This is a genomic window from Xanthomonas sp. WHRI 7064, from assembly GCF_040202355.2.
GTDB classification, from domain to species: Bacteria; Pseudomonadota; Gammaproteobacteria; order Xanthomonadales; family Xanthomonadaceae; genus Xanthomonas; species Xanthomonas arboricola.
Window position 1 is genome coordinate 1,546,256 of sequence record NZ_CP167821.1, and the last position, 112,829, is coordinate 1,659,084.

A 112,829-nucleotide genomic window follows, 5' to 3' on the forward strand; every position below is an offset into this window, starting at 1 on the left:
CGCTGCAGCACCGAGCTGGTGGCGACGGTCTCGTCGGCCAGTTCCACATGCCCGGCTTCGATCTTGGACAGGTCGAGAATGTCGTTGATCAACGCCAGCAGATCGTTGTTGGACGACAGAATCGCCTGCGCGTATTTCACCTGCTCGGGGCTGAGCGTGCCGTCCTTGTTGTCCGACAGCAGCTTGGCCAGGATCAACGCGCTGTTGAGCGGCGTGCGCAGCTCGTGCGACATGTTGGCCAGGAACTCGGATTTGTAGCGCGAGGCGGTGGACAGCTCGTTGCTGTTGCGCACCAGCTGATTCTGCGCGATCAGCAAGGCCTGCTTCTGCGCTTCCAGCGCCTGGGTGCGCTCTTCCAGCTGCACGTTGGTCTGTTCCAGCTCGGCTTGCTGCAGTTCCAGATCGCTCTGCGATTGCTGCAGGCTGCGGCTTTGTTCCTCCAGCTCCTCGTTGGCCACGCGCAGCTCTTCCTGCTGGGTCTGCAGTTCCTCGCTTTGGCGCTGGGTTTCTTCCAGCAGGGCCACCAGCTGCGCGCGCAGCAATGCCGTGCGCAAGGCCAGGCCGATGTTCTCGCCGCAGCGCGTGAGGAGTTCTTCCTCGCGCGTGCGGGCCGTGCCCGGCGCAGCGGCGCGGCCCAGCTCGAGGATGCCGATCACCCGCCCATCGGCGATGACCGGTGCCAGCAGCAGTTCCTGGCAGGCGCTGCGCCCCAGGCCCGAGGCGATCTGCAGATGTCCGGCTTCCACACCGCGCACACGGCGCACCGTGCCGCTACGCAAGGCCTCGCCGAGTTGGCCGGCATCGGTCGGCAATGTCTTGGACGCATCGGCCGGCAGCGCGGCGCCGCCGGTCAGACGCAGGCGCTCGCCCTCGATGCGATACAGCGCGCCGACCTGCGCATCCAGCGTGTCGCACAGCGCGCGCACGGCGGCATTGGCCAGATCGTCCGGGCTGTGATCGCCGCGCAAACTGGCTTCAACGGTGTTTTCGGCCTGCTGCAGCCACAGCGCCAGTTCGGCCTGGCGGCGTGCGCGGATCGCCTGCATCACCACCAGCGCCATCGCCAGGAACGATACCCCGCCGATGCTGCGGTTGATCGAGGAAAAACTCGAACTGGTACTGGACGGCGCCAGCTGAAAACCGACGGCCAGCAGCACGCACGATAGCGCGGCGACCACCAGAGGCACCTGCACGCGATTCTGGAAAACCGTCACGCCCACCGCGACGAAATAGGTCAGCCACACCGCATAGCCGAGCGGCGTGACCAATTCCACGCCGAGCGTTCCCGCCATCAGGGCCCCCGCGATCACCCACACCCAGCGGTCGCGTGTGGTCGAGATGTTCTGCATAAAGGCGCGGACCTTACGGGGAGGGCGGTCATGGTAGCCGATAACTTTCACGCGCAAATCGCCGGGATTTTGACGCTCTGCAGCCGGGTCGGCTTGCACGCAGCCTTCACGCACTCGTCACTATGGTCGCGCGCTTTCTCGGGGGAAAGTTGCGTGATGGATGCGGAAACGGCCGTCGACAGTGCGGGGCCGCTTTCTCACGACAGCCGGCAGTGCCAGCTGTTGGTGCAGAGCGTGTCCGATTATGCGATCTACATGCTCGATACGGGCGGCCACGTGTGCAGCTGGAATCCCGGCGGCGAGCGCATCAAGGGTTACACCGCCGCCGAGATCATTGGCTCGCACTTTTCGCGTTTCTATCTGCCTGAGGATGCGCAGGGTGGCGAGCCGGCCCGCAATCTGGACACCGCCAGACGCGAGGGGCGCTTTGCCACCGAACGCTGGCGGGTGCGCAAGGACGGCAGCCGCTTCTGGGCAAGCGTGGCAATCGAGCCGGTGCTGGAATTCGGCGTGCTGGTCGGCTTTGCCAAGGTCACCTGCGACATCGACCAGCGGCACCAGGCGCAGCAGCTGTTGCAGCACGCGCAGCACGCCCTGATGCAGTCGCAGAAGGTGGATGCGCTGGGCCGCCTCACGCTCGGCATGGCGCACGATTTCAATAATCTGCTGACCGTGATGGTGACCAGCCTGGACCTGATCGCGCTGCGTGCCGGCGACGATGCGCGCACGCGCATGCTGGTGGAAGCGGCGCAGACGGCAGTCGACCGTGGCACCTTGCTGACGCGCCAGCTGCTCGCCTTTGCACGCGGGCAGCGGCTGATTCCCGAGCGCCATGGCGCCAACGCGGTGGTGACGCGCTCGCTGGAACTGCTGCGGCGTGCCTGCCCGGCCGGCCTTGCCTTGTCGCTCAAGTTTGCCGAGCAACTGCCCGATATTCGCGTGGACCCCGGCCAACTGGAAGCGGCCTTGCTCAATCTGGTGTTCAACAGCTGCGATGCCATGCCTGGCGGCGGCAACATCGTGCTGGAAACGGCCGTGCAGCAGCGTGTTGCGCCGTCCGATCCGCATGGCCGGCCGCGCAACTACGTCAGCATTGCCGTGCGCGATGATGGCCCCGGCATGTCTGCACACGTGGCGCAATGCGCCAGTGAGCCGTTTTTCACCACCAAGGACGTGGGCAAGGGCTCGGGCCTGGGATTGAGCCAGGTATACGGCTTTGCGTCCCAATCCGGTGGTTTTGTCGAGCTGGATACCGCTCCTGGCCGCGGCACCACCGTTACCCTGTTTCTCCCGGCCATCGAGGAGGCTGAGCATGACTGAACCCCTGCGTCTGTTGATGGTGGAAGATCAGCAGGAATTGCGCGAACTGATCGGCGAGGCGCTGCGTGATGCAGGCATCACCGTCGAAACTGCCGACGACGGCCACAGTGCCTTGCGCATGCTGCGCGAGAACGGCCCCTATGACGTGGTCTTCAGCGACATCCGCATGCCCAACGGCATGTCGGGCATCGAACTGAGCGAACACGTGGCGCAGCTGCTGCCGCAGGCGCGGGTGATCCTGGCCTCGGGCTTTGCAAAGGCGCAATTGCCGCCGCTGCCGGCGCAGGTGGATTTCCTGCCCAAGCCGTATCGCCTGCGTCAGCTGATCGATGTGTTGAAAGGCGTGGCAACCAACGCCTGAGCGTTGGCTGTGTGTGTCCTGCGCTGCAGAAAGCTCTGCCTGCAATCGCGCGGGCCGTGACCGAGCGTCCTGCGCCTACGCCGCTCAACGGCTCTGGTAGTACACCTTGTCGATGGCGATCTCCACTGGCGTAGCCGGCGGATCGGCCACCAGCATGAACATCTGTTTGACCGCCTGCAGATCCAGGTCGTAGAACGCACTGAAGGGAATGCTCACCTCGTGCCAGGCGCCATCGCGCACCAGGCCGTACTGATTGCCGCCCGCGGCAAAATCCACCCAGCTGTCGCCAAAGCTGGTGTTGATGCCGATCTTGAAGGTCGACGGCGTGGTGGTTTTCAGATGCAGCTTCAGCGTGCCGCCGGCATAGGCGGCCATGTTGCGATAGTCGGTCTGGATGCCCAGGCCATACCAGGCACCGGCGTTGGCGCGGTAGGCCATCACGTTGCTGCCTTCGAACGGCGCCTGTGCAATCGGGGTGAGGTTGTTCCACAGATACAGCTCGGCATCCTGGCCGAAGTTGAGTCGCCCGCTGGTATCGGCCTGCTCGGTGAACACGCCGAACCGACCCGCAGGCGCTGCGTGTTGCGCGCCCACGTACAGTTGCGAACCGGCGTTTTGATACAGGCGGATGTAATCGATCTCCATCCTGCCCGGCAACGGCGCGGTCACCGCCGCAGGCGAGGTGATGCCGGTATAGGTGCCGCCCACGGCGAGATTGAGCAGCAGATACTGCTGCTGATGGAATTCGTGCAGCGAGGCGCCTTCGATATTGGAGATCGCAAACTCGAAGTATTGCTGGCCGTCGATCCACACGCGGATGAACTGCGGGTCCCAGGTCAGGCGGTACACATGGAAGTCGGCATGCAGATCCACCGGGCTGGTGTAGCTGGTGTCGTAGTCGGCCTGCTGGCCGTTGTAGTCCCAGTGCACCGCGGCGCCGATACGGCGATTGGCGGTGCCATTGGCGATCGCCGCGGCCATGCCGGCTTCCAGCAGGTCGATCTCGCCGCGACCTGGCCACACGCCGATGGTGCCCAGCATCCAGTACGCCGGCCACAGTCCATTGCCCACCACCGGCGTCTTGATGCGCGCTTCCAGCGTGCCGTACTTGAAATGCATGCGGCCTTCGGTCTTGAGACGCGCCGAGGTAAACGGCATGCCCTGGAACGCTTCGCGCCGTGCTTCGATCACCAGCCGACCGTTATCGATGCGCGCGTTTTCGGCGCGGCTGGTGTAGTACTGCATCTCTCCATTGCCCCAGCCGCACAGGCCGATCTGGCAGCCGTTGCCGACGTCATAGGTCCACTTGTTGCCATCGATGCCGGGGCCATTGAAGTTGTCTTCCCAGACCAGGGTTTGCGCGTGCGCGCCTGGTGTCATCGCCACTGCGCACAGCAGGGCGAACTGCACAGCGACACTGCGTAGCGTGTTCATTGCGTGCGTCTCCAAAAAGTGGACCGACGTCCATGGAGAAGTGACGCTGCGCAGCGGCTACTTCAGTGTCAAAGCAATTGTGTGGCGCGTTTCAGTTCCGTGGTGTTCATTCCGGAATAATCCATCATTGGCATGACGGCGGTCGCAGACTGCATGCGCCGGATGCTGCGTGGCAGCAGCTGGTTGCGGATGTTGCGTTGCGGGCGCGACTGCATCTGCGGCGTCCAGGTCAATGCGTTCAAGCCGACAGATGCTTCGAACGCCAACACATGCACGCGTTGGCAGGCTCTGGAGTGGCTACGGCGCTGGGAACGCCGTCGGAATGCCACCGTGGCCGGCAGGCCACGTGCTGCGGCACATCGATGGCCTTGCGGATGCATCGGCACGATTGCCCGCGGCAGCGTTTCGCGCATGCCGCATACGCCTGACTTAATGCCCGGCGTGCACCGTCCAGGCCACCAGCCGTATCACCAGCGGTCGCACCACCAGCACGCAGCAGAACGCGGTGGGCATCGCAATGCGGTAAGCGTCCAGTACGCGCCACAGGTAGCCGGGGGCAAGGCCGGTGTTGGCGCCGGTGATCACCAGGCACATCAGAAAGGCCATGATCGCGGCCATATAGAACGCGAACACAAACGGGGTGGTGCGCACGCCGAGTTTCCAGCGCGGGCGCAGCAATGAGGAGGAGGGGGGAGATGACGACATGCAGTGGCCTCGGTTGCCGCGGATCGGCGTGATGGGCAGCACTGTAGAGACGCCACCGCGGGCGGGGTAGATCGCGTAGCCTTGCGGCTTACGTAAGAAAAACTTACGAATCGTTTGGTAATACTTGCCTAGCCAATGAACATTCTTCAGTCCATCCGTAGCTTTGTCAGCACTGTCGATGCCGGCAGCATTGCCGGAGGCGCCAAGTTGCTGGGGATCAGTGCGGCTGCGGTCAGCCAGAACATCGCGCGACTGGAGCAGCACCTGGGCGTGCGTCTGCTGCACCGGACCACGCGCAGCCTGGCGCTGACCGAGCGCGGCACGCTGTACTTCGAGCAGGTGCGGCAGCTGGAGCGCGACCTGGAGCGCGCGCGCCAATCAGTGGCCGGGCCGCAGCAGGCGCCGGCGGGGCGCTTGCGGGTGGCCAGCACCGCAGCCTTTGCGCGGCACGTGCTCGCCCCGATGCTGCCGGCCCTGCGCCAGCAGTACCCGCAGCTGGAGATCGAGCTGTTGTGCACCGACCGGGCCGTGCAGCACGCGCAGGAAAGCGTTGATGTCAGCCTGCGCATCGAGGCGCAGCTGGAAGACGGCCTGGTCGCACGCTGCATCGCCCAGGTGCCGCTGGTGGTCTGCGCAGCGCCCGAGTATCTGGCGCGCTGCGGGACGCCACAGGGTGCGGACGACTTGAAGTATCACGATTGCCTGCTGCTGCGTTACCCGGTCGACGGGCGCTGCCTGCCGTGGAATTTCGTGCGCAATGGCGTGCGCTTCCAGCCGGAGCTGGGCAAGGCGATGGTCAGCGACGATATCGATGCGCTCGCCACCATGGCCGCGGCCGGCGGCGGCATCGCGCGGCTGGCCGCCTATGTCGTACAACCTTACCTGCAGCGCGGCGAGCTGCAGCCGCTGTTTGTCTCCGATCTCGCCAGCACCGCCCAGGCATTGCCGGAGCCGCTACGGATCTACCTCTGCGTCGCCGATCGCCGCGACTTCACCCCGAAGGTGCGCGCCTTCATGGAACACGTGCTCGAACGCCTGCCGGTGCAATGGCGTACTGCCGTACCTACGTTGATATCCACGCCAAATTGAGTACTCATCGCTGCGTGGTTGCTCATACGTCTGCGGAGAAGGTAATGCAGCTCCTGCGGGGGAGCGTGCGATATGTGGGCTTAAAAAGTTTCCGGACTACGGTGCATCGGCTAATGACGCAAATGCGTGGCTCAGCCGCCTCCTGGTTCACCGGGGTGGAAGGCTTGGCAGGTCGCCATCAGGTTGGAATTCCAAAAGGCTGCCTGGATATCTCTTGAATGATGGATCGTCCATTGGGGTTCCGTCAGTAGAGTGCCCGCTGCCAAAGCCCGCTGAACCACTCGCTGATGTAATGAATTTGTATGCCTGGTATGCATAAGTACTGACGCCTTGGCTTGGCTAAAAAATGTCTCAAGCAATCTGGGCCGTGGCCGATAAGAAGTGAGGCGCTGCTGACTGGGGGGCAATTCGCTTGTTTGGCGGCGCTTGGTGAATAGCACGCGTAAAATGGCAGAGCTCGTAGACAAGAAGTACCGCACGGGGACGGAATGACCCGATGGAACGGGCGCCTACATGTAGGGCCTTTTGATGTTTGACGGATCGGCCAAGCAACTTGCAAGGCAATCAGGGGATTTGTGATGTTAAAGAAGAGCGCGTTAGTTATTGCGTTGGTCGCATCTGCAGGTGGCGGATTTTTATTTTGGAATAAGCATTCGGAAACGCTGCAGCATGACGGCCAAGATAAGATGTCGGTTGCTGCTCGGCGAGGCACCGCCGGCGGTCAAGTGCCTGTAGCTGCAATTGGTATGCATGCCCTCGATAATAACTACTTCGATGGTCCTGATAATGGAACCCTTCTGAGTTATGAAAGTCAAAAGGCTACCCAGAAAGAAGGGCCTTTTGATCTCTATCCTGCACGGCTGAGCGAGTCTTATGCGCTGCGTGCCGTGCTCGAAGGAACAATGAGTATTGTTGCTCCGGACGGCACCGAGCTGAAGATGGAATATGTCCGTCATACGCAGGGTAAGAATGGTAACTGGACCTGGGTTGGGCGCCTTCCCGGTGCGCAGGTCGGTGAGGAATCTGTCATAACATTCGGTAAGAATGCGGTGTTTGGTTCTCTCGGATCAGCAGGTGGCAGCACCTATCAGATATCGACCGTGGACGGTCGTCCCTATGTGATGGCGGCCTCTGTGTCTGCGGCGCAGGCTGCCACACCAAGCCGGAAAGGCGACGCTCGCGAGCTGCTCGCGGCTTCGATGGCCAAGTTGCAGCCACAGGTGAAATCCACCGGCATCATCCAAGGCTACAATAATCTTGAGCAGGTCAATGCCACCGCAGGAACCACGGCAACCAATTCGATCGATGTTCTGCTGGGTTATACGACAGGCTACAAAGATTATCGCGGTGGAGAGTCCGTAGTCGAAACCGTGTTGACAAACATGGTGGAGCAGGCGAATCAGGCATTCGTCAATGCGGCAATCAATGCCCGCTACCGATTGGTGGGAATTATGGAGGTTGCTTACACCGACAATAATCTCAATGATCAGGTTCTGGACGAGTTGACATGGCTTACCAGCTATAACGATGCATTCCGCCCTATACGTCAGGCACGTGAAAATCTTGGTGCCGATATGGTTGCCTTAGTTAGGCGCTTTAATGTCGCTCAGGACAGCTGCGGAGTCGCCTGGCGGAACGGTACGACAGATTCGCGTTACGCCTATGCTGAAGTGTCCGATGGTATAGACGGTAATTTTTACTGCACGCCCACTACATTAGGGCATGAGCTAGGTCATCTGTTGGGATCTGGCCATACGCGTGATAGCAGTCAAGATTCCAGTTTAAATTATGGATATCGTAGTGACGTAGGCAGCTTTCATACGCTCATGGCTTACGGAATTAATGGTCAGCGCGAGGTTAATATATATTCTGCTCCATCTGTTTACGGTTGCTTTGGCCAGCCTTGCGGTGTGATGCTCGAGGCAGATAACAAGAGTTCCTTTGTCATCACTGTGCCCAGGGCTATTCAGTATCGCGCCCCGACGGTTCCGTATGACGACTTGAGCTCGCCTGGTCAGATTTCCGGACCTTCAGGGAAGTGTCTGGATATTACAAATGGCTCCAGCCAGAACGGAGCGGCGATTCAGGTTTGGGGGTGTAATGGATTTTCCCAGCAGAAATGGTCGCTGCAACGTGGTAGCAGTTCACTGCGGACTGCGGTTGCCAACAAGGTTCTCGACATTGCAGGTGTGAGCAGTGCTGATGGTGCTGGTTTGCAGCTGTTTGATTCATTGAATACCCGTAATCAGGCCTGGTTTTTCAATAACTCGGCGATTATTGCAACAGGCGGCAAGGTGCTTGATGTGGTCGGGGCATCTTCTGCAAACGGTGCGCGTTTGCAGCTTTACGATAACTTGAGTGGCGCAAATCAGATCTGGAAGTATTCGCCAACAACCGGTCAAATTCAGGTTTCGACAGGCCGTTGCCTGGACGTAGCTGCATCCGGTATCACGCCCGGAACCCCGGTACAGATCTGGGATTGTTCCTTGAGCAAAAACCAGACATGGACCCTTGGCAAGAATGGGTCTGTCCGCGGATTTGGTGGAGCCTGCTTGACCGTAAGCGGGAATCCAAACGTCAGTGGATCCTCCGTTGTGATGGCTACATGCGATGGAAGCTCAAGTCAAACTTGGAAAATTCGCGGTGAAATTCGCAGCGAGTTCAATAACAAGTGTCTTGATGATTCTGCGGGCGGTGGAACCAATGGCGCCCGAGTCCAAATGTGGCAGTGTCTTGGTAACGCCAATCAGAGGTGGGAACTACAGCCCAATTAAGGTCTGATTGATAGTTGTCCGTTTAGTGAGGGGCGCCTTGGGCGCCCTTCACTTTTTGTCGGAAGGGAGCGATTGGACGGTTGGGTCGAATCCGCCAAAGCAAGCTTGGCATCCGGGTTCTTGTTGGGTAGTGGATTGAGCTATTTCAGCTCCAGCATCACGATTGATCGCGCCGGCAGCGTGACGCGCAACGCCTTGTCCTGCACTCGCGCGGCCTTGAATGCTTTCGGTTCCACCGCATGTGGCTGGGCGAAAGTGTTGTGCGCAGTGATCGCCGGCCCGGTCAGAATCTGTCCGGTCACTCCGCGCGCCGTCAGGCCATCCACCTGCACACTGACGCTCGCGGCCGACGTCGCATCCAGATTGGTCAGGGCGATATAGACGTGCCCATCCCTGGCCTTGACCGCCGAGCCGTGCACTGCGGGCACGTGGACATCGCCATGGCGATACTCGGGTGTCTGCAGGCGCAACGGCAGCTGGGTGGCGTCCTGGTAGGGCTTGTACAGCGCGAACACATGGTAGGTGGGCGTCAGCACCATCTTGTCGCCGTCGGTGAGGATCATCGCCTGCAGCACATTGACCATCTGCGCGATATTGGCCATGCGCACGCGTTCGGCATGTGCGCTGAAGATGTCGATGTTCAAAGACGCCACCAGTGCATCGCGCAGCGTGTTCTGTTGATGCAGGAAGCCCGGGTTCGCATCCGGCAGCCCGGCGTACCAGGTGCCCCATTCGTCCACCACTAGCGCGACTTTCCTGCCCGGGTCGTAGCGGTCCATGATCGCGCTGTGTTTGCGGATCAGCTCGTCCATCACCAGCGTGCGCGACAGCGTGTCGATCCAGGCGGCTTCGTCGAAGTCGGTGGAGGAGGCGCGCGGTGGCCAGCCACCTGGCACGGTGTAGTAGTGCAGGCTCAGGCCGTCCATCAGCGTGCCGGCCTCGCGCATCATCACCTCGGTCCAGTGGTAATCGTCGTTGTTGGGGCCGGGCGCGATCTTGAGGATCTTCTGATTGGCCGGCGCCTTGACGAAGGTCTGGTAGCGCCGATAGACGTCGGCCGCGTATTCCACGCGCATGTTGCCGCCGCAGCCCCACAGCTCGTTGCCCACGCCGAAGTAGGGCACCTGCCACGGTGTGTCGCGGCCATTGGCGCGGCGCTCGTTGGCCAGGCTCGAGCGGGTCGGTGCCGTCATGTATTCGGCCCACTGCGCGATCTCGTCCGGCGCCGCATTGCCCACATTGCCGGCGATATAGGCCTGGGTGCCGAGCAGTTCGGTGAAGTCCATGAACTCGTGCGTGCCGAAGCGGTTGGACTCTTCCACGCCGCCCCAGTGCGTGTTGACGCTGACCGGGCGCTTGGCCGGCGCACCGACGCCATCGCGCCAGTGGTATTCGTCGGCAAAACAGCCGCCGGGCCAGCGGATGTTGGGCACCGCAATCGCCTTCAGCGCGGCCAGCACATCGTTGCGATAGCCGCGCGTATTGGCAATCGCCGAGTTCTCGCCGACCCACACCCCGCCGTAGATGCCGGTGCCCAGATGCTCGGCGAACTGGCCAAACAGTTGCCGCGACACCTGCGCACCGGGCTGGTCAACGCGCAGCGTGCCGGTCACCTTGACCTCGGCCGCAGGGGCGGCAAGCGCACTGGCGAGCAAGACCGCGCCAACGACAGCCTGCAACAGCCGTCCGGGTGAGATTCGCAAAGTGGGGGAAATCCACTGCATCGGCTTGGCGCTCCTGTGCTGATCGATCGAGGTGGTCACACGCCGCTGCGGGGCGGACGCGTCGCTAGCCTAGTGCCTGCGATGTCTGCTTGTCGCTGCATCGCGATCAATCAGCCAGACGCTGGCGCAGGTCTCGCCGACATCGCCACCGCATCGCACGCCAGGATGTGCGCAGGGGCATGGTCGGCGACCGCGCTCCCCCGCTATGCTCGCCAGCTTCCAGTATCGGCAGGACGATCCATGCAGCGAGTGTTCGGGCAGTTGCCAGACGGTGTCGAAGTCCACGCGCTCACGCTGCGCAGCACTGCCGGGCTGGAGGCGGAGGTGCTCACCTACGGCGGCATCCTGCATGCGCTGCGGCTGACCACCGAGCACGCGGTGGTGCCGTTGCTGCTGGCATTGCCGGATCTGCCGGCCTACGCCGCCGATGGCGACAGCCTCAATATCCTGGTCGGCCGCTTCGGCAACCGCATCGCCGGCGCGCGCTACACGCTGGATGGGGTCACCCACACGCTGGCGGCCAACGAAGGGCGCAACCAGTTGCACGGCGGCCTGCGCGGCTTCGGTCGGCGCGTGTGGAGCGTGCTGGAGCAGGCGCCGGACCAGGTGCTGCTCGGTTACGACTCGCCCGATGGCGAAGAAGGCTATCCCGGCAATCTGCAGGTGCGTGCGCGGCTGCACCTGCAAGGACGCAGCCTGCAGCTGGACTTCGAGGCGCACTGCGATGCCGCCACCGCGTTGAACCTCACCCATCACCCGTACTTCAATTTATCCGGCGACCCGCATCGGCGCGCCGCGCTGCAGGTGTTGCGGGTGCCGGCCGATCGCTATTTGCCGGTGGATGCCGAATCGATCCCGACCGGTGAAATCGCCTCCGTCGCCGGCACGCCGTTCGATTTCCGCCATGCTGCGGCGTTGGCAGACAAAATCGATCCGTTGCACCCGCAGGTGGTGCTCGACAAGGGCTACGACCAATGCCTGGTGCTGGCCGCCGGAGCCGATTGCGTTGCCGAGTTGTACTCGCCGCACAGTGGCGTGGCGCTGCGCATCAGCAGCGACGCACCGGCGGTGCAACTCTACGAAGGCCAGCATCTGGACGACCACCATCCCGGACTCGGCCGTGGCGTCTGCCTGGAGCCGCAGGACTACCCGGACGCGCCCAACCACCCCAACTTCCCGTCGACGATCCTGCGGCCCGGGCAGGTCTATCGCCGCCGCATCGCCTATCACTTCGCCAGCCCGGGGCCGGATCAGCCGTGGGCGGTGGTGAGCGCTGCGCTGGACGCCTGAGCGCGGGTATCGCAGCGACGGCGGGGCCGGGACGGGCCTGAATCCAACGCGATCAGCGCGGCCCCAACACCAGTTCGATCACGAACTTGCTGCCGAAGAACGACAACACCAGCAGTGCCATCGCGGTCAGCGTCCAGTGCACCGCCTTGGTGCCGCGCCAGCCGTTGCGCCAGCGCCCGATCAGCAGCGCACCGAACACGATCCACGACAGGATGCTGAGTACGGTCTTGTGCAGCAGCCGCTGCGCCAGGAAGTCCTGCACGAACAGCAGGCCGGTCAGCAGGGTCAGGCTCAACAGCACGAAGCCGACGGTGATCGTGCGGAACAGCAGCGTCTCCAGCTCGGTCAACGGCGGCAGCGCGCGCAGCCAGGTGTGGAAGTCGCGCCGGCGCAGGGCGCGCTCCTGCAGCCACAGCATGATCGCCAGCAACGCGGCGATGCCCAACGTGGCGTAGGCCAGCAGCGCCATCCACGCGTGCAGTTCCAGCCGCCAGCCCAGGTCCGAGCTCGGTTCGTGGCCGTAAGCGTGATAGCAGGCCAGCAGGATTGCCGACAGCGGGAACACCACCACGCCCACCGCCGCCATGCGCCCGCGCGCGCCGAACACCGCCGTCAGCGCCGCCATGCCCAGGCCGCATAGCGATAGCGCCGCGAAGAAATGCATGTCCGGCCCGCCGGCGGTGCGCAGTGCTACCAGCACGTGGTACCCGGCGTGCAGCGCCACGGCCGCCAGTGCCGGAATCAGCCAGCGGGCAGGCGCCTGGTTGCCATCGTGCAGCACCGAGCGGGTGAGCAGTGCCGTGGCCAGCAGATACAAGGCGAACGCGATGAGAACGATTGTCATCGTGGAAGTTTCGCATATTGGGGGCTGGGATTCGGGATTCGGGATTCGGGAATCGGGAATCGGGAATCGGGAATCGGGAATCGGGAATCGGGAATCGGGAATCGGGAAAAGCAATTGCGAGCTGCGTGGGCTGGAGGTGGGCTGGCGTGCTGGGTGCGGAGCGCGAGCGGGCAGGGGCTACCTGCTGGCACCGCAGTTGCCGGTCCTGTCCTGGCGCTGCTGCGCTGGTTGGCCGTGCGCGTTGGTGAGGCTGCTCGCTGATCTGGCTTTGCCGGTCGGGCGCTGGCGACCGCCGGGGCAGCCGGCTGGCCGGTGCCGCTATAATCGACGCCCGTTTCCCCTCACGCGGTCCCTTGCGCATGTTCGAGTCCCTTACCCAACGTCTCTCCGGCACCATGGAGCGCCTGCGCGGCCGCGGCCGCCTGACCGAGGAGAACATCCGCGAAGCCACCCGTGAAGTGCGCATCGCGTTGCTCGAAGCCGACGTGGCGCTGCCGGTGGTACAGGCGCTGATCGAGCGCATCAAGGTGCGCGCGGTCGGTCAGGAAGTGCTCAAGTCGCTGACCCCGGGCCAGGCGCTGATCAAGATCGTTCGCGACGAGCTGACCGCCGTGATGGGCGCGGCCGCCACCGACCTCAACCTCAACGTGCCGGCGCCGGCGATCATCCTGATGGCCGGCCTGCAGGGCGCGGGCAAGACCACCACGGTCGGCAAGCTCGCCAAGCACCTGAAGGAAAAGCGCAAGAAGAAGGTCATGGTGGTCTCGGCCGACGTCTACCGTCCGGCCGCGATCGAGCAGCTCAAGACCCTGGCCGAGCAGGTCGGCGTGCTGTTTTTCCCCTCCGACGCCTCGCAGAAGCCGGTCGACATCGTGCGCGCCGCCATCAGCGATGCGCGCAAGTCGTTCGCCGACGTGCTGCTGGTCGATACCGCCGGCCGCCTGGCCATCGATGCGGCGATGATGGAGGAGATCAAGGCGCTGCACGCCGCGGTCAACCCGACCGAAACCCTGTTCGTGGTCGATGCGATGACCGGCCAGGACGCGGCCAACACCGCCAAGGCCTTCGGCGAGGCGCTGCCGCTGACCGGCGTGGTGCTGACCAAGACCGACGGCGACGCCCGTGGCGGCGCCGCGCTGAGCGTGCGCTACATCACCGGCAAGCCGATCAAGTTCGTCGGTACAGGCGAAAAGACCGACGGCCTGGACGTGTTCCATCCCGACCGCGTCGCCAGCCGCATCCTGGACATGGGCGACGTGCTGTCGCTGGTGGAACAGGTCGAGCACAGCGTCGACCAGGAAAAGGCCGCCAAGCTCGCCGCCAAGGTCGCCAAAGGCAAGAAGTTCGACCTCAACGACATGAAGGAACAGCTCGAGCAGATGCAGAACATGGGCGGCATCCATGGGCTGATGGACAAGCTGCCGGGCATGGGCCAGATCCCGGACAACGTCAAGCAGCAGGTCACCGGCAAGGAAGTGCCGCGCATGATCGCGATCATCAATTCGATGACCAAGAAGGAGCGCCGCAACCCGGCCCTGCTCAACGGCTCGCGCCGCGCCCGCATCGCCCGCGGCTCCGGCATGCAGCCGGCCGACGTCAACAAGCTGATGAAGCAGTATCAGCAGATGGAAAAGATGATGGGCAAGCTGGCCGGTGGTGGCATGAAGGGCCTGATGCGCAACATGAAGGGCATGATGGGCGCCATGGGCGGCCGCGGCGGCATGCCGTTCCGTTGAGTTTCAATCGGCGACGCGCGCGGTAAGTCCTTCGACAGGCACGCGTGGCGTTGAACTCGCGCATGACGCGTCATCACTTCAGGCCGCGCACGATGGGTTCGTTTTCGCAGATCGACGCCTTCCAGCAGCGTTTTGGTTTAGGCCTTCCCATCCTGCTCAGCCCCATGGCCGGTGCCTGCCCGGTGCCGTTGTCGGCGGCGGTTGCTGAGGCCGGCGGCATGGGCGCGATGGGTGCGGTGTTGTCGCAACCGCAGGACATCGTGGCGTGGATGGCGGCGTTTCGCGGCGCGAGCGCCGGGCCCGCCCAGGTCAATCTGTGGATTCCCGATCCGGCCCCTGTGCGCGACGCCGCGGCAGAGGCGCGCGTGCGTGCATTTGTGTCGCAGTGGGGGCCGCCGGTTCCCGAGGATGCGGGTGATGCAACACCGGCCGACTTCGATGCCCAGTTCGACGCCTTGCTCGCCGCACGGCCTGCCGTCGCCTCATCGATCATGGGCGTGTTTCGGCCCGATCAAGTTGCGCGGCTGAAAGGCGCCGGCATCGCCTGGTTCGCCTGTGCCACCACGCTGGACGAAGCGCGTGCGGCCCAGGCGGCCGGTGCCGATGCGGTGGTTGCGCAGGGCGCCGAGGCCGGTGGGCATCGTGGTGCATTCGACGCTGCTCGCGCCGAGCGGCAGATGACCGGGTTGTTCGCCTTGTTGCCACGATTGGTCGATCACCTGGATCTTCCGGTGATCGCCGCAGGCGGCATCGCCGATGCGCGCGGCATTGCCGCGGCGCTGACGCTGGGCGCGAGCGCCGTGCAGATCGGTACCGGCCTGCTGCGCACGCCCGAGGCGGCGCTGCCCAGTGCCTGGGCCGACGCCCTGGCCCAGGCCGAGCCGGAACAGACCCAGCCGACCCGTGCATTTTCCGGCCGGCTGGGGCGTGCGCTCGCCACGCTCTATGTGCGTGCTGCCATTGCCGCCGAGGCGCCAGTGCCGGCGCCGTATCCGGTGCAGCGCGCGCTGACCGCACCGATGCGTCAGGCCGCCGCGCGCGACAACCGCCTGGACGCCATGCAGGCCTGGGCCGGCCAATCGGCCTGGATGGCACCTGCCCAGCCTGCCGCGCAATTGCTAACCCAGTGGTGGGCTGAAGCACAGGCGCTGTTGTGCCGCTGATCTTCTGCAACGGGGCAGTGGCGACAGCGCAGCAGTTGGGCGCGGCCGCATTGGTCAATTACGGCCACTTCACCACCCTGCAGGTGCGCGGCGGTGCGGTACGCGGGCTGGACCTGCATCTGCAACGACTGCAGCACGACGGCGCTGCCCTGTTCGGTGCATCAATCGATGAGGTATCCCTGCGCGCCCAGTTGCGCGCTGCGTTGTCGGCTGCGAACTGCGAAGACGCCAGCGTGCGCATCACCGTGTTTGCGCAGGATTTCGACCTGCGCGATCCATTGCGCCAGCTTGCGCTCGATGTGCTGATCTCCATTGCGCCCGCAGCCCGGATGCCAACCACTGCACTGCGCGTGCAGCCGGTCCGTCATGTGCGCGAGCAGCCTCAGCACAAGCATGTCGGGACCTTCGCGCTGCTGCATCTGCGTCGCCAGGCCATGGCGGCCGGCTACGACGATGCATTGCTGATCGACGCGCAGGCGCATCTGCTGGAGGGCGCCTTCTGGAATCTGGGCGTGTGGCAGCAGGGCAGGGTGGTGTGGCCGCAAGGGCCGGCGCTGCCCGGCACCCAGCAGCGTCTGCTGCAGGCCGGCCTGCAGACGCTCGGTATCCAACAGGAGTTTCGCCCGGTCGTGCTGAGCGAGCTGGGCGGCTTCGATGGCGCCTTCAGCTGCAACGCGCGCGGCCAGCAGGCGATCGTGCAAGCCGGCGCGTCGTCGTGGCCGCCGCAAGCCGCGCAGCTGCCACTGCTGGAGCAGGCCCTGCAGACTCAGGCCTGGCAGGGGATCTGAGCGATTCCAGGGTGACTTGGCTTCGCCGCCGGAGCCCGCTATAATCGCCGGCTTACCGCGCCATTCTGGCGACTGGGCAACTCAGGAAAACGACACCATGGTCAAGATTCGACTGACCCGCGGCGGCGCCAAGAAGCGTCCGTTCTACCACATCATCGTGACCGACGTGCGCAGCGCGCGCGACGGCCGCAACATCGAGCGTCTGGGTTACTACAACCCGGTTGCGCAGGGCGCAGAACCGCGCGTCGTGCTGGACGTTGCTCGCGTCGACCATTGGGTCGGCCAGGGCGCACAGTTGACCGACAAGGTGCGCAACCTGTATCGCGAAGCATCCAAGTCCCAGGCCGCTGCGGCCTGATCCTGGAGGGCCGGGCGCCAGCGCCTGGCCCAGAGTCGACGCAGATGAAGCCGACCGAGCGCCGCATCCTGTTAGGCAGGATTGTCGGCGCTTTTGGTGTCAAGGGCGAGCTCAAGCTCGAATCCTGGACCGAGCCGCGCAGTGCGATCTTCCGGTATCAGCCGTGGATCGTGCGGACGCCCTCGGGGCAGGAATCGATCGTGAGCAGCGTACGTGGGCGCGATCAGGGCAAGAATCTGATTGCGGTGTTCCCCGACGTCACTGACCGCGACACCGTTGAAGCCATGCACGGAACCGAGATTTACGTCGCGCGCAGCGTGCTGCCGCCGCCCAAGCCCGATGAATATTATTGGGTGGATCTGGAAGAGTTGCAGGTGGAAACCGTCGAGGGCGTCAAGCTCGGCACGGTGTCGCACCTGTTTTCCACCGGCTCCAACGACGTGATGGTGGTGCGCGGCGATCGCGAGCGGCTGGTGCCGTTCGTGCTGCCGGATTTCGTCAAGTCGGTCGACTTCGAAGCCAACCTGATCGTGGTGGACTGGGATCCGGATTTCTGACCGGAATGGCGCATCGCGCCGCTCCGCTCTTGCTTTACCCATTCTCCACTTCCGATTCCCGATTCCCGATTCCCCAGTGCGCATCGACGTCATCAGCCTGTTCCCCGAGTTCATCGCGCAATGCGCGGCGTTCGGCGTGGTCGGGCGGGCGCAGGAGCGTGGCTTGCTGGAATTGCAGGGCTGGAATCCGCGCGAGCATGCGCAGGGCAATTACCGCCGGGTGGACGATCGTCCGTTCGGTGGTGGGCCCGGCATGGTGATGTTGATCGAGCCGTTGCGGGCCTGTCTGGACGCGGTGCAAGCGGCAGATGCGCGTCCGGCGCCGGTGATCTATCTCAGCCCGCAGGGGCGGCCGCTCACCCAGCCGCTCGCTCGCGAGCTGGCGCAGTTGCCACGCATGGTGTTGCTGTGCGGGCGCTACGAAGGCGTGGACGAGCGCTTTCTGGCGCAGGCGGTGGATATGGAAATCTCCATCGGCGACTACGTGTTGTCCGGTGGCGAGCTTGGCGCGGCGGTGCTGGTGGATGTGGTGACGCGGTTGCAGGAGGGTGTGTTGAACGACGCCGAATCCGCAGCCCAGGACAGTTTCGAAGGCCCGCAAGGCCTGCTCGACTGCCCGCACTACAGCCATCCATCGACCCATGACTGGGGCGATGTGCCGGAGGTATTGCGCTCGGGCAATCACGCTGCAATTGCGCGCTGGCGTCGGCAGCAGTCGCTGGGCCGGACCTGGTTGCGTCGCCCGGACCTGCTCGATGAGGCCGGGTTGGACAAGAACGATCGCCGTCTGCTGGACGAGTTTCGCCGCGAACTCGCCCCGGGCGACGAGAAATAAGGGCTCACCCCTAGCTCTTGCACTATCGATTGGGGTACAATATGCGGCTTGCTGGCCAGCCTTGCGTCTGGCCCTCCTACGAACCTCGAGCAATCGCCGTGCGGCGACTGCCGGTCCAATATCACCAGACACGCGGTGCCCATCATGAGCAAACTCAACAAGACCATCCTGGCTGACTTCGAAGCCGCCCAGATTCAGCGCAAGCTTCCCGAGTTCAACCAGGGCGATACCGTCGTGGTGAACGTCAAGGTGAAGGAAGGCAACCGCGAGCGCGTGCAGGCCTATGAGGGCGTCGTGATCGGTACCAAGAACGCCGGCCTGAACTCCGCGTTCACCGTGCGCAAGATCTCGCACGGCTTCGGCGTCGAGCGCGTGTTCCAGACCCACAGCGCCATCATCGACTCGGTCGAAGTGAAGCGTCGCGGTAAGGTGCGCGCCGGCAAGCTGTACTACCTGCGTGGTCTGGAAGGCAAGGCTGCCCGCATCAAGGAAGATCTGGCCGCCGCTGCACAGGCCAAGGCCGCTCGCCAGGCTGCTGCCAAGGCTGAGTAAGTCACTGGCAGGCTGGTCCTGCTGTTGCCAGACGGCCGCCTTCGGGCGGCCGTTTGCGTTGTGGGAATCGGGAATCGGGATTGGGGAATCGAGATTAGGGATTGGGGATTCGCCGGTTGTGCGTACGCGATGCTCATAGGTTTGCCCGTGAGGGAAGCGGTTGCTGCGCAGTGGGGCGGGATGTCTTTTCGTCGCGACTCGGCGAGCGATGGCGTCGGTCGGCTGGGCCGATCACTCAAGAAATCCCTGCGCGCTGTATCGATCACTCAATGCAGCGTCCGGCTCCTGCTTTCGCGCGTGATGTCGGCCGGTGTGGCAGCGTGCCGCCTGGTGCCAGCCGACGTCAGCGCTGGCGGGGCTGCGGCGCGCCTGCGATGGGCGCGGTATCGGCGACTGGCGAGGCCGGATGCGCCGGCACTTCGGCAGCCGCGGCCAGTTCGGCAGGATCTGCCGGCGTGGTCAGCATGCGTGCCTTGCGCCAGCCGCCCCAGCGGTAATACGCCAGCGACAGCAGCATCGAACACAGCGAGCTGATCGGAAGACTCCACCAGATGCCGTCCGCTCCTAGATGCGGAATCAAGGCGTTTGCCAGCGGCACGCGCACGCCCCACAGACCGAAGGCCAGGATCAGCAGCGGCGGGATCACCGCACCGGTGGCCCGCACCACGCCGGAAACCACAAAGCTCACGCCGAACAGCAGGAACGACCAGATCCCGATGTGGTTGAGATGCCGCGCGACCTCCAGCGTCGGGCTGTCGGTCGGCAGGAACAGCGCCAGCGTCCAGCGATCGAACACGATCAGCAGCCCGATCAGCACGCCGGTCATCAGGAAGTTGGCAGCGATGCCGGTGCGTGCGGTTGCATCCACGCGCGTCCACAATCCCGCGCCCACGTTCTGCGCGGCCATCGTCGAACACGCTGCGCCCAGCGCCATCGCCGGCATCTGCACATAGGTCCACAGCTGCAACGCGGCGCCGTAGGCGGCTGCGGTGTCGGTACCGAAGCCGTTGACCAGCGTCATCATCGCGATCATGGCCAGCGAAATCAGCACCATTTGCAGGCCCATCGGCACGCCTTTGACGATGAGCGCGCGCAGGATCGTCGGCGCGATGCGGAACAGGTGCAGATCGGCGCGGCCCAGCCACAGCACATGGCGTTTGCTGCGCAGATACAGCAGCAAACCGCCCAGTGCCACCGCCTGCGCCAGCAACGTGGCCCAGGCCGCGCCGGCGATGCCCAGCGCCGGGAACGGACCCAGGCCGAAGATCAGCAGCGGGTTGAACACGATGTCCAGCACTACTGACACCAGCAAGAAGCGGAACGGCGTGCGGGCATCGCCGGTACCGCGCAGTGCCGCCGATAGGAACGCAAACACATAGATCAGCGGCATCGCCAGGAAGATCACCCGCAGGTACTCCTCGGCCAGTGTCTGCGACGCCGGTGGCGTGCCCATGGCGGTCAACAGATGCGGCGCCAGAAACCAGCCCAGCACCGCGATCAGTGCCGACAGCCCGCCAAAGAAACTGGCACTGGTGCCCATGACCTTGCGCGCCTGCGCGATGTCGCGCGCACCCATCGCCTGGCCGATCAGGATGGTCGAAGCCATGCCGATGCCGAACACCGAGCCGATCAGGAAGAACATGATGCTGTTGGCGTTGGCCGCCGCAGTCAGCGCCGCCTCGCCGAGGTAGCGGCCCACCCAGATCGCATTGATCGAGCCATTGAGCGATTGCGCGATGTTCCCGGCAAGGATCGGCATCGCAAACAGCAGCAGATTCTTGCCGATCGGGCCTTCGGTCAGGACAGCGGATTTGGGCATCGCAGGCGCGCCGTGGTGCGGAAGCTGCGAACACTAGCATTGGCAGGTATGAGGCGTGCTGTCGCCAGGCAAATACTAACTGCCGCAGGAGCGTGAAGCCGTCAGGCCGATGACACGGAGCACGCTGTGCGGACCAGTCTGTATGAGTCAGCCAGAGCGTGAAAGGAAGGCTGTACTTGGACGGCGGCGACGCTTGAGTTACAGCGGGCTTGCCCAGATATTTCCCGCTCAACGCAGCCCGTTGCGACGCGCCGATGCAGTGGCGATCACGGCAGCGGCCCGCAGCCCATTGGACCCGACGGCAAGCACAACGCGATGACTCAACTGGTGGAACAAGCGACGACGGTCAGGCTGGATGTCTGGCTGTGGGCGGCGCGCTTCTTCAAGACGCGCAGCCTGGCCAAGACGGCTGTGGACAACGGCAAGGTGGACGTCGCCGGCCAGCGGCCCAAGCCCTCGCGCACGCTGCGCAGCGGCGAGCAGTTGCGCATCGACCGTGGTGGCGAAATCTTCGAAGTCACCGTTGCCGCGCTGAGCGATGTGCGCGGCCCCGCTCCGGTCGCACAGACGCTGTACGTGGAAAGCGATGCCTCACGCGAGGCCCGTGCGCAATGGCGGCTGCAGCGCGCCGCCGAACGTACCGGCTATCGCGCACCCGAGGGCAAGCCGGACAAGCGTGCACGCCGGCTGATCAACGCGCTGGGCGATATCGACGCGTTGTAGCACTGCGCGGGTTATTCGCTGCGAATCGACTGACGGAAATAAGAAACGCCTTGGCATCCGTCATGTTGTTCAATCAATAAAAACGGCGCTTCTCCATCGCGGGGAAGCGCCATTTTCTGTTGTGGTGCGCGATGTAGCCGGTGCAGAACCATCGATCAGAAGCTTGAGAACGGCTCACAAGACCTGGCCGGCTGGCGAGCGGTCGAGTGGTGGCGGTGTTGGTGCAAGCCGCACAGTATCCAACCAGCGCACGTCATGCTCTGCTCTTAACAAGGCACACCGACCATCTCGACGGGTCCTTGCCCGCCCACCGTCGCGGGACCTTACGCGGCATGGATGCCGCGTAAGAGCCTACAGGGACGTACTTGCGGCGTGTCCCGCGAGGGTGAGCGGGCAAGGGCCTTGCAGCCAAACCGCAGACCCGCCGCTCCACTGACGTCTTCCGTGCCGAGTCGAGCTCTTGCGTGTATTTCAACACCGCTGCAGGCGCACGCACGATGGCGTGCGCCTTGCCACTTACGCCAGATCGAAACGATCCAGCTGCATCACCTTGGTCCAGGCGGCGACGAAGTCCTGTACGAACTTCTCCTGTGCATCGGCACTGGCATAGACCTCGGCCACCGCACGCAGGATCGAGTTGGAACCGAACACCAGATCCACGCGCGTGCCGGTCCACTTGGCTTCACCGGTGCTGCGGTCGCGGCCTTCGTAGACCTCCTTCGATTCGGAGGTGGCTTTCCACTCGGTGCGCATGTCGAGCAGGTTGGCGAAGAAGTCGTTGCTCAGCACGCCGGGGCGGGCGGTGAATACGCCATGGCTGGAGTCGCCGACATTGGCGCCGAGCACGCGCAGGCCGCCGACCAGCACGGTCAACTCGGGCGCGGTCAGCGTCAGCAGCTGTGCCTTGTCGATCAACAGCGCCTCCGCGGGCACCGCATAGCGCTGCTTGGCGTAGTTGCGGAAGCCATCGGCCACCGGTTCCAGCACCGCGAACGATTCGACATCGGTCTGCTCCTGCGAGGCATCGGTGCGGCCGGGTGCGAACGGCACGGTGACGCTGTGACCAGCGGCCTGTGCGGCATGTTCGACCGCGGCATTACCGGCCAGCACGATCAGGTCGGCCAGCGAGATCTGCTTGCCGCCCGACTGCGCGCCGTTGAAGTCGGCCCGGATGCGCTCCAGCGTGCCCAGCACCTGTGCAAGCTGTTCGGGCTGGTTGGCCTGCCAATCCTTCTGCGGTGCCAGACGGATGCGTGCGCCGTTGGCGCCGCCACGCTTGTCCGAGCCGCGGAAGGTCGATGCCGACGCCCACGCGGTGGACACCAACTGCGCCACGCTCAGACCGGAATCGAGGATGGTCTGCTTGAGGGCGGCGGCGTCCTGCGCATCGACCAGCGGGTGGTCGACGGCCGGCACCGGGTCCTGCCACAGCAATTCTTCGCTCGGCACTTCGGTTCCCAGGTAACGCGAGCGCGGGCCCATGTCGCGGTGGGTGAGCTTGAACCAGGCGCGGGCGAAGGCGTCGGCGAACTGGTCGGGGTGTTCTTGGAAGCGACGCGAGATGGCCTCATAGGCCGGGTCGAAACGCAGCGCCAGATCGGTGGTTAGCATGGTCGGCCGATGCTTCTTCGCAGCATCGTGGGCGTCGGGAATGATGGCGTCGGCATTCTTGGCCACCCACTGGTGCGCGCCGGCCGGGCTCTTGCTCAGTTCCCACTCGAACTTGAACAGATGGTCGAAGAAGTCGTTGCTCCACTGCGCCGGGGTGGTGGTCCAGGTGACTTCCAGGCCGCTGGTGATGGTGTCGGCACCCTTGCCGCTGCCGTAGCGGTTGTGCCAACCCAGGCCCTGGCTCTCCAACTCGCCGGCTTCCGGTTCGGCACCGACGTTGTCGGCCGGGCCGGCGCCGTGTGTCTTGCCGAAGGTGTGGCCGCCGGCGATCAGCGCCACGGTCTCTTCGTCGTTCATCGCCATGCGTGCGAAGGTGTCGCGGATGTCGCGCGCGGCGGCGACCGGGTCGGGCTTGCCGTCCGGGCCTTCCGGATTGACGTAGATCAGGCCCATCTGCACGGCGGCCAGCGGATTTTCCAGATCGCGGGTGTGCGGCACTTCGCTGTCGTCGTCCTTCACCAGCACGCCGTGCGCTTCGTCCACGCCGGGCGAACCACGCGAATAGCGCTCGTCGCCACCCAGCCACTTGGTTTCGCGGCCCCAGTACAGGTCCTGATCCGGTTCCCAGGTGTCTTCGCGGCCACCGGCAAAGCCGAAGGTCTTGAAGCCCATGCTTTCCAGCGCGACGTTGCCGGTGAGGATCATCAGGTCGGCCCAGGAGATCGCCTGGCCGTACTTCTGCTTGATCGGCCACAGCAGGCGGCGCGCCTTGTCCAGGCTGACATTGTCCGGCCAGCTGTTGAGCGGTGCGAAGCGCTGCTGGCCGCGACCGCCGCCGCCACGCCCGTCGCCGATGCGGTAGGTGCCGGCGCTATGCCAGGCCATGCGCACGAACAGCGGGCCGTAATGGCCGAAGTCGGCCGGCCACCAGTCCTGCGAGTCGGTCATCAGCGCACGCAGTTCCTGCTTGAGCGCGGCCAGATCGATGCGCTTGAACGCCTCGGCATAGTTGAAGGTCTGGCCCAGCGGGTTGGACTTGCTCGAATGCTGGCTGAGCAGGTCCACGCGCAACTGCTTGGGCCACCAATCGCGGTTGGTGGTTCCGGTGCCGACGACGGCGTGATTGAAAGGGCACTTTGCTTCGGTTGTCATGGCAATACCTGTGTGCGTGAGCACTTGGGGAGCTGTGTGCCGAAACTGCGGACACGTGCTGGTGGAATCAAAAAGGTGGGCAATGCGTCAGCGGTGGTCATCGATCGAAGGCGCAGATGCGGCCGTGGGGTTATCAATAATGGTCGCCGGGTGTGCCGATGCTAGCGCCTGCCTGCAGGCGCCGGTATAGGTCGATATGCAGACTGTGACTGGCAGACAGACGCATCAGGCGGACTCATCGTGGTGGCGTGCGCACACGATAAGCAGCATCGATCGGTTGGGGAATTCGAATTATTCAACCATATCGATAGTGAGACGCTATGGATGGCACGCCGGTGCCAAACCGACCTGTGCCTGCGATCTCAGCGCTTGCCGAACAGGCTGCCGCCGAGCTTCATGACATCGCCCAGTCCAAGCTTTCCGTCGCCGTCCTGATCCAGCACGCTGCCCAGCACGCCGTTGATCCCGGTGTTGCTGCTGGAGCGCTGCTGTTCCTGCGCCAGGGCCGGGCCGAGCTGGCTGCTGGCAGCGGCATTGCCGCCGAGGAAGCGCTTGGCCAGATACGCCATCACGATGGGCGCCAGCAACTGCAGCAGTTGATCGGCCTTGCCGGTTTCCAGGCCGGTGGCCTGGCCCAGACCGGCGGCAGCCTGCGGCGCCCTGTCGCCGAACAGATGCCCCACGATACCGGCGCCATTGCCTTGCGCGCCGGTGGCCGAGCCGCCCAGCAGCGCACCGAACAGGCTGCCGATGTCCGGGCTGCCGGCATGATCGCGCTGCAAGGCACCCAGCAACGCATCGGTACCGCCGGCCTGCTGGCTGTTACGGCCCAGGGCGCCCATCAACAGCGGCAGCGCGGTCTGCACCGCTGATTGCGCCTGCTCGGGCGCAATGCCGAGCCGGCTGGCGAGCTGCTGCAATTGCGGGCCTTGCAACTGTGCGGCGAGTTGATCGGTCAACGAGGCGGACGTGGTCATGGGTGTCTCCGGTTGGACAAAACGTTGCCGCAGCGTGCGCCCGTCGCGCCAGCAGAGCAACACGGCACGCGTCGCACTGCAGGGCGAGGGCAGCGATGCCGCACAGGGGCAGTCAAGCCACTTCATCCGACAACAACACGGCAAGGGGTTGACCAAGCCCGCAAAGCATTAGAGCCAGGCAACTACGCTCTTACGATTCCCGATTCCCGATTCCCGATTCCCGATTCCCGATTCCCCAATCCCCGCCCTCAAAGCAACGCCTTCAACCGATACAAGGCTTCCAGCGCCTGCTTGGGCGTGAGTTCGTCCGGGTCCAGCGCCTGCAGCGCTTCCTGCGCAGCGGACGAGGGCGCGGTGAACAGGCCGAACTGTTGCGGGGCGTCCAATGCGGCCGGCGCCATCTGTGCGACATGGCTTTCGCCGCCGCGTTGTTCCAGTTCGGCCAGGCGATGACGCGCCTGGGTCACCGCGGCCTTGGGCAAGCCGGCGAGCGCGGCGACCTGCAGGCCGAAGCTGCGATTGGCCGGGCCGTCCTTGACCGCATGCATGAACACCAGGCGCTCGCCGTGTTCGACTGCGTCCAGATGCACGTTGGCGATGCCGCTGGCACCGCCGGCATGCGACTCGTCGGCCAGTGCGGTGAGCTCGAAGTAATGCGTGGCGAACAGCGTGTAGCAGCGGTTGGTATGCGCCAGGTGGCGTGCGACGGCATCGGCCAGCGCCAGGCCATCGTAGGTGGAGGTGCCGCGGCCGATCTCGTCCATCAGCACCAGCGATTGCGGCGTGGCGTGATGCAGGATGTAGCTGGTTTCGGCCATTTCCACCATGAAGGTGGATTGCCCGCGCGCCAGGTCGTCGCCCGCGCCGATGCGGGTGAGGATGCGGTCGATCGGTCCGATTACCGCGCGGCTGGCCGGCACATAGCTGCCGATATGCGCCAGCAGCACGATCAGGGCGTTCTGGCGCATGTAGGTCGATTTACCGCCCATGTTCGGGCCGGTGATGACCAGCATGCGGCGGTCGGCGTGCAGCTCCAGATCGTTGGGTTCGAACGGCTGATCGCGCACCGCTTCCACCACCGGGTGGCGTCCGCGTTCGATGTGCAGGCAGGGGGCGCTGTCCAGTTCCGGCTGCGACCAATCCAGTGCCTGCGCGCGTTCTGCGAATCCGGCCAGCACGTCGAGTTCGCTCAATGCACTCGCGCAACGCTTGAGACCTTCCAGCTCGCTGCCGAGTGCATCGAGCAGGCCTTCATACAGCAGTTTTTCGCGCGACAACGAGCGCTCGCGCGCCGACAGCACCTTGTCCTCGAAGCTCTTAAGTTCTTCGGTGATGTAGCGCTCGGCGTTGGTCAGGGTCTGCCGGCGGCTGTAGTGCAGCGGGGCCTTCTCGGCCTGGCCCTTGCTGATCTCGATGTAATAGCCATGCACGCGGTTATAGCCGACCTTGAGCGTGGCGATGCCGCTGCTGGCGCGTTCGCGCTGTTCCAGGTCGATCAGGAATTGATCGGCATTGGTGGACAGGCGGCGCAACTCATCCAGATCGGCGTCGTAGCCGGTGGCGATCACGCCACCGTCGCTGAGCTTGAGTGGCGGTTGTTCCGCCACCGCGCTGATCAACAGATGCGCGGTGGCATCGTGCTCGCCGAGTTCGGCATGCAGCGTCTGCAGGCGCGGCGAATCCAGCGGTGCGAGGATCGCGCGCACCTTCGGCAGCAGCGCCAGGCCATCGCGCAAGGTGGAAAAATCGCGCGGGCGCGCCGAGCGCAGCGCCACGCGGGTGAGGATGCGTTCCAGATCGCCCAGCGCGCGGAAGGCCTCGCGCACGTCGGCATCGGCGCCGCTGTCGATCAGGGTGCCGACCGCGTGGTGGCGCTGCACCAGTACCTCGCGCAGGCGTAGCGGGCGGTGCAGCCAACGCCGCAGCAGGCGCCCGCCCATCGGCGTTACCGTGCTGTCCAGCACCCCGAGCAAGGTGTTGCGGGTGTCGCCATCGACGCGCGTGTCCAGCTCCAGATGCCGGCGTGTGGCCGCGTTCATCGAGATCGCCTCGCTGGCCACTTCCATCGCGATGGAGGTTAGATGCGGCAGCCGCTGTTTCTGGGTTTCCTCGACATAGCCCAGCAGCGCGCCAGCGGCGGCGGTAGCGCAGGGCTTGTCGTCGATGCCGAAGCCGGACAGATCGTGCAACTTGAAGAAGGCCAGCAACTGGCGCCGGCCGCTGTCGGCGTCGAACAACCACGGTGGCCGCCGCCGCACGCCGACGCGGCCGCGCAGGAACTCCGGCCAGTTGTCTTCGTCGGGCACCAGCAGCTCGGCCGGTTCCAGGCGTGCGATCTCCGCTTCCAGCGCGTCCACGCTGTCCACTTCGTTGACCAGAAAACGCCCGCCGGCCAGATCGGCCCAGGCCAGGCCGTAACCTTGCTTGCTGCGCGCGATCGCCATCAGCAAGGTGTCGCGGCGCTCGTCCAGCAGCGCCTCGTCGGTGACCGTGCCGGGGGTGACGATGCGCACCACCTTGCGCTCGACCAGGCCCTTGGCCAGCGCCGGGTCGCCGATCTGCTCGCAGATCGCCACCGACTCGCCCAACGCCACCAGCCGCGCCAGATAGCCCTCGTAAGCATGCACCGGCACGCCCGCCATCGGGATCGGCGCGCCGCCGGAGCTGCCGCGCTGGGTCAGGGTGATGTCGAGCAGCCGCGCAGCCTTGCGCGCATCGTCGTAGAACAGCTCGTAGAAATCGCCCATGCGGAAGAACAGCAGCAGGTCGGGGTAGTCCGACTTGGCGGCGAAGAATTGCTTCATCAGCGGGGTGTGCTCTGCAGCCCCACCGGTGTTCTTGGTTTTTTCTTTTGTGTCAGTGCTTTGCAAGAAATGTTCTTCCGGGATGTGGCGGTCAATCAGGGTCGCCAGCGGCGAGTAACGGTGATTTGTTGCGAGGCTGTTGCGACGACCCTTCCAAACGAGATCAATCGATGTTGCGACGAAACGGACGAAGCGCTGGAATGGCACAGGATGTTGCGACGGATCCAGGAGCCGCCTCACGTCGGCGCAGGCTCAAGTTTAAGCCCACCCACCGACAAATCCTTGCGCTGGCGGTCGAGAGGGTGCCGGCCCTGGGTCCCGGTGGGCGATTGGCCATCGGGCCGGGGCCTTCAAACGTCCATTGCCGGATCGCTCAACGCATACCGCCGCTGTAGAAGATGAATCCGCGACATCGTCGCTAGTGCGCATGGCTGCCGGCTGGGCGTTCTGATCCCTGAGCGTATGGCTCGGTCAGCCCGAGCACTTGCCGCTACGTCATGACCTGTGGACTTCCCGCAAGTCAGTACCAGCCAAGATGAGACCTCTACGGTCAATGTTGATGACAAAACTTGGCAGGTGTTGACGCGCCGACGCTGTCGTGCGGTCCTTGTCGGTTGTCGTCGGCCAGCCAGTGTTCGTTCTGTTCGCAGAACGCGTTTCGCGTACGCAAGATGCAGCCATGCGAGCACCAACAACGCAGCGTGCGGCGCGGACATCAGCCGTCAAACGACGCATGCCCGGCTTGCTTGGCACGCTGTTCGGCGCTCGCCGCGCAAAGGCCCGCGTGTGCGCGGTGCATTGCACAAACCGCCTGCTGTTTTGGGACTCTTTCGCCTTTGGAAAAGCTAAGATCGAAACTTGTGCAAAGTCGGAGGCGCTAATGATCGATCGTCGTACCTTTCTTGCCACGGGTGTGGTGGCCGCCGCCAGCTTCAGTGCCTCGGCAGCTCGCATCGCGCAAACGCCACGCGCCAGCAGCCCCGCGCCGTGGGGTGCGGTGCCCAGCGCGCGACAGCTGCGCTGGCATCGGTGGGAGCAATACGCCTTCGTGCATTTTGCGATGAACACCTTCACCGACAAGGAATGGGGCTACGGCGACGAGGATCCGCGCAAATTCGATCCCAGCGATTTTTCAGCCGATCAAATTGTTGCTGCTGCCAAGGCCGGCAATCTGAAAGGGCTCATTTTTACGGCCAAGCATCACGATGGGTTTTGTCTTTGGCCGACGCGCCTGACCGAGCATTGCATCCGGAACTCGCCCTACAAGAACGGCAAGGGTGACATCGTCGGCGAAATGGCAGCGGCGTGTCGTCGCGCTGGCCTGGCGTTCGGCATCTACCTGTCCCCCTGGGATCGCAATCATGCCGAGTATGGGCGTCCCGGCTATCTCGACTATTTCCGCAAGCAGATCGTCGAACTCTGCACAGGCTATGGCGACCTGTTCGAGTTCTGGTTCGACGGCGCCAATGGCGGCGACGGCTACTACGGTGGAGCGCGCGAATCGCGCAAGATCGATGCGCCCGCTTACTACAACTGGCCACGGATGATCGAGCTGGTGCATCGGCACCAGCCGATGGCCTGCACCTTCGACCCGCTCGGCGCCGATATCCGCTGGGGCGGCAACGAGGACGGTATCGCTGGCGATCCGAGCTGGCCAACCATGCCCAATGCCCCGTATACCCAGGAAAACGGCAATTCCGGTGTGCGCGGCGGGGCGCTGTGGTGGCCGGCCGAAACCAATACCTCGATCCGCCCTGGCTGGTTCTACCATGCCGATGAAGACGGCAAGGTGCGCAGCCCGGAGAATCTGGTGCGCTATTTCGACACCTCGGTCGCGCGTGGCACCAACATGAACCTCAATCTTCCGCCCGACCGACGCGGCCGCATCCCCGACCACGATGTGGCGGTGCTGCAGAGTTTTGGCGACGCCATCCGCGCCAGCTTCGCCATCGATCTGGCCAGGGGTGCCAGGGCCAGTGCCAGCGCATCGCGTGGCCCCGGGTTCGAGCCGGCGCGCGTCCTCGACCGCCAGCCGGACAGCTACTGGTCCACGCCGAACGAGGTCACCACGCCGACGCTGACGCTGGAGTTGTCGGCGGTGCACAGCTTCGATCTGATCCGGCTGCGCGAGTATCTGCCGCTGGGCGTGCGCGTCACCCGCTTCGTGGTCGAAGCCGAGGTCGATGGGCAATGGCGGCGGCTGGCCGAAGCGCAGTGCATCGGTGCACAGCGCATCGTGCGACTGGATCGCCCGATCGCCGCACGCCGGGTGCGCCTGGTCGTGCTGGAGGCGCCGGTGTGCCCGGCGATCAGCGAATTCGCGCTGTTCCGCGCCATTGCGCCATTGCCGGTCGCGCGGCCGATCGCGAACGCGCCAGACGTGCTGTCCACCGCCGGCTGGCGAATCGTCGAGGCCAGCGCGCCAGGGGCGGACACGTTGCTCGACGACGATGCCAGCACGATCTGGATCACGCCCGCTCCAACGCCGGGCCATCCCGTACAGGCGACCATCGACCTCGGTGCGCTGCGTCAGGTTGCCGGTTTCAGCCTCACACCCTCGCGCACGGTGATGAACGGTGCGGCGCCGCCTAAAGGCTATCGCGCTGAAACCAGCGAAGATGGGCAGCACTGGCAGCCGGCTGGCGCTGGCGAGCTGTCCAATATCGCCTATGCGCTCTCGACCCAGCGCCTGAATTTTCCCGATGTCCGCCAGATCCGCTACCTGCGGCTGTCGTTCGCAGAGACGGCGGTGCCCGCCGACCGGTTGGCGATCGCGGGTATCGGTGCGTTCTCGCGCTTGCGATGAGGCTTGTGCTCCCGCGCCGCCATGCGCCGCGCGGGAGCACATCGTTGCGGTGATGCAGTGTCGCGGGCATGAGATGGATCAGGCGAAGCGATGCAGAGCGAAATCACGTGTTCGTATCACGCGGTGACCTGAATCTCGAACCGTGCTTGCACACCGCCGTTCCGGATGGCGCGCTATGGTGCGCGGCGCACGAGGCAAGCGATTCGGTTGGGTATGGAACAGAAACAGCAAGAGTGGATGCAGGCCGTGACCGAGGCGCTCAGCGACCTGCTGGCCGCACGCGTGGCGCAGGCCACGCTGCTGGAAGCGATGATGGTCTCGCATCCCGATCCGGTGATGCTGCGCAAGGCGTGGGACGAGCTGTCGTCCCAGCGCATCGCGTATGTGGCACAGAAAAAGGCGGTCGCCACCGATCCGCGGCCGATGGATGCCTACACGCTTGAGCAGTTCCAGGCGTGGGAAGAAAAGCTCAGCCGCTACTTTCCGCGTGCGCCGGATGCAGGGAGCACGGATGCGTGAACCGGCCCGCCAGCAATCCAGTCGCGCGACCTAGCGGCGGTGGGCCGGGCGGGTGTCGCCACTGCATGTCGCCTGCGCACGCGGGCGCAGGCGACTGACTGTGCCGGGAGCCGGTCATGGCTCCCGGCCCTGCGGTGGGTTGGTGCTGACATGGTTCCTGATGATCACTGCAGCCGCTGCTACGGCCTGCGTCAGGCCACCGATGCGCGCGGTTTGGCCTTGTCGGCATCCAGGCGCAGGGTGGCAGCGGCGAGGCCGGGTGCGGTGGCCTGCAAGACGATGCTACCGGCGCTGCGCGTGCTCTGCAGCAGGGCCGCACACAGTCCATTGAAGGCCTTGCGTTGCGACGCCTTGTCGTCCTCATGGCTGGCGGGGTCGCCGTTGCCCACGCCGATCAACCGCGCAGGGCCGCGCAGCGCGAACTGCACCAGGTTGTCGGCGGTCGGCACCAGGCGGCCCTGCGCATCGACGATCTCCACCTTGACCACCGCCACGTCTTCGGCATCGGCGCGCACTGCATTGCGGTCGCAGCTCAGGCGGATCGCTGCCGGCTTGCCGGCCGTCTCGCGGCGTTCGCTGAGCACCAATTTGCCGCCGCGATAGCCGCGTGCCTCGATCACGCCCGGTGCGTAGGCCACGCGCCATTCGACATGGCCGTAGGCCGGCACCTGCTGCAGGCCCTGGCTGACGCCGTTGACCAGCAGTTCCACCGCTTCGAGATTGCTGTGGCACCAGACCTGGACGCGGCCCTTGTCATCGGGCTGCAGCAGGCCGTCCCAGTTCCAGTGCGGGAACAGATGCAGCACCGGTTCGCTGGTCCATTGCGCGCGGTAATACCAGTAGTTGTCCTTGGGAAACCCGCAGCTGTCGAGCACGCCGAACTGCGAGGCGACATTCGGCCAGCGGTTGTAGGGCGTGGGTTCGCCGCGGTAATCGAAGCCGGTCCAGATGAAGCCGCCAGCGATATACGGGCGCTGCGCGACATAGCTCCACCAGGCTTCGGCGGTGCTGGCCCACCATGGGTGGTCGGTGTCGTAGGCGCGGGTGTAGCCGCGCGCGTCGTCGCGCTGGTAGTTGCCGCGCACCGACACGGTGCTGCCGGTTTCGCTGCCGTAGATCGGAATGTGCGGGTATTGCGCGTGGAAGCCATCCATCTGGCTGGTGCGATAGTTGAAGCCGACCACATCGACGACCTGGCCAACCCCATCGCCAAAGCCCTTGTCCATGGCGAAGGTGGTGGGGCGGGTGGGATCGAGCTGGCGCACGCGTTGCTGCATGCGGCTGACGATGCGCGCGCCGCGCTCGGTGACCTGCTGCGGCTCTTCGTTGCCGAGCGACCACAGGATCACGCTGGGATGATTGCGCCCGCGCCGCACCATCGTCTCCAGCTCGCCCATCGCCTCGGGGTCGGTGGACATGCGGCGGGTTTCCTCGATCACGAACATGCCGAGCCGATCGCATAGCGCGAGCAGTTCGGGCGTGGCCGGATTGTGCGAGCTGCGGTACGCGTTGCAGCCCATCGACTTGAGCTGGCGCAGGCGCCACTCGTGCAGGCTGTCGGGGATGGCGGTGCCGACGCCGGCGTGGTCCTGGTGGTTGTTGGTGCCGTGCAGCTTGAGCGGCGTACCGTTCAACAGGAAGCCACGCTGTGCATCGAAGACGGCCGTGCGCACGCCGAACGGCGTGACCAGCGCATCGACTGCCTTGCCGTCGCTGTGCACGCTGGTGGTCAAACGGTAGAGCTGCGGGGTGTCGATCGACCATAGCGCCGCTTCGCCGAGCGGCAGGGTCTGTTCGACGAGGTGCACCTGGCCGGGTGCAACGGTGATCGCGGTGCTGGCTGCCTGTGCGACGACGCGTCCATCCGGCGCGGTCACGCGCGCCTGCACCGTGCACTGGCGCGGGGCGCTGCCGTCGTTGCGCACCTCGGTGGACAGCTGCGCGGTGGCGGTCGTGCCTTGCAGCGTGCTGCGCACGAATACGCCGTCCTGCGGCAGATGCAGCGGGTCGGTCTTGTGCAACCACAGATGGCGATAGATGCCGGCGCCTTCGTAGAACCAGCCTTCGCCCAGCGTGGCATCCACGCGCACCGCGATCAGGTTGGGCTTGCCGTAGTCGAGCACCTCGCTGAGGTCGACCTCGAAGCCGCAATAGCCGCTGGCGTTGCGCCCGACGATGTGGCCATTGCAGAACACGATGCAGTCGCGGAACACGCCGTCGAACACCAGGCTGATGCGCTTGCCCAGATCGTCTGCGGGAATCTGCAGCACGCGGCGATACCAGCCCACGCTGGTTTCCGGAAAGCTCGTGCCCAGCGGTTTGTAGCCGTGCGCGGCGGCCGGATCTTCCTCGGTGATGGTGGCCGAGATCGGTTCCTGCCGGAAGGGCAGGGTGACGGCCCAGTCGTGCGGCAGATCCAGCAGTTCCCAGCCACTGTCGTCGAAGCCGAGTTGCGCGGCGGTCGCGGTGTCCTTGCCGGCCTTGGCGAAGCTGCGCTGGAAGGTGCCGAACTCGAAGTCGCGCGATGGGTCGCTGGCATGGCCCAGATGGAAGCGCCAGCCAAAGTCGAACAGCAGTCGTTCGCGCGGTGCCAGGGCTGCATCGCCGAGCGCGGCAAGCGGCGTGGCGGTATTACCTGCAGCTGGTGCTGCAGCGGCGATGGCGGGCAGCAACGCACCGGCCGTACCGACCGGGAGTGCGGCACTCACGCCGCTGGCGAGCATGCCGCGCAGCAGTTCGCGGCGATTGATGACCGTCATGGCTGGGTCCTCTTGTCGGTATCCGCAGCGTTGCCTTGCGTGCCCGCAGCAGGCTTGCTTGTCGTTGCAGGCACGCCGGTATACGGGTGGCGCATGAAATCGATCGCCGGCAGCACTTCATTGGCGTGCTTGAAGTCGAAGAAGCTGGCGTTTTCCCACGAGGAGCCGGTGCCCCAGTGTGTCTTGCAGCTGCTGCTGGTCCAAGCCGGCTCCCAGTACACGACGCCGGCGCCGCCGGTGTCGATCACCAGCTGGGTGAGATCGACCATGTAGCGGAACTGACCCTGCGGCGTGGCCGGGTAGCCGGGAATGAGCGAGTCTTGGCCGAGCAGATTGTGCGAGGTGTCGCCGGAGTCCAGCGTCCACGGATAGGCGGTTTCCACCACCACCACATCGGCATCAAAGCGGCCGCGCAGGCGCTTGATGGTCTTGCCCAGCTCGGCCATCGATTGGGTCGACCACTTGCGGTAGTAGCTGATGCCGATCAGATCGTAGTCGGTGACGCCGGCCTTGGTCGCGTCGGCAAACCACGGTTCCACATTCTCCGGCTGGGCGATATGCAGCATCACCCGCGGCTTGATCGTAGAGCGTGCGCCGATGTCGCGTACCGCCTTGATGCCGGCGTTGAACAGCTTGGCGTTGCGCTGCCAGTCGATGGGGCGCTTTTTGTCCCACGGCTTGCTGTCCATCAGATCGGAATTGCTTTCGTTGCCGACCTGCACCAGCTCCGGCATCAGGCCGGCACGGTCGAGCGCGCTGAGCGTGTCATAGGTGAAGCCGTACAGCGTGCGTGCCAGTTCATCGGTATCGGTGATGCTGGCCCAGGCTTTGGGAATCAGCTGTTTTTCGCCGTCGGCCCAGTCGTCGGAATAGTGCAGGTCCAGCAGCACCTGCATACCTTGCGCGCGTGCGCGTGCGATGGTCTTCTTGACGTCGGACAGGTCGCTGTAGCGGGTCCAGCGGGCATCGTTCCACAACCGCACGCGCACCAGATTGGCACCGTGCGCATGGAACAGTTCGAACGGGTCCTTGACCACGCCGTTCTCGCGGTATTGCACACCGCATTCCTCCATCTCGTTGACGTAGGACAGGTCCGCGCCCAGATACAGCGTGGCGGGGGCCGGGGCGGCGTGTGCGAAGGTGGAGATGGCCAGCGCGAGCAGCGCGGGCGTCCAGAGGCGGCGTGTGGAGCGCATGCAATTCCTCGACAGATGAAACGTGGAGCGGGTGACAGCCTGCCGCATGCGGCGGTGCCGTCGTGCGGGCGGTGCGCGCAATCACAACGTCAGTAACGTAGGCGATTGCGCACACCGTGCGCAGTGGTGGAGCAGGCGTGCAGCAGCGGTGTCAGCGGTGCTTTAGAACTTGTAGGTCGCTTCCAGCGAGTAGCGACGGCCGAACACCTGATAGCCGCCGTCGTCCTGATTGGCCAGACGGTTGGGCTTGTTGTCGGTGTAGGCGCGCAGCGGTTCGTTGGTGAGGTTGCCGGCCTGGAAGCGGAAACCGAGCTGCTTGCTGTACTGCCAGTTCAGGCTCAGATCCACCGTGCCTTCGCTCTGCAACCGTGCCAGCCGCGCCGCATTCCAGCCGTACACCACGGTGTAGGGGCTGTGGTACTTGTAACCCACGCGCGCTTCGAAGCTGCCGTTGCTGTACCACAGGTCGAAGGTGCCGGTCTTGCGTGCCAGCCCGCTCAGCGGCAGCGGGTTGTCTTCCGGCGAGAATTCCTTGAGGTTGGAATCGACCAGCGAGAAGTTGGAGTAGACGCCGAAGTTTTCCATGTGCGGGATGAAGTAGAACGGCGTCTGGAAGGTGAGTTCCACACCGTTGATATGCCCGCCGCCGCCATTGAACGGCGCGCTGACCAGGTAATCCAGGCCATTGATCACCTCACGGTCGGTGCGGTAGCCGATGCTGGAATCCACTTCCTTGCGATACACCGCAATCGCCGCCAGCGCTTCCTTGTGGAAGTACCACTCGTAGGACAGGTCGACCTGGGTGGCCTTGAACGGATCCAGTTGCGGGTTGCCGCCGCTGCCGGTGAGCTGGCCGACGGTGACGTTGGGATCGTCCAGGCGCCGGCCGGTGCGCAACTCGTCCAGCGGCGGACGCGCGATGACCTTGGCCACCGCAAAGCGCAGGATGCGTTGATCGTCGATCAGGAAGTTGACGGTGGCACTGGGCAATACGTCGGTGTATTCCTTGCTGTCGCTGCTGGCCTGCACGGTGGTGCCGACCGAATCGAAGCCGTCGCTGGTGGTCTTGGTGTTGACCAGGCGCACGCCGATATTGCCGGTGACATCGGTGCCGAACAGCTGCGAGCTGAACACCGCCTTGGCGAAGGCTTCGCGCACGTCTTCCTTGACGTTCCAGTGGTCGAGCAACTGCTCGTCGAGCGTGGCCGGGTCGAATCCGCCGAAGCCGATCTCGGCGATGGCATCCATGTTGCCGCCGGTCAGCGTGGGCACGTTCAAGTCCGGCATGGTGACCGGATAGATCAGGCCCTGGTACGCCGAGATCGGCTGGTCGTAACCGGACTGGTTGCCGATGAAGCGGCGGTTCTGCTTCTCGCGGCGCGCGGCGCGTGCGCCGAATTCCAGCGAGGTGAACGCCGCGGCATCGACCGGGCGGCTGGCGTTGAGCGCCAGCGCGGCGATCTTGTCGCGCAGCCCCTGCGGTTCGGTCTGGCCGGCGATGCCCCACTCGGGCGTGTCCGAGCTGGTGCTGATGGTGGGGGTGACGCTGCGGCGGAAATCGAACGAGACGGTGTCCGGGTTGCTGCCGAAGCGCACCGCCTGCCAGGTGTTGTCGCGCTTGGCCTGCGAGAACGACAGGTCGCTGCCCAGCGTCCACACATCGCCGCTCCACTTGGCGTTGAGGCCGCCGGCAGTGAGCGTCTTGACCTCGTTGTAGTGGCTGACCACATGGTCGACCTGCAGGTTCGAGTTGGCCAGCGTGCCGGCCACCACGTCGCCATCGACGATGGTGTAGGACGAGCCCGGCGTGGTGTACGGATTAGCGCCGGTCGAGAAGGTGCTGTAGGCCAGGCCGTTGAACCAGTTCTGCAACTGGTCCTCGTCGATTTCGATACGCGAATACAGGCCGTCGAACTTCAACTCGAAGTTGCCCGAGCGCCATTGCACCGTGCCTATCGCACCGGTGCGGGTTTGCTCGGTGAGCTTGAGCTGGTCGGCCGCGCCGAACGGGGTTGGGTCCACGCGGCCGTCGCCATCCACATCGCGCGAGGTGGTGGCATCGGTATAGCCCCAGCTGCCGATCGAGGAGTTGGAGTTCTTCTGCTTCTGGTAGGTGGCGCCGAGCGCAACCGCGAGGTTGTCGTTGATGTGGTGCACCCAGCTGGCACCGAAGCGGCTGCCCCACGGGGAATAGCCGTCCACGTCCTTGGCGTGGTCGTAGAACACCGGGCCGGCGGTGCCGACAAAGCCCGGGCCGGTGTAGTCCAGCGGGCTGATGGTGGAGATGTCCACCGTCGCGGCAAGGCCGCCGGCGACCAGGTCCGCCGACTGGGTCTTGTAGACCTTGACGGTGGAGACGATCTCGGTGGGAAACACTTCCCAGCGCACTGCACGATTGGGCTCGGAGGAGGCGATTTCGCGCCCGTTGACGGTGCCCATGGTCATGCGCGGGCCAAGGCCACGCACGGTGGCCAGGCTCTCGTTGCCGCGGTCGCGGGTGCCGTTGACGCCGGGCAGGCGCACCAGCGCTTCGGCCACGGTGACGTTGGGCATCTGACCCATGTTGTCGGCGGAGATCACTTCCATGACGTGATCGGACATCTGCTTGGCCTGCACCGCCTGGTTCAGGCTGGCGCGCTGGCCGATCACGGTGATGTTGTCGAGCGTGACCGGCGGCGCAGCACTGGTGGTGGCGTCAGTGGCCGGCGGCGCGGCAGGCGCGCTGTCCTGTGCCTGCGCACTGAACGCGGTGGCCAGCACGCAGGCGATGGTGGTGCAGAGGACGTCGCGCACGGGCGTGCGGCGCAGGCGCCGGCTGGCCAGGTGGCCGGTGTGGTGAACGGGCATCGTTTGATCCCTCCCAGGACAAAGTTACCGAATGGACTAGTAGCCGCTGGTGCGGCGCTGTGGCGCGGCTGCGCGTTGGCGTGTCCAACGCGGGCATGGCGGTTGTTGCGGTGTGGAGCTGATCGATCGTTTGCGTGACGCTGCGACGATGGTCGATCGCCTTGACGTCCCCCTGTCCTGCATGTGTCCGCTTCAGGGTAGAAGCGCAAGCCATTCCATTCCAATGAAGCATTTTGCGTGAGCTATCTCGCGTTGGAATGCTGCAGTGCAGCGGTAGCGCCTGCCTGGTCACAGTTGCGGAGTGAGTTGCCTGTACCGGCAACCAAGGTTGCTTGGTCGACGCGACGGAACCGGGTCTCGGACTAACGCGCGTGGGCAGATAACCGGGGCAACGCCGGAAAGGCGCGCTGCACGCAGTCGTTGCGTTCGCAGGTCAGGCATCCGGGGCCGATCGGCACCGCATCGTCCACCGCGTCCAGATCCCAGCCGCGCGCATACACCAGTTGATCGGCATGGCGCAGGTCACAGCCCATCGCCAACGCAAAGGTCTTGCGCGGGCGGCCATAGCCCGGCGCGCCGCTGCTGACCTGGCGCGCCAGCCAGAAGTAGCGCCGGCCATCGGGCATGCGCGCGATCTGGGTCAGGATGCGGTCGGGCTGGTTGAAGGCCTCGTAGACAATCCACAGCGGGCAGGCGCCACCGACATGAGAGAAGTGGAAGTCGGTGGCCGAGTGGCGCTTGGACACGTTGCCGGCACGATCGACCCGCATGAAGAAGATCGGCAGCCCAGCCGCGCCGCGCCGCTGCAAGGTGCTGAGCCGGTGGCAGACCGCCTCGAAGCCGACGCCGAAGCGATCGGCCAGCCATTCGATGTCGTAGCGCGAGCGCTGGGCGCTGCGCAGGAATTGGCCATACGGCATCACCAGCGCGCCGGCAAAATAGTTCGACAGCCCGATCCGCGACAACGCGATACGCTCGGCATCTTCGAAGCCGGCATCGGCGATGCGTGCGTCGAGCAAGGGCGCGCATTCCAGCAACGCCAGTTGCGCGGCCATCTGGAAGGCCTGCTGGCCAGGGCGCAGATGCGCGGGCAGCCACAGCACGCGCGCCTGCGTGTCCACGCTGCGCTTGTCGCTGTGCAGCTCGGGCGCATCCTGCACCAGCAGGCCGTGGCGATCGGCCAGGCGTTGGCGCAGCCGCAGCGGCAGGTTGTCCGAGGTCAGGCCGAGTTCGGCATACAGCGCTTCGGCGCGCTCATCCAGTTCCGGCAGATAGTTGTGCGCGCGGTTGAAGTAATCGCGCACCTGCTCGCCCGGCGACAGCGAGGGCAGTGCGGCATGGTCGGCGCCGATCTGTATTTCCAGTGCGGCGGTGCGCTCGAGCAGGTGCTGGTGAGCGCGGTGCAGGTCCAGCAGCGCCTGGGCCACCTGCGGCAGGTTGCCGGTGAGCACGCGCAGCTCTGCGGCCGAGAGGCTGTGGCCCAGGCTGCGCAGTGATTCGTCCAGCGGCTCGACCAGCGCGGCCGGGTCGTCCAGGTCGAGCAGGCCGTCCAGGTCGCCCAGCGCGGCCTTGAGCCGCTGCTGGATTGCCAGGGTCAGGGGGCGCTGGTTGCGCTCGATCTGGTTGAGGTAGCTCGGCGACAGCCCGAGCCGGCGCGCCAGCTCCGCCTGGGTCAGGCCGTGGCGCTGACGCAGCCGCTGCAGGCGCAGGCCGAGCTGGTGGCGGAGCGGAAGGGGCGACTGGGGCATTTGCAAGATTCGCAAAATAGTGGCGGCAGCTTAGCGCGATTAAGCAGTCTCGGGCTGGGAATGCCAGGTCCTGGTGCGAACAATGCGAAGCATCCGTAGCGACCTTCTGCGAGCGACCCTGCAATGAGTGATTCCGTCCCGCGCGTTTCCCTGTTGATCGACGGCCAGTTCGTCACCTCCGCCAGCACCCATTGGCAGGACGTGGTCAACCCGGCCGATCAGTCGGTGCTGGCACAGGTGCCGTTCGCCACCACCGGCGAAGTGGCCGCGGCGGTGGCGGCGGCCAGCCAGGCCTTCGTGAGCTGGCGCAAGACCCCGATCGGCACGCGTGCGCGCATCTTCCTCAAATACCAGCAGCTGATCCGCGAGCACATGCCCGAGCTGGCCGCGCTGCTCAGCGCCGAGCAGGGCAAGACCCTGGCCGATGCCGAAGGCGATGTGTTCCGCGGGCTGGAAGTGGTGGAACACGCCGCGGCGATCGGCAACCTGCAGTTGGGCGAGCTGGCCAACAACGTCGCCAACGGCGTGGACACCTATAGCCTGCTGCAGCCGCTGGGCGTGTGCGCGGGCATCACCCCGTTCAACTTCCCGGCGATGATTCCGTTGTGGATGTTTCCGATGGCCATCGCCACCGGCAACACCTTCGTGCTCAAGCCGTCCGAGCAGGACCCGATGGTGACCATGCGGCTGGTGGAACTTGCGCTGGAGGCGGGCATTCCCAAGGGCGTGCTCAATGTCGTGCACGGCGGCGAAGACGTGGTCAACGCGTTGTGCGACCACCCGGACATCAAGGCGCTGTCGTTTGTCGGGTCGACCAGGGTCGGCACGCACGTCTATCGGCGCGCCTCGCTGGCCGGCAAGCGCGTGCAATGCATGATGGGTGCGAAAAATCATGCCGTGGTGCTGCCGGACGCCAATCAGGAACAGACGCTCAATGCGATGGTCGGCGCCGCCTTCGGTGCGGCCGGCCAGCGCTGCATGGCGGCATCCACGCTGGTGCTGGTGGGCGAGGCGCGGCAATGGATTCCGGCGCTGGTGGCCAAGGCCAGGGGCCTGACCCTTGGCGCGGGCAATGCGCCGGGCACCGAGGTCGGGCCGCTGATCTCCTGCGCGGCGCGCGAGCGTGTGGAAGGCTTGATCGCCTCCGGTGTCGAACAGGGCGCCACACTGGAACTGGATGGGCGCGCGCCCAGCGTGCCGGGCTTCGAGCAGGGCAACTTCGTCGGCCCGACGATCTTCTCCGGCGTGAGGCCGGGCATGCGCATCTACGACGAGGAAATCTTCGGTCCGGTGCTGGTGATCCTGGAGGCGGCCACGCTGGACGAGGCCATCGCCCTGGTCAATGCCAACCCCAATGGCAATGGCACCGCCTTGTTCACCCAGTCCGGCGCGGCGGCGCGGCGTTTTCAGGAAGACATCGACGTGGGCCAGGTCGGCATCAACGTGCCGATCCCGGTGCCGGTGCCGCTGTTCTCGTTTACCGGGTCGCGTGCCTCCAAGCTCGGCGACCTGGGCCCGTACGGCAAGCAGGTGGTGATGTTCTACACCCAGACCAAGACCGTGACCGCGCGCTGGTTCGACGACGAAACGCTGGGCCACGGCGTCAACACCACCATTTCCCTCAAGTGACACGATCGCCATGAATGCAGCCATCCAGCTACACGCCAATACGGCCGATTTGAATGACGAGCAGGAAGCCTTCCGCGCTGCCGCGCGCGACTTTGCCGACAAGGAACTCGCGCCGCACGCCGCGCAGTGGGATGCGGAAAGCCACTTCCCGCGCGAGGCGATTGCCAAGGCGGCCGAGCTGGGGTTTTGCGGCCTGTACACCGATGAGTGCGTGGGCGGCCTGGGCATGCGCCGGCTCGATGCCGCGGTGGTGTTCGAGGAACTGGCCACGGTCGATCCATCCACCTCGGCGTTCATCAGCATCCACAACATGGCCACCTGGTTGATCGCCAGCTACGGCAATGACGCAGTGCGCGCGCAGTGGGGCGAGGCGATGACCAGCGGCGCCAAGCTGGGTTCGTACTGCCTCACCGAGCCGGGTGCCGGCTCGGACGCGGCCTCGCTCAAGACGCGTGCACAGCGCGACGGCGACAGCTACGTGCTCAACGGCAGCAAGGCCTTCATTTCCGGCGCGGGCGCCACCGATGTGCTGGTGGTGATGGCCCGCACCGGCGACGACGGCGCGCGCGGCATCAGCGCCTTCGTGGTGCCCGCCGATGCGCCCGGCATCAGCTACGGCCGCAAGGAAGAGAAAATGGGCTGGAACAGCCAGCCCACCCGCGGGGTGAGCTTCGAGAACGTGCGTATTCCGGCCGGCAATCTGCTGGGCAAGGAAGGCGAAGGTTTCAAGATGGCGATGAGGGCGCTGGACGGCGGCCGCATCAATATCGCCGCCTGTTCGTTGGGAGCGGCGCAAGGCGCGCTGGACGCCGCCCGCCGCTACATGGGCGAGCGCCGTCAGTTCGGCAAGAAGCTGGCCGATTTCCAGGCGCTGCAGTTCAAACTGGCCGACATGGCCACGCAACTGGTGGCCGCGCGGCAGATGGTGCACACCGCTGCGCGCAAGCTCGATGCCGGCAGCCACGATGCCACCGTGTGGTGCGCGATGGCCAAGCGCTTCGCCACCGACGCCGGCTTTGCGATCTGCGACGATGCCTTGCAGATCCACGGCGGCTACGGCTATATCCGCGAATATCCGATCGAGCGCCTCCTGCGCGACAGCCGCGTGCACCGCATCCTGGAAGGCACCAACGAGGTGATGCGCATGATCATTGCGCGCCACCTGCTCAACGGCGAGGAGGAATTGCGATGAGCGATTGGGCAACACGCACGCATACCGGTTTACATGTCGAACGCGACGGCCATGTCGCCATCGTCACCTTGCGCAATCCGCCGGCCAACACCTGGACCGTGCACAGCCTTGCAGCCTTGCGCGATCTGGTCCGCGCGCTGGATGCGGACCGCAGCATCTACGCCCTCGTGATCACTGGCGACGGCGAGAAGTTCTTCAGTGCCGGCGCCGATCTCAAGCAGTTTGCCGATGGCGACAAGGCTGCTGCACGGGAGGCAGCGCGGCGCTTCGGCGAAGCCTTCGAGGCCTTGAGCGCGTTTCGCGGCGTGTCGATTGCTGCCATCAACGGCTATGCGATGGGCGGTGGCCTGGAGTGCGCGCTGGCCTGCGACCTGCGCATTGCTGAGCAACACGCACAGCTGGCCTTGCCGGAAGCCAGCGTCGGCTTGTTGCCGTGCGCCGGCGGCACCCAGAACCTGCCGCGCCTGGTCGGCGAGGGCTGGGCCAAGCGCATGATCCTGCTCGGTGAGCGTCTGGATGCCGCCACCGCGCACCGCATCGGCCTGGTGGAAGAGGTGGTGGGCACGGGCGAGTCGCGCGCGCTGGCCATCGCCTGGGCACAGCGCGCCGGCAAGCAGAGTCCGGCCAGCGTTGCGGCGTGCAAGCGCCTGGTGCAGTCCACCCGCCACGGCACGCATGCCGCCGCGCTGGTGGCAGAGCGCGAAGCCTTCGTCGACCTGTTCGAGCAGGCCGATCAGGCCGAGGGAGTGGCGGCCTTTCTCGAGAAGCGCGCGCCGCAATGGAGCAATGGCTGATGCTGGATGTGAGCCCACCCGACCAAGCCCCGGTGCTGTTCGAACAACGCGATTGCGCCGACAGGCATCGCATCGGCATCGCCACCTTGAATGCGCCCAGGACGCTCAACGGCCTGTCCCTGCAGATGACGCGCCTGCTGGATGCACAGCTGCGCGTCTGGGCCGACGATACGCGGATTGCCTGCGTGGTGCTGCGTGGTGCCGGCGAGAAGGCGTTCTGCGCGGGTGGCGATCTGCATGGTCTGTACCAGAGCATGCGCGCGCATCGCGAGGCGGTGCCGGATGCGCAGCAACGTCGCGCGCAACCGCAGGGCAATGCGCACGCCGCTGCGTTCTTCGAAGAGGAATATCGGCTCGACCATCGCATCCACACCTACCCGAAGCCGCTGCTGTGCTGGGGCCACGGCATCGTCATGGGCGGCGGTATCGGCTTGATGTCCGGCGCCAGCCATCGCGTGGTCACCGAGCGCTCGCGGCTGGCGATGCCGGAGATCAGTGTCGGCCTGTTTCCCGACGTGGGTGGCAGCTGGTTGTTGCGCCGCGTGCCGCAAGGCGCCGGATTGTTTCTGGCACTGACCGGCGCGCCGCTGGATGCCAGCGATGCCATCTATGCCGGGCTTGCGGATGTGCGCCTGGAGCATGCGCAATACGCGGCAGTGCTGGACGCCCTGGACGCGCATGCCTGGACAGGCGATGCCAGCGAGGATCGCGCCCAGCTCGGCGCGTTCCTGCACGGGATTGCGCAACCGCTGGAGCCGGGTCCGTTGCAGGTGCATGCGGCGCTGATCGCGCAATTGGTGGCAGGCCAGACGCTGCAGGAAGTGGTCGCCGCAATCCTGGCACTGCAAAGCGAAGATGCCTGGCTGCAGGCCGCGCGTGCAACGCTGGCGGCCGGCGCCCCCGGCTCGGCACGCTTGGCGTGGGAGCTGCAACGTCACCCGGGCACCGGCACGCTGGCCGACACCTTTCGCACCGAGTACGTGGTGGCGCTGCATGCCGCCGTGCATGGAGACTTCGCCGAAGGCATTCGCGCGCTGTTGATCGACAAGGACCGCACGCCGCAGTGGCAGCCTGCCGCGCTCGAGCAGGCCGATGCGCAATGGGCGGCGGCATTCCTGCAATCGCCCTGGCCGCCTGCACGGCATCCGCTTGCCGATCTTGGTGCAGGTTGAGTCGCTGACACGCCGCTGCGAACGGTCTTGGCGGATGCGGACAATGAGCCGCATCTGCAGTGCAGGACCGAGGGACGCCACTGCGCCCGTTTGCCGCACTGCGCTGCGGCCGGGCACACCATTCAACGGCCGCGCCAGTCGGTGATGGCCGCCCAACCCTGGAAAACCACACCATGAGCAAGATCGCTTTTATCGGCCTGGGCAATATGGGCGGGCCGATGGCCGCCAACCTGAGCAAGGCCGGGCACCAGCTGCGGGTGTTCGATCTGGTGCCGGCTGCGCTGGATGCGGCAGTCGCTGCCGGCGCGCATGCCGCCAGCTCCGCACACGACACCCTGGCCGACGCCGAGATCGTGATCTCGATGCTGCCGGCCAGCCGCCATGTCGAAGCGCTGTACCTGGGCGAGGCCGGGATTCTGGCGCAGATTCCCGAAGGCGCCCTGGTGATCGACTGCAGCACCATCGCACCCGCCAGCGCACGCAAGCTCGCCGCCGAGGCGCAGGCGCGTGGCCTGGCGGTGCTGGATGCGCCGGTCTCCGGCGGCACGGCGGGTGCGGCGGCAGGCAGCCTGACGTTTATCGTCGGCGGCGCCGCGCAGGTATTGGAGCGTGCGCGGCCGGTGTTGCAGGCAATGGGCAAGAACATCTTCCACGTCGGCGACAACGGCGCCGGCCAGGTCGCCAAACTGTGCAACAACATGGCGCTGGGCGTGATCATGGCCGCCACCGGCGAGGCGCTGGCGCTCGGTGTTGCGCAGGGGCTGGACCCGGCGGTGCTGTCGCAGATGATGGCGGTCAGCACCGGGCGCAGCTGGGCCACCGAAGTGTGCAATCCGTGGCCGGGCGTGTTACCCAACGCGCCGGCATCGCGCGATTACAGCGGCGGCTTCGGCAACGATCTGATGCTCAAGGACCTGGGGCTGGTCGCCGAATCCGCAGTGCAGGCGGGCGTGTCGATTCCGCTCGGCGAGCTGGCGCGCAATCTGTACGCGATGAACAGCCAGGCCGGCAACGGTGCGCTGGATTTCTCCAGTGTGATCAAGCTGGTGGCCAAGGTTTGAGAGCGGCTAGCAAAAGCGTCTGCGCCCACCGTCAAGTAGGTGCGGCTGGAGTGGTGATTCGTCTCCGTCTGGAGAGTTGATCGAACTGGGGGCATCGGCGGTAGAGTGAATGATCTGCGACTTGGCTGCAGGGCCCTTGCCCGCCCACCCTCGCAGGACACGCCGCAAGTACGTCCGTGTAGGCTCTTACGCGGCATCCATGCCGCGTAAGGTCCCGCGACGGTGGGCGGGCAAGGACCTGTCGAGTTGAGCGGTGTGCATGGTTTTCAGTAAGACAGCCAGCAAACTGTCTGGTGCGGGGTCCTCGCCGGTTGCGGGACCGTGTGGCGGCATGGATGCCGCCACCGAGCCCCCAGGGACGGGTTCACGGCGTGTCCCGCAAGCGGTGAGGGCATCGCGCACTCGACGCTGTGGTTTTGCTGCAGGGCCCTTGCCCGCCCACCATCGCAGGACATGCCGCAAGTACGTCCGTGTAGGCTCTTACGTGGCATCCATGCCGCGTAAGGTCCCGCGACGGTGGGTGGGCAAGGACCAGTCACGATGGTCGGTACGCATGGTTGCAAGCAGGGGGGTCAGGCAGTGCATGCAGCGCAGCCGTCCGACGAGGTGCGGTCTGATCAACTTCTTTCTATCCGAGCAACGTCACTGCCAATACGACATCACTCCACCCACTAACGAAAGCGCGGGTGGCCGACGCATTGCCGCCATCGCTGCGGCGTTTGAGAGGTTCTGTTGGCCGCTCCAAGTCGCTACCGGGCCTGGGCAACAAGGTGCAACGCCGCGCTCGCGTGATGTGATGTCATCACGCCCGGGTGTAATAGTCTCCGCCATCGCGTGCGCCTAAGGTGCGCGCATTGCACGAGGCCACCGCATCCATGGGACACGACCACAACCACGCACCCAGCGACATCCGCCACGAGACACCGCTATGGTGGGCGCTGGGACTGACCGCCACGTTCCTGTTGGCGGAAGTCATCGGTGCGTTCATCACCAACAGCCTGGCGCTGCTGTCCGACGCCGCACATATGGCCACCGACACCGTCGGCCTGATGATCGCCCTGCTTGCCGTGCGCCTGAGCCGTCGTCCTGCCGATGCGCGCCGCACGTATGGTTACGTGCGACTGGAAGCGCTCGGCGCGCTGGCGAACGGCGCGCTGTTGTTCGCAGTCGGCGCCTACATTCTCTGGGAGGCCGCGCAGCGCTTCCGCGCACCGCAGGATATTTCCTCCAGCGGCATGCTGCTGATCGCCGGTTTTGGCCTGGTGATCAATCTGATCGCCATGAAGCTGCTGCACGCCGGCAGCGGCGAGAGCCTCAACGTCAAGGGTGCCTATCTCGAGGTCTGGAGCGACATGCTTGGCTCGGTGGCGGTAATCATCGGCGCGTTGCTGATCCGCTGGACCGGCTGGCAGTGGATCGACCCGGTGCTGGCCGTGCTGATCGGCCTGTGGGTGCTGCCGCGCACCTGGGTGCTGCTGCGCGAGGCGATCAACGTGCTGCTGGAAGGCGTGCCCAAAGGCATCGATCTGCCGCAGGTGCAGCAGGCGCTGACCAGCTACCCCGGCGTCGAAGACGTGCACGACCTGCACGTCTGGGCACTGGCCTCCAGCACGCCCGCGCTCACCGCACACGTGGTGGTCAGTGAAACCACCGACCGCGACCGCCTGCGCGACGCCCTCGCCGAGCTGCTGCACGCGCGTTTCGAGATCACCCACGTTACCTTGCAGGTGGAGAGCGGCGACTGCGGCACCGAGCCGTGTGGTGCGGCGCCGGTCGGGCAAGGCTCCGCGCATGACGATCATCGTGGTCACGCGCATTCGCACGGCGGCCACTCGCACTGACGCGGACCACGCCGCCAGTGGGCTTGTTCCCCAACTGGCGGTGGCATGGCGTTGCCTGGAGCAGGACCCAGTCAGGCCAGCCTGTCCGATCGAGGGAAGAGCCGTCCTGCTTCCTCGCTGCCGCCCAGGTCGTATGATCGAGCCGGGGAAGACTGCGAGGCCGGCGGCGCGATGGCGGTACAGATCGAACAACGCAACGAACGCATCGCCGCGCTGATCGCCGAGGCGGGCGCGGCAGCATCGGCCGGGCAATGGCAACAGGCCGAGCAATTGTGGACACAGGTGCGCCAGTTGGCGCCGACGCACCCGCAGGCCTTGTACAGCCTGGGCGTGCATGCCTACCAGCGTGGCGATGCAACGGCGGCGCTGGAGTGCCTGGCAGGCGCACGCGCAAGCAGCCCGGGCGATCCGATGATTGTGCTGACCATTGCGGTGGTGAAACAGGCGCAAGGCGACGTGGAGGGCGAATGGCAGGCCATCAGCGCGGCGCTGGCGCTGGATGCGTACTTCCTGCCCGGGCTGCTGGCAAAGGCCGCATTTCTGCAGGCACGCGGGCGTCCGCGCGCCGCCGCCGGTGTCTATCGCGATGCGCTGAAGATCGCGCCGCCGGAGCCGCAGTGGCCGGCGGTGTTGCGTCGCAAGCTGGCCCTGGCCAGGCAGGCAGTGGAGCAGGACACGCTTGAGCTGGAAGCGCAATTGCGCGCCGTCCTGGATGCTCCTGGCATCGCGGTGGACGCCGCGCTCGCAGGACGCTGGGCGGAAGCGGCCGCGATCGCATGCGGGCGCAGTCGCCCGTTCCATTCCCAGTCCAACCGCTTGTACATCCCGCGACTGCCAGCCCTGCCGTTTCACCCGCCGGACGCGTTTCCCTGGATCGCTGCAGTACAGCGTCAGACCGCGGCGATCGCGCAGGAACTGCGCGCCGTCATGCACGAGGACAAGGGCGGCTTTGCGCCCTACATCGCCTACGCGCCGGACCAGCCGGTCAATCAGTGGAAGGAGCTCAACCATTCGCCGGCATGGAGTTCCTATCCGTTGTGGGCACATGGACAGCCGGTGGATGAACATCTGCGGCAGTGCCCGGCAACCGCCGCCGCGTTGGCATTGGTCGATGCGGCGCAGATCGACGGCGTGTGCCCCAACGCGATGTTTTCGGTGCTTGCGCCGCAGACGGTCATTCCGCCGCACCATGGTGAGACCAACGCACGTCTGGTGGCGCATCTTCCATTGATCGTGCCCGAGGGCTGCAGCTTCCGGGTCGGTTACGACTGGCGGCAGTGGGAGGTCGGCAAGGTGCTGGTGTTTGACGACTCGATCGAACATGAGGCGCGCAACGCGAGCGCGCAGCTGCGTGCGGTGCTGATCTTCGATGTCTGGAACCCGCTGCTGAGCCAGGATGAGCGGCAGATGGTCAATGCCATGGAGACGGCGATCGCGCGCCACCGTGCGGGATGAGGTGGTGCCGGTAGTCGGCCGGTTCAGTCCGCAGGTGTGATGCCGAACCGGGCAAGTGTGGCGCGCAGCGGAGCGAGCTGGGTCGCGTAGGGCTTCCAGCGTCCGGACGCATCGCCATGCAGGGGCTGGCGCACCTGCCAGTAGCTGGCTGTTCTGACGGCTCCAGGTGCCTTGTGGAAATCCAGGCAATCCGGTTCCCAGGGCAACTGCAAAAAGTCCAGCAGTGCACGCAGGCTGCGTTCCGGCGCGGCGACAAAGGCGTCATAGTCGAAGGTATGGATGCTGTCCGGGTACAGCGACAGCCAATGCGCCATCAGTCGCTGGTAGGCAGCATAGAAATGCCCGATGTCCTCCAGCCGGCCCGCATAGTCAAAGCGTTGTGGATTGAGCTGCTGCATGAAGATCGACAGCCCGTTGTCCAGCGGGTGACGACGTGTGTGCACGACCCTGGCCGCAGGAAACAGCTGCTTGATCAGCCCGATCAGTTGAAAGTTGTCGGGGCGCTTGTCGGTGATGTAGCGCAGTTGCGCATGCTGGGGAACGGCCGCAGACACGCGTTGACGATAGGCCGCGGCCAGCTGTGTCAACGTGTGCGAGGACAGATGCTGCGCGGCTTGCGGGAACGGCGACAGCGACTGTGCAACCAGTCGCGGCAATGCATCCAGTTCGCCCCCAGCGGCAATGCACGAGTGGCGCGACAAGGCCTGTTCGATCAAGGTGGAGCCGGAGCGGAACATGCCGCAGATAAACAGTGGCGGTACCGCGTCGTCGACAGCGGCCATGGGCGGTGGCTGGCGCGCGTCGCTTGCATCGGCAAATACCGCAGCGATGCCGTCGAAGTGCTGTTGTGTGCGGATCGGGTCGTAGCGCCGCGCCTGTGCATGGCCATGCCGGTTGGCGGCACTGGCCGCATCGAATGCCTGGCTGTGCAGGCCGAGGCGGTCGTAGGCATGGGCCAGTGCATGCAGCAGCGTGGCCGTCAACGCAGGATCCTGTCCCGCGACCGAGCCTGCCTGCGCAAGTGCGAGCAAGCGTATGTCCTGCGCATGCGTGGGAGGATCCAGGTGCAGCAGGCGTGCGGTGGCTTGCAGCTGCAACGCCCGTGTCTGGGCATCGACAGGAGGACTGGCGAGCAGCCGGCGATAGGCGGCGACCGCCTGGTCGCGTGCGCCCAGCTCCTCCTGCAGGTTGCCCAGATTGAGCAAGGCAGGGGCGTAGTCCGGCCGGCACTGCAGTGCCAGATCAAGTTCCTTCAGCGCTGCCGCCTCCTGATGTAGATGGTCGCTCAGCAACGCGGCGCGATTGAGATGGATTTGCTCCGGCAGCGCGGCACCGCACTGCAATGCCTGCGCATAAGCGTCCAGTGCGGCGGATGCCTCGCCGGTCTGGCGCAGCAGATATCCCAGGTTGTACCAGGCATCGGCGCAGCGGGGCTGCGTCTGCAGGATGTGGCGATAGGCGACAATTGCCTGCGCCAGATGGCCTTGTTGCAGTAAGCGTGCGGCGTGCTGCAAGGACGGGTCCAAGGCGTTATTCCAGGCATTCTTGCAGCGGGCGGGAGACCTGCAGCTTAGGCGGCGCCAGCGGTGCGTTCAATCGCCCCGCGGCCGGACGGTGATGAGCGGTCTTTCCTGCGTTCGCCGCTTGCCTTGTATGCTCTGCTGCAATCGACGAGTGAAGATGCGCGCATGCACAAGCGAGTGGTGTGGGGGCTGACGGTGTTGAGCTGCGCCTGGGCGGCATCGGCGCAGGACGTGCCGACGCATCGCTGCGCCGCAGTACTCGATCCCTTGTCGCGGCTGGCCTGCTATGACGCCAGCTTTCCGCCAACGCAGGCGGTGCGGGCGGCGGAGGCGGACAGGGGAGTCAGGGCATTCGGCCGCAGCAGCCAACAGGCCTCGGCAGCGACAGGTGCGCAGCAGTCAGCACCTGCGCAACTCACCGCGAAGGTGCTTGCAGTGGCGTATCAGCCAGACGGCACGCGTATCGTGTCGCTGGACAGTCGCCAGCGCTGGGCGCTGACAGAAGCGACCAGCCGCGGGCCGCTGGCCGAGGGCGAGGTCGTGGTGATCCGCAAGGCCGCAATGGGAAGCTACATGTTGGTGACCGCTGCCGGTGTGGCACTACGTGCCCGCCGCATCGACTAGCCAGGCCACCGACGGCATCGCAACAGACAGAAGAGAATGGATGACTGAGAGACCGCTACGCGCCCTGTTGCACAACGGGTATCAACTGCTGCGTCAGGAACGTTATGCCGAGGCAGCTGTGTTCGCCGACCGCGCCTGCGCAGAGCAGCCAGGCAATGCGCATCTGCTGGAGCTTGCCAGCGAAGCCCGGTTGGCCAACGGCGATCCGCAGGCCGCAGCCGACCGCATCGCACAGGCTGCGGCGGTTGCAACGTCACCGCTCCCGCTATTGATCAAACACGCCAGTTTGCTGCTGCAGCTGCGTCGTCGCCGCGAGGCCCGGCTCGTCGCCGGCCAGGCACAGGCGCTGGCCGCCGCCGACGGCGCTGCATGGTGGCGGATCGGCGCGCTGTACAGCGGCTGCCACGAGGTGGCGGCCGCCCGTGATGCGTATCGGCATGCGATGACATTGCTGGGAGAACAGCCCGGCTTGCTGTACGACCTCGCCACCATGCAGTTCTTTGGTGGCGAATTCGATGCGGCTGAGCGCACCCTGGAGCGGCTATTGCAACTGGCACCCGGCACGGGCGATGCCCTGTACCTGCGCGCCACGCTGCGGCGTCAGACCGGGCAGCACAACCACCTGGACGATCTGCGTCACCGCTTGACCACGCTATCGGAACCATCCGCCCGAGCGGCCGGCCTATACGCCCTGAGCAAGGAGCTGGAGGACCTGGGCCAGCATGCGGAGTCGTTCGAGACATTGACCGCAGCAGCGGTCTGCAAGCGCAAGACTCTGCAGTATGACGTTGCTGCCGAGTGTGCGCATATCGCCCAGGTGCGCGAGGCGTACGACCCGGCTGCCTTCGCACTGCAGCCCGGTCATGCGGGTGAGGGGGCGATCTTCATCGTCGGTTTGCCACGCTCCGGCACCACTTTGCTGGAGCGCCTGCTGATCCAGCGCGGCGGTGCACGCTCGGCCGGGGAGCTGATGGATTTCGGTGCGTTGCTCGGCAGTGCGACCTCCGGCGTACTGTCGACCAATCCCGAACTGACCGCCGCCCAGGCATCGCTGCAGATCGATTTCGCGGCGCTTGGGCAGGAGTATCTGCGCGGTGCCCGTGAGCTGGTGCACGACCATCCGGTGTTCATCGACAAGATGCCGGTCAATTACCTGTATTGCGGCATGATTGCCGCCGCGCTGCCACGCGCACGCATCATCCATCTGGTGCGCGATCCGCTGGACACCTGTTATGCGATGTACAAGACCTTGTTCTACAACGCCTATCCATTCTCGTATGCGCTCGATGAGCTCGCGGATTATTACCTGGCCTATCAGCAGACCATGCGGCACTGGCATGCGGTGCTGCCCGGTAGCATTCTCGACGTGCACTACGAAGAGTTGGTGCGCGACACCGACCAACAGATCACGCGGGTGCTGAGCTGGTGCGGGCTGGCGCGCAGTGACACCATCACCGAACTGGAGCATGTGCCGTTCGTGACTGCGAGCGCGGCGCAGGTGCGTGGCGATGTCCACCAACGCTCGGTGCATAGCTCTCGGCGTCATCTGGACGGACTGCTGCCAGTGTTGACGCGACTTCAGGCAGCTGGCGTGATCGTGCCCGGCGTCGAAGCGTTGTAAGAGTTTCTCGCTGGCCGACCAATAGTTCTTGCAACTGAGCGAGCGGTTGGCTCGCGACCGACGAACGAACGAACGAACAAGGCGGAATCGGGCTCCACGAGAGAAAAGAGCCCCAGAGGGCCGCTTTTTCCGTGACATCCGCACTCTTTTGGGGATTCGCCGCACCGATTCGGAGCATTTCTGAATGGCGCTTTAATTCTCGTCAACGTGGTCTTAACATCGGGTTGGCAACGTTTTTTCGGGCGCTCTTTCGTCCGGCCGTTAGCCAGTGTGGAAGCGCAGTTTGATGCGCTTGCCAACGACGTCGCAGCACGTGCCGGCATTGCCTCAGATGCCGATGCAGTGCGTTGCGCTTACCCGTTCGAACTTCTCGGAGAGAGAGATGAGATTGAAGACCACCAAGCTGCGCGACGCCATCCGGGTATCGCTCACGGTTGGCGCTGCGGCGTTAGCCCTGTCGGGAACCGTGAGCGCGCAGGAGCAGCCCTCGACGGAACTCAAGAGCCTGGACGCGATCAGTGTCACCGGTACGCGCATCAAGAGCCAGACGATGACTGCCTCCAGTCCGGTGGCAGAGATCAACAAGGAAGAATTCCAATACACCGGCTCGACCAAGGTCGAAGATCTGATCAACCAGTACCCGCAGCTCTCGGCGAGCTTCGACAACTTCGCCAACAATGGCTCGCAGGGGTATGCGACCGTCGATCTGCGTGGATTGGGCGCGCAGCGCACCTTGACCCTGGTCAACGGCAGGCGCATTCCCAAGGGTATCGGCGAGAGTCCGGACATCAGCATCATTCCGGCAGCGCTGGTGCGCCGCGTGGACATCCTGACCGGCGGCGCCTCGGCGGTGTACGGCTCCGATGCCGTCGCCGGCGTGGTCAATTTCGTGCTCGACGACGAGTTCGAAGGTGTCAGTGTCGACATGGGCTACAACGCCTACCAGCACGACAACGGCAACACCTTGATGCGCGGCCTGATGGACGACGCCGGTTACGATTATCCGACTGGAAACTCCGGTTTCGACGGCATCTCGCGCAATGTGGACCTGGCCATCGGCGGCAGCTTCGGTGAGGCGGGGCATGCCACCGCATGGGCCACCTGGCGCGAGAACGATCCACTGCTGCAGGGCCAGCGCGATTACTCCGCATGCGCATTGAGCAACCGCGGCACCGCGTGCGGCGGCTCTGCCACCGCAGATCCGGCCAACTTCTATGTCGTCGCTCCGTCGGCTGGCGCGTTCTACGTGCAGCCTTCAGCCGGCGGCACCTGGTCGCAGGTCGCATCCCCGAATCTCTACAACTTCGCGCCGTTGAATTACTACCAGCGTCCGGACACGCGCTACACTGCCGGCACCAACATCAAGTACGAGGTCAACGAGCACTTCAAGCCCTATCTCGAAACCTTGTTCGTCAACCGCAAGAGTTCGACCCAGATCGCGCCGTCGGGTGCGTTTTTCACCGACCTCAACGTCAACTGCGCCACCTCGGTGATCGGTAGCCTGTGCAACGATGTGGGCATCACCGACGATGAGTTCACCGTCTACGTGGCCAAGCGCAACGTCGAAGGCGGCCCGCGCATCACCGACTCGGATACCAACAGTTTCAGCATCACCACCGGCGCCCAGGGCGACATCAACGACAACTGGTCGTACGACGCCTCGTTCACCTACAACCGCAGCACCACCAAGTCGGAAAACAGGAACGACTTCGTGACCACGCGCGTACGCGATGCATTGCTGGGCTGCCAGCCTGGTTCGTTCGATGGCTGCGTGCCCTACAGCGTGTGGACCGACAGTGTCACCGCAGCAGAGGCAGAGGCGTTGCAGGGCGTGGGTATCGTCAACTACGAAACCTCAATGCGCGTGTTCAACGCCTATGTGACCGGCAATTTCGGCTACAGCCTGCCGTGGGCCGGCGATAACCCGATCAGTCTGGTCGGCGGTGTCGAGACCCGTACCGAAACCTTCAAGCGCGTGGCCGACAGCAACATGCAGACCGGCAACTTCACCGGCCTGGGTGGCCCGACCTCCAATGTGTCCGGCGACATCGGCGTCAAGGAACTGTTCCTCGAAGGCGCGGTGCCGCTGGTGGCGCAGGCCGGTAGTTTGGATCACCTCGACATGCAGCTTGGCTATCGCTATTCGGACTACGACACCTCCGGTGGCGTGAGTACCTACAAGGCCGGTCTGGGTGCAACATTCGTCGATGGCAAGTACCACCTGCGCGCGGGCTGGAACCGTGCGATCCGCGCTCCGAACGTGACCGAGCTGTATAACGAAAATACGATCGGACTGTGGAGCGGTAGCGATCCGTGTGCTGGTGCCAATCCGGTCTTCACCCAGGCCCAGTGCGCCAACACCGGTGTGACGGCAGCGCAATACGGCCGCGTTGCAGCCAACCCGGCCGGCCAGTACAACGAAATCGGCGGCGGCAATACGACATTGCAGCCGGAAACGGCCAACACCTGGACCGTCGGTTTTGCTGCCAGCCCGATCAAGGGGCTCGATCTGAGCGTGGATTACTACGACATCAAGATCGACGACGCGATCCGCAGCATCGGCTCGTCCAACATCCTCACCGCATGCGGCGTGACCGGTAATGCGGATATCTGCAGCCGCGTGCGCCGCAATGCCACGACGGGCGATCTGTTCCGCGGTAGCGATCCGGACGTATCCGGTCTGATCCTCAATTCCCAGGACAATTTTGGTTCGTTGCATTTCCAGGGCGTGGATCTGACCGCATCGTATGCCTGGAGCGTCGGCCCCGGGCGCCTGACCACCTCGATGATGGGCAGCTACGCCATCAAGCAGGAGTACGAGCCGGTTCCGGGTGTGCAGGAAGTGACCTACGACTGCGCGGGCGTGGTCAACGTGGCCTGCAACAGTGCCGAATGGCGGCATGTGCTGAGCACGCGCTACAGCTTCGATCGCTACACCGTCAGTCTGCGCTGGCGCTATATCGGTGAGCTGGATTACCAGAACACCGACGGCACCCGTGGCACAACCGACGTACGCCTGGTGAACCAGGACAACAAGGTGTCGGCATACAACTACTTCGACCTGTCCGGTTCGATGCAGTTGGGCGATTACGTCACCTGGACCTTGGGCATCAACAACATCGCCGACAAGGAGCCGCCGCTGGTGGGCGGCAGCCTGACCTTCAACGGCAACTCGCTCGCCGGTTACGACCAGGCGGGTCGTTACTTCTTTACCAGTGTGGGTCTGCGTTTCTGAGTCACGTTGCAAGCTGGTAAAAACAACGGCGAGCCTTGGCTCGCCGTTGTTCTTTGTTGCCTGCGAAAGCGTGGGTCGATGGCTTGCCGCGCTGCAACCTGCAGATCACCTCAGTCGCCGATCGCCCCTCGCTTGCGTGGCTGATCGACGTCGAAGACAGCGTCGACGGCTCACGCTACCGGTTCACGCAACAACGGCGACTCCCAGCCCGGGCGCGGTGCGAAACGCTCGCCATAGCGCGCCTGCAGTGCCTGCAGACGTGCCAGCAAGGCGTCGGCGCCGACACTGCGGATGTGCTGGATCGGGCCGCCGCGGAACGGGGCAAAGCCGGTGCCGAAGATCACGCCGGCGTCGAGCAGGTCCGCATCGGCTACCACGCCGTCGTGCAGGCAGGCGACCGCTTCGTTGAGCAGCGGCAGGATCAGGCGATCTTCCAGGTCTGCCGGCGCCTCGTAGCCGCTGGCGACCTCGGGCTTGACCGCGCGCCCGTTCTCCCACTTATACAGGCCCTGGCCGTCCTTCTTGCCGCGCTTGCCCGGCTCCACGGTGGCCAGCGCCGCCGGAATCGGCAGGTGCAGGAACGGGGCGAGCTCCGCGCCCACGCCGGCGGCAACGTCCAGCCCCACCGTGTCGATCAGTTCGATCGGCCCCATCGGCATGCCGAACTTCACCGCGGTCTTGTCCAGCACCGGGCCCGGTACGCCTTCGGCATAGGCGGTGGCCGCTTCGAGCAGGTACGGGAACAGCACGCGATTGACCAGGAAGCCCGGCGTGCCGGCCACCGGTACCGGGAACTTGTCCAGCGCCTTGCAGAATGCCGCCAGGCGCGCGACGTTGGCCGGATCCAGCCCGTCGTGCTGCACGATTTCCACCAGCGGCATCATCGATACCGGATTGAAGTAGTGCAGGCCGGCAAACTGCGCCGGGCGCTGGATATGCCCGCGGAGCTCGGTCAACGGAATCGACGAGGTGTTGGTGGTCAGCAAGGCATCAGGCTTGAGCTGCGGCTCGATGGACTGATACAGCTCGCGCTTGGCCTGCGGGTTCTCGATGATCGCTTCGATCACCAGGTCCGCCTGCGCCACGCCCGCGCCGGCCAGGTCGCCACGCAGGCGCGCCGCCACTGCCGGCCGCTTGGCCTCGTCCTTGACGCGCTTGGCGAACAACTCGCCGCCGCGGCCCAGCGCCGTATCGATGAAGCGCTGCTCGCGATCCTGCAGCGTCACCTCGAAGCCCTTGTACGCCGCCCAGGCCGCGATATCGCCGCCCATCACGCCGGCGCCGACCACATGCACATGGCGGATCGGAGCCGGCGCCGCAGCGCCGGCATCCTTGCCACCCAGCGCTTTCAGGCGCTCGGTGAGAAAGAAGATGCGGATCAGGTTGCGTGCGGTCGGGGTGCTGGCAAGCTTGACCACCGCCTTGCGCTCGGCCGCCAGGCGCGCCTGGATGCCGCTGCCGCCGGCCCGTTCCCACACGTTGATCAAGGCGTAGGGCGCCGGATAATGCTCCTTGCGCGCCTTGCGTGCGACCTGCTTGCGCATCTGTGGCGCCAGCAGCTTGCGCGCGAGCAAGGTATTGGTGGCCCACGCGGTGACGCGCTGCTTGAATGGGCGTTTGCTGCCGGTCAGCGCCAGCGCGGCGGCGACATCGACCAGCACCGCGGGCGCGGCGACCTTGTCGACCAGGCCCATTGCGCGGGCGGCCTTGGCCGCGACGGTGCGGCCGGTCAGCATCAGGTCCATCGCCGCCGGCGCACCGATCAGGCGCGGCAAGCGGGCGCTGCCGCCCCAGCCGGGAAAGATGCCGAGCTTGGTTTCCGGCAGGCCGATGCGCGTGCTGGCATCGTCGGAGGCCACGCGATACCGGCACGCCAGCGCGATCTCGGTGCCGCCGCCCATGCAGAAGCCATGGATCGCCGCGACCGTGGGGCAGGGCAGTTCGGCCAGCTTCTGAAAGACGCTCTGGCCGCGATGGATCGCATCGTTGACGGTGCCCTTGCGGTCGAACTCCTGAAATTCCTTCAGGTCAGCGCCGGCGATGAAGCCGTTGGGCTTGCCCGAGCGCAGCACCACGCCCCTGGGCGGGTCCAGCGCCAGACGTTCGACCAGCGCGCCCAGTTCGAGCAGCACCTCCTGCGAAAACGCGTTGACCGGTGCGCCTTGGCGATCAAGGCTGAGCACGACCACGCCGTCCTCGCGCAGGTCGGCCTGCCAATGGCTGAATCGGAGCCCGTCGAAACCTGGAAGCATGCGTCTGGCCGTCCGGAGATATAAGGAAAGGTCGTTATCATCCAGAGGTTGTTTCCTTCACGTCAAATACCCATACCTGTCGGCAGGGCGGCGCGCGCCTCGTGCGAGGCGTCGCCAGTGGCGCATCGGTGCAGCTAGTCTGATGCGTGACGATCGCACGGATCGGTATGAACTTTTCTTTTCAATGGTTGTCTCATTGCCCGACTTCGGTGGGCTGACAGGAGTGCGGCCCGACATGGCCGAAGTCGATACACCTCAGGAGCTGGACCTGGAACTGGTCCGGCGCGTGCAGCGCGGCGAGAGCGCAGCGTTCGATGTGCTGGTGCGCAAATACCAGCACCGCATCGTTGCGTTGATCGGGCGTTACATCGCCGACTGGAGCGAGTGCCAGGACGTGGCCCAGGATACGTTTGTGCGCGCCTACCGCGCGATCAACAGTTTCCGCGGCGACTCGCAGTTCTATACCTGGTTGCACCGCATTGCCGTCAACACTGCCAAGAACCATCTGGTTGCGCACAACCGCCGCCCGCCCACCGACGATATCGAGATCAGCGATGCCGAACAGTTCGATGGTGCCACCCGCCTGCGCGATACCGACACCCCGGAGCGCGAATTGATGCGACAGGAGCTGGAACAAACGGTGATGCGTGCGGTCCAAGCCCTGCCGGAAGAACTTCGGTCGGCCATCACCCTGCGCGAGGTGGAAGGGCTGAGCTACGACGAAATCGCGCGAAAGATGGATTGCCCGATCGGAACGGTGCGCTCGCGCATCTTCCGGGCGCGCGAGGCCATCGACATCGAGCTGCGGCCTCTGTTGGAGACCGAAAGCGCTACCCGTGAGCGACACCGTGTATGAGCCATAACCCTGCCATGTCCACCACCGACAAGTTCGAGCGTCACTACCGCCAGCAGCTGTCTGCGCTGGTGGATGGCGAATTGAGCGCCGACGAGTCGCGCTTCCTGCTGCGCCGTCTGGCCCACGACGAAGAACTGGCCGGCTGCCACGAGCGTTGGCAGCTATGTGGCGATGTGCTGCGCGGTGCGGCCAGCGCGCCGGCACCGCTGGATTTTGCCGTGCGCGTGCGCAGCGCCATTGCCGACGAGCCGGTGCCGCAGGCGCAGCCGGCCACGCGTTCGGCCACGCGCTGGCGCTGGGGTGGTGGCGCAGCGATTGCGGCATCGGTCGCGGCGATTGCCCTGTTCATGGCGCGCGAGCGCCTGCCCGAGACCGTACCGCCGGCCGAGCAGGTCCCGGTGTTCGCCACGACGGCGCAGCTGCCGGCGGCCACGCAGGCCCCAGCCACGCCCGCAGCACCGAAGGCTCCGGCCCAGCCCGGCCCGGCCACTCCCGACGAGGTGGCCGCGCTGGCCGCAGCGGTGCCGGCCGCCGCGCTGGCATCCACGCGCCGTGGCGCGGCCACACGCAACCAGCAGGTCGCCCGCAGCGTTGCCGCGCGCCAGCAGCAGGCGCCAACCCGCATGCTGGCGTCCGCTGCTCCCGCTGCGACGACGGCCACGGCCAGTGCGGCGGCGCCATCGAATCCGTTCACACATCCAGATACCACCTTGCAGGCACGCCCATGGCCGCGTGCGGCCCTGTCCGGTGCCGGTGAAAGTCCGCTCAATGCCAGCTTCCGCCAAGGCGGACAAGGCACCGCGTTCTATCCGTTTGAGCCTGCGCCGCAGGGTGTTGCCAGCCCCGCGCCCAGCCGGCCGCTGCCGGTGCAGCCGCCGCAGGATTGATGCCGCCGCCGATCTTCATCCGTTCGGCGCCCTCCCTCCCGTTATCGTGCCGGACCCCTGCAGTGGCAGGGGCTTTGGCCCCTGTCGCCCTGCCATCGGAGGCAACCTGATGAACCACCGCATTCGCACCCAGATGTTCGGCCTGATCGCCATGACCCTGCCGCTGGCCGCCTGCGCGCAGCAGTCCGCGCCCGCGGCCAAGGATGTTGCCCCGATTGCCGCCAACCGCAGCGCCACCCCGGCTCCGCAGCTGGTGGCCGGCTTGCCGGACTTCACCAATCTGGTCGAGCAGGTCGGCCCGGGTGTGGTCAATATCGAAACCACCATCACCCGCAAGGACGCCATGGCGCGCCAGCGGCGTGGTGGTCCGGGTGGGCAGGACGGCGGCGCGATGCCCGGCGACGAGCAGATGCCGGAATTCTTCCGCCGCTTCTTCGGGCCGGATTTCCAGATGCCGGGCGGGCCGCGGCAGGGGCCGGGCCAGGGCGGCGACGACGATGGCGGCATCGCCGGCAAGTCGATGGGCTCGGGCTTCATCATTTCCGCCGACGGCTATGTGCTGACCAATCACCATGTGGTCGATGGTGCCAGCGAGGTCACCGTCAAGCTGACCGACCGCCGCGAGTTCAAGGCCAAGGTGGTCGGCAGCGACGAGCAGTTCGACGTGGCGCTGCTCAAGATCGAGGCCAAGGGCCTGCCGACGGTACGCCTGGGCGATTCCAACACGCTCAAGCCGGGCCAGTGGGTGGTGGCGATCGGCTCGCCGTTCGGCCTGGACCACTCGGTCACCGCTGGCATCGTCAGTGCGACCGGGCGCAGCAATCCGTACGCGGACCAGCGCTACGTGCCCTTCATCCAGACCGACGTGGCGATCAACCAGGGCAACTCCGGCGGCCCCTTGCTCAACACGCGCGGCGAAGTGGTCGGCATCAATTCGCAGATCTTCTCCGCCTCGGGCGGCTATATGGGGATCAGTTTTGCGATCCCGATCGACCTGGCCTTCAGCGCTGCCGAGCAGATCAAGGCCACCGGCCATGTGAGCCGCGGCATGCTGGGCGTGGCGGTCGGCCCGATCGACTCGCTCAAGGCGCAGGGCCTGGGCCTGCCGGATACGCGCGGCGCGCTGGTCAACGACATTCCGCCCGGCAGCCCCGCCGCCAAGGCCGGAATCGAGGTGGGCGATGTGATCCGCGCCGTCAACGGCAAGCCGATCGATGTCGCCAGCGATCTGCCGCCGATGATCGGCCTGATGGCGCCGGGCACCAAGGTCAACCTGGACGTGTTGCGTGATGGCAAGCCGCGCAAGGTGGCCGTCACCCTCACGACGCTGGACAACCCCGCCGGCAACGCCGCCCCGCGTACCGCGGCCGAAGACGCCAAGCCCAGTGCTCCGGCCAGTGTGGAGCTGCTCGGCCTGCAGGTCGCCGATCTCACCGCTGCCGAGCGCAGCCGCCTGGGCCTGGAGGCCGGCGAGGGCGTGCGCATCGCAGCGGTGACCGGCGCGGCAGCACGCAGCACCCAACCGCCACTGTCGCCGGGCCTGGTCATCGCCCGCGTCGGCCGCACCAAGGTCGGCAGCGTCGCCGACCTCAACCGCGCCCTGTCCAGCTACAAGAAGGGCGACGTGGTCATGCTGCTGGTCACCGACGGCAAGGCGACCAGCTATGTGGCCCTGAAGGCCGGCGGCTAACGGAGGGAATGGAGAATCGGGAATCGGGAATGGCAAGAGCGGCTCTGCGAGGCGATAGCCCGCCTGGCTTTTGCGATTCCCGAATCCCGATTCCCCAATCCCCGGCCCCAAAGGGGCCGACCGTGCGATAATGCTGCGTTACCCTGACGACGGCACCGCCGGCGCCCACCTCAATGTCCTCTGATTCAATGCGGAATATCCGCAACTTCTCCATCATCGCCCACGTCGACCACGGTAAATCCACCCTGGCCGACCGGATCATCCAGCTGTGCGGCGGCCTGCAGGCGCGCGAGATGGAGGCCCAGGTCCTGGACTCCAACCCGATCGAGCGCGAACGCGGCATCACCATCAAGGCGCAGTCGGTGTCCTTGCCGTATACGGCCAAGGACGGGCAGGTCTACCACCTGAACTTCATCGACACCCCCGGGCATGTGGACTTCTCCTACGAAGTCAGCCGCTCGCTGGCCGCGTGCGAAGGCGCGCTGCTGGTGGTGGATGCGGCCCAGGGTGTGGAAGCGCAGTCGGTCGCCAATTGCTACACCGCGGTGGAGCAGGGCCTGGAAGTGGTGCCGGTGCTCAACAAGATCGACCTGCCGACCGCCGACATCGAGCGGGCCAAGGCCGAGATCGAGGCGGTGATCGGTATCGACGCCGAAGACGCGGTGGCGGTCAGCGCCAAGACCGGTCTGAACATCGATCTGGTGCTGGAAGCGATCGTGCAGCGGATTCCGCCGCCCAAGCCCCGCGACACCGACAAGCTGCAGGCGCTGATCATCGACTCCTGGTTCGACAACTACCTGGGCGTGGTCTCGCTGGTGCGCGTGATGCAGGGCGAGATCAAGCCAGGCAGCAAGATCCTGGTGATGTCCACCGGCCGCACCCATCTGGTCGACAAGGTCGGCGTGTTCACGCCCAAGCGCAAGGAGCTCGCCGCGCTGGGCGCCGGCGAAGTGGGCTGGATCAACGCCTCGATCAAGGACGTGCATGGCGCACCGGTCGGCGACACGCTGACCCTGGCGGCCGACCCGGCGCCGCACGCGCTGCCCGGTTTCCAGGAAATGCAGCCGCGCGTGTTCGCCGGCCTGTTTCCGGTCGATGCCGAGGATTACCCGGATCTGCGCGAGGCGCTGGACAAGCTGCGCCTGAACGACGCGGCGCTGCGCTTCGAGCCGGAAAGCTCCGAAGCGATGGGCTTCGGCTTCCGCTGCGGCTTCCTGGGCATGCTGCACATGGAGATCGTGCAGGAGCGGCTGGAGCGCGAGTACAACCTCAACCTGATCTCGACCGCGCCGACCGTGGTCTACGAAGTGCTCAAGACCGACGGCAGCATCATCCCGATGGACAATCCATCCAAGCTGCCGCCACTCAACAACGTGGAAGAGATCCGCGAGCCGATCATCCGCGCCAACATCCTCACCCCGCCCGATTACGTCGGCAACATCATCACCTTGTGCGAGGAAAAGCGCGGCACCCAGATCGGCATCAACTACCTGGGCAGCCAGGTGCAGATCAGCTACGAGTTGCCGATGGCCGAAGTGGTGCTGGATTTCTTCGACAAGCTCAAGTCGGTCTCGCGCGGTTACGCCTCGCTGGATTACCACTTCCTGCGTTTCGATGCCGGCCCGTTCGTGCGCGTGGATACGCTGATCAATGGCGACAAGGTCGATGCGCTGTCGATCATCGTGCACCGCAGCTACGCCGACCGGCGCGGCCGCGAACTGTGCGAAAAGATGAAGGATCTGATCCCGCGGCAGATGTTCGACGTGGCGATCCAGGCCGCCGTGGGCTCGCAAATCATCTCGCGCTCCACGGTCAAGGCGATGCGCAAGAACGTGTTGGCCAAGTGCTATGGTGGCGACGTTTCGCGCAAGAAGAAGCTGCTCGAAAAGCAGAAGGAAGGCAAGAAGCGCATGAAGCAGGTCGGCCGCGTGGAGATTCCGCAGGAAGCCTTCCTGGCTGTCTTGCAGATGGATAAGTAGCAGGGATTCGGGAGTCGTGATTGGGGATTGGCAACGACTTGCCAGCCCCGTGCTTTTGCGAATCCCCAATCTCCAATCCCAAATCCCGTTCCGAAGGAACATCAATGAAATGGTTTGAAATTGCCCTGGTTGTGTTGACGCTGGGCACCGGCTTCATCTGGCTGCTGGACAAGCTGTTCCTGGCCAAGCGCCGCGCGGCACGCGCCGGTCTGCTGGACAGCGAGCCGGCCATCATCGACTACTCGCGCGCCTTCTTTCCGGTGCTGGCGGTGGTGTTGATCCTGCGCAGCTTCGTGGCCGAGCCGTACAAGATTCCGTCCAGTTCGATGATGCCCAATCTGCTGATCGGCGATTTCATCCTGGTCAACAAGTTCGCTTACGGGTTCCGTCTGCCGATCACCAATACCAAGTTCATCCCGACCGGCGAGCCCAAGCGTGGCGACGTGGTGGTATTCAAGCCGCCGCATGCGCCGGACCAGAACTGGATCAAGCGCGTGGTGGGTCTGCCGGGCGACAAGATCGGCTTCCACGGCGATACGCTGTACATCAACGACAAGCCGATGCGCTACACGGTCAAGGGCGAATACATCGGCAAGGGCAAGGGCGCCGAGATGACCGGCACCACCTTGCTGGTCGAGGATTTGCCGGGCCGCACCCACACGGTGCTGGAGTGGGTCGATCGCAACATGCCGGCCGGGCAGGGCGACTGGACCGTGCCGGCGGACAGCTATTTCGTGATGGGGGATAATCGCGACAACAGCGAAGACAGCCGGTTCTGGACCCAGACGCACTTCCTGCCGGAAGCCAACCTGCGCGGCAAGGCGTTCCTGATCTGGCTCAATTGCGAAGGGTGGTTCTGCAAGGGGAGTTTCGATCCGTCGCGGATCGGGACCGGAATCCAGTAATGCACGCAGGGCGTGCCGGGGGAAGCACAATGAAGCGCAAGCAAAGCGGTATGACGTTGACGTCGTTCGTGGTGGTGCTGGCGGTAGTGGGGTTCGCGCTGTACATCGGAATGAAGCTGTTTCCGATGTACCAGGAATACTACGCAGTGCGTACGTCGATGAAGGGCCTGGCCAACGAAGGCGGCAGTGCCGACATGGATCCATCCAAGCTGCAGGACATGCTGTTCAAGCGTCTTGATATCAATGCATCCGAAAGCGTCAAGCGTGAGAACGTCAAGTTCGAACGCATCGAAGGTGGTTGGCGCATGAAGGTCAACTACGAAGTGCGTCGTGAGCTGGTCGGAAATCTCGACGTGGTCGGCAAGTTCGATACCACACAGGATCTGACGAGGCGTGGTGGCGAATAGGACTTTCCAGCGCGGCGATCCGATCGGGCATGCGTTTGCCGATCCGGGATTGCTCGCCCAGGCGCTGCGACACCGCAGCGCCGGGACACCGCATAACGAACGACTGGAATTTCTCGGCGACGGCATCGTCAACCTGCTGGTCGCCGAGGCGCTGTATCAGCGCTGGCCCAAGGCCGACGAAGGTGCATTGACCCGCGCGCGTGCCGAACTCGTACGCGAAGGGGCACTGGCAGTGATCGGCCGCACCCTCAATTTGGGCGAGCGGCTGACGCTGGGGCCGGGCGAGCTGAAATCCGGCGGTCATCGACGCGATTCGATCCTGGCAGACGCGGTCGAGGCGATCGTCGCGGCGATCTATCTGGACTGCGGCTTCGAACGCTGCCGCGCGGTGGTGCTGCCGTGGTTCGAGCCCTCGCTGGCGGCGCTGCCGGTGGGCAAGGCGGAAAAAGACCCCAAGACCCGGCTGCAGGAATGGCTGCAGGCACGGCAGCTGCCGTTGCCCACCTACGCGCTGATCAGCGAAAGCGGCGACGAACATGCCAAGCAGTTCCAGGTCGCCTGCATCCTGGAACAGCCCGTCGCCCGCGCCGAAGGCCAGGGCAGCTCGCGTCGCCTCGCCGAGCAACAGGCGGCCACCCTTGTCATCGCACAACTGGATTCCAACACGTGAGCGAAACCTCTTCCCCCCACCGTAGCGGCAGCGTTGCGGTGATCGGCCGGCCCAATGTCGGCAAGTCCACCCTGACCAATGCCCTGGTTGGCGCCAAGGTCAGCATCGTGTCCAACCGGCCACAGACCACGCGCCATCGGTTGCTGGGCATTGCCACCTTCCCCGAGGGGCAACTGGTGCTGGTCGACACGCCCGGACTGCATCGCGAGCAGAAGCGCGCCATGAACCGGGTGATGAACCGCGCCGCGCGCGGCTCGCTGGAAGGCGTGGACGCGGCGGTGCTGGTGATCGAAGCCGGCCGCTGGGACGACGAAGACACCCTGGCTTTCAAGGTCCTGAGCGACGCCGGAGTGCCGGTGGTGCTGGTGGTCAACAAGGTCGACCGGCTCAAGGACAAGACTGCGTTGTTTCCGTTCCTGGCCCAGGTCAGCGAAGGCCGCACCTTCGCTGCGGTGCATCCGGTGTCGGCGCTCAAGCGCAAGGGCCTGGAGGCGCTGGTCGGCGACCTGCTCAAGCTGGTGCCGGAGGCCGAAGCGATGTTCGGCGAGGACGAGATCACCGACCGCAGCCAGCGTTTTCTGGCCGGGGAACTGGTGCGTGAGCAGTTGATGCGTCAGCTCGGCGAAGAACTGCCGTATGCCACCACCGTGGAGATCGAACGCTTTGCCGAAGATGGCGCGCTGCTGCGCATCGGCGCGGTGATCTGGGTCGAGCGCGAAGGCCAGAAGGCGATCGTGATCGGCAAGGGCGGTACCCGTCTGAAGGACATCGGCGGCAAGGCGCGGCTGCAGATGGAGCGCTTGTTCGGTGCCAAGGTATTCCTGGAGACCTGGGTGCGCGTGCGCGAAGGCTGGTCGGACGACGAAGCGGCGTTGAAGGCGTTCGGATACGAGTGAGGCCCTGGCTGGCGCCGGAACCGGCGCAGCGCTGCTGGCGTGCTGACAGCCTGTCGATGCGATCGTCTAAACCGGTAACGGTGTGGAGCTGCGATGCAAGCGATGTCTCCATGGACTGGATTGCGCTTGGCCATCGCGGCCGCTGCCGTTGACGGCTGTGATCATGTGCGCTGCCGGCAGTGGTTCACGGCGGTCATCGCCGGTAACCGCTCTTGTGTCCTGCAATCGCGCCCCCTGCCGCATAACAGACCATGCTGATCGAACACGAACGCGGTTTCATCCTGCATGTGCGGGCCTGGCGCGAGACCAGCCTGCTGGTGGAAGTGTTGACCGAGCAGCATGGCCGGGTCGGGCTATTGGCGCGCGGGGTGCACGGGCCACGCAAGCAGGCCTTGCGGGCCGCGCTGCAGCCACTGCAGTTGATCCAGTTCACCGCGGTGCAACGCGGCGAACTGGCCCAGTTGCGTCAGGCCGAAGCGCTGGACACCGCCCCCCGCCTGGCGGGCGAATCGATGCTGGCCGGTTTCTATATCAGTGAACTGCTGCTGCGCCTGGCGCCGCGTAACGACCCGGTGCCCGAGTTGTTCGATTGCTATGCGCAGGCGCGTGCGCATCTGGCATCCGACCTGCCGCTGGCCTGGGGGCTGCGCCAGTTCGAGCGCGATGTGCTCGACGGTCTGGGTTTTGCGTTCGATCTGGAGCACGACCGCGATGGCCAGCCGATCGACCCGGCGGCGCGCTACCGGCTCGATCCGCAGGAAGGCGCGCTGCGCGTACTGAGCGAGGCGATGGCGCAGGACCGGCGCGACACCGTCACCGGTGCGGCGCTATTGGCGTTGGGCCAGGATGTCATGCCCGCAGCCGACGACATGCCGGGCCTGCGTCGCAGCATGCGGGGCGTGCTGCTGCATCATCTGAGTGGGCGCGGGTTGAAATCCTGGGAAATGCTTGAGGATCTGGCGCGGCGGCATTGAGGGTCGCAAGGCAGGTCCACCAGTCTTGCAGCAGTGGCCAGGTGCGCGTTGGACTCCATGCGGACCCATCGTCATGCGTGGCGCTCAATGTCGCCAGTTCAGATCGCCGACGCTGCACCGGGTCCAGGGACATCGCTGAAGTCCTCCTTCAGTGCAGCAGTGCAGCCACCGCCGCATGGAACTGGGTCTGCGCCGTGCTGGAATGCGGGTCGCCGCGCAGCAGGCGCACTGCGCCGGCAAGCCGCGCCGCGCCGACAAAACCGCAGCTGGCCTGCAGCCGATGCAGATGGCCGCGCAGTGCCTGATCGTCGCTGACCTGCAAGGCTGAATCCACCGCATCACGGGTGCCCGGCAACTCGGCCAGGAACAATTCGCGCAGCGCGTTGAGATGGTGTTGCTGGCCATTGAGCGCGCTGAGCGCGGCCGCTTCGTCCCAATCGCTGGCGGCAATGTCGACCACGCCCACCGGCGCCACGCTGTAGCGGCCGCGCGCCAGTCCGCGACGCACCGCCTGCAGCAGGCGCTCGGAGGTCAGCGGCTTGACCAGCATTTCCAGAAAGCCATCGGACTGCAGGCTGCGTTGCATCGCCATATTGGTGTCCGCGGTGTGGGCCAGTGCAGGCACGTCCGGGTGCAGCAGGCGCAATGCGCGTAGCAGGCCGCTGCCGGTGCCATCGGGAAGATTGACGTCGATCAGCCACAGGTCGTGGCGACGTGTGCGCGCGCGGTCCAGTGCCGAAGACAGCGAGTCTGCGCAATCCACATGGGCGGGAAGACCTTCCAGCACCGCCTGCAGAAAGCCACGGCTGATCGGGTCGTCCTCTACCAGCAAGAGGCGTGGTTGGGGTTCCTGGCGTGTCGCCATGTTCATGCTGCCTCCTTGTCAGCGATGCCGCGTCCTAGCAGCCGCGTGCAGCGGAAGTGTGCCTGTGTTTGCGGGGCGCGACAATTGTTCCATCGCGCGAAGCGGCCGCGATCGATCGCATCTGCGACAATACGCACCCTTTTTGCCCGCAGCTCGTCGCCACGTGGCCAGAACCCGAAACCGCTTCGACCGTACTCCGTTCCAGACCGCGATCACCGACCTCAGCCACGACGGGCGCGGCGTGGCCCGCCGCGACGGCGAGGGCGGCAAAGTCACCTTCATCAGTGGCGCCTTGCCCGGTGAGCTGGTGCGTGCCGAACCCACCGCGCGCAGCCGGCATTTCGACGAGGCCAGGACGGTGGAGGTGCTGGAGGCATCGCCGCAGCGGGTGATCCCGCGCTGCCCGCATTTTGGGGTCTGCGCCGGCTGCGTGCTGCAGCATCTGGACGAGTCGCAGCAGATCGTGGCCAAGCAGCGCGTGCTGATGGACAACCTGGAGCGCATCGGCCACGTCACACCGCAGGCGGTGCTGCCGGCCCTGGTCGGCGATAACTGGGGCTATCGGCGCAAGGGACGCTTTTCGGTCCGTCGCGTCGAAAAGAAGGACAAGACCCTGGTCGGCTTTCGCGAGCTGGATCCGCGCTTCGTGGCCGATCTGTCGGTCTGCTACACGGTGATCCCGCAGATCGGCGAGAAGATTCCGCAGCTGGCGGCGTTGGTCGAAGGCCTGGACGGCAAGCGCGATATCCCGCAGATCGAATTCATTGCCGGCGACGGCGCGGTGGTGTTGACCATTCGCCATCTGCAGCCGCTCAGCGAGCGCGACCTGCAGGCGCTGACCGCATTCGCCCAGGCGCACGGCTTTGCGATCTTCCTGCAGCCCGGTGGCGTGGAGAGCGTGCATCCGCTATGGCCGCAGGAGGTGCCGCTGTCGTTCCGCCTGCCGCAGTGGGATGTGGAGCTGGCGTTCCGGCCACTGGATTTCATCCAGGTCAACGCCTCGCTCAACCAGAAGATGATTGCGCATGCGCTGGCGCTGCTCGACGCCGGGCCGGACGACCGCGTGCTGGATCTGTTCTGCGGGCTGGGCAATTTCACCCTGCCGCTGGCGCGCGGTGTGCGCGAAGTGGTCGGCGTGGAGGGCGATGCCGGGCTGGTGGCGCGCGCCAGGGACAACGCGCAGCGCAATGGTCTGGCCAATGCGCAGTTCCATGCGGCCGACCTGACCCAGGACCAGCGCAACGCGGCGTGGATGCGGCAGGGCTTCGACAAGCTGCTGCTGGACCCGCCGCGCTCGGGCGCGCTGGAAGTGCTGCAGCAGTTGCCGCTGAAAAAATTCGAGCGCATCGTCTATGTGAGCTGCCACCCCGGCTCGCTGGCGCGCGACGCCGGCTACCTGGTCAACGAGCAGGGCTTCACGCTCAAGGCCGCCGGCGCGATGGATATGTTTCCGCATACTGCGCATGTGGAAAGTATCGCGGTGTTTGAGCGCTAGGCCTTTATGTTCCGGGCGTCGGTTACCCGTCGCCCGCTTCGCGATTGCGCAGTAATTTGTCAGCCGCTGTTAGTCTTTCTTTTCGACGGCGTTCTGCCACTGCCCGTCGACCAACGCGAAGGCCATCGGCCGCGTGCCGCGTTTGCCTTCGGCCTCAACGATGACGTCGCACTCGACCACTGGCGCCTCCCTGCCCAGTTTGCAGTGCTCGATACCGGAGACTTGCGCCGTACGCGCGGCGTCTTGAATGCGCGTGCGCATCGCCGCGTCGTTCTCCTGCACAAGCAACTGGCTGATGACATCGCGCAGGAGCACCTGCACGCGATCCTGCGGCGGTACCGGCGCGGCGACTTCCATTTCCTTCTCGCTGTGCTGCAACGCCCACGCGTTCCCTTTCGGGACAAACCGCAGCGTCATGTGTCTTTCGCTGGGCCCGGCCTGGCCGGTGACGATGCAATCGAGCGTCTCCGGTTTGGCGTCGACAGCCGGCAGGCAGCCGGTCAATGCGGTCAAGCGCGGACGAAACATGGCGGACATGAGCTCGTCGCCCTGCGTCTGCGGGTCGGCTGCCATGTCATCGGCGATGGCAGCATCCAGTGCCTGTTGCGCCTGGGCCAGCGAGACCGTGGCTGCAGCAGCGCCGGCTGTGGCAGTTGCGCACACCAATGCGGCAGTGAGCGCCGCAATATGCATGGTGGAGTAGCGGCTGCCTGTCATGGCGTTCTGTCCTTGAATGAGAGGGGGGCGGAGTGTAGAGGTCGCGAGGCTGCGTCGGCCAGCATTTTTCAGCAGGTCCCGCCATACTTGTGGACATGGGCATTGAAATCGAACGTAAATTTCTCGTGACTGGCGACGGCTGGCGTAGCGCCGCGCATGCGGTGATCCCGATGGCGCAGGGCTATATCAACGACCAGGCGGCGCTGCGCAGCGGTGCGCAGAACGCGTCGGTACGGGTGCGCATCCAGGGTGAGGGCGCGTTTCTCAATCTGAAATCGCGTGAGGTGGGGCATACCCGGCAGGAGTTCGAATACCCGATTCCGGTGGTCGAGGCGCGTGCGCTGCTGGCGCTGTGTGTCGGCGGTCTGATCGACAAGCGCCGGCACCTGGTCCAGTACCAGGGGCATGTGTGGGAAGTGGACGAATTCCTCGGCGACAACGCCGGGCTGGTGGTGGCCGAAATCGAACTCGGCGATGCCGACGAGGCCTTCGCCAAACCCGACTGGATCGGCGCCGAAGTCACCGACGATGTGCGCTACTACAACCTGGCGCTGGCGTCGCACCCGTTCAAGCACTGGAGCGGGGATTTGTAAGTCGGGATTCGGGATTGGGTATTCGGGATTCGTAAAAGCTAAAGCGACGCGTCGGACTTGGCTGATTGCGTTGCGCCCCCAGTCCCTGCGTTGGTATTGGGTTTATGCTTTGCGAATCCTCAATGATGAATTTCCAATCCCCGCCCATGCGCATCGATATCTGGTCTGACGTGGTTTGTCCCTGGTGCTGGATCGGCAAGCGCCGTTTCGAGCAGGCGGTGGCCGCGCTCGGTGCGCAGGCACCGGCGCTGGACATCCATTACCACGCGTTTCAGCTGGACCCCGACGCCGGTCTGGAACCGACACCGCTACGTGATGCGTTGGCGCAAAAGTTCGGCGGTGCCGCGCGCGTGGAGCAGATGCTGGCGCAGACCCAGGCCACTGCGCGCGCCGAAGGCCTGCCGTTCGATTTCGGGCGTGGGCAGGTGCAGGTCAGCACATTGCGCGCGCATCGGCTGATCTGGCTGGCCAGCCGCGAGGGCGATGTCCAGGCCGTGATCGAAGCGCTGTTCCATGCGCATTTTGCCGAAGGCCAAAACGTTGGTGCCACCGAGACGCTGGTGGCTGCCGGGGCCGCCGGCGGTCTGGACGAGTACCGCGTGCGCGCGCTGCTGGACTCCGACGAAGGCGTCGTTGCCGTGGAAGCGCAACTGGCGCAGGCCGCTGCGCTGGGAATCCGTGCGGTGCCCAGTTTCGTGATCGATGGACGCAGCCTGATCCAGGGCGCGCAGCCGCCGGAGAGCTTTGCGCAGGCACTGTTGCAGCTGGCCGCCGAATCGGCGCCGATCGGTGGTCCCGATGCCTGCGGGCCGGACGGCTGCGCGGTGTGAACGGCCGGCGGCGTGTTGCAACGGCCTGCCGCTGACGAGATGACGCGGCCCACCCCATCGAGGACGGTTGCGGTGATCGGCGCCGGGCTGGCCGGGCTTGCCTGCGCGCAACGGCTGCAGGCTTCGGGATGGACCGTGACGTTGTTCGAGCAGGGTGACCTGCCCGGCGGACGCATGCGCAGCTGTGGCGGCGCTGGCTGGCGGTGCGATCACGGCGCGCAGTATTTCACCGCCCGCGACCCGGCGTTTGCCGCAGTGGTGGAGGCATGGATCGCGCGCGGCGTTGCGGCGGTCTGGCCTGCGCGCGTCGCCAGTTGGGATGGCGCCGACATGCGTGCGTCGCAGGGCGGGTTGACGCGCTTTGTCGGGGTGCCGGACATGGGCGCACCGGCGCGTGCGCTGGCGGCGGCCCTGAATGTTCGGTTGGGCAGCTCTGTGCGATCGCTGCAGCGCAGTGGCGACACCTGGCAACTGCAGGTGGCAGAAGACGGAACGACACGCAACTGCTGCTTCGACACCGTATTGCTGGCGGTACCGGCACCGCTTGCAGCTGCATTGCTGGCGGACAGCGCGCCCACGCTGGCGACGACGGCCGCCAACGCACGGATGCAGCCGGCCTGGGCGGTGGTGCTGCGTTTCGACATGCCGGTCGACCCCGGGTACGACGCCTTGTTCGTCAACGCCGGTCCGTTGCGCTGGGTGGCACGCAACGCCAGCAAGCCGGGCAGGGATGGCGTGGAAACCTGGCTGCTGCATGCCACTGCCGACTGGAGTCGGGCGCATCTGGACGCAACGCCTGAAACGGTGATTGCCAGCGTGTTGCCCGCCTTGGCCGCGCTTGGCCTGCCCCTGCCGCAGTCCTGCGATGCCTATCGCTGGACGGTGGCCAGCACTGAGCCTGCCTTGCAGATCGGCTGTGCCTGGGATGCGCCGCTGAGCGTCGGCATCTGCGGCGACTGGTTGGCCGGTGGCAAGGTCGAAGGGGCCTGGCAGAGCGGTATGGCCTTGGCTGCGCGTGTGTGTGCAGGCGATGCCGCCTGCAGCGGGCAGGAGTGATGCGGTGGCATGCGCGGCGGGAGATGCGCTGGCGTGTCGATGCAGAACGCGTCTGCACGCCAGGCCGTTCGCCAACGCAAACGGGCCGCGCAGGCATGGCAGACCATCTGCCGCTATGCAGTGCGCGCGCGCGTGCGACCTCGATCGTTACGATGCTTTGTGTGCGTGCACGCGTCCGGCATAGATGAGCAATCCTGACGCGACCGCAGCCGAGCGTCACCCGCGGCCAGCCGCACACACGCTGCGCCTTGTCCTGGGCGATCAACTCAATCCGCAACACAGCTGGTTCGATGTCACCGATGCGGGCGTGGTCTACGTGCTGATGGAAGTGCGCGAGGAAACCGACTACGTGCTGCACCACGCGCAGAAGATCCTGGCGATCTTCGCAGCGATGCGCGCGTTTGCCGCGCGCCTGCGGCAGGCCGGTCATCGGGTGCGTTATGTGGCCATCGACAACCCCAGCAATCGGCAATCGATTCCCGCCAATCTTGACGCGCTAATGGCGCATTACCGCGCCAGCCAGCTGGAGTACCAGGCGCCGGACGAATGGCGGCTGGACGAAGCATTGCAGCACTGGTGCGCGCGGCAGCCGTTCGCCACGGGCATGGTCGACAGCGAACATTTCCTGACCGAACGCGATGAGGTGGCCAGGTGTTTTCGCGCGGGCAGTCAATGGCGCATGGAAGTGTTCTATCGAAAGATGCGTCGCCGCCACCGGATCCTGCTCGATGCCGCAGGCGAGCCGGAAGGCGGACGCTGGAATTTCGATCACGACAACCGTGCGCCATGGCCAGGCGATCCGCCCGCGCCGCAGGAGTGGCGCACCGCGCACGATCACCGCGCGCTGTGGAGTGTCATCGAGGCGGCCGGGGTGCGCAGCTTCGGTGCGCCGAATGCCGATGCGCTGCCGTGGCCGCTGGACCGCGACGAAGCCTTGCAGCACCTGGATGCCTTCATGACGCATGCGTTGCCGCACTTTGGTCGCTACGAAGATGCGATGAGCACGCGCAGCCCGCGGCTGTTCCATTCGCTGTTGTCGTTCGCGCTCAATATCAAGCTGCTGCATCCGCGCGAGGTGATCGCGCGAGCGGAGGCGGCCCTGCATGACGGGCATGCGCCGCTGGCATCGGTGGAAGGCTTCATCCGCCAGATCCTGGGCTGGCGCGAATACGTGCGCGGCGTGTATTGGTCGCAGATGCCCGGCTATGCGCAGTCCAATCGGCTCGACCAGCATGCGCCGCTGCCGCACTGGTTCTGGGACGGGCAGATCGGCATGCGCTGCCTGGCCGATGCGATCGGCAATTCGCTGGCCAACGCGCATGCGCACCATATCCAGCGGCTGATGGTGATCGGCAATTTCGCGCTGCTGGCAGGGCTGGATCCGCAGGCCCTGCATCGCTGGTATCTGGGCATCTACATCGATGCGTTCGAGTGGGTGGAGCTGCCCAATACGGTCGGCATGAGCCAGTTCGCCGACGGCGGCCTGCTCGGCAGCAAGCCGTACATCAGCGGCGCGGCCTATATCGACCGCATGAGCGATTACTGCGGTGGCTGCCGCTACCAGCGCAAGGTACGGGTGGGCCCGCAGGCCTGTCCGTACAACGCGCTGTACTGGGATTTCCTGGCGCGGCAGCGCACGCTGCTGGGCGCCAACGAGCGCCTGGCGCTGCCCTACCGGCAGCTCGACGCCATGGCACCGGAGGTACTGGAGCAGGTGCAGGCGCAGGCCGCGCACTGGCGGGCGAATCTGGAGGTGCTCTGAGCTGCAGTCGAAGGGCAGCGGCAGGGCCAAGACGGCCCGAAACATGGGCCTGCCTGAATGCGCGATCTGACGCTGCAACGCGCATCTGCGACAATGCCGCGCTGCGCCAACGTGGCGCCTGGCCCGGGAGTCCCCCAACATGCTTCTGATCGGCGTTGCCGGTACCGAACTCAGCGCACAGGAACGCGACTGGCTGCAGCACGACGCGGTCGCCGGCGTGGTGCTGTTCAAGCGCAACTTCGCCTCGCGCACGCAGGTGGCCGAGTTGTCTGCGTCCATCCGCGCGGCCGCACCGCGCCCGGTGCTGATCTGCGTGGACCAGGAAGGCGGGCGTGTACAGCGCTTTCGCGACGGCTACAGCGCCCTGGCGCCGCTGCAGAGCTTCGGCGCGCAATACGCGCAGGACCCCGAGGCCGCGCTCGCTGCGGCGCGCGCGCATGCGCAGCTGATGGCCAGCGAAGTGCGTGCCAGCGGCGTGGACCTGAGCTTCGCGCCGGTGGTGGATCTGGGCCGTGGCAACCGCGCCATCGGCGATCGTGCCTTCAGCGATGATCCGCAGATCGTGGCCAGCTTCACCCGCGCCTATGTGCAGGCGCTGCACGGTGCCGGCATGGCCGCCACGCTCAAGCATTTCCCCGGCCACGGCACCGTGCTGGAAGACACCCACGTCGACCATGCCAGCGACCCGCGTCCGCTGGAGGTCCTGCTGGCCGAAGATCTGCTGCCGTTTATGGCCGGCATCGAGGCCGGTGCCGACGCGGTGATGATGGCGCACGTGGTCTACCCGCAGGTCGCCCCGGAACCGGCCGGCTATTCGCCGCGCTGGATCGAGCAGATCCTGCGCGGGCAACTGGGCTTTCGCGGCGTGGTGTTCTCCGACGACATCGGCATGGCCGCCTCGTTCAGCGCCGGCGGGGTGGCCGGCCGGGTGCATGCGCACCTGGATGCCGGCTGCGACGTGGTGCTGGTCTGCCACCCGGAACTGGTCGACGAATCGCTGCAGGCCGTGCAGGGCCGCAGCCTCAACACCGCAGCATTGATCGGCCTGATCGGCCGCGGCGCGCTGGGCTGGGATGGCCTGCTCGCCGGCTCCGACGCCTCATTCACCACTCCCCTTTCCGCCTCTTTCGGAACAACTGCCTGATGTCCACGCTCACCATTTCCCAGGCCCTGGCCCAAGCCGATCTGCTGGTCGACCGCCCCGCCATCGATGCGGCGGTCGCCAGCATTGCCGACGCGATCGCGCGCGACTATGCCGGCGAAGTGCCGGTGTATCTCACCATCATGCACGGCGCGTTGCCGTTCTCCGGCCAGCTGGCGCTGGAGCTGGGCGCACGCGGCCAGGACCTGCAGTTCGATTACCTGCATGCCACCCGTTACCGCGGCGAAACCACCGGCGGCGAGCTGGTGTGGAAGCACCGTCCGGCCACTGCGTTGTTCGGTCGCCGGGTGATCCTGGTCGACGACATCCTCGACGAGGGCTACACGCTGCAGGGCGTGCGCCAGTGGTGCCTGGAGCAGGGCGCCACCGACGTGCGCGTGGCGGTGTTGACCGTCAAGCGTCACGACCGTTGCGTGCCTGGCGTGGCCGCCGACTACGTCGGCGTGGAAGTGGCCGACCGTTACGTGTTCGGCTTCGGCATGGACGTCAACGAGCAGCTGCGCGGCATTCCCGCCATCTACGCGATGAAGCAGTAACTGCCGCAGTTTGCCCGCGTCGCTGCGGGCAGCCCGGCGTGCAGGCCTGCGCGCCACCGTCCTGTCTTTCGTTGCAGAGGTTGCTTGTGTCCTCCACTTCCATCGCATTGGCCGTCATCGGCGGCACCGGCGTCTACAAGCTCGCACAGCTGGATCAGGTGCAGACGCACGACATCGAAACGCCGTATGGCGCGCCCTCCGGCCCGATCCGCGTGGGCATGTTGCTGGGCCACCGCGTGGCGTTCCTGGCGCGCCATGGCGAAGGCCATTCGCTGCCGCCGCACAAGGTGAATTACCGCGCAAACATCGCTGCGCTGCAGCAAATCGGTGCGGCGCGGGTGCTGGCGCTCAATACCGTCGGCGGCATCACCGAGCAGTTCGGCCCGCGCGTGCTGGCGTGCCCGGATCAGCTGATCGATTACACCTGGGGCCGCGTGTCCACCTTCTGCGAAGAGCCGGGCAGCGAGGTGCAGCACGTGGATTTCGGCCATCCGTATTCGCCGATGTTCCGCAGCAAGGTCATCGCCGCCGCCAAGGTGACCGGCGTCACGATGGTCGCCGGAGGATGCTACGGCGCAACCCAGGGACCACGACTGGAAACGATTGCAGAGATCGCCCGCATGCGTCGCGACGGCTGCGATCTGGTCGGCATGACCGGCATGCCCGAAGCGGCTCTTGCACGCGAAAAAGGCCTGGAATATGCATGTTTGGCGATCGTGGCCAACTGGGCAGCCGGCTGTGGCGACGCGCAGGAAATCACCATGGCCGAGGTGTTGGCCAACGTGGATGCCGCCTCGTCCGGATTGCCGGAGCTGATCGGCGAACTTGCACGCGGGTGATTGTCATCAGGGCATAAGCTTTGCATACTCGGCGCGTACGCATCGCCGTACACCACCCATTAATTATTGCAAAGGTCTCGCATCACCATGCCGAACGGTACCGTCAAGTGGTTCAACGACGCCAAGGGATTTGGCTTCATCTCACCGGAGGACGGCAGCGCCGATGTCTTCGCGCACTTCTCCGCGATCAACTCCAAGGGCTTCCGCAGCCTGCAGGAAGGCCAGCGCGTCAGTTATGACGTGACCCAGGGCCCCAAGGGTGCCCAGGCTTCGAACATCACGCCGGTCGAGTGATGTGACTCGATTGTGCGGTTGAAGAACCCCGCCACGGCGGGGTTTTTTTTGCATCGGCCCATGCGGGGTCGGTGCCGTCCAGGGAGCGAAGGACATGCAGCGAGCATTGCGCATTGCGGTAGTGGGTTATGGAACGGCGGGGCAGGCACTGGCCGTGCTGCTGGGCGCCGACGGGCACCGGCTGGACGTGTTCGAACGTGCCGCCACGCCCGGGCCGGTGGGAGCGGGCTTCCTGCTGCAGCCCAGCGGGTTGCAGGTGCTGTGGAAGATGGGCTTGCTGCCGCAGGCGCTCGCGCATGGCGCACCGGTGCGCCGGCTGTATGGCGAAACGCCGTGCGGACGCGCGGTGATGGACATGCAGTACAGCGATCTGGATGCGCGGCTGATGGGCCTGGGCATGCAGCGCGGCGCCTTGTTTACGCTGTTGCGCGAAGCCTGGCCAGATCACGCGCAGTTGCATGTGGATACCCAGATCACCGCGATCGATCACGACGGCGCGCGCGTGCAGGATCAGCGCGGGCACTGGCATGGCCCCTACGATCTGATCATTGCCGCCGATGGATCTGCATCGAGCTTGCGCGCGCAGGCGCAGGGCACGCGGCTGGATCGGGTGTATCCGTGGGGTGCGTTGTGGTGCCTGCTGCCACGCGACGACTGGCCGTTTGTCGATGAGTTGCGCCAGCGCTATATCGGCGCGCGCAAGATGATCGGCCTGCTGCCGGTGGGTACGCGCCCGGGCGACGCCACCCCGCGGCTGAGTTTTTTCTGGAGCCTGCCGTGCAGCGATTTTGCCGCCTGGGAACAGCGCGGCATTGCCGCATGGCGGCAGGAGATTGCGCAGATGTGGCCGGATGCACATGCGCGTCTGGAAACCGTGCAAGTACATGGCGCATTGGCGCGTGCGAGTTATCGCGACGCGGTGGTGACACGCTGGCATCGCGGCCGCTTCGTGCTGGCCGGCGATGCCGCGCATGCGATGAGTCCGCAGCTGGGGCAGGGCGTCAACATGGCGCTGCTGGATGCGTTGGCGATGCGCGATGCCTTGCGGGTCGGCGCCGATCTGGATGCGGCCTTGCAGCACTATCAGCGCGAGCGCCAGGCGCATGTGGCGATCTATCACCGCTGGAGCCGTTGGCTGACGCCGTTGTTCCAGTCCGAGCGCGATCTCTGGGCGCACGGGCGCGATCTGCTGCTGCGCCCGATGGGACGCGTGCCCGGCGGACGCGGGCATATGTTGCGTGTGCTCAGCGGCACCCAGCACGGCTGGTTCGGCAAGCTGGCACTGGCGCCGGACTTTGTGGACGCGTTGGCGCAACCGGTGCCGCGTGTTGCCGTTGACAAGGCCGAAGCTGCCGCTTAGAAGAAGCGCCGGCCCAGGTAGTGTTGCGCCCGCTAACGCACCGGCAATGCCAGCGCATCTTCTTCCACGCAGGCGACCAGGCGCTCACCTTCGACCAGCGTTGGCACGATGCCCGCAGTGAAATGCGAGAACGCCGGCAGGATGGTGACGCGCTCGCGCAACCAGAACGCCGGCCAGCGACGCGACATGCCGGGCAGCGCGGCCAGCGGATGCAGGTGCCCGCACAGCACGTGCCCGGTCGGATGCGGCAGCGGATCGTGGCGCAGCACGAAGGGGCCATCTTCGACCTGTTCGCCGGCCGCTTCGATGTGCAGGTCGGCGCCCACCAATGCGCGATCGTGATTGCCGCGGATGGCGATCACGCGCAACGCGCAATGGCGCTCGCGCCATGCACTCCAGCGGCGATGCCAGGCCGCGCGCGGTACGGGGCCGTGCAGCAGGTCGCCGAGGATCCATAACGCGTCCACCGTGCGCTGTTGCAGCAGCGCATCCAGCCGCTCCAGATCGTGCGCGGTGCCGCCAGCCGGCATTCCGATGCCGGCGCGACGGAACACATCGGCCTTGCCCAGATGCAGGTCGGCGATCAGCAAGGCGCGTTGCGCCGGTCGATACAGCGCGCGTTCGCCCAGCAGTTCCACTGTTTCGCCGGCCAGCTGCAGTTGCACGCTATCGCCCATGTTTACGCTCCAGTTGTTCGGCAGCGCGCAACACGCGGGCCTTCCAGTCTTCGGTACTTAGTTGGCCGCGCACGCGTTCGGCCCATAACGGAAACGACAATGGGGTGAGGCTGCGCGGTTTGCACAGGCGCAGTTCGCGCCGCGCGCAATCTTCCAGTGCATGCGCAAGCCGCGCCAGTTCGAGCTGGCCTTCGAACACTTCGCGCTCGGCCTGGGCAAGCAGCAGGTGATCGGGATCGAAACGTTGCAATACGTCGTACAGCAATCCGCTGGAGGCCTGCAGCTGCCGCAGGCTGCGTGGTGCACGGCCGGGCAGCGATGGCGACAGCAAGCCGGCCACGCGCGCGATCTCGCGGAACTGGCGGCGTGCCAGTTCGCCCAGGTTGAGGCTGTCGCGCAGATCGGCAAACAGGCCCTCCGGCGACAGCAGCGCCTGCAAGACGTTCGCATCGAGTTCCACATCCTGCGCAGGCGACAGTACGAATCCGTAATCGTTGGCAGCAAAACTGAAGGTATTGCGTTGACGCCGGCCCCAGCGCGCTGCCAGCAACGCGGCCAGTCCTTCGTTGACCTGGCGGCCGGCAAACGGATACACGAACACGTGCCGGCCATCGCGCGCCTTGATGCTTTCCACCACTAAATGGTCCGGGCCGGGCAGCGAGGACAGCGAGGCCTGCAGGCGCAACAACGGCGCCAGCGCCTGCATTTCCGGCGCGTCGCCGGGATCGGCAAACACCGCTTCGACCTCGCGCCCCAGGGCCGACGACAACGGCATGCGCCCGCCCATCCATTTGGGCACCACGCCGCTGCCACCCTTGGCCACGCGCACGTAGGCGGTCATGTCTTCCAGCCGCACCAGCTCCAGCAAACGGCCGGCAAACTGAAAACGATCGCCACGGCGCAGGCGGCCGACGAACTGCTCTTCCACCGCGCCCAGGCGGCCGCCGCGCAGGAACTGCACGCGCACGCTGCCGTCGCTGGTGATCGTGCCGATGGACAGGCGGTGCCGCAGCGCGACGCGCCGGTCGATGACCCGGTACACGCCTTCTTCGTCGCGCACGACCTTGTGGAAATCGGGGTAATGCGCCAGCGCGCTGCCGCCCTGCACGATGAAATCCAGCACCGCCTGCCAGGTGGCGTGGTCCAGTGCCGCAAACGCATCGGTGCCGCGCACCTGCTCGAACAAGGCATCGGCCTGAAAACCGCCGCCCAATGCCAGGGTCACGCAGTGCTGCGCCAACACGTCCAGCGACAGGCGCGGTGGCGGCCGCGCCTCGATCTGGCCATGCACGATGGCGCGCCGCGCGGCAGCGTATTCCACCAGTTCCAGCGCATGCGAGGGCACGCACACCACATGCCCGGATTCGCCCGGACGGTGGCGTGCGCGGCCGGCACGTTGCAGCAGGCGTGCAATGCCCTTGGGGCTGCCGACCTGCAGCACCTGATCGACGGCCGGGAAATCCACGCCCAGGTCCAGGCTGGAGGTGGCAACCACGCAACGCAGGCTGCCGTCGCGCAGGCCTTGTTCGGCCGCCGCGCGCAGGGACGGGTCCAGCGAGCCGTGATGCAACGCGAGCGTGACCAGATCGTCCGGCCACACCGCACTCAAGGCCTGATGCCACAACTCGGCCTGGGCGCGCGTATTGGTGAACACCAGGCTGGTGCGCTGCTGCATGATCTTCTGCAGCACGCGCGCCAGCTGCGCCAGGCCCAGATGCCCAGCCCACGGAAAGCGCTCGCCGCTGTCGGGCAGCAGCGTCTCCAGGGTCATCGCGCGGGGTTTGACGCCCGACACCAGCGCGGCATCGGGGCGATGCGGCAACAGCACGTCGCGCGCCTGCGCTAGGTTGCCCAGCGTTGCCGACAGGCCCCAGATGCGCAGCTCCGGCGCCCAGCCGCGCAGCCGCGCCAGGCACAGCTGCAGCAGCACGCCGCGCTTGTTGCCGAGCAGCTCATGCCATTCGTCGACGATCACGCAGCGCAGCGCCGACAGCTGCGGCGCGGTGTCGGGATACGACAACAGCAAGGCCAGCGATTCGGGCGTGGTGACCAGCACATCGAGCTTGCCGCTGCGCGCCAGCCGCTTGTCGCGCGCGCTGGCATCGCCGGTACGCAGGCCCACCTGCCAATCCAGCCCCAGGGCCTCCACCGGCTCGCGCAGCGCGCGTGCGGTATCGGCGGCGAGTGCGCGCAGGGGCGTGATCCACAGCACCTGCAGCGTGCGCTGCTGTTGGCGTCGCGCGGCCGTGGCGGGCTTGCTCGCCGGCTTGCGTCCACGCGTGGACAAGGCCTCCAGCAGCGGCCCACCAAAGGCTGCCAGCGTCTTGCCGCTGCCGGTGGGCGTATGCAGCAAGCCGGACTCGCCTGCGAGATAGCGCTTCCACACATCGCGTTGAAACGGCAACGGCGCCCAACCGCGCTGCGCGAACCAGGCACGCCATTGTTGCAAGGGCGTGCCGCGTGTCTGCGCCGCAGCACTCACCGTGCCAGCGCCTGCAGGCTGCTCAGGTGGTCGGCCTCGCTCATCGGCTTGTCCTGTCGCCAGCGCAGGATGCGCGGGAAGCGCACCGCAATGCCGGACTTGTGCCGCGCGCTGCGGTTGACCGCTTCGAACCCCAGTTCGAAGACATGGTGCGCGGTGACCGCACGCACCGGGCCGAAGCGTTCGGTGGTATTGGCGCGGATCCAGCGATCCAGTTGCAGGATCTCCTTGTCGTCCAGCCCCGAGTAGGCCTTTGCGATCGGCACTAGCTGGCCCTCGTGCCACAGCCCGAAGGTGTAGTCGGTATACAGCGTGCTGCGCCGGCCATGGCCGGCTTGTGCGTACAGCAGCACCGCATCGATGGTGAGCGGGTCGATCTTCCATTTCCACCAGTCGCCGCGCCGGCGGCCGGATTGGTAGCTGGAGCTGGCGCGCTTGAGCATCAACCCTTCCACGCCGCGCTCGCGCGCATCCAGGCGCAGCTGCGCGGCCGCCTGCCAGTCGCCGGCCTGCACCAGCGGCGAGGCGACGATGCGCGGGTCGGCGAGCGTGCTCAGCACGCCTTCCAGCAATGCGCGACGCTCCTGCAAGGGGCGCTCGCGCAAGTCCTCGCCATCGAGTTCGAGCAAGTCGTAAGCGACCACGCGCGCCGGCGCCGCCGCCAATGTCTTCGGCCCGGGCTTGAGCCGCTGGATGCGCGTCTGCAAGGCGGTGAACGGCATCGGCAAGGGCTGCTCCGGTTGCCAGGCCAGCAGCTCGCCATCGATGACCGTGCCGTCGGGCAACTGCAGCGCGGCCTGTTCGATCTCCGGGAAACGGCCATCCAGGCGTTCCTCGCCACGCGACCATAACGCCGCTTCGCCAGCGCGCCGGATCAGCTGCAGGCGAATGCCGTCCCACTTCCATTCCAGCAACCAGTCATCGACCGCGCCCAGTGTTGCCACATCCGCTTCGAGTGGCGAGGCGAGAAAGAACGGGTAGGGCTGCTGCCGATCGCCGGGCAATTCTTCGGCGGTCAGCAGGGTGGCCAGATAGCCCGGATGCGGCCGCCAGCTGCCGAGCATGCGCTGTGCAATGCGCGCGATCTCTATCCCGGACATCTCCGCCAGCGCCTGCTGCACCAGTCGCTGCGACACCCCCACGCGCAGGGCGCCGGTGAGCAGTTTGTTGAACACCAGGCGCTCGTCGAAGGCCAGGCTGCGCCACGCCTGCACGATGCAGGCCTTGCGCACCTCCACGTCCTGGTTGGCGATCGGCAGCAACCGCTGTTCGATCCACTCGGCCAGCGGCAGATCGGCCGCTTCGGTGATCGGGTCGTCCAGCAACAAGGCCAGGGTCTCGGCCAGATCGCCGACATGGTCGTAGCTGTCGGCCACCAGCCAGTCGGCGATGCCGGCGGTGTCGGTGATCCATTCGCGCAGTTCACCGCTGCTGGCGATGCGCATGCGCGTGCTGGCTACCTTGCCACCGGCCAGCAGGTACAGCGCCCACGCCGCATCGAACGGCGGCGCACTGCGGAAATACGCGACCAAGGCCGCACGCTTGTCGAGCGTGCCGGTGCTGCGATCCAGGGTGCGGTACAACGCGGCAAATCGCTTCACGCCGGGCCCTGCAGCTTGGTGCGGTTGTCGGCAGCACGCAGTTCCAGCGCGCGCCGCGTAAATGCGCCCAGGCAGCGCGGGCGCCGGTAGGGCCGTGGCGGCCCGATCACCGCCGCCGGCAATGCGCGGTGCACGCGAAACGCCAATGCGTGGCGACGGAACGCGAGTGCGCCGGTCAAGCGGATCCGTGGGCGCGCGCGCGCATAACGACGTGCAGGCAAGGGGTTCATTCCTCGGCTCCGAAATCGGTACGGAAGGCTTCGGCAGCCACGCCGCGTTCCAGCAGGTGCTGAATCAGGGCATCGGTGTTGCCGTGGGTGGCGATCACCCGCCGTGCGCCGGTGTCTTCGATGGTGCGCAGCAGGTCCGGCCAGTCGGCATGATCGGACACCACAAAACCGCGGTCGTAATTGCGTCGACGGCGATTGCCGCGAATGCGCATCCAGCCCGATGCGAAACCCTGTTGCGCGTGCCGGAAGCGACGGATCCAGGCGCTGCCGGCCGCCGATGGCGGCGCCAGAACCAATTGCCCCGCATAGTCGGCGCCACGCGCATGGTCGCTGACCGGTTGGGTGTCCAGCATCGGGATGCCGGCCTGGCGATACACCTCCACGCCCACCGCAATCGCGCCATGCAGCAAGGCCGGTTGCGTATCCCAGGCGCGCAATTCCGCCAATACGCGTTGCGCCTTGCCCAGGGCATAGCAATACAGAATGGCGGCCTCGCCGCGCTCGGCGCATTCATGTCGCCAGGCGACGATGTCGGCCGCGACATCGGCGGTATCCGGCCAGCGATACACCGGCAGCCCGAAGGTCGCCTCGGTGATGAAGGTGTCGCACGGCACCACTTCGAACGGTTTGCAGGTGGGATCGTGCTGGCGCTTGTAGTCGCCCGATGCAACCCAGACTTCGCCATCCACCTCGATGCGCACCTGGGCCGAGCCGAGCACATGCCCGGCCGGATGCAACGACACCCGCGCGCGTCCCAGGTCGAAGGCTTCGCCGTCGGCATGCGTGTGATAGACCTGCTCGCCCAGGCGCCACTGCAGGATCGGCAAGCTCTCATGCGTGCAGTGGTATTCGCCCATGCCGCTGCGTGCGTGGTCGCCATGCCCATGCGTGATCACCGCACGTGGCACCGGCCGCCAGGGATCGATATGGAAGTCGCCCTGCGGGCAATACAGGCCTTCAGGGCCAAGCACCACCAGATCGCCAAGTTGTCCGTTGCCGTTGCGCATGCGGCAACTCTGGCCAAGCCGGTGTGCAGATCCTGAGAATGGGAATGGCACGCATCGACGCACCACTGCGGCAAGGCCTGCAGATCGCAATCGCTAGTCGAGCCAGTGCGCGATCAAGGCAAGGCCATCGAATCGATCAAGCGCCTGGCGTGGCGTGAGCTGGCCGTCAATGCAGCACGCCCGCCGCCAGCTCGCACCGTTGCGCATCGAATAATCAGTCAGCACTCGGAAATCGAACACCACGCAGGCGCTGGCCCGCATCATCCACCCCGACTCCCGACTCCCGACTCCCGATTCACGATTCCCCGCCCCAACCGCTAATGCCGCGACCGCCGCCCAGGCGAACGCACCGCAGTCGCCTCCACCGCCAGCGTAAAGCCGCGCTCCTCGCCGCCCTGCATTGCGCCGACATCCACGACCTGGCGCCGAATCTCCTCGCCCTTGCCGTTACGCACCACCACCACCACGGTGTATTCCCATGGATCGCCATCGGCGGGATGGCGAATGGTGCCGTCGACCTTGAGCGGCACGATCGGTGCCGGCTGTGCGTGCTGCGCCGCCGCCGAGTCGAAGCGCAGGTGGTGCTTGCACGCAGGGCAGACACTGGCGCTTTCCAGGATCGTCGCCTTGCAGTGCGGGCAGCTGCGCGTGGCACCGGGCGTGCCCGGGCGGGGCGCACTCATGTGGCGTCGCTGTCTCCGCTGACGACCGGCTTGGCCGCAACGACCGGCTTGCCGGTGTCCTCGCCCCAGCCAAAATCGGCCTGGCCGCGCATGCGCGCACCCGAGGCCACGGTCAGGCTGCCGGCCTTGACGTCGCCGACCAGCACGCCGGAGGTCTGCAGCTCCACCTGCGCGGCCGATTCGATATTGCCCTCCAGCTCTCCGGCGATGATCACCTTGTTGGCGCGCACGCCGCCGTTGAGCTTGGCGCCGCGCTCGATGGTGAGATCGCCCTTGACGTTGACATCGCCCTTGAAGCGGCCGGCCAGACGCACGTGGCCGGCGCCCTCGATCTTGCCTTCGATGCTGATGTCGGCGGCAATCAGCGATTCCTTGGCCTCGCTCTGGCGCTGCGGTGTGGCCGCTGCGGGTGCGGCGCTTGGTGGCGCGGCGGCGGGCACCGGGGGTGCCGGGCTGGCCTCGGCAGTGAACAGCCGCCCATCGGCAGCCGGGACCTCAGGGGCTGCGGGAACGCCGTCTTTCTTGTTGGGACCTTGATCGCGCCACATCGACATCGGACTGCCTCGCTCGGGGTCAAAACCGACTATCGCCGCGCGGACCGATCTTTTGTGTGACGGGTTACGCAAACCAGCACCGATGGCGTGCGTGCTCAGTCCACTGCGGGCGTGGCGGCGCCATGCCGCTCGACCCGGTTACGACCGCCGTGCTTGGCGACATACAGGGCCGCATCGGCCTTCTGGATCAGGCTCGCTCCCAGCTCGCCATCGACCGGGAAGCTGGCCACGCCGATCGAGGCCGTCACCCGCGGCAACGAGCGCGGGCCGTCGCTGACTGCCAGGGCCGCGATATGGCCGCGGATGTCCTCGGCCACACGCAGTGCCTCGACGCCATCGGCCTCGGGAAGAATGACCGTGAACTCTTCGCCGCCGTAGCGGCAGGCGACGTCTTCGGCACGCAGCCGGGTCAGCAGCAACTCGCCCAGCGCCGCCAGCAGCAGATCGCCGCCGGCGTGGCCCTGGCTGTCGTTGAATTGCTTGAAGTGGTCCACGTCCAGCATCAGCACCGACAACGGCAGGCCGCGGCGTGCGCAGCGCGCCAGTTCGTGGCTGAGCGATTCTTCCAGATAGCGGCGGTTGTACAGCCCGGTCAGTGGGTCGCGAATCGACTGCCGGCGCAGCGATTCGCGCAGGCGCAGATTGCTCAGCGCCAGCGACAGCTGTTCGGCAGCCGCCTCGGCGATTTCCAGGCGGGGCATCGGCCCCGGACCCGGCGAAGACAGGAACAGGAAGCCGAGCTGGGTGCCTTGCGCGGACATCGGCAGGCAGGCGGTGGTGACGGCGCTGCCGTGCTCGGGCGCACCGATATGCGCGCACAGCGCATCCCGGCCCAGGTCGTCGACGATGTGCGGTTGACCACGGCGCAGCGCCCAGCATTCTTCGGGCAACAGATGCGGCGCGCTGTGCACCAGCGGCTCGCCCCAGTGACTGATCGCTTCGGCGCGATCCTGCGAGGCACGCAGCAGATACACGCTTCCGGCAACGCCCGGCAGCAGGCTGGCCAGGGTACGGCTGCTCACCATCAGCGCCTCTTCTGCGCTGATGCAGCTTTGCAGCAGGCCGGTATAGCGGCTGAGCAGATTGAGATCGGCGGTACTGCGTTGCAGCGCAACGACGCTGTCGCCCAACTCGCGATTGGCTTGCGCTGCGCGTTTCTCGGCCTGCGAGCGATGCCGCAGTTCGCGCATCAGCAAGGCATAGACGGTGCCGACCACCGCCAGCCCGAACGGGATGCCGGCCAGTGCCAGCACCAGCAGCAAGGCTGCACTCTGCCGGCTGCTTTCGGCCCGTTGCGTCAACAGCTCCTGTTCGCGTTGCACCATGGTCAGCGCCTGCCCGCGGATCGCGCTGGTGGTGCGGAAGGCGGTCTGCCGGATGCCGGCGCGGGCCGGCTCCAGGCCCTGCTGCGAATACACGTCGAGCACGTGCTGGATCTGCTGCAGGCGCGTTTCCACCAGCCGTTGCAAGGTGTCCAGGTGCTGCACTTGGCCGGGATTGTCGGCGATCAGGCGACGCAGGTTGTCGAGCAGGATCGGCAGACGCTCGACGCTGGTTTGATAGTCGAGCAGATAGGCATCGTTGCCGGTGAGCAGAAAGCCGCGCTGCGCCGATTCGGCGTCCAGCACGCGCGCCTGGATCTCGTCGACCCGGCCAATCACTTCATGCGTATGCGAGACGAGTGCGGCATCGGCCAACGAGCGGCGGGCACCGACAAAGATGCCGACACCAATGGCGATGAAGATCAGGGCAGAGAATGCCAGCGCCAGCTGGTTGCGGCGGCGCGCAGTAAAAGAGGAGGGCATGGACGAATGCTAGCCTGCCAGCCTCGACAACACGAGGTCGCTGTTGGCGGGAAACAAGCGCGCCGGCCCAATTTGGCCGGCGCGTTCGCAAACTGCTGATACGGTCACACGGTCAATCAATGCTGCGGATGTTCGGCATCGTGCTTGTCGGCGTTCTGCTCGGCCTTGTTGGCCATCTCGCGGGTCTTGTCGGCGGTGGCGTCTGCCGCATTGGCGGTTGCGCGGCTCGCATCGGCGGCCAGTTCGCGTGCAGCCACGCGTGCATCGGCGGTGGCGGCCTTGGCCTGCACGGCGGCGCGATCGGCAGCTTGTTCGGTCGCAGCCGCAGCGTGCTTGGCAGCGGAGGCGGCATCGCGTTGCGCCTGCTCGGCGTCAGGGCCCTGGCAAGCGGCGAGGGTGAGAGCGGCGATGGCGCTCAACGACAGCATGCGGATCGTCTTCATGGGTGGTCCTGTTCCTGTTCCGGTGTTGGAAGAGCGAGCTTATGCACGCGCCGATGCAGCCGGCGTCAATGCGCGGCCGGCCATTCAGCCAATGGGCGGTATGCACAGTGCACGTCGCGACAGGGAGCCGCTCCGGTGCAGGAAAGGCAACGCTGGCCAGGCGCCTATAAATCGCGGGCAAAGAAAAAGCCGCTGGAAACCAGCGGCTTTCTCCGAACTCGCTTGAAGCTAAGAAGTGATTACTTCTTGGCTTCTTCGGCGGTGTCCTTAGCAGCTTCGGCGGTGTTTTCAGCCGTCTTGGCAGCGTCGGCAGCCTGCTCAGCAGCAGCGTCGGTGGCGGCGCCGGAAGCAGCCTGGGCAGCGTCAGCAGCGGTGTCAGCCGAAGCAGCGGCGGTGTTGGCAGCAGCCTGAGCGGCGTCAGCCGACTGCGAGCCCGAGGCAGCAGCCTGGTCAGCAGCGGTCTGAGCGTCGGCAGCAGCTTCGTTAGCCGAAGCAGCAGCGTCCTGAGCCTGTTCCGGCTTCGAGCAAGCGGTCAGGGCCAGGCCCAGAGCCATTGCGATCAGCAGCTTGTTAATGGTCATTGTTTCAATCCTCGTCGTTAGATTAGGCAACGCGCTATTGCGCGCCCCCGACATGATGACGGTCCAAAGACCAGTGTCAAGCGTGCGCGCATTCAGTTTTGCAAAATCGCCGTTAAAAACAATTAAATCAATTCGATAGCGATGGCAGTCGCCTCGCCGCCGCCGATGCACAGGGTCGCGATTCCGCGCTTGCCACCGCGCGTGCGCAACGCATTCACCAATGTCACCACCAGGCGGGCACCGGATGCGCCGATTGGATGGCCCAAGGCGCAGGCACCGCCGTTGACGTTGACCTTGTCGTGCGAAATGCCCAGCTCGGCGATCGGCGTCATCGCCACCACCGCGAATGCTTCGTTGATTTCGAACAGATCCACCTCGTCCAGTTGCCAGCCGATCTTGCCGATCAACTTCTGGATGGCAGCGACCGGCGCGGTGGTGAACCACTCAGGTTCCTGCGAGTGGGTGACATGCCCCACGATGCGCGCCAACGGTGCGATGCCACGGCGCTGCGCCTCGTCTGCGCCCATCAGCACGGTGATCGCCGCGCCATCGGAGATGCTCGACGAGCTGGCGGCGGTGACGCTGCCGTCCTTCTTGAAGGCCGGCTTCAGGGTCGGGATCTTGGCGATGTCGGATTTGCCAGGTTGCTCGTCGCTGTCGACGACCACCTCGCCCTTGCGCGTGGCCACGGTGACCGGAACGATTTCATCGGCGAACGCACCGCTGCGCTGGGCAGCCTGCGCGCGTTCGACCGAGGCGATTGCAAACGCATCCTGATCGGCGCGGCTGAAACCGAACTTCTCGGCAGTGGCCTCGCCGAACACGCCCATCGCCTGGCCGTCGTAAGGGTTGGTCAGACCATCCCACGCCATGTGGTCGACCGCCTGGAAGTTGCCGTAGCGGTTGCCGGTGCGCGAATTAGGCAGCAGATGCGGCGCATTGCTCATCGACTCCATGCCGCCAGCGACCACGATGCTGGCCGAGCCTGCCTTGATCAGATCGTGTCCGAACATGATCGCCTTCATGCCCGAGCCGCACACCTTGTTGATGGTGGTGGCGCCGGTGGAGGTGGGGATGCCTGCGGCAATCGCCGCCTGACGTGCGGGCGCCTGGCCCAGGTTGGCCGGCAGGACGCAGCCAACGATGACTTCTGAAATGTCGGCCGGCGCGACGCCGGACTGCGCCAGCGCGCCACGGATCGCAGTGGCGGCGAGCGTCGGCGCCGGCACACCGTTGAATTGACCAAGGAACGAGCCGATGGCAGTGCGTTTGGCAGCAACGATGACGATGTCGGACATAAAGGAGATACCGTTTAAAGTGAAACGATTATCTGCCTCATGCTCGGTTCGCGCCAGCACGCTCCCGGCGCTGCGACATTCGCTACGCAATCAGCTGCGACAGCCGTGTGAGGATGCAGTATAAAGACGGCGTTCGGGCCCGGGATTGGGCCCTATCCATGGAATGGGTTCGGGGAGAACATCCAAATGAATAAGATAGACGTCGCCAGGACTGTCCTGGCTTCGGCGTTGGCCGTGGCATTGACCGCGTGTGGCGGCGGTGGTGGGGGCGGTGGTATTCGTCCGAGCACACCAACGGCACCACCACCGACGTCGCCACCGCCACCACCGCCGCCGACTTCACCGCCGCCGCCTCCGCCGCCGGTGGTCGCACCGCCGACGACGCCGGAACCTGCATTCGACGCGCATCTGGCGCTGACCAACGCACGCGCTGCGCAGGCATTGGGGTTCACCGGTGCGGGCTATCGCATCGGCGTGATCGATACCGGCATCAATACCAATCATCCGGCCTTGCAGGGACGAGTCAGCAACAGCTTCATCTATGTGGATCCGCGTACCAACAACGTCGCTGCGGGCGACGTGGTGGGCCACGGCACGGTGGTCGCGCAGCTGGCAGCCGGGCGCGCAGTGGGCCAATGGCCGGGCGGCATCGCCAGCGGCGCCGGCCTGGTGTCGGCACGCATCATCAGCGACGAAGCACCGGACGATGACGGCAGCGGCGAAGGCAACGAGGTCGACGGCCCGCTTGGTCTGGGTCCGGTGCATGCCGATCTGATCAGCGCCGGTGTGCGCATCATGAACAATTCCTGGGGCGGGCTGTATTGGAACGACCCGGCGGTCACCAACCAGATTGCGCAGGAATACCGGCCGTTCGTCATCGGCAACGATGGGTTGGTGGTGTTTGCGTCGGGTAACGAATCGCGATCGCAACCGTCCGATACCGCTGCGCTGCCCAGCCAACCGGGCCCGAATGGCACGCTGCCGGCCGCCGATCTGGAACGCGGCTGGCTGGTCGTCGCTGCGCTGGATACCGCCAATCCTACGCAGCTGGCCTCGTACTCCAATGCCTGTGGCGTGGCGATGCGCTATTGCCTGGTGGCGCCGGGCACCTCGATGTTCCTCGACCCCGATGCGACCGCCAGCAATATCCGCTACTTCTACGGTAGCGGCACCTCGTTTGCGGCGCCGTTGGTCTCCGGTGCGGCTGCGCTGGTGTGGCAGGCGTTTCCGTATTTCAGCAACGATCTGGTGCGGCAGACGCTATTGGGAACGGCCACCGATCTGGGCGCGGCCGGCGTCGACCCGACCTTCGGCTACGGCCTGCTCAATGTCGGCAAGGCGGTGCTAGGGCCCGCGCGCTTTGATTGGGGCACGGTGGATGTCACCGTCAACACATTGCGTTCCACCTGGGCCAACGACATCAGTGGCACGGGCGGCCTGACCAAACGCGGCACCGGTACGCTGGTGTTGAGCAGTGGCGCCAATACGTTCAACGGCGACACCCAGGTGCTGGGCGGCACCTTGCAGACGGCCAGTCTGCAGAGTGCGCGCGTTGGTATCGCCAATGGTGCGACGTTGATCGGTGCGGGCAGGATCGGCGGACGCGTCGATAACGCCGGCACCCTGCAGGTCAACAGTGCGACGCTGTCGATCGCGGGCAATTACACCCAGGCCAGCAACGGTCGCCTTGCCTTGAACGTGGGCGACCGGGTGAACGTGACCGGGACCGCGACGATTACAGGTGATCTGCAAGTGCTCGGCCGCCGCGATTACGTGGTCGACAACGCGACCTACACGCTGTTGCAGGCCAGCAGCGGGTTGCAGGGCACGTTCGATACGCTCAGCCGCGGCGCGGCGGTGACCTTCCTGGATGCCTCGCTGACGTACGACAGCAATGCGGCTTACCTTGCCTTGCGCAGCTTGAATGCCACCGCCGTCGCCGCCACGCTGGGCATGACCGGTACGGCAGCGATGGATTCGGCAATCCGCGTCGAGCAGGCGTTCCAGCAGGTGGATGCGCAGCAATTGCAGGGCACTGGCGGCATCAGCAGCGGGTTCATCCGCGCCGCAGCGGCGTTGCAGCAGTCGCCGGATGCCAAGGCTGCCGCCGATTCGCTGCGCAGTCTGTCCGGGCGTGCGCATGCCGAGTCGGCAGCGATGACCTTCGACACCATCGATCTGGGGCGGCGTGCGTTGGCCTCACATTTCGACGGCTTGTCGCAGCAGCCGCGCATGCTGGGCGTCTGGCAACGCGCGCTCGGTGGGCCGGGCGAGGGTGGCGTGACCACCGCAGGATTCGCCACCTCCGGCTGGATGATGGGCAACGACCTGCGCCTGGCGTCGGGCGCAGTCACCGGCTTTGCCTTCGGCGAAACGCGCTCCAACAGCCTGGGCGATCTGGACGGTGCACGCGGGCGCGATCGGCAGGTGCAGGGGCAGCTGTACTGGGGCACCACGCTCGGCTCGGCGTACACGCTGAGTCAGTTGGGTTTCGGCAACGTCAACCGGCAGATCGAGCGCAGCCTGCAGTTGGGCGAAGACCGCAGCAGTGCCTTCAGCGACTACAGCGGCAGTTACCTCAGCGGCAACCTGGAAACCGGGTATCGCCTGGGTGGCGCGCGCGCCAGCCTGACGCCCTACATGGGGCTGGATTACGTGCGTCTGCGCAGCGAGGGATTCCGCGAAAGCGGTGGCGACGGCTTCGGCTTGCGTGCCGATGCCAGCACCTCCGCGCGCACCCAGGTGCTGGCCGGCCTGCGTTCGTCCTATCGCTGGCGCGGCGTGCAGCTCGGCGGTTATGCCGAATGGCAGCAGGCGTTGAGCAGCGAAGGCCTGACGCTGGATGCCAGCTTCATCGGCGTGGACGCATGGGCGCCGTTGCGCGGCATGCAGCCGGCGCGCTCGGGTGGTCTGTTCGGCATCACCGCGGCCGCGCCGTTGGGGCCGCAGAGCCAGTTGCGCTTCGGCTACGACCAGCGGGTGGGCGAGCGCGGTGACGATCGTGCGCTGAGCCTGCGTTACAGCGCCGATTTCTGATCGGCGCGTCTGATCGGTGGTTCACCTGTCCAGGCAAGATGCCTGGACAGGTGGGTCACTCACCGCGCAGCTTGTGCAGGAAGCGCGGTGCGGTGCGGCCCAGCGGCAGTTTGAGCTTGCTGATGGCCTCGATACGCGCCTCGGCAATCTGGTCGGCCGCCTGCTGCGGCGCGACGCCCAACCGGGAGGACAGGTCGAAGACCTTTTCCAGGTTGTGATAGATGCTGCGGATCAGGCGCATCGCGCGTTCGCGGTTGTAGCCGTCGATCTCCAGCGACACGTTCATTACGCCACCGGCATTGACCACGTAATCGGGCGCATACAGGATGCCGCGCTTGTGCAGCTCTTCGCCGATGGCGGCGCTGGCGAGCTGGTTGTTGGCGGTGCCGCAGATGATCTTGGCCTTCAACCGCGGCAACGTGTCTTCGTTGATCGCGCCTTCCAGCGCGCAGGGTGCGAATACATCGGCCGGCACCTGGTAGATCTCCTCGATGCTGACCGCTTCGGCACCGTATTCGGCCACCGCGCGATCTACCAGCGCCGGGTTCAGATCGGCCACATAGAGTTTGGCGCCGCGTTCCTTGAGCAGCTTCACCAGCTCCATGCCGATGTGGCCCAGGCCCTGGATCGCAATGCTGGTTTTGCCGACTTCCTCGTGGCCGAGCCTGCGATTGAGCGAGGCCATCAACGCCTGCAACGCACCATAGGCGGTGAACGGGGCCGGGTCGCCGGAGCCGCGATGCACTTGGTGCACGCCGGTGACGTACTCGCTCTCCAGGTAGATCTGTTCCATGTCGTTGACGTCGGTGCCGACGTCTTCGGAGGTGATGTAGCGCCCGCCCAGGGTGTCGACAAAACGGCCGAATGCGCGGAACAGCGCCTCGCTCTTGTCACTCTTTGGGTCGCCGATGATCACCGCCTTGCCGCCACCGACATTCAATCCCGCCAGCGCGTTCTTGTAGGTCATGGTGCGGCTGAGCCGCAGCGCATCGTCCAGCGCCGCCTCGCTGTTGGGGTAGGGGCGCATGCGCACGCCACCCAGCGCGGGCCCGAGACGGGTGCTGTGCAACGCGATGATCGCTTTCAGGCCGGCGTCGCGGTTGTGACAGAAAATCACCTGCTCGTGGCCGGTGGTGTCGAGGGTTTCGAAAAGCATCGAAGGCTCCGCGGGGCTGCGTGATGTGCCTTCCCTGAGGCCGGGCCGGAACCCGTGCAATGGGAAACAAAAACGCGACGTCTGCAGACCCTGTCCGATCACGTCGCGCTGCAACATTTTAAACCACGTCGGCGGGGGCTAGTGTATGAATCTGTTCACCAATGCCGATAGCGCTGCTGCCGGAACCACAGCGTTCCCAGCCATTTGCTTCCTGCGCTGACCGGCAGGCCGGCGTGCAGCGAGTCGGGGTCGGGGCGGCCATCGGCATGCAAATTGTCGAAGCACACCACCGACCCGGCACGTGGACGCACGCGCACGCCCGCGACCGGGAAGTCGGTGTCGCCCCCTGCCTCGACATCGTTGAGGTAGACGCAGGCGGTGCGCAGGCGATTGCCGGCAGTGGGGCGGTCGGCGGCGATCGTGCCGGGCGGCAGGTAGTCGCGATGCGCGCGGTACTGCTCACCCGGCGCGTAGCACAGCACCGACAGCGCTTCGGCATGGGTCAGCGGCAGCTGCGCACAGGCCGCTACGCGCGCCTGCGCCGCACGCGCGGCAAAGTCTTCGAGGATGGGGTCCAGGGTGGCGCCGCGGCTGGTGCGGATCGGCGCGCGGCGCGTGCTCGCATCGTCGGGGTCGACCACTTCGGAGGCGCGCAGGTGCGGCCGCGCCAGCAACATCAACAGGCGGCACTCGTCGGCAGACAGCACCCCGCAGACTTCTTCGATCATGGGCGCATCGTGGCGGCGCGTTGCGACATGTCGGGCAGCGAAACGGATGCGCGGGTCGTCGCCGAGCGGATCCGGCGGTGTGATCTGCACGGCAGGCGCCGCGGCGATACCCAGCGGCTGCAATTGCCGCAGCAGCTGCGCCGCGGCGTCGGGTTGCGGCGGGACGCCTTCGCCACGCATCAGGCGCTCGGCCAGTAGCGCCGCAGCCAATGCGTCACCGGCTGCGGCGGCGCGCTCCAGCAAGGCAACGCAGCTGCGTTGCTGCGCGGGGTGATCGATCCGGCCGTGCTGGATGGCCAGCGCGCGCAGCGCAGGCGGGTAGTTGGCTGCGGCCGCTGCATGCAAGCGGGATTGCGCCTGCGTGTCGAGCATCAACGGGGCGTCGGTGATGGCCACGGTCGCCAACAGATAGCGCGCTGCCGCAACATCCTGGCGCTCGGCGTGTTGCCAATGCTCCTGCGCACGGGCCAGGTCCACCTCGCAACCCACACCGTAGGCCAGCATGCGGCCGGCTTCGATTTGCGCGCCGGCATCGCCTGCGGCCGCACTGCGCGTGTACCACGCCAGCGCCTGCTCGGGCTGCCCGGTACGCACCAATGCATGTGCCAGCGCCGTCATTGCTGCGGGGTGGGCGGTCTGTGCGGCCTGGGTGAGCTGCTGGAGGGACGGTGCCTGCATGGAGGCATTCTAGGAGAGGCCGGCAACCCTGTCGTGCCTGATCCCAGGCGGGCGCCGCTGCGGCTCGCGTAGGTCGATGGCGGGCTCGCCGAGATCAGTGCAGGTCGCGCGTCCCCGGCGGGCGACCGGTCGCCACGGACGAGTGGTCGCGGCGATGGGCTGCCTCGTCTAGTCGGTGCGCGATCAAGCGTCCGTGGACAGCGCCAGGTGGGTCAGATACAGGCGCAGGTCGAACTCCAGTTGGTGGTAGTCCGGGCTCATGTGGTTGCACAGCTGGTAGAAGGCCTTGTTGTGATCGGCCTCTTTCAGATGCGCCAGTTCGTGGGCGACGATCATCTGCAGGAACGGTTCGGGCGCATCGCGGAAGATCGAGGCGATGCGGATCTCGCGGCTGGCCTTGAGCCGGCTGCCGTGGACGCGCGAGATCGCCGTATGCGTGCCCAGCGCATGCTTCACCACCTGCAGATGGTTGTCGTAGAGCGCCTTGTGCAGGGTGGGCGAGGAGCGCATGTAGCGCTCCTTCATGGCCTTGACGTAGTCGTACAACTGCCGGTCGGTGCGGATGCTGTGGCGATCCGGGTAGCGGCGTGCCAGCACCAGGGCAAGTTTGTCCTGCGCGATCAGCTCGCGCACCTGATCCAGGACTGCGGGCGGGTAACCGGCGAGATAGCGAAGAGTGTCCATGCCAATCGATTGCTGCGAGCTGCGCATGATCGCCGATGCAGGCGCTGCTGGCGAATCTGCACGCGCGATTGTGGCGTCATGTGTCAGGCGTATTCACGAATGCGGCACATCCGGATGCGTAGCGTGCAGCGCATGTTTTGCGGCACGACTGCGCAAGCACACGACTGAACACGGCACCGTGCCGGATGAGGAGACAACAAACATGATCAAGTGGGCCATTATTTTCGCCATCATCGGACTGATTGCCGGTGCGCTCGGGTTTGGCGGCATGGCGGGCGCTGCAATGGGGATTGCCAAGTTCCTGTTCTGGGCCGGCATCATCATCGCCATCGTGCTGTTCGTGCTCGGCATGACGATCGCCAAAAAGGTGACCTGATGCCCGAGGCGTGCGTCGGTATGCGGTTCGCATGCCGGCTACATCGCCCCGAGTGCAAAGGAGCGGCCAGCGGCCGCTCCTTTTTTTATTCCTGCAAGCTAATCAACCAACAAAACGACAAGCCGGCCGCGAGCGAGGTCTAGCGCAGGACACTCGCTGCGTTCTTGCGCGGATCAGACGCCGGTGTCGTCGGCAGTGGTGTGCAAGGCGATATTGAGTTGATCGATGGTCACGATCCAGTCGGCATCGTCGAGGCGCTCTTCACGCAGCAGCTGCGCCTGCGCCGGTGTCCAGAAGGGCGCTTCCTCCAGGCGCATGTCGCCCGGCAGCGGAGAGTGTTCGTCGATGAAGCTGCGGATGCTGACCTCATCCGACGGCAGGCCCAACTGGGCGAATAATTCGGAGAACGGGTGGACGTGTTGTTCCATTGCGACTTCCTCGAAGAGTGCGAATGGGCGGATGCTAAAGCACCTGATTTGAGCGCGCTGTGCACGTCCGGCTTGGATTTGCCTGGGCGCATGCCCATATTTGAGTTCTGAGCAGACAAGCCGAGGCGAACATGGCGACCGGATGGGCAGGTGATGGGGCGGTGCAGGACCAGATCGATGCGACCGTCGAGGACGCGATCAAGCGCGCGCGGAGCCAACTGCATCAGGGCCCGAGCCTGACTCACTGCGAGGAGTGCGATGCGCCCATCCCCGAGGCGCGCCGCAAGGCAGTGCCGGGCGTGCACCTGTGCGTGAACTGTCAGCAGGCGCACGACCAGGAGCAGGCGGCGCAAGGCGGCTACAACCGTCGTGGCAGCAAGGACAGCCAGCTGCGTTGATTGCCATGCGGCTTCAGGGCAACCGGCAAACGACTGCGCTTGCCGCCAGGCGGCTGCGGCCATCGCTCGGGCTTACATGCGACATTCGTATGCCATGTCCTTGCGACGCGCTGACCGAGTCACCCGATAACGGCTCACTACCTCTTGTCAGACGCCCTCAGTTGGCGTTGAAGTGGCTGGTCTCGCGCCAACGGCGCGTGGTGCGCTGGAAGAACAGGCTGTTGGGAACCTGCAGCACGCTGCCGGCGTGGTCGCCGGTTTCTTCCAGGGTCGTGTAAATCACGTTGATGTCGATCACCCGGCCCTTCAGGCCGGGCTTGTCGCCGCCTTCCAGCAGTTCGATGTGGTCGTGCAGACGGAACGGGCGCGTGGTGATGATCAGGAAGGTGCAGAAGATATTGGACAGCACGCTCCATGCCGCGAAGAACGCCACGGCACCGACTGCCGCGAATCCGGTGAACGCGGTCCACAAGGTGCCGCTGGAGACACCCAGCACGTTCAGTACCGTCAGCACCGCAGTGACGGAAATGACGAAGCTGCCCACGCGACGGATGCCGATCATCATTTCCGCCGGCAGGCTGTAGCGCGTACACAGGCGGCGCAGCACTTGCCGCAGCAGTAACCGAACCAGCGCGGCAACGGTGAGGATCAGCACGATCTGGACCGTCAGCACTGCCACGGTCAGCCACTGCGGATTCCAGTGCGGCAGCAGGCTACGGATCATGGTGGGCAAAGCGTCGGACGCGGACATCGGATCGTGCAGGTTCACAGAGACCGCCCATTGTAACGGGGGCGTCATTGCGCAGCCGGTGCGCGGGGTGAACGCGCGCTCAGCGGTGGCGGTAGCGAGATTGATTCAAGGGTGCTGCGACGGATTGCGGTATCACAGCTGTGCGTGGCCGGGGCGCTCGGTGCCATGCGCATCGATGGAGGCCAACACGGCGATACAGCAGCGACCGAAATTCACGATGACGCTGCAACCGGTCAACGCATAGAACTGCGGCCATGCGCGGACAACGCGACAACGCGCCGCCACAGCTGCTCGGCGCGGCGCACCGGCAACCAGTGCGCCGGTGAGTTCAGCTTGACGCATGACAGCCGCGTCGACGGCAGGTGCAGCAGGCAGGCCTGCAGGCGCGCAGGCGTCAGCGTGAGCTGCACTGCATCCATCGGCAGCGGGGCCGGGCACTGGGTGGAGCACAGGCTCAGCAGAATTCCGAGAACATGCGGCATGGCGACGTCCGATCAGGGGGCCTGCGCCTGGAGCGGACAACGGCCGTGCTCCCGGCAAACGATGCGGCGCAGGATTGCGCCATCGCAGGCTTGGATGCGGCGGCCGGCGAAAAGGTTTAGAGCGGCTAAAAATGGAGCGAGCAGTCGTCAGGCGGATGCAGACGGCACGCTCGGAACCGGGGTGTACGAGTGGTCTATGTCGATTCCGCACCGGCAAGGCCCGCCGGGCGGCGGCGCAGTAGGCTTGTCGGCCGCTCCTGGAACCGTGCTCGAAAAAATACCTGGGCGCGGTTTAAACCTTTGCGCTGCCCGGCGCATCGAAGTGGATATGCTCGACACCTCCATGCCCATCGATGCCTCAGCTTGTGACGGTCCGGCCGGACGCGACGACGCGGCGCTGGCGCGTTCCGCCGCAGGCGGCGATCGCACCGCCTACGAGGCCATCTACCGCCGTCATGCGCCGCGCCTGTATGGGGTGGTGTGGCGGCTATGCGGCGGCAATGCGGCGCGTGCCGACGATGTGCTGCAGGAAACCTTCATTGCCGCATGGAAGGCCTTGCCGCAATTCCGCTTCCAGAGCGCGCTGGGCACCTGGCTGCATCGGCTGGCCGTCAATACGGCCCTGATGGAGCTGCGGGCGCGCTCGGTTGCGGGCGATCAGATGGTGGACGATGTCGATGGCGAGATCCTTGCTGCCATTCCAGGTGCCGCAGCCTGCCAGGCCACCCAGATGGATCTGGAGCGCGCGCTGGAGACGCTGCCGCCGCGCGCACGCGCAGTACTGGTGTTGCACGACATCGAAGGCTGGAAACATCAGGAAATTGCCGACGAACTGCAGATGGCGGTCGGCAGTTCCAAGGCGCAACTGCATCGCGCGCGCGGCCTGCTGCGCGTGCGGCTGGGAGATATCGCATGAACCACGATCCGCTTGATCCGCACGCAACCGATGACGCCGCGTTGTCCGCGCGTCTGCGTGCGTTGCCGCAGCAACGTCAGCCACCGGCGCAGCTCTGGGAGCGCATTGCGCCCGCACTGACGCCGCACACCAACGTGGTTGCCCTGCAGCCGCGCCGCCAGCGTGCCTGGACCTGGCCTGCGTTCGGTGTGGCGCTTGCTGCTGCGCTGGCGGTGGTGGCGATCGTGCCAGGGCTCGATCGCTCGACCCAGCCGCCAGCGCCAGCGTCGTCACGCCCTGGCTTGGTGGCGCAGGCACAGGCAATGGCCGGGCAGTACCAGCAGGCCATCGACGCAGTGCCGGTGCAGCAGGTGCCGGCCGATCTGCGCCCGGCGCTGGCCGAGCTGGACCAGAGTGCGCAGGCCATCCACCACGCCATCGCGCAGAGTCCGCGCTCTGCATTCCTGTTGTCGCAGCTGCAACGCACCTATGCCAAGCGCCTGCAACTGACCCGTCTTGCCGCGCAGGGCGAGACGTCCTTTCCAAGCTGAGGAGCATGCCCATGCGTTACGCCCATCTATCCGTGTTGTTGCTGATTGCGTTTTGCGCACTGCCGGCGGCAGCGCAGACCACCGTGAAGCAGAGCCATCCGCTGACGCGCGGCGGGCGCGTGGAGCTGGACAACATCGCCGGGCAGATCCGCGTGCGCGGCTGGGACCGCGACGACGTGGCGCTGACCGGTACCCTGGGCGAAGGGCAACGCCTGGAGGTGGATGAAAGTCCGGACCGGCTGCAGTTCGAGGTGATCTACCCGCGTAACAACCGCAACAGCAGGGGGGCTCAACTGGAGCTGCGGGTTCCGCGCGCGGCGCTGCTGGAGGTGGAGGCGGTGAGTGCCTCGGTGGATGTCGATCAGGTCGATCTGGCGCGTTTGCAGCTCAAGTCGGTCAGCGGCAACGTGGTCGCAGCCGGACGCGCCAGGGAAGCGCAACTGGAAACCGTCAGCGGCGCGCTGCGCAGCACGGTGGCCAGCGCACGGCTGAGCCTGGGCACGGTCAGCGGGCAGATCGATGCGCCGGCCGGCGCCAGCGGCGTAGTGTCGGTCGAGTCCGTCTCCGGCCAGATCCGGGTCGGCGCGGGGCAGGTGTCGCAGCTGCGCGCCGAGAGCGTGTCCGGCGCAACGGCGCTAACGGTGACCGGTCTGGCGCCGGGCGGCAGCATCGCTGCAGAGAGCGTCAGTGGCACGATCAGCCTGGGCGTGCCGCGCAACGTGTCGGCAGCGCTGCAGGTGGAGGTGTTCAGCGGCGACATCCATTCGGTGGCCGGGCAGGTGGAGCGGCCGGAGTACGGCCCGGGCAAAAGCCTGAGAACCCGGCTGGGGGCGGGCAATGGCGACATCAAACTCGAGTCGCATTCCGGCTCGGTGCGCATCGATTACGGTAACTGAGCGGCTGCGCCAACTGTGGCCTGAAACGAACGTGCCACCTTGCGGTGGCACGTCGGTACAACGCTTCGGTTTGCGGGTGACGCTTAGGCGATCTTGTCGCCGTCGTTGCGCGCAGGGCCGAAGTTGGTGGTGAGCACTTCGATCCGGCCGCCGGTCTTGCGGAACGCGGCGATGTCGGCAGCGATACGCTCACGACTGAGCGGCTGCGACTTGCCTTCGCTGCGAGCGATGCTGGGCTGGGATTTCTGCTTGGTCGCGGGACGTGCCATGTGGCCTCCTGTAGCGGGGAAGTGCGATGACACCGCGTGCGGCTAGGGTGGCGCGCGCGGAAGCGGTGTCGAGAGGTGCGATCGCGTTCGGTGCGCAATCGCGGCGGCACGGCAAGCGTGCCTTGCTGACAAGCCGGCTAAGCGGTGTGCAGCAACCGTGCATTGTAACGGATGGGCGCCCGCGTTGCCTTAACCGTCCGACAGACGGGCCTGGCGTGCCGCCGCCCAGGCCAGGCCCTGCACCACGCCGAAGGACGGATCGCCCTGCACCAGGCGCGATTCCGGGAACGCGGCTGCCACCGTGTCGCGGATATAGCCGGCACGCGACATGCCGCCGGTCAGGAACAGCGTGGCCGGCGGCGCATCCAGGTCGGCACGGACCTGCGCAAGCAAGCCTTCCAGTTCGCCCAGGTAGCTGGAAGCGGACGCAACCAGCGCACTGGCCTGCACCTCCACCTCCAGCCCGCGTTCGATAAAGTCCAGCCCGGCCTGGTGCTGGTCGCGCTCGCTGAGCGCGATCTTGCAGGCTTCCACGCCGCGGTACAGGCGCGCGGTGTTGCCGGTGTCCTGCAGCGCCTGCAGGCGCTTGTCGAACGGGGCAGGGACGTCCTGGTACTTGTGCAGGCGGAATTCGCGCTGGCGGGTCATGTCCTGCACCATCGCCGCTTCCACGTAATGGTGGGTGGGCACGCGGGTGATGCCGCGGCCGAACAGCGGCATGTAGGCGGCCAGACTCAGCGCCAGATCGATATCGGTACCGCCGCGCGCGATGCCCCAGGCGCGGTGCACCTGCGGCGCGGCGCTGCCGCCGACGCTGGCATGGGCGATGTCGGTGGTGCCACCGCCGATGTCCACCACCACGGTGTCGTGACGGCTGTCGTGGCTGACGTGGTAATGCATTGCGGCCGCTGCGGGTTCTTCGAGGAAATCCACGCTGTCGAAGCCGGCCGCGATGGCGGCGGTCTGCAGAATCTCCAGCGCTTGCGCGTTGCCGGCCTCGCCGATGGAGCTGCGGAACTGCACCGGACGGCCCAGCGTGGCGCTGCGGATATTGATGTCGAACTGGCGCGAGGCGGTGAGCCGGATGTGTTCCAGCACGTGCGTGGCGATGCCGGTGATAGTCTGGCGCGCGCGCGGGTGCAGGTTGTAGCCCAGCATCGATTTGGGGCTCTGCACCAGGCTGCCTTCGCCTTCCAGGAAATACGCATCCAGCGCGTCGTCGCCGTAGACCGCGTTCTGCAGCAGGGCGGCGGAGCTGCGCGGCTCGCGCACCTGCTCTTCCATCCATTGGCGGCGCACGATGCGGATCGCATCGCGGCGCAGGCTGTCGTTGCTGGACGTGCGGCCGGCCGCGGCGGCGTCGCGACGGCCAGAGTCGATCAGCCGTTCGACCTCGTATTCCAGCGCCGGGGTCAGGCTGAAATCGTCCGGGTCGCGCATGGTCTCGGGGAAATACACCGTGGTGCGGAACTGCAAGGCCTCGCCGAAGCGCACCGGGACCACCTGGCCATCGACGATCGCCGCGGCGGCGGAGTTGCTGGTACCGAAGTCGATGCCGAGTTTCATGCAAGCGGGCCTGTGAGCGGGCCGCGCACTTTACTACTTCTGCTGCCGGCGACGCCCGTCGCGCTGCGTTCGGACGTCGCAGCAGCCGAACTGCCGCATGCCCACAGGCGCGCGGCACACCCGATCAGGCCGCGACGCTGGCGACCTGGCCTTCGTTCAGTTCTTCGGTGGTGGCTTCGCGCACCTCGATGACTTCGACCGCGAAATGCAGGGTCTGCCCGGCCAGCGGATGGTTGCCGTCGACGGTGACCTGCTCCGGGCCTACCTCGGTGACGGTGACCAGCACCGGGCCCTGCTGGGTGCGCGCCTCGAACTGCACACCCGGCACGACCTCGACATCGGTCGGGAACGCCTCGCGCGGCACCTGCTGGATCAACTGCTCATGGCGCGGGCCATAGCCCTGTTCGGGCACGACATCGGCGGTGAGCGTCTCGCCGACGCGCTTGCCGTCCAGCGCCTGTTCCAGGCCGGGCACGATGTTGCCGGCGCCGTGCAGGTAGCTCAATGGCGTGTCCGGCGTCGAACGGTCCAGGACCTGGCCGCTGTCGTCGGAAAGGGTGTAATGAATGGTCGCAACGCGACCCTGGCTGATTTCCATCGGAAACCTCCATGACTTGTGATCGAGTGGGATGCGTCGGCTGACTCACGACGCCAAGAGGTGGTGCCCGCCTACCGTAGGCAATCGACCCGGATGATGCAACCGCAGCTGGGGCTGCGGTTAGGGCGAGGATCAGCTTGGTGGTGACGATGTCACCGCTGCGATGCAACTGCTTCCTGCGCGATGCGTCTTTACTCGAAGGTGAGCCGATTGATGCGCGTCACCTGCGGCGTTTGGCCGCGTGGCGATGCACGCATTCCACGGCCTGCCGTGCGCTAATCCTTCTCGGCGCCACGTTCGATCTGGGCGCGGCGCGCGTGCCAGGTTTCCGGCGTCTGCGGCTTGATGAACAGCGCGGTGAGCTCGGGATGCTGACGCTTGGCGGCCGCTTCGATGCGCCCGACGCAGGCTTCGATCTGTGGCGTGGTGCGGCTGTCTTCGAACTCGGCGCTCAACGCGGCGACCACCTGGTTCGGGCCCATCTGCATGGTCAGTACGCCGTTGGCGGCACGCACATCCGGATCGCTGGCGGCAATGCGCAGCAGCGATTCGGTGACGTGCGCGTGCGCGGGCTCGCCGATCAGCAGGCCCTTGGTTTCGCGCGCCAACAGGAATGCGGTGAAGGCCAGCACACAGGCGATGCCGATCGAGGCGATGCCATCGAGTTCGGGCATGTCCAGCAGCTGTGCGCCGGCCAGGCCAAGCACCGCCATGAACAAACCGATCAAGGCGGCGCTGTCTTCGAGCAGCACGGTGAACGTGCTGGGATCCTTGCTCTGCCGGAATGCCTGGAAATAGCCCATGCGGCCCTTCTTGGCGCGGAATTCGCGCAGCGCCACCACCCAGGAAATGCCTTCGAACACGATCGATACACCGAGCACGATGTAGGCGAGCAGATGGCTCTTGGCCGGCTCGGGATTGCGCAGATGCACGATGCCCTCGTACAGCGACACGCCTGCGCCCATCGCGAAGACCAGCAGCGCGACGATGAAACTCCAGAAGTACAGCTCACGCCCGTAGCCGAACGGATGGGTCGGCGAGGGGGCCTGCGCGGCGCGGCGCAGGCCGTACAGCAGCAACACTTCGTTGACGGTGTCCACCAGCGAGTGCACGCCTTCGCTGAGCATCGCCGAGCTGCCCGAAATCCCTGCGGCGATGAATTTTGCGATCGCGATGGCAAGGTTGCCGGCCAGCGCGACATAGACGACCAGATGCGAGCCGGTTTTCTTTGCCGCGCCCGGTTCGCCAGCCGTAGGCGCGGTGGATCCTGGCGCAGCGCCGGGGGCTTGGGGAACCGATGGGTTGGGCACGTGCGACCTGCAGGGCATTCGACAAGCGCTGCACTATCGCGCCGGCGCCGTGCCGGAGACGTGATCGCGCGGCCGGGGCGCTACAATCCACGCCCGTTTTGAACCTAGGAATCGCATGTCTTCCGTTCCCGCCTGCCCGCAATGTGGCCTGGACAATACCTATGCCGATGACGCGATGCTGATTTGCGCAGACTGCGGCTTCGAATGGAGTGTGGGCGAATCCGCCGCGGCTGCGACGGTGGTGCGCGACAGCAACGGCAACCTGCTGCAGGCCGGCGACACGGTGACGGTGATCAAGGACCTGAAGGTCAAGGGCTCGTCGATTCCGCTCAAGCAGGGCACGCTGATCCGCAACATCCGCCTGGTCGAGGACGATGCCGAGCACATCGAAGGCAATTCGGAAAAGATCAAGGGCCTGGTGCTGAAGACCTGTTTCCTGCGCAAGGCCTGAGGCTGTTGCGGAGGCAGCAATACCGCCTGCAGCGTGTGTAGGAGCGTGCTTGCGCGCGATGAGGCATGTTCGATAACGCTTCATCGCGCGCAAGCGCGCTCCAGCGTTGCGGCATGCTCAATCGCGCGGATACACCGCCGCCACCGTGCAACTCTGGCGCATCCGCGCGGCCAGGCCGCCACGCGTGGTGCTCAGATCGCCCTGCTGGCCGGATCCGGCAGCCGCGCCGGCAAGTGCCATTTCGTCGAGCACATCGACCTTGTCGCCGGGATTGCCGCAGATCGCATTCAGGCCCATGCCGGAGACGAAGCGGATCGGCGGTGCGCCGCTGAGTTCGCGGCAGCTGTCCATCAGTTCGACACGGTAGTGGCGATGCGTGCCGGGGTGACGTGGCGAGACTTCCACCACCAGGCCCTGGCCGTCTTCCGACCACGAACGCAGCATGCTGGGATTGAAGCAGTAGCTGGACGAGCCGGCGAAATTGCGCCGGCGCGCTTCGCGCACGCTGACCCCGTCCAGGGTCGGAATGCCGCTGTCGCGTTGCCTGGCCGCACTTGCGTATTCGCGCGCACTCAGCGTGGCGATATGGCTGACCGCGCAGTGCTGCTGGCCCGAGCGCACGTATGCCGGAGCACCGTTACAGACCCAGCCGTGCGCCGCCAGCAGGCTCGCATCCGCTTGTGCGGCCAGTTGCGGGCAGTCCTGCGCCAGACTGATGCGGAACAGCCGCCCGCCCTGTTCGGCCACTACCAGTGTGCGCGGATCGGCTTGATGCAGCTCCGTCACCTTGCGCGCATCCAGGCACTCGGCGTTCGGTGCGGCAGGGCGCAGCGGCTCGGCCGCTGCAGTGGATGACGCGTAACCGAATAGCGTGCTGCCGAGCAGAACCGCAGTGAGTAAACGCATCACGCACATCCTTGGCAATGAGGGATGTCCGCATCATCTGCCAAGCAGGTCGCGCTGACAATCGCAGCAACGCGTGTCGGGTCGCGCGCTCAACAACGCCGGGCGGGCGGCCAGCGCTCGGCACCGCCAGCGCATACGAGTGCGTGCCGATCCCGGGCTGCACGCATGTGCGCGCGCAACCTTACGCGCGCCTTTCACTTTGCTGCCGCGATAACGCGGCGCAGCCTGCGCTCAGGGCGCCTCGGGCGGGTCCGAATCCAGCACCTGCAGCTTTCCGCCGGTGGTTTCGGGAAGGATGCGTTGGTCGGTGGCCACCAGCACCACGCCAGGCGTCAGCAGCGGCAGCAGGCCGGCCAGGAAGGCCGGCGGCACCTGCAGCCGCGCGATGGTGTCGGCATCCAGGGCCTGTCCTGCTGCTGCGCTGCTGCCTGGGATGCCGATGCGCATCCAGTTGGGCATGCGTTGACCGGGCAAGCCGGGCACTTCGCCAGGCAGAAAACCCTGGCCGACGATGAACGCTTGCGTGCCCAGCGGCGCGGCGCCGGTCTGCGCGCGCAATGCCACTTGTGCGCGTCCGATCTCCACGCCGTTGCGATACACCACCAATTGCTGATCGCTGCTGCTGACCAGCATCGAGATCGGGCCGGTGGGTGCCAGCTCCGGCTGCCATGCAAAGCTCTGGCCGTTGGGCAGCGGCAGCAATGCCCGCTGCGCGCCGGTGGCCGGGTCGATCGGGCTGAGCGCGCGGGGATGCACCACCGCGTCCGCGTCCACACCGGCCTGCGCGACCACCACCACCATGCCCATGTTGGAATTGTCGAACAGCAGCCGCGCGAATTCCGACGGTAGATGCACGCAGCCATGCGATTCCGGATAACCGGGCAGGCCGCCTGCGTGCAGGGCCACGCCGTCCCAGGTCAGGCGTTGCTGATACGGCATGGGCGCGGCGTTGTAGAGGTTGGAGCGGTGGTCCTTGTCCTTCTGCAGGATGGTGAACACACCGGTCGGTGTCTCGTGCCCGGGCTTGCCGGAGCTGATGGTGGACACGCCGATCAGGATGCCGTTGCGATACGCATACGCGCGTTGCTCGGTGAGGCTGACAATCACCGCCATCGGCCCCCAGCCCTTGCTGACGCCGCCCCAGATCCATTCGCCCGGCTTGAGGTCGGCCGGCGCCGTTTCGGCAGGGCTGGACTGGCGCGCGCCCCAGAACGGCACCGCAAGCGCTGGCCCGCAGACCAGCAGCGTGCAAAAAACAATGGCAGTGAGCAGGGGCCGCATCGGCATTCCAGAGAGCAGTGTCGGCACGATCCTAGCGGGGCCGGGTGTACGCGTCATGTGGTTGCTACCGGGATGGCTACGTTGCGAAGGCATCCGCGTCGCGAGGGGAGCGTGCTGTGTACGCGTTTGCGTATTCGCCGAGCCTGGGGCGAACGCACGCACAAGCGCTTGGCCTTGCGCGCCGGTTTAACGATTGAGTTGGCAGATGCACGATGGCCGCCGCCTAGCGCTAGGCGATCGGGCAAGGGATGCGTATTGCGCCTGCACGAAATACCGGGCCGGCGACGTGCTCAGATCCAACGTGCGCGTGCGGACCGGTCGCTCCGCACGGTGGCTGCGCTCGCTTGATGCCGAGCGCAGCCGCTGTGTCGGCGAGACCTGGAGCAACTGACAAAACGGAGCGGGCAGTCGTCAGGTGGGTGCGGACGGCGCGCAGGAACCGGAATGTACGCGTGGTACATCCCGATTCCGGGCATCGGCCGCGCCTGCCTGGCGGTGAGCGCAGGCGTTTTGCAGCCGCGCTCAGTTCGGCAGGGCGGGGTAGTCGGTGTAGCCCTTGGCACCACCGCCGTACAGGGTGGCCTGGTCGAGCTCGGCCAGCGGGGCGTTCTCGTGCAGGCGACGCACCAGATCCGGGTTGGCGATGAACGGCCGGCCGAAGGCGATCGCATCGGCGTAACCGCTGTGGATGGCGTGGTCGGACAGCGCCTTGTCGTAGCTGTTGTTGGCGATCCAGGCGCCGTCGAACTTTGCGCGCAGCGCGGCATAGTCGAAGGCGACGTTGTCACGCGCACCGCCAGTTGCGCCTTCGATCACGTGCACGAAGGCCAGCCCGCCGATCAGGTTGAGACGCTCCACCGCACGTTCGAACAGCGGCTGCGGATCGGAGTCGTGCATGCCGTACACCGGCGTGACCGGCGACAGCCGCACACCGGTGCGTTCGGCGCCGATCTCGTCGGCGATCGCCTGCACCACTTCGGTCAGCAGGCGGGTGCGGTTTTCGATGTCGCCGCCGTACGCGTCGGTGCGCTGGTTGGAGCCGTCACGCAGGAACTGGTCGAGCAGATAGCCATTGGCCGCATGCACTTCCACGCCGTCGAAGCCGGCATCGATGGCGTTGCGCGCAGCGATGCGGTAGTCCTCGATCAGGGCGGGGATTTCGTCCAGCGCCAGCGCGCGCGGCTCGGAGACGTCCTGGAAGCCGTCCTTGGTGTAGGTCTTGCCCTCGGCGCGGATGGCGCTGGGCGCGACCGGCGATTCGCCCGGCGGCAGCACGCTGGTGTGCGAGACGCGGCCCACATGCCATAGCTGCAGCACGATCTTGCCGCCACGGCGATGCACTTCATCGGTGACCGCACGCCAGCCCTGGACCTGCTCGGCGGTGTGGATGCCGGGCGTATCCAGGTAGCCCTGACCCAGCGGGCTGATCTGCGTGCCCTCGGCCACGATCAGGCCGGCACTGGCGCGTTGGCCGTAGTACTCGGCGGCGAGCGGCGAGGGCACCTGCCCGGCGGCGGCGCGATTGCGCGTCAGCGGCGCCATGATCACGCGGTTGGCAAGATCCAGCGCGCCCAGGCGCACCGGGGATAACAACGGGGATTCAGTGGATTTGGACATCAGCAACCAATTGGGTGTGGATCACGCGCCAGGCGCGACACCGCGCCGATCGCGAGTGCCCCCTAGCGATGGTGGCGGCGTAAAGCGGATTCGAGCGATAGCGATAGGACACAGCGTCTCCTGGCGCGTCGAAAGCGGCCAGACTGTGACGTGCCGGGGCCTGGCGCCGAATCGCAGCAGGCGCCGCGCTTTCGTCGATTGCTGCGTTGCACAATAATAAGCTGCCCCGTCATCCTGGAGTCGGGCATGTCCGATACCGATCTTTCAACGCCGCGCGTGTCACGGCGCGATTACGTGCTGATCCTGTTTGCGTTGGCGATGGGCGGCTTTGCGATCGGCATCAGCGAATTCTCCACCATGGGCCTGATGACCCAGATTGCGCAGGGCCTGCAGATCAGCGAGCCGCAGGTCGGCCACGTGATCAGCGCCTATGCGCTGGGTGTGGTGGTCGGTGCGCCGTTGCTTGCGATCATTGGCGCGCGCTGGTCGCGGCGCACCTTGTTGCTGCTGCTGATGGTGTTCTACGCGCTGGGCAATCTCGCCAGCGCCTTGGCGCCGAGCTATCACACGATGTTGCTGTGCCGTTTCATCGCTGGTTTGCCGCATGGCGCGTACTTCGGCGTTGCTTCACTGGTGGCCGCGTCGATCAGCCCGCCCAACCAACGCGCCACTGCGGTGGGCCGGGTGTTGCTGGGCCTGAGCATTGCCTTGCTGGTCGGCAATCCGTTGGCGACCTGGCTGGGTCAGATCGTGAGTTGGCGGTGGGCCTACGCGGCGGTGTCGGTGCTTGCGCTGTGCACGGTTGCGGCAGTGGCGGCGCGCCTGCCGCCTGCGCCGGACGAGCCGCGGCAACAGCCGCTGCGTGAGCTGCGCGCGTTCAATCAGCCGCAGGTATGGCTGGCCCTGGCGATCGGCGCGGTGGGTTTTTCCGGCATGTTCTGCGTCTTCAGTTATCTGGCGCCCACCCTGACCGCGGTGACCGGCGTGGCGCCGGCGCGGATCCCGCTGGCGATGGTGGCGTTCGGGGTCGGCGGCGTGCTCGGCAGCATCCTGGGCGGCTGGCTGTTTGACCGCATGCAGTTCCGCGCGGTGCCGGTATTGCTGGTGTGGTCGGTGGTGGTGATGCTGACCTTTCCGTTGGCTGCGCAGTCGGGCCTGTGGGTCTTCGTGTCCATCGTGGCGGTCGGCACTATGGGCGCACTGGCACCTGCACTGCAGACGCGTCTGATGGATGTGGCCGCGGAGGCGCAGACCCTGGCAGCGGCGTCCAACCATGCCGCGTTCAATACCGCCAATGCGCTGGGCCCGTGGCTGGGCGGTATGGCGATCACGGCCGGGTGGGGCTGGACCTCGACAGGCTACGTTGGCGCGGCCACTGCGCTGGGCGGCTTGCTGGTGTACGCGCTGGCGGTCTGGCAGGAGCGCCGCCAACGCGCGCCGCTGGCGAGCTGCTGAGGCGCTGCCGGCCTGCACTGCCTGTTGCAGTTGGAGTGATGAGTGGCAAAGCTGGCAGATGACGTGCTGGTTGCGATGTTGGGTCGTACCGGACGCAAGGCCATATCCACGACCAACTCACGAGCGCACGTCGAGACTGCGTGCTCCACTGCAAGCGGACCGTACAGCGCCATGACCGAACACACGCCACCGCCCTGGAAGCGCGGCAAACCCAAGGGTAAATCCGCCTCCACGCCGCTGACCGCAAGCCAAAAGGCCGCTGCCAAGCAGCGCGCCGAGGAGGCCGGTCGTCCCTATCCCAACCTGGTCGACAATATGTGGGCGAGCCGGCAGCCGAAGTAGGTTTGACCTGCTCTTGGCATCGATGAATCGCCATTCATTGCCTGCATGATCGCGTGAGGACAATCACCACATCACTCACATGTCGATTATGTGTATCCCGCCAAGCTAAAGCCGTACACAACGCCAAGGCATGCAATCAGCACATCGATTGCCTCATCCCCGAAAGCCAGCGCAAACGCATCCACAACTTGCGCAGCGCTGGGCCATCGCAACCAGGAGCGACACATGAGCATTCAGAGCAAGACCGAGCATAGCCTCAACGACCTCATCGCCATTTCCCGTGACGGCAAGGACTTCTACGAAGAAGCAGCCGCCAAGGTGGGTGATGCGGAACTTGCAACGCTGTTCCGCCGCATCGCCGGCGTGAAGTCCGACATCGTCAGCAATCTGAGCAGTGTGGTTGCATCGGTCGGTGGCAAGCCGGAAACCAGCGGCACCATGGTCGGCAGCATGCAGCAGTTCTACGGTGAGGTGCGCGCCACGTTGGGCGATACCAAGTATGGCTACGTTGCCGAACTGGAAGAGTCCGAAGACCGTCTGCTGAAGGCATTCGACGAAACCATCGCCGACCAGGACACCCCGGCCGCTGCACGCGACGCCGCACTGCGTCTGCTGCCAGAAGTGCGCGCATGTCACGACGTGATGCGTAACCGCAAGCATGCGATGAAGAACGCTGCATAAGCTGCGCGCGTGACCCAGGCGCATCCAGGTGATGCAGCTTGCGGAGTGAACCGATAAAGGCGGAAACGGGCAGCGTAAGCTGCCCGTTTCTTTTTGTGTCGCGCTTGGTCAGTGCTGCGCGGTTGTTGTTCCACGCACTGTATGCGTTCCACGTTTTCGCACTGATGTTGGATGCGTGCCACGCATGCAGCTGGTCTGCTAGTATCCGCCGCCCTTCTTCCGGCAGGTCCGCGTACGCGGTCGTGGAATCAGCCCATGAAACAGCAGTTCCTGTACCTGTCTTCGGCCGAGGCGCAGTTGTCGCTCGGCCTTGGTGAGGAGAAGACCACCGAACGCCTGTTCTTTGCGGTGATGGCCGATGCGGCCACTGCCCAACGCGCCGCGGCGATCGCCGATGGGCTGCTGCACAGTGCTCATGTCGACGGCAAGCCGCTGGCGAGCGAGCGCTTGCATGTGACCTTGCATCATCTGGGCGATTACGCGGGCGGCTTGCCGCCTTCGCTGGTGAGCCGCGCCAGTCAGGCAGCCGAGCGCGTGATGCTGGATGCGTTCGAGGTGGAGTTCGATCGGGTTGGCACCTTTGGTGGACGGCGCTCGCAGCTGCCATGCGTGTTGCGTGGCGAAGACAAGGTGCGCGGGCTGTACGAACTGCAGGGCGCGCTGGGCCGGCAGCTGGCGCATGCGGGCATTGCCGGCGACGCGCAGTACACGCCGCATATGACGCTGCTGTATTGCAACCAGTCATTGCCGCAACGGCGCTGCGATGCGCTGGCGTGGACAGTGCGCGAGTTCGCGCTGGTGCGCAGCTTCCTGGGCCAGTCGCGTTACCAGATCGAAGGGCAGTGGGCGCTGCGCTGATGTGCAAGCAGAGGCGTACGCGGTAGCCTGCGTGCATGGATGCCACCACCACACCATTGCCCT

The 112,829-nt window shown here is 65.8% G+C and carries 99 protein-coding genes, 2 other RNA genes and 1 pseudogene (2 of these 102 running past the window's edge); 56 read left to right on the top strand and 46 right to left on the bottom strand.

Features of this window, described 5'->3' with window-relative positions:
- On the bottom strand, nucleotides 1–1,349 hold the 5' end (the start) of the coding sequence (locus ABQY74_RS06655; protein WP_104555722.1) for a response regulator. It extends 1,816 nt beyond the left edge of the window; the window shows 1,349 of its 3,165 coding nt (coding positions 1–1,349); it begins with the start codon at nucleotides 1,347–1,349; its stop codon lies beyond the left edge, outside the window.
- A 156-nt stretch (nucleotides 1,350–1,505) separates the two neighbouring features.
- Between ABQY74_RS06655 and ABQY74_RS06660 the strand changes: the two genes are divergently transcribed.
- Together ABQY74_RS06660 and ABQY74_RS06665 are read left to right on the top strand one after the other, a co-directional pair.
- Complete coding sequence (locus tag ABQY74_RS06660) at nucleotides 1,506–2,669, top strand: ATP-binding protein (protein WP_349793947.1); 1,164 nt, start codon at nucleotides 1,506–1,508, stop codon at nucleotides 2,667–2,669.
- Nucleotides 2,662–3,030, top strand: coding sequence for a response regulator (locus tag ABQY74_RS06665; RefSeq protein ID WP_016901499.1), 369 nt, complete (start codon nucleotides 2,662–2,664; stop codon nucleotides 3,028–3,030). Before ABQY74_RS06660 ends, ABQY74_RS06665 begins: the two co-directional genes overlap by 8 nt.
- 84 nt (nucleotides 3,031–3,114) lie before the next feature.
- Here ABQY74_RS06665 and ABQY74_RS06670 read toward each other — a convergent pair whose 3' ends face one another.
- The 3 genes from ABQY74_RS06670 to ABQY74_RS06680 form a co-directional block, all read right to left on the bottom strand.
- The gene (locus ABQY74_RS06670; RefSeq protein ID WP_349793945.1) at nucleotides 3,115–4,464 is read right to left on the bottom strand and encodes a glycoside hydrolase family 16 protein; all 1,350 of its coding nucleotides are present in this window, start codon (nucleotides 4,462–4,464) and stop codon (nucleotides 3,115–3,117) included.
- Between the two features lie 68 nt (nucleotides 4,465–4,532).
- Complete coding sequence (locus ABQY74_RS06675; protein ID WP_349793943.1) at nucleotides 4,533–4,877, bottom strand: hypothetical protein; 345 nt, start codon at nucleotides 4,875–4,877, stop codon at nucleotides 4,533–4,535.
- A 16-nt stretch (nucleotides 4,878–4,893) separates the two neighbouring features.
- On the bottom strand, nucleotides 4,894–5,169 hold the full coding sequence (locus ABQY74_RS06680; RefSeq protein ID WP_039520048.1) for a DUF2798 domain-containing protein: 276 nt from the start codon (nucleotides 5,167–5,169) through the stop codon (nucleotides 4,894–4,896).
- 135 nt (nucleotides 5,170–5,304) lie between these two features.
- Here ABQY74_RS06680 and ABQY74_RS06685 point away from each other — a divergent pair, with 135 nt between their 5' ends.
- Both ABQY74_RS06685 and ABQY74_RS06690 read left to right on the top strand, forming a co-directional pair.
- Nucleotides 5,305–6,258, top strand: a complete 954-nt coding sequence (locus ABQY74_RS06685) for a LysR family transcriptional regulator (protein ID WP_104573869.1) — start codon at nucleotides 5,305–5,307, stop codon at nucleotides 6,256–6,258.
- A 578-nt stretch (nucleotides 6,259–6,836) separates the two neighbouring features.
- Entirely contained in the window at nucleotides 6,837–9,032 is a 2,196-nt protein-coding gene (locus ABQY74_RS06690) for a ricin-type beta-trefoil lectin domain protein (RefSeq protein WP_349793940.1), read from the top strand.
- A gap of 140 nt (nucleotides 9,033–9,172) precedes the next feature.
- On the opposite strand, the gene ABQY74_RS06695 is transcribed toward ABQY74_RS06690, so the two are convergent.
- On the bottom strand, nucleotides 9,173–10,756 hold the full coding sequence (locus tag ABQY74_RS06695) for an alpha-L-arabinofuranosidase C-terminal domain-containing protein (RefSeq protein WP_349793938.1): 1,584 nt from the start codon (nucleotides 10,754–10,756) through the stop codon (nucleotides 9,173–9,175).
- Nucleotides 10,757–10,996: 240 nt separating this feature from the next.
- On the opposite strand from ABQY74_RS06695, the gene ABQY74_RS06700 reads away from it, so the two are divergent.
- Entirely contained in the window at nucleotides 10,997–12,046 is a 1,050-nt protein-coding gene (locus tag ABQY74_RS06700) for an aldose epimerase family protein (RefSeq protein WP_184231181.1), read from the top strand.
- 52 nt (nucleotides 12,047–12,098) lie between these two features.
- Here the strand turns inward: ABQY74_RS06700 and ABQY74_RS06705 are convergent, their stop codons facing one another.
- Complete coding sequence (locus tag ABQY74_RS06705; protein ID WP_349793936.1) at nucleotides 12,099–12,890, bottom strand: cytochrome c biogenesis protein CcsA; 792 nt, start codon at nucleotides 12,888–12,890, stop codon at nucleotides 12,099–12,101.
- A 359-nt stretch (nucleotides 12,891–13,249) separates the two neighbouring features.
- Between ABQY74_RS06705 and ffh the strand changes: the two genes are divergently transcribed.
- The 7 genes from ffh (at nucleotide 13,250) to rplS (ending at nucleotide 18,879) form a co-directional block, all read left to right on the top strand.
- On the top strand, nucleotides 13,250–14,626 hold the full coding sequence (ffh, locus tag ABQY74_RS06710; protein WP_016901489.1) for a signal recognition particle protein: 1,377 nt from the start codon (nucleotides 13,250–13,252) through the stop codon (nucleotides 14,624–14,626).
- Nucleotides 14,627–14,718: 92 nt separating this feature from the next.
- Complete coding sequence (locus tag ABQY74_RS06715; protein WP_349793934.1) at nucleotides 14,719–15,789, top strand: nitronate monooxygenase; 1,071 nt, start codon at nucleotides 14,719–14,721, stop codon at nucleotides 15,787–15,789.
- A complete protein-coding gene (locus ABQY74_RS06720; protein WP_104573864.1) occupies nucleotides 15,780–16,577 on the top strand; it encodes an aminotransferase class IV family protein in 798 nt (265 codons plus the stop codon). The genes ABQY74_RS06715 and ABQY74_RS06720 overlap by 10 nt, the downstream gene beginning before the upstream one ends.
- Nucleotides 16,578–16,674: 97 nt before the next feature.
- Nucleotides 16,675–16,935 carry a 30S ribosomal protein S16 gene (gene rpsP, locus ABQY74_RS06725; RefSeq protein WP_011036396.1) on the top strand — a complete coding sequence of 87 codons (261 nt, stop codon included), beginning with the start codon at nucleotides 16,675–16,677 and terminating at the stop codon, nucleotides 16,933–16,935.
- A 44-nt stretch (nucleotides 16,936–16,979) separates the two neighbouring features.
- Nucleotides 16,980–17,492: a ribosome maturation factor RimM gene (rimM, locus tag ABQY74_RS06730; protein ID WP_349793932.1), complete on the top strand. Its 513-nt coding sequence runs from the start codon at nucleotides 16,980–16,982 to the stop codon at nucleotides 17,490–17,492.
- Between the two features lie 76 nt (nucleotides 17,493–17,568).
- Entirely contained in the window at nucleotides 17,569–18,327 is a 759-nt protein-coding gene (gene trmD, locus ABQY74_RS06735; protein ID WP_039520068.1) for a tRNA (guanosine(37)-N1)-methyltransferase TrmD, read from the top strand.
- A gap of 144 nt (nucleotides 18,328–18,471) precedes the next feature.
- On the top strand, nucleotides 18,472–18,879 hold the full coding sequence (rplS, locus tag ABQY74_RS06740) for a 50S ribosomal protein L19 (protein WP_005989873.1): 408 nt from the start codon (nucleotides 18,472–18,474) through the stop codon (nucleotides 18,877–18,879).
- A gap of 343 nt (nucleotides 18,880–19,222) precedes the next feature.
- Here the strand turns inward: rplS and ABQY74_RS06745 are convergent, their stop codons facing one another.
- The gene (locus tag ABQY74_RS06745) at nucleotides 19,223–20,698 is read right to left on the bottom strand and encodes an MATE family efflux transporter (RefSeq protein WP_047128344.1); all 1,476 of its coding nucleotides are present in this window, start codon (nucleotides 20,696–20,698) and stop codon (nucleotides 19,223–19,225) included.
- A gap of 315 nt (nucleotides 20,699–21,013) precedes the next feature.
- On the opposite strand from ABQY74_RS06745, the gene ABQY74_RS06750 reads away from it, so the two are divergent.
- The gene (locus ABQY74_RS06750) at nucleotides 21,014–21,421 is read left to right on the top strand and encodes an RNA-binding S4 domain-containing protein (RefSeq protein WP_039528472.1); all 408 of its coding nucleotides are present in this window, start codon (nucleotides 21,014–21,016) and stop codon (nucleotides 21,419–21,421) included.
- A gap of 516 nt (nucleotides 21,422–21,937) precedes the next feature.
- Here ABQY74_RS06750 and katG read toward each other — a convergent pair.
- The 4 genes and pseudogenes from katG to ABQY74_RS06770 form a co-directional block, all read right to left on the bottom strand.
- Nucleotides 21,938–24,184 (bottom strand): catalase/peroxidase HPI, encoded by a 2,247-nt coding sequence (katG, locus tag ABQY74_RS06755; RefSeq protein WP_349793929.1) that lies wholly within the window; start codon nucleotides 24,182–24,184, stop codon nucleotides 21,938–21,940.
- 362 nt (nucleotides 24,185–24,546) lie between these two features.
- Nucleotides 24,547–25,161: a DUF937 domain-containing protein gene (locus tag ABQY74_RS06760; protein ID WP_349793927.1), complete on the bottom strand. Its 615-nt coding sequence runs from the start codon at nucleotides 25,159–25,161 to the stop codon at nucleotides 24,547–24,549.
- Nucleotides 25,162–25,409: 248 nt separating this feature from the next.
- The gene (mutS, locus tag ABQY74_RS06765; RefSeq protein WP_308409837.1) at nucleotides 25,410–27,965 is read right to left on the bottom strand and encodes a DNA mismatch repair protein MutS; all 2,556 of its coding nucleotides are present in this window, start codon (nucleotides 27,963–27,965) and stop codon (nucleotides 25,410–25,412) included.
- A gap of 356 nt (nucleotides 27,966–28,321) precedes the next feature.
- A pseudogene (locus ABQY74_RS06770) lies at nucleotides 28,322–28,519 on the bottom strand (hypothetical protein); the annotation flags it as partial.
- Nucleotides 28,520–28,845: 326 nt separating this feature from the next.
- Here ABQY74_RS06770 and ABQY74_RS06775 point away from each other — a divergent pair.
- Both ABQY74_RS06775 and ABQY74_RS06780 read left to right on the top strand, forming a co-directional pair.
- A complete protein-coding gene (locus ABQY74_RS06775; RefSeq protein ID WP_349793926.1) occupies nucleotides 28,846–30,771 on the top strand; it encodes an alpha-L-fucosidase in 1,926 nt (641 codons plus the stop codon).
- 165 nt (nucleotides 30,772–30,936) lie between these two features.
- Complete coding sequence (locus ABQY74_RS06780; protein WP_024938054.1) at nucleotides 30,937–31,290, top strand: hypothetical protein; 354 nt, start codon at nucleotides 30,937–30,939, stop codon at nucleotides 31,288–31,290.
- A gap of 191 nt (nucleotides 31,291–31,481) precedes the next feature.
- Here the strand turns inward: ABQY74_RS06780 and galA are convergent, their stop codons facing one another.
- The 4 genes from galA to ABQY74_RS06800 all read right to left on the bottom strand — a co-directional run bounded on the left by galA (nucleotide 31,482) and on the right by ABQY74_RS06800 (nucleotide 39,840).
- Nucleotides 31,482–34,049: a beta-galactosidase GalA gene (gene galA / locus ABQY74_RS06785; protein ID WP_349793925.1), complete on the bottom strand. Its 2,568-nt coding sequence runs from the start codon at nucleotides 34,047–34,049 to the stop codon at nucleotides 31,482–31,484.
- Nucleotides 34,046–35,245 (bottom strand): arabinogalactan endo-1,4-beta-galactosidase, encoded by a 1,200-nt coding sequence (locus ABQY74_RS06790; protein WP_349793924.1) that lies wholly within the window; start codon nucleotides 35,243–35,245, stop codon nucleotides 34,046–34,048. Before ABQY74_RS06790 ends, galA begins: the two co-directional genes overlap by 4 nt.
- Before the next feature lie 162 nt (nucleotides 35,246–35,407).
- Nucleotides 35,408–38,092 (bottom strand): TonB-dependent receptor, encoded by a 2,685-nt coding sequence (locus tag ABQY74_RS06795; RefSeq protein WP_349793922.1) that lies wholly within the window; start codon nucleotides 38,090–38,092, stop codon nucleotides 35,408–35,410.
- Between the two features lie 362 nt (nucleotides 38,093–38,454).
- Nucleotides 38,455–39,840 carry a short-chain fatty acyl-CoA regulator family protein gene (locus ABQY74_RS06800; RefSeq protein WP_349793920.1) on the bottom strand — a complete coding sequence of 462 codons (1,386 nt, stop codon included), beginning with the start codon at nucleotides 39,838–39,840 and terminating at the stop codon, nucleotides 38,455–38,457.
- A 123-nt stretch (nucleotides 39,841–39,963) separates the two neighbouring features.
- Here ABQY74_RS06800 and ABQY74_RS06805 point away from each other — a divergent pair, with 123 nt between their 5' ends.
- The 7 genes from ABQY74_RS06805 to ABQY74_RS06835 all read left to right on the top strand — a co-directional run bounded on the left by ABQY74_RS06805 (nucleotide 39,964) and on the right by ABQY74_RS06835 (nucleotide 48,984).
- A complete protein-coding gene (locus ABQY74_RS06805; RefSeq protein WP_065031849.1) occupies nucleotides 39,964–41,469 on the top strand; it encodes a CoA-acylating methylmalonate-semialdehyde dehydrogenase in 1,506 nt (501 codons plus the stop codon).
- 10 nt (nucleotides 41,470–41,479) lie between these two features.
- Nucleotides 41,480–42,661, top strand: a complete 1,182-nt coding sequence (locus tag ABQY74_RS06810) for an acyl-CoA dehydrogenase family protein (RefSeq protein WP_349793918.1) — start codon at nucleotides 41,480–41,482, stop codon at nucleotides 42,659–42,661.
- Nucleotides 42,658–43,455 (top strand): enoyl-CoA hydratase, encoded by a 798-nt coding sequence (locus ABQY74_RS06815; protein ID WP_016903185.1) that lies wholly within the window; start codon nucleotides 42,658–42,660, stop codon nucleotides 43,453–43,455. Before ABQY74_RS06810 ends, ABQY74_RS06815 begins: the two co-directional genes overlap by 4 nt.
- On the top strand, nucleotides 43,440–44,627 hold the full coding sequence (locus ABQY74_RS06820) for an enoyl-CoA hydratase/isomerase family protein (RefSeq protein WP_349793916.1): 1,188 nt from the start codon (nucleotides 43,440–43,442) through the stop codon (nucleotides 44,625–44,627). Before ABQY74_RS06815 ends, ABQY74_RS06820 begins: the two co-directional genes overlap by 16 nt.
- Before the next feature lie 158 nt (nucleotides 44,628–44,785).
- Entirely contained in the window at nucleotides 44,786–45,688 is a 903-nt protein-coding gene (gene mmsB / locus ABQY74_RS06825) for a 3-hydroxyisobutyrate dehydrogenase (RefSeq protein WP_349793984.1), read from the top strand.
- Nucleotides 45,689–46,563: 875 nt separating this feature from the next.
- Nucleotides 46,564–47,529: a cation diffusion facilitator family transporter gene (locus ABQY74_RS06830; protein WP_245105127.1), complete on the top strand. Its 966-nt coding sequence runs from the start codon at nucleotides 46,564–46,566 to the stop codon at nucleotides 47,527–47,529.
- A 171-nt stretch (nucleotides 47,530–47,700) separates the two neighbouring features.
- Complete coding sequence (locus tag ABQY74_RS06835; RefSeq protein WP_349793913.1) at nucleotides 47,701–48,984, top strand: aspartyl/asparaginyl beta-hydroxylase domain-containing protein; 1,284 nt, start codon at nucleotides 47,701–47,703, stop codon at nucleotides 48,982–48,984.
- A gap of 23 nt (nucleotides 48,985–49,007) precedes the next feature.
- Here ABQY74_RS06835 and ABQY74_RS06840 read toward each other — a convergent pair whose 3' ends face one another.
- Nucleotides 49,008–50,510, bottom strand: coding sequence for a sulfotransferase (locus ABQY74_RS06840; RefSeq protein ID WP_349793911.1), 1,503 nt, complete (start codon nucleotides 50,508–50,510; stop codon nucleotides 49,008–49,010).
- Between the two features lie 162 nt (nucleotides 50,511–50,672).
- Between ABQY74_RS06840 and ABQY74_RS06845 the strand changes: the two genes are divergently transcribed.
- The 3 genes from ABQY74_RS06845 (at nucleotide 50,673) to ABQY74_RS06855 (ending at nucleotide 55,987) form a co-directional block, all read left to right on the top strand.
- Nucleotides 50,673–51,131, top strand: a complete 459-nt coding sequence (locus ABQY74_RS06845) for a hypothetical protein (protein ID WP_349793909.1) — start codon at nucleotides 50,673–50,675, stop codon at nucleotides 51,129–51,131.
- A 40-nt stretch (nucleotides 51,132–51,171) separates the two neighbouring features.
- Nucleotides 51,172–52,752 carry a sulfotransferase gene (locus ABQY74_RS06850; protein ID WP_349793907.1) on the top strand — a complete coding sequence of 527 codons (1,581 nt, stop codon included), beginning with the start codon at nucleotides 51,172–51,174 and terminating at the stop codon, nucleotides 52,750–52,752.
- 382 nt (nucleotides 52,753–53,134) lie between these two features.
- A complete protein-coding gene (locus tag ABQY74_RS06855; protein WP_349793905.1) occupies nucleotides 53,135–55,987 on the top strand; it encodes a TonB-dependent receptor in 2,853 nt (950 codons plus the stop codon).
- A 170-nt stretch (nucleotides 55,988–56,157) separates the two neighbouring features.
- Here ABQY74_RS06855 and ABQY74_RS06860 read toward each other — a convergent pair whose 3' ends face one another.
- Nucleotides 56,158–58,239: a 3-hydroxyacyl-CoA dehydrogenase NAD-binding domain-containing protein gene (locus ABQY74_RS06860; protein WP_104570631.1), complete on the bottom strand. Its 2,082-nt coding sequence runs from the start codon at nucleotides 58,237–58,239 to the stop codon at nucleotides 56,158–56,160.
- A gap of 235 nt (nucleotides 58,240–58,474) precedes the next feature.
- Here ABQY74_RS06860 and rpoE point away from each other — a divergent pair, with 235 nt between their 5' ends.
- The 9 genes from rpoE (at nucleotide 58,475) to recO (ending at nucleotide 67,503) form a co-directional block, all read left to right on the top strand.
- The gene (gene rpoE, locus ABQY74_RS06865) at nucleotides 58,475–59,095 is read left to right on the top strand and encodes an RNA polymerase sigma factor RpoE (protein WP_016903799.1); all 621 of its coding nucleotides are present in this window, start codon (nucleotides 58,475–58,477) and stop codon (nucleotides 59,093–59,095) included.
- Nucleotides 59,092–59,982, top strand: coding sequence for a sigma-E factor negative regulatory protein (locus ABQY74_RS06870; RefSeq protein WP_349793902.1), 891 nt, complete (start codon nucleotides 59,092–59,094; stop codon nucleotides 59,980–59,982). Before rpoE ends, ABQY74_RS06870 begins: the two co-directional genes overlap by 4 nt.
- A gap of 109 nt (nucleotides 59,983–60,091) precedes the next feature.
- Complete coding sequence (locus tag ABQY74_RS06875; protein WP_349793900.1) at nucleotides 60,092–61,672, top strand: DegQ family serine endoprotease; 1,581 nt, start codon at nucleotides 60,092–60,094, stop codon at nucleotides 61,670–61,672.
- A 188-nt stretch (nucleotides 61,673–61,860) separates the two neighbouring features.
- Nucleotides 61,861–63,651, top strand: coding sequence for a translation elongation factor 4 (gene lepA, locus ABQY74_RS06880; protein WP_024938035.1), 1,791 nt, complete (start codon nucleotides 61,861–61,863; stop codon nucleotides 63,649–63,651).
- A 104-nt stretch (nucleotides 63,652–63,755) separates the two neighbouring features.
- Nucleotides 63,756–64,556 carry a signal peptidase I gene (lepB, locus tag ABQY74_RS06885; protein ID WP_011036465.1) on the top strand — a complete coding sequence of 267 codons (801 nt, stop codon included), beginning with the start codon at nucleotides 63,756–63,758 and terminating at the stop codon, nucleotides 64,554–64,556.
- Nucleotides 64,556–64,963, top strand: coding sequence for a DUF4845 domain-containing protein (locus ABQY74_RS06890; RefSeq protein ID WP_104555753.1), 408 nt, complete (start codon nucleotides 64,556–64,558; stop codon nucleotides 64,961–64,963). Before lepB ends, ABQY74_RS06890 begins: the two co-directional genes overlap by 1 nt.
- The gene (gene rnc / locus ABQY74_RS06895) at nucleotides 64,953–65,633 is read left to right on the top strand and encodes a ribonuclease III (RefSeq protein WP_104555803.1); all 681 of its coding nucleotides are present in this window, start codon (nucleotides 64,953–64,955) and stop codon (nucleotides 65,631–65,633) included. The genes ABQY74_RS06890 and rnc overlap by 11 nt, the downstream gene beginning before the upstream one ends.
- Complete coding sequence (gene era, locus ABQY74_RS06900) at nucleotides 65,630–66,529, top strand: GTPase Era (RefSeq protein WP_024938032.1); 900 nt, start codon at nucleotides 65,630–65,632, stop codon at nucleotides 66,527–66,529. The genes rnc and era overlap by 4 nt, the downstream gene beginning before the upstream one ends.
- A gap of 251 nt (nucleotides 66,530–66,780) precedes the next feature.
- Nucleotides 66,781–67,503, top strand: a complete 723-nt coding sequence (gene recO, locus ABQY74_RS06905) for a DNA repair protein RecO (RefSeq protein WP_104570628.1) — start codon at nucleotides 66,781–66,783, stop codon at nucleotides 67,501–67,503.
- A 148-nt stretch (nucleotides 67,504–67,651) separates the two neighbouring features.
- On the opposite strand, the gene ABQY74_RS06910 is transcribed toward recO, so the two are convergent.
- Nucleotides 67,652–68,374, bottom strand: coding sequence for a response regulator (locus tag ABQY74_RS06910; RefSeq protein WP_349793898.1), 723 nt, complete (start codon nucleotides 68,372–68,374; stop codon nucleotides 67,652–67,654).
- A gap of 157 nt (nucleotides 68,375–68,531) precedes the next feature.
- Between ABQY74_RS06910 and rlmD the strand changes: the two genes are divergently transcribed.
- Nucleotides 68,532–69,863, top strand: a complete 1,332-nt coding sequence (rlmD, locus tag ABQY74_RS06915; protein WP_349793896.1) for a 23S rRNA (uracil(1939)-C(5))-methyltransferase RlmD — start codon at nucleotides 68,532–68,534, stop codon at nucleotides 69,861–69,863.
- A gap of 69 nt (nucleotides 69,864–69,932) precedes the next feature.
- Here rlmD and ABQY74_RS06920 read toward each other — a convergent pair whose 3' ends face one another.
- Nucleotides 69,933–70,580 (bottom strand): hypothetical protein, encoded by a 648-nt coding sequence (locus ABQY74_RS06920; protein ID WP_039528422.1) that lies wholly within the window; start codon nucleotides 70,578–70,580, stop codon nucleotides 69,933–69,935.
- A gap of 95 nt (nucleotides 70,581–70,675) precedes the next feature.
- Here ABQY74_RS06920 and ABQY74_RS06925 point away from each other — a divergent pair, with 95 nt between their 5' ends.
- The 9 genes from ABQY74_RS06925 to ABQY74_RS06965 all read left to right on the top strand — a co-directional run bounded on the left by ABQY74_RS06925 (nucleotide 70,676) and on the right by ABQY74_RS06965 (nucleotide 79,012).
- Nucleotides 70,676–71,173, top strand: a complete 498-nt coding sequence (locus ABQY74_RS06925) for a CYTH domain-containing protein (protein WP_184231165.1) — start codon at nucleotides 70,676–70,678, stop codon at nucleotides 71,171–71,173.
- 146 nt (nucleotides 71,174–71,319) lie between these two features.
- Complete coding sequence (locus ABQY74_RS06930) at nucleotides 71,320–72,003, top strand: DsbA family oxidoreductase (protein ID WP_104570625.1); 684 nt, start codon at nucleotides 71,320–71,322, stop codon at nucleotides 72,001–72,003.
- A gap of 15 nt (nucleotides 72,004–72,018) precedes the next feature.
- Nucleotides 72,019–73,059 carry an NAD(P)/FAD-dependent oxidoreductase gene (locus ABQY74_RS06935; protein ID WP_372470092.1) on the top strand — a complete coding sequence of 347 codons (1,041 nt, stop codon included), beginning with the start codon at nucleotides 72,019–72,021 and terminating at the stop codon, nucleotides 73,057–73,059.
- 184 nt (nucleotides 73,060–73,243) lie between these two features.
- On the top strand, nucleotides 73,244–74,821 hold the full coding sequence (locus ABQY74_RS06940; RefSeq protein ID WP_349793892.1) for a cryptochrome/photolyase family protein: 1,578 nt from the start codon (nucleotides 73,244–73,246) through the stop codon (nucleotides 74,819–74,821).
- Between the two features lie 139 nt (nucleotides 74,822–74,960).
- Entirely contained in the window at nucleotides 74,961–75,965 is a 1,005-nt protein-coding gene (gene nagZ, locus ABQY74_RS06945; protein ID WP_024938024.1) for a beta-N-acetylhexosaminidase, read from the top strand.
- Nucleotides 75,965–76,519 (top strand): hypoxanthine-guanine phosphoribosyltransferase, encoded by a 555-nt coding sequence (locus ABQY74_RS06950; RefSeq protein ID WP_016903731.1) that lies wholly within the window; start codon nucleotides 75,965–75,967, stop codon nucleotides 76,517–76,519. The genes nagZ and ABQY74_RS06950 overlap by 1 nt, the downstream gene beginning before the upstream one ends.
- Nucleotides 76,520–76,605: 86 nt before the next feature.
- Nucleotides 76,606–77,358: an S-methyl-5'-thioinosine phosphorylase gene (locus tag ABQY74_RS06955; protein ID WP_039809937.1), complete on the top strand. Its 753-nt coding sequence runs from the start codon at nucleotides 76,606–76,608 to the stop codon at nucleotides 77,356–77,358.
- An 87-nt stretch (nucleotides 77,359–77,445) separates the two neighbouring features.
- Nucleotides 77,446–77,652, top strand: a complete 207-nt coding sequence (locus tag ABQY74_RS06960; RefSeq protein WP_003488188.1) for a cold-shock protein — start codon at nucleotides 77,446–77,448, stop codon at nucleotides 77,650–77,652.
- A 94-nt stretch (nucleotides 77,653–77,746) separates the two neighbouring features.
- Nucleotides 77,747–79,012 carry an NAD(P)/FAD-dependent oxidoreductase gene (locus ABQY74_RS06965; RefSeq protein ID WP_349793890.1) on the top strand — a complete coding sequence of 422 codons (1,266 nt, stop codon included), beginning with the start codon at nucleotides 77,747–77,749 and terminating at the stop codon, nucleotides 79,010–79,012.
- 32 nt (nucleotides 79,013–79,044) lie between these two features.
- Here the strand turns inward: ABQY74_RS06965 and pdeM are convergent, their stop codons facing one another.
- From pdeM to ABQY74_RS07025, 12 genes are all read right to left on the bottom strand, one after another.
- A complete protein-coding gene (gene pdeM, locus ABQY74_RS06970; RefSeq protein ID WP_047125727.1) occupies nucleotides 79,045–79,689 on the bottom strand; it encodes a ligase-associated DNA damage response endonuclease PdeM in 645 nt (214 codons plus the stop codon).
- A complete protein-coding gene (locus ABQY74_RS06975; RefSeq protein ID WP_349793888.1) occupies nucleotides 79,679–82,171 on the bottom strand; it encodes a ligase-associated DNA damage response DEXH box helicase in 2,493 nt (830 codons plus the stop codon). The genes pdeM and ABQY74_RS06975 overlap by 11 nt, the downstream gene beginning before the upstream one ends.
- Complete coding sequence (locus ABQY74_RS06980) at nucleotides 82,168–83,772, bottom strand: ATP-dependent DNA ligase (protein WP_349793886.1); 1,605 nt, start codon at nucleotides 83,770–83,772, stop codon at nucleotides 82,168–82,170. Before ABQY74_RS06980 ends, ABQY74_RS06975 begins: the two co-directional genes overlap by 4 nt.
- The gene (locus tag ABQY74_RS06985; RefSeq protein WP_039528398.1) at nucleotides 83,769–84,002 is read right to left on the bottom strand and encodes a hypothetical protein; all 234 of its coding nucleotides are present in this window, start codon (nucleotides 84,000–84,002) and stop codon (nucleotides 83,769–83,771) included. Before ABQY74_RS06985 ends, ABQY74_RS06980 begins: the two co-directional genes overlap by 4 nt.
- Nucleotides 83,999–85,009: a ligase-associated DNA damage response exonuclease gene (locus ABQY74_RS06990; protein WP_349793884.1), complete on the bottom strand. Its 1,011-nt coding sequence runs from the start codon at nucleotides 85,007–85,009 to the stop codon at nucleotides 83,999–84,001. Before ABQY74_RS06990 ends, ABQY74_RS06985 begins: the two co-directional genes overlap by 4 nt.
- A 93-nt stretch (nucleotides 85,010–85,102) precedes the next feature.
- Nucleotides 85,103–85,273 (bottom strand): hypothetical protein, encoded by a 171-nt coding sequence (locus tag ABQY74_RS06995; RefSeq protein ID WP_184231156.1) that lies wholly within the window; start codon nucleotides 85,271–85,273, stop codon nucleotides 85,103–85,105.
- 53 nt (nucleotides 85,274–85,326) lie between these two features.
- On the bottom strand, nucleotides 85,327–85,692 hold the full coding sequence (locus ABQY74_RS07000; RefSeq protein WP_016903723.1) for a hypothetical protein: 366 nt from the start codon (nucleotides 85,690–85,692) through the stop codon (nucleotides 85,327–85,329).
- Nucleotides 85,689–86,246, bottom strand: a complete 558-nt coding sequence (locus ABQY74_RS07005) for a polymer-forming cytoskeletal protein (protein ID WP_039809913.1) — start codon at nucleotides 86,244–86,246, stop codon at nucleotides 85,689–85,691. Before ABQY74_RS07005 ends, ABQY74_RS07000 begins: the two co-directional genes overlap by 4 nt.
- 95 nt (nucleotides 86,247–86,341) lie before the next feature.
- Nucleotides 86,342–88,051: a diguanylate cyclase gene (locus ABQY74_RS07010; protein WP_349793882.1), complete on the bottom strand. Its 1,710-nt coding sequence runs from the start codon at nucleotides 88,049–88,051 to the stop codon at nucleotides 86,342–86,344.
- A 116-nt stretch (nucleotides 88,052–88,167) separates the two neighbouring features.
- Entirely contained in the window at nucleotides 88,168–88,494 is a 327-nt protein-coding gene (locus ABQY74_RS07015) for a hypothetical protein (protein WP_016904095.1), read from the bottom strand.
- 239 nt (nucleotides 88,495–88,733) lie between these two features.
- Nucleotides 88,734–89,075 carry a hypothetical protein gene (locus tag ABQY74_RS07020; RefSeq protein WP_016904096.1) on the bottom strand — a complete coding sequence of 114 codons (342 nt, stop codon included), beginning with the start codon at nucleotides 89,073–89,075 and terminating at the stop codon, nucleotides 88,734–88,736.
- Between the two features lie 122 nt (nucleotides 89,076–89,197).
- Complete coding sequence (locus tag ABQY74_RS07025; protein ID WP_047125720.1) at nucleotides 89,198–90,373, bottom strand: thiolase family protein; 1,176 nt, start codon at nucleotides 90,371–90,373, stop codon at nucleotides 89,198–89,200.
- Between the two features lie 186 nt (nucleotides 90,374–90,559).
- Between ABQY74_RS07025 and ABQY74_RS07030 the strand changes: the two genes are divergently transcribed.
- A complete protein-coding gene (locus ABQY74_RS07030) occupies nucleotides 90,560–93,409 on the top strand; it encodes a S8 family serine peptidase (RefSeq protein ID WP_349793880.1) in 2,850 nt (949 codons plus the stop codon).
- Nucleotides 93,410–93,464: 55 nt separating this feature from the next.
- Here the strand turns inward: ABQY74_RS07030 and ABQY74_RS07035 are convergent, their stop codons facing one another.
- From ABQY74_RS07035 to ABQY74_RS07045, 3 genes are all read right to left on the bottom strand, one after another.
- Nucleotides 93,465–94,565 (bottom strand): Glu/Leu/Phe/Val dehydrogenase dimerization domain-containing protein, encoded by a 1,101-nt coding sequence (locus ABQY74_RS07035; RefSeq protein ID WP_024938010.1) that lies wholly within the window; start codon nucleotides 94,563–94,565, stop codon nucleotides 93,465–93,467.
- Between the two features lie 155 nt (nucleotides 94,566–94,720).
- Entirely contained in the window at nucleotides 94,721–95,971 is a 1,251-nt protein-coding gene (locus ABQY74_RS07040) for a 2OG-Fe(II) oxygenase (protein WP_104624283.1), read from the bottom strand.
- Between the two features lie 183 nt (nucleotides 95,972–96,154).
- Nucleotides 96,155–96,682: a M48 family metallopeptidase gene (locus tag ABQY74_RS07045; RefSeq protein WP_039520180.1), complete on the bottom strand. Its 528-nt coding sequence runs from the start codon at nucleotides 96,680–96,682 to the stop codon at nucleotides 96,155–96,157.
- Nucleotides 96,683–96,857: 175 nt separating this feature from the next.
- Between ABQY74_RS07045 and ABQY74_RS07050 the strand changes: the two genes are divergently transcribed.
- Nucleotides 96,858–97,031, top strand: coding sequence for a DUF1328 domain-containing protein (locus ABQY74_RS07050; protein WP_003489471.1), 174 nt, complete (start codon nucleotides 96,858–96,860; stop codon nucleotides 97,029–97,031).
- A 173-nt stretch (nucleotides 97,032–97,204) separates the two neighbouring features.
- Here ABQY74_RS07050 and ABQY74_RS07055 read toward each other — a convergent pair whose 3' ends face one another.
- Nucleotides 97,205–97,459 carry a DUF2789 domain-containing protein gene (locus ABQY74_RS07055; protein ID WP_016904102.1) on the bottom strand — a complete coding sequence of 85 codons (255 nt, stop codon included), beginning with the start codon at nucleotides 97,457–97,459 and terminating at the stop codon, nucleotides 97,205–97,207.
- Nucleotides 97,460–97,590: 131 nt separating this feature from the next.
- Between ABQY74_RS07055 and ABQY74_RS07060 the strand changes: the two genes are divergently transcribed.
- On the top strand, nucleotides 97,591–97,857 hold the full coding sequence (locus ABQY74_RS07060) for a DksA/TraR family C4-type zinc finger protein (RefSeq protein WP_024938007.1): 267 nt from the start codon (nucleotides 97,591–97,593) through the stop codon (nucleotides 97,855–97,857).
- A 157-nt stretch (nucleotides 97,858–98,014) separates the two neighbouring features.
- Here ABQY74_RS07060 and ABQY74_RS07065 read toward each other — a convergent pair whose 3' ends face one another.
- From ABQY74_RS07065 to ABQY74_RS07075, 3 genes are all read right to left on the bottom strand, one after another.
- The gene (locus tag ABQY74_RS07065; protein ID WP_039530084.1) at nucleotides 98,015–98,608 is read right to left on the bottom strand and encodes a mechanosensitive ion channel family protein; all 594 of its coding nucleotides are present in this window, start codon (nucleotides 98,606–98,608) and stop codon (nucleotides 98,015–98,017) included.
- A gap of 233 nt (nucleotides 98,609–98,841) precedes the next feature.
- Complete coding sequence (locus ABQY74_RS07070) at nucleotides 98,842–99,090, bottom strand: hypothetical protein (protein ID WP_349793878.1); 249 nt, start codon at nucleotides 99,088–99,090, stop codon at nucleotides 98,842–98,844.
- Between the two features lie 123 nt (nucleotides 99,091–99,213).
- Nucleotides 99,214–99,288: non-coding RNA, sX9 sRNA (locus tag ABQY74_RS07075), on the bottom strand.
- Nucleotides 99,289–99,418: 130 nt separating this feature from the next.
- Between ABQY74_RS07075 and ABQY74_RS07080 the strand changes: the two genes are divergently transcribed.
- From ABQY74_RS07080 to ABQY74_RS07090, 3 genes are read left to right on the top strand one after another with little or no spacing between them, the layout of a single operon-like run.
- Complete coding sequence (locus ABQY74_RS07080; RefSeq protein ID WP_349793877.1) at nucleotides 99,419–100,006, top strand: sigma-70 family RNA polymerase sigma factor; 588 nt, start codon at nucleotides 99,419–99,421, stop codon at nucleotides 100,004–100,006.
- Entirely contained in the window at nucleotides 100,003–100,536 is a 534-nt protein-coding gene (locus ABQY74_RS07085) for a hypothetical protein (protein ID WP_053045281.1), read from the top strand. The genes ABQY74_RS07080 and ABQY74_RS07085 overlap by 4 nt, the downstream gene beginning before the upstream one ends.
- A gap of 11 nt (nucleotides 100,537–100,547) precedes the next feature.
- Nucleotides 100,548–101,432 (top strand): DUF4097 family beta strand repeat-containing protein, encoded by an 885-nt coding sequence (locus ABQY74_RS07090; RefSeq protein ID WP_349782100.1) that lies wholly within the window; start codon nucleotides 100,548–100,550, stop codon nucleotides 101,430–101,432.
- A gap of 83 nt (nucleotides 101,433–101,515) precedes the next feature.
- Here ABQY74_RS07090 and ABQY74_RS07095 read toward each other — a convergent pair whose 3' ends face one another.
- The 4 genes from ABQY74_RS07095 to ABQY74_RS07110 form a co-directional block, all read right to left on the bottom strand.
- Nucleotides 101,516–101,701, bottom strand: a complete 186-nt coding sequence (locus ABQY74_RS07095; RefSeq protein WP_010366034.1) for a hypothetical protein — start codon at nucleotides 101,699–101,701, stop codon at nucleotides 101,516–101,518.
- Nucleotides 101,702–101,890: 189 nt separating this feature from the next.
- Nucleotides 101,891–103,267 carry an Hsp70 family protein gene (locus ABQY74_RS07100; protein ID WP_104624288.1) on the bottom strand — a complete coding sequence of 459 codons (1,377 nt, stop codon included), beginning with the start codon at nucleotides 103,265–103,267 and terminating at the stop codon, nucleotides 101,891–101,893.
- A 124-nt stretch (nucleotides 103,268–103,391) separates the two neighbouring features.
- Nucleotides 103,392–103,865 carry a peptidylprolyl isomerase gene (locus tag ABQY74_RS07105; protein ID WP_104555771.1) on the bottom strand — a complete coding sequence of 158 codons (474 nt, stop codon included), beginning with the start codon at nucleotides 103,863–103,865 and terminating at the stop codon, nucleotides 103,392–103,394.
- Nucleotides 103,866–104,140: 275 nt separating this feature from the next.
- Nucleotides 104,141–105,175 carry a cation diffusion facilitator family transporter gene (locus ABQY74_RS07110; protein WP_238150298.1) on the bottom strand — a complete coding sequence of 345 codons (1,035 nt, stop codon included), beginning with the start codon at nucleotides 105,173–105,175 and terminating at the stop codon, nucleotides 104,141–104,143.
- Nucleotides 105,176–105,290: 115 nt separating this feature from the next.
- Between ABQY74_RS07110 and ABQY74_RS07115 the strand changes: the two genes are divergently transcribed.
- Nucleotides 105,291–105,626: a zinc ribbon domain-containing protein YjdM gene (locus ABQY74_RS07115; RefSeq protein WP_349793876.1), complete on the top strand. Its 336-nt coding sequence runs from the start codon at nucleotides 105,291–105,293 to the stop codon at nucleotides 105,624–105,626.
- A gap of 117 nt (nucleotides 105,627–105,743) precedes the next feature.
- Here the strand turns inward: ABQY74_RS07115 and ABQY74_RS07120 are convergent, their stop codons facing one another.
- From ABQY74_RS07120 to ABQY74_RS07135, 4 genes are all read right to left on the bottom strand, one after another.
- Nucleotides 105,744–106,532 (bottom strand): hypothetical protein, encoded by a 789-nt coding sequence (locus ABQY74_RS07120; protein WP_349793875.1) that lies wholly within the window; start codon nucleotides 106,530–106,532, stop codon nucleotides 105,744–105,746.
- Between the two features lie 231 nt (nucleotides 106,533–106,763).
- Nucleotides 106,764–107,819 carry a L,D-transpeptidase gene (locus ABQY74_RS07125; protein ID WP_065049704.1) on the bottom strand — a complete coding sequence of 352 codons (1,056 nt, stop codon included), beginning with the start codon at nucleotides 107,817–107,819 and terminating at the stop codon, nucleotides 106,764–106,766.
- Nucleotides 107,820–108,198: 379 nt separating this feature from the next.
- A non-coding RNA gene (locus tag ABQY74_RS07130) (sX9 sRNA) lies at nucleotides 108,199–108,274 on the bottom strand.
- A 61-nt stretch (nucleotides 108,275–108,335) separates the two neighbouring features.
- The gene (locus ABQY74_RS07135) at nucleotides 108,336–109,430 is read right to left on the bottom strand and encodes an alkene reductase (RefSeq protein WP_349793874.1); all 1,095 of its coding nucleotides are present in this window, start codon (nucleotides 109,428–109,430) and stop codon (nucleotides 108,336–108,338) included.
- 246 nt (nucleotides 109,431–109,676) lie between these two features.
- Between ABQY74_RS07135 and ABQY74_RS07140 the strand changes: the two genes are divergently transcribed.
- The 5 genes from ABQY74_RS07140 to ABQY74_RS07160 form a co-directional block, all read left to right on the top strand.
- Nucleotides 109,677–110,885, top strand: a complete 1,209-nt coding sequence (locus tag ABQY74_RS07140) for an MFS transporter (protein WP_349793873.1) — start codon at nucleotides 109,677–109,679, stop codon at nucleotides 110,883–110,885.
- Between the two features lie 42 nt (nucleotides 110,886–110,927).
- Nucleotides 110,928–111,227 carry a hypothetical protein gene (locus tag ABQY74_RS07145; protein WP_349793990.1) on the top strand — a complete coding sequence of 100 codons (300 nt, stop codon included), beginning with the start codon at nucleotides 110,928–110,930 and terminating at the stop codon, nucleotides 111,225–111,227.
- A 225-nt stretch (nucleotides 111,228–111,452) separates the two neighbouring features.
- Nucleotides 111,453–111,908: a PA2169 family four-helix-bundle protein gene (locus ABQY74_RS07150; RefSeq protein ID WP_349793872.1), complete on the top strand. Its 456-nt coding sequence runs from the start codon at nucleotides 111,453–111,455 to the stop codon at nucleotides 111,906–111,908.
- A 255-nt stretch (nucleotides 111,909–112,163) separates the two neighbouring features.
- Entirely contained in the window at nucleotides 112,164–112,766 is a 603-nt protein-coding gene (locus tag ABQY74_RS07155; RefSeq protein WP_349793871.1) for a 2'-5' RNA ligase family protein, read from the top strand.
- A gap of 35 nt (nucleotides 112,767–112,801) precedes the next feature.
- Nucleotides 112,802–112,829: the 5' end (the start) of a hypothetical protein gene (locus ABQY74_RS07160; protein ID WP_024937993.1), read on the top strand. It continues 581 nt past the right edge of the window; 28 of the gene's 609 nt are visible here — the first part of the coding sequence; it begins with the start codon at nucleotides 112,802–112,804; its stop codon lies off the right edge, out of view.

What these genes read in the sequence shown, in the direction of transcription:
- ABQY74_RS06660 (WP_349793947.1), top strand. Translation starts at nt 1,506, where the DNA reads ATGGATGCGGAAACGGCCGTCGACAGTGCGGGGCCGCTTTCTCACGAC.
- ABQY74_RS06665 (WP_016901499.1), top strand. Translation starts at nt 2,662, where the DNA reads ATGACTGAACCCCTGCGTCTGTTGATGGTGGAAGATCAGCAGGAATTG.
- ABQY74_RS06670 (WP_349793945.1), bottom strand. Translation starts at nt 4,464, where the DNA reads ATGAACACGCTACGCAGTGTCGCTGTGCAGTTCGCCCTGCTGTGCGCA.
- ABQY74_RS06675 (WP_349793943.1), bottom strand. Translation starts at nt 4,877, where the DNA reads ATGCGCGAAACGCTGCCGCGGGCAATCGTGCCGATGCATCCGCAAGGC.
- ABQY74_RS06680 (WP_039520048.1), bottom strand. Translation starts at nt 5,169, where the DNA reads ATGTCGTCATCTCCCCCCTCCTCCTCATTGCTGCGCCCGCGCTGGAAA.
- ABQY74_RS06685 (WP_104573869.1), top strand. Translation starts at nt 5,305, where the DNA reads ATGAACATTCTTCAGTCCATCCGTAGCTTTGTCAGCACTGTCGATGCC.
- ABQY74_RS06690 (WP_349793940.1), top strand. Translation starts at nt 6,837, where the DNA reads ATGTTAAAGAAGAGCGCGTTAGTTATTGCGTTGGTCGCATCTGCAGGT.
- ABQY74_RS06695 (WP_349793938.1), bottom strand. Translation starts at nt 10,756, where the DNA reads ATGCAGTGGATTTCCCCCACTTTGCGAATCTCACCCGGACGGCTGTTG.
- ABQY74_RS06700 (WP_184231181.1), top strand. Translation starts at nt 10,997, where the DNA reads ATGCAGCGAGTGTTCGGGCAGTTGCCAGACGGTGTCGAAGTCCACGCG.
- ABQY74_RS06705 (WP_349793936.1), bottom strand. Translation starts at nt 12,890, where the DNA reads ATGACAATCGTTCTCATCGCGTTCGCCTTGTATCTGCTGGCCACGGCA.
- ffh (WP_016901489.1), top strand. Translation starts at nt 13,250, where the DNA reads ATGTTCGAGTCCCTTACCCAACGTCTCTCCGGCACCATGGAGCGCCTG.
- ABQY74_RS06715 (WP_349793934.1), top strand. Translation starts at nt 14,719, where the DNA reads ATGGGTTCGTTTTCGCAGATCGACGCCTTCCAGCAGCGTTTTGGTTTA.
- rpsP (WP_011036396.1), top strand. Translation starts at nt 16,675, where the DNA reads ATGGTCAAGATTCGACTGACCCGCGGCGGCGCCAAGAAGCGTCCGTTC.
- rimM (WP_349793932.1), top strand. Translation starts at nt 16,980, where the DNA reads ATGAAGCCGACCGAGCGCCGCATCCTGTTAGGCAGGATTGTCGGCGCT.
- rplS (WP_005989873.1), top strand. Translation starts at nt 18,472, where the DNA reads ATGAGCAAACTCAACAAGACCATCCTGGCTGACTTCGAAGCCGCCCAG.
- ABQY74_RS06745 (WP_047128344.1), bottom strand. Translation starts at nt 20,698, where the DNA reads ATGCCCAAATCCGCTGTCCTGACCGAAGGCCCGATCGGCAAGAATCTG.
- ABQY74_RS06750 (WP_039528472.1), top strand. Translation starts at nt 21,014, where the DNA reads ATGACTCAACTGGTGGAACAAGCGACGACGGTCAGGCTGGATGTCTGG.
- katG (WP_349793929.1), bottom strand. Translation starts at nt 24,184, where the DNA reads ATGACAACCGAAGCAAAGTGCCCTTTCAATCACGCCGTCGTCGGCACC.
- ABQY74_RS06760 (WP_349793927.1), bottom strand. Translation starts at nt 25,161, where the DNA reads ATGACCACGTCCGCCTCGTTGACCGATCAACTCGCCGCACAGTTGCAA.
- mutS (WP_308409837.1), bottom strand. Translation starts at nt 27,965, where the DNA reads ATGAAGCAATTCTTCGCCGCCAAGTCGGACTACCCCGACCTGCTGCTG.
- ABQY74_RS06775 (WP_349793926.1), top strand. Translation starts at nt 28,846, where the DNA reads ATGATCGATCGTCGTACCTTTCTTGCCACGGGTGTGGTGGCCGCCGCC.
- ABQY74_RS06780 (WP_024938054.1), top strand. Translation starts at nt 30,937, where the DNA reads ATGGCGCGCTATGGTGCGCGGCGCACGAGGCAAGCGATTCGGTTGGGT.
- galA (WP_349793925.1), bottom strand. Translation starts at nt 34,049, where the DNA reads ATGACGGTCATCAATCGCCGCGAACTGCTGCGCGGCATGCTCGCCAGC.
- ABQY74_RS06790 (WP_349793924.1), bottom strand. Translation starts at nt 35,245, where the DNA reads ATGCGCTCCACACGCCGCCTCTGGACGCCCGCGCTGCTCGCGCTGGCC.
- ABQY74_RS06795 (WP_349793922.1), bottom strand. Translation starts at nt 38,092, where the DNA reads ATGCCCGTTCACCACACCGGCCACCTGGCCAGCCGGCGCCTGCGCCGC.
- ABQY74_RS06800 (WP_349793920.1), bottom strand. Translation starts at nt 39,840, where the DNA reads ATGCCCCAGTCGCCCCTTCCGCTCCGCCACCAGCTCGGCCTGCGCCTG.
- ABQY74_RS06805 (WP_065031849.1), top strand. Translation starts at nt 39,964, where the DNA reads ATGAGTGATTCCGTCCCGCGCGTTTCCCTGTTGATCGACGGCCAGTTC.
- ABQY74_RS06810 (WP_349793918.1), top strand. Translation starts at nt 41,480, where the DNA reads ATGAATGCAGCCATCCAGCTACACGCCAATACGGCCGATTTGAATGAC.
- ABQY74_RS06815 (WP_016903185.1), top strand. Translation starts at nt 42,658, where the DNA reads ATGAGCGATTGGGCAACACGCACGCATACCGGTTTACATGTCGAACGC.
- ABQY74_RS06820 (WP_349793916.1), top strand. Translation starts at nt 43,440, where the DNA reads ATGGAGCAATGGCTGATGCTGGATGTGAGCCCACCCGACCAAGCCCCG.
- ABQY74_RS06830 (WP_245105127.1), top strand. Translation starts at nt 46,564, where the DNA reads ATGGGACACGACCACAACCACGCACCCAGCGACATCCGCCACGAGACA.
- ABQY74_RS06835 (WP_349793913.1), top strand. Translation starts at nt 47,701, where the DNA reads ATGGCGGTACAGATCGAACAACGCAACGAACGCATCGCCGCGCTGATC.
- ABQY74_RS06845 (WP_349793909.1), top strand. Translation starts at nt 50,673, where the DNA reads ATGCACAAGCGAGTGGTGTGGGGGCTGACGGTGTTGAGCTGCGCCTGG.
- ABQY74_RS06850 (WP_349793907.1), top strand. Translation starts at nt 51,172, where the DNA reads ATGACTGAGAGACCGCTACGCGCCCTGTTGCACAACGGGTATCAACTG.
- ABQY74_RS06855 (WP_349793905.1), top strand. Translation starts at nt 53,135, where the DNA reads ATGAGATTGAAGACCACCAAGCTGCGCGACGCCATCCGGGTATCGCTC.
- ABQY74_RS06860 (WP_104570631.1), bottom strand. Translation starts at nt 58,239, where the DNA reads ATGCTTCCAGGTTTCGACGGGCTCCGATTCAGCCATTGGCAGGCCGAC.
- rpoE (WP_016903799.1), top strand. Translation starts at nt 58,475, where the DNA reads ATGGCCGAAGTCGATACACCTCAGGAGCTGGACCTGGAACTGGTCCGG.
- ABQY74_RS06870 (WP_349793902.1), top strand. Translation starts at nt 59,092, where the DNA reads ATGAGCCATAACCCTGCCATGTCCACCACCGACAAGTTCGAGCGTCAC.
- ABQY74_RS06875 (WP_349793900.1), top strand. Translation starts at nt 60,092, where the DNA reads ATGAACCACCGCATTCGCACCCAGATGTTCGGCCTGATCGCCATGACC.
- lepA (WP_024938035.1), top strand. Translation starts at nt 61,861, where the DNA reads ATGCGGAATATCCGCAACTTCTCCATCATCGCCCACGTCGACCACGGT.
- lepB (WP_011036465.1), top strand. Translation starts at nt 63,756, where the DNA reads ATGAAATGGTTTGAAATTGCCCTGGTTGTGTTGACGCTGGGCACCGGC.
- ABQY74_RS06890 (WP_104555753.1), top strand. Translation starts at nt 64,556, where the DNA reads ATGCACGCAGGGCGTGCCGGGGGAAGCACAATGAAGCGCAAGCAAAGC.
- recO (WP_104570628.1), top strand. Translation starts at nt 66,781, where the DNA reads ATGCTGATCGAACACGAACGCGGTTTCATCCTGCATGTGCGGGCCTGG.
- ABQY74_RS06910 (WP_349793898.1), bottom strand. Translation starts at nt 68,374, where the DNA reads ATGAACATGGCGACACGCCAGGAACCCCAACCACGCCTCTTGCTGGTA.
- ABQY74_RS06920 (WP_039528422.1), bottom strand. Translation starts at nt 70,580, where the DNA reads ATGACAGGCAGCCGCTACTCCACCATGCATATTGCGGCGCTCACTGCC.
- ABQY74_RS06925 (WP_184231165.1), top strand. Translation starts at nt 70,676, where the DNA reads ATGGGCATTGAAATCGAACGTAAATTTCTCGTGACTGGCGACGGCTGG.
- ABQY74_RS06930 (WP_104570625.1), top strand. Translation starts at nt 71,320, where the DNA reads ATGCGCATCGATATCTGGTCTGACGTGGTTTGTCCCTGGTGCTGGATC.
- ABQY74_RS06940 (WP_349793892.1), top strand. Translation starts at nt 73,244, where the DNA reads ATGAGCAATCCTGACGCGACCGCAGCCGAGCGTCACCCGCGGCCAGCC.
- nagZ (WP_024938024.1), top strand. Translation starts at nt 74,961, where the DNA reads ATGCTTCTGATCGGCGTTGCCGGTACCGAACTCAGCGCACAGGAACGC.
- ABQY74_RS06950 (WP_016903731.1), top strand. Translation starts at nt 75,965, where the DNA reads ATGTCCACGCTCACCATTTCCCAGGCCCTGGCCCAAGCCGATCTGCTG.
- ABQY74_RS06960 (WP_003488188.1), top strand. Translation starts at nt 77,446, where the DNA reads ATGCCGAACGGTACCGTCAAGTGGTTCAACGACGCCAAGGGATTTGGC.
- ABQY74_RS06965 (WP_349793890.1), top strand. Translation starts at nt 77,747, where the DNA reads ATGCAGCGAGCATTGCGCATTGCGGTAGTGGGTTATGGAACGGCGGGG.
- pdeM (WP_047125727.1), bottom strand. Translation starts at nt 79,689, where the DNA reads ATGGGCGATAGCGTGCAACTGCAGCTGGCCGGCGAAACAGTGGAACTG.
- ABQY74_RS06985 (WP_039528398.1), bottom strand. Translation starts at nt 84,002, where the DNA reads ATGAACCCCTTGCCTGCACGTCGTTATGCGCGCGCGCGCCCACGGATC.
- ABQY74_RS06990 (WP_349793884.1), bottom strand. Translation starts at nt 85,009, where the DNA reads ATGCGCAACGGCAACGGACAACTTGGCGATCTGGTGGTGCTTGGCCCT.
- ABQY74_RS06995 (WP_184231156.1), bottom strand. Translation starts at nt 85,273, where the DNA reads ATGATGCGGGCCAGCGCCTGCGTGGTGTTCGATTTCCGAGTGCTGACT.
- ABQY74_RS07000 (WP_016903723.1), bottom strand. Translation starts at nt 85,692, where the DNA reads ATGAGTGCGCCCCGCCCGGGCACGCCCGGTGCCACGCGCAGCTGCCCG.
- ABQY74_RS07005 (WP_039809913.1), bottom strand. Translation starts at nt 86,246, where the DNA reads ATGTCGATGTGGCGCGATCAAGGTCCCAACAAGAAAGACGGCGTTCCC.
- ABQY74_RS07010 (WP_349793882.1), bottom strand. Translation starts at nt 88,051, where the DNA reads ATGCCCTCCTCTTTTACTGCGCGCCGCCGCAACCAGCTGGCGCTGGCA.
- ABQY74_RS07015 (WP_016904095.1), bottom strand. Translation starts at nt 88,494, where the DNA reads ATGAAGACGATCCGCATGCTGTCGTTGAGCGCCATCGCCGCTCTCACC.
- ABQY74_RS07020 (WP_016904096.1), bottom strand. Translation starts at nt 89,075, where the DNA reads ATGACCATTAACAAGCTGCTGATCGCAATGGCTCTGGGCCTGGCCCTG.
- ABQY74_RS07025 (WP_047125720.1), bottom strand. Translation starts at nt 90,373, where the DNA reads ATGTCCGACATCGTCATCGTTGCTGCCAAACGCACTGCCATCGGCTCG.
- ABQY74_RS07030 (WP_349793880.1), top strand. Translation starts at nt 90,560, where the DNA reads ATGAATAAGATAGACGTCGCCAGGACTGTCCTGGCTTCGGCGTTGGCC.
- ABQY74_RS07035 (WP_024938010.1), bottom strand. Translation starts at nt 94,565, where the DNA reads ATGCTTTTCGAAACCCTCGACACCACCGGCCACGAGCAGGTGATTTTC.
- ABQY74_RS07040 (WP_104624283.1), bottom strand. Translation starts at nt 95,971, where the DNA reads ATGCAGGCACCGTCCCTCCAGCAGCTCACCCAGGCCGCACAGACCGCC.
- ABQY74_RS07045 (WP_039520180.1), bottom strand. Translation starts at nt 96,682, where the DNA reads ATGCGCAGCTCGCAGCAATCGATTGGCATGGACACTCTTCGCTATCTC.
- ABQY74_RS07050 (WP_003489471.1), top strand. Translation starts at nt 96,858, where the DNA reads ATGATCAAGTGGGCCATTATTTTCGCCATCATCGGACTGATTGCCGGT.
- ABQY74_RS07055 (WP_016904102.1), bottom strand. Translation starts at nt 97,459, where the DNA reads ATGGAACAACACGTCCACCCGTTCTCCGAATTATTCGCCCAGTTGGGC.
- ABQY74_RS07060 (WP_024938007.1), top strand. Translation starts at nt 97,591, where the DNA reads ATGGCGACCGGATGGGCAGGTGATGGGGCGGTGCAGGACCAGATCGAT.
- ABQY74_RS07065 (WP_039530084.1), bottom strand. Translation starts at nt 98,608, where the DNA reads ATGTCCGCGTCCGACGCTTTGCCCACCATGATCCGTAGCCTGCTGCCG.
- ABQY74_RS07070 (WP_349793878.1), bottom strand. Translation starts at nt 99,090, where the DNA reads ATGCCGCATGTTCTCGGAATTCTGCTGAGCCTGTGCTCCACCCAGTGC.
- ABQY74_RS07080 (WP_349793877.1), top strand. Translation starts at nt 99,419, where the DNA reads ATGCTCGACACCTCCATGCCCATCGATGCCTCAGCTTGTGACGGTCCG.
- ABQY74_RS07085 (WP_053045281.1), top strand. Translation starts at nt 100,003, where the DNA reads ATGAACCACGATCCGCTTGATCCGCACGCAACCGATGACGCCGCGTTG.
- ABQY74_RS07090 (WP_349782100.1), top strand. Translation starts at nt 100,548, where the DNA reads ATGCGTTACGCCCATCTATCCGTGTTGTTGCTGATTGCGTTTTGCGCA.
- ABQY74_RS07095 (WP_010366034.1), bottom strand. Translation starts at nt 101,701, where the DNA reads ATGGCACGTCCCGCGACCAAGCAGAAATCCCAGCCCAGCATCGCTCGC.
- ABQY74_RS07100 (WP_104624288.1), bottom strand. Translation starts at nt 103,267, where the DNA reads ATGAAACTCGGCATCGACTTCGGTACCAGCAACTCCGCCGCCGCGGCG.
- ABQY74_RS07105 (WP_104555771.1), bottom strand. Translation starts at nt 103,865, where the DNA reads ATGGAAATCAGCCAGGGTCGCGTTGCGACCATTCATTACACCCTTTCC.
- ABQY74_RS07115 (WP_349793876.1), top strand. Translation starts at nt 105,291, where the DNA reads ATGTCTTCCGTTCCCGCCTGCCCGCAATGTGGCCTGGACAATACCTAT.
- ABQY74_RS07120 (WP_349793875.1), bottom strand. Translation starts at nt 106,532, where the DNA reads ATGCGTTTACTCACTGCGGTTCTGCTCGGCAGCACGCTATTCGGTTAC.
- ABQY74_RS07125 (WP_065049704.1), bottom strand. Translation starts at nt 107,819, where the DNA reads ATGCCGATGCGGCCCCTGCTCACTGCCATTGTTTTTTGCACGCTGCTG.
- ABQY74_RS07135 (WP_349793874.1), bottom strand. Translation starts at nt 109,430, where the DNA reads ATGTCCAAATCCACTGAATCCCCGTTGTTATCCCCGGTGCGCCTGGGC.
- ABQY74_RS07140 (WP_349793873.1), top strand. Translation starts at nt 109,677, where the DNA reads ATGTCCGATACCGATCTTTCAACGCCGCGCGTGTCACGGCGCGATTAC.
- ABQY74_RS07150 (WP_349793872.1), top strand. Translation starts at nt 111,453, where the DNA reads ATGAGCATTCAGAGCAAGACCGAGCATAGCCTCAACGACCTCATCGCC.
- ABQY74_RS07155 (WP_349793871.1), top strand. Translation starts at nt 112,164, where the DNA reads ATGAAACAGCAGTTCCTGTACCTGTCTTCGGCCGAGGCGCAGTTGTCG.